The sequence below is a fragment of the Actinomycetospora sp. CA-101289 genome (genome assembly GCF_050955895.1).
Classification (GTDB): Bacteria; Actinomycetota; Actinomycetes; order Mycobacteriales; family Pseudonocardiaceae; genus Actinomycetospora.
The window spans coordinates 507,182-618,685 of sequence record NZ_CP192093.1; the positions used below are offsets into that span (position 1 = coordinate 507,182).

The following is a 111,504-nucleotide window of genomic DNA, read 5'->3' on the forward strand; positions in this document are numbered from 1 at the left end:
TCCCCGCGTTGAACAGGCTCAGGACGAAGGTCGTGAGGGCGAACGCCGCCAGCCCCAAGGGGGCCGGATTGGCGATGCCGCGGGTGGGGTCGCCCTCCGCGCCCGGCCCCTGGGGCCCCCTCGGCGACTCCTGGCGCGTGTCGGTGGTGCTCGCCATACCTGCTCCTCTCCGTTCCGGCGCTGCTCTGCGCCGGGGTCCGCGGACCACCCGACCGGGTGATCCGGATCACGTGTGCCCGGACTGCCCGGTCCGACGGACCGTCCATGCACGGATCATTGACCTGATCGGTCCAGTTCCGATGGCGGTTGCGTACACCGATCGGCGGCGCGGCGCGAGCCGCCACGCTAGTGATGCCACGATCTCCCCTCGTGGTCGATCCGCTGGAGCCCCTGACCCGCCTGCCCGGCGTCGCCGCCGACGCGGACGCCGTGCGCGAGGCGCTGACGCGCGTGCACAACCACCGCACGAATCGACGCGGGTGGCCCGCCACCGCCGCCGAGGCCTCGGTCCGCGCGGCGCGGGCGTCGGCGAGCCTCGACGGCGGCTCGGCGGAGCTGCCCGCCGAGGGGCCGGTGACCGACCCCGTGCTCGCGGGCGCGCTGCGGGTGGCCGAGGCGCTGGGCGGGCTGCTGACCGCGTGGCGCGCGGCACCGGGCCAGGCCCTGGCGCGCCTGCACGTCCTCGCGGCGGCGGACCTGCCCGGGGTGACGCACGACGACCTCGGCCGGCCCCGACGCGATCCCGGCGTGGGCGAGCGCCTCGACGGCCTCGCCGGGCTCGTGACGGGCGGGACGAGCGTGCCCGCACCGGTGCTCGTCGCGGTCGTGCACGGCGAGCTGCTCACGCTGGCCCCGTTCTCGACGGCCTCGGGCATCGTGGCGCGGGCCGCGGCGCGCCTGACGGCCGTCGGCACCGGCCTCGACCCCAAGGGCCTCGCCGTGCCCGAGGTCGGCCACTACCGCGCCGCGGGGGAGTACCGGGACGCCGCGGCGGCCTTCGCGACGGGGGAGGCCGAGGGTCTGGCCCGCTGGTTCGCGCACTGCGCGCAGGCGTGGCAGGTCGGCGCGCGCGAGGGCCTCGGCATCGCGGAGGCCGCGACCGGCGGCTGACGCTGCGGCGTCCGGCCCTGCGTCGCCGCCGGCGGCGCGCACCTCCGTCCCCACCCCCTCCGTCCGTCCACAGGTCCGCGCCGCGCGCTCCCGTCCCGGCATGGCCGCGCGGCAGCGTGCTCCTCGCCGGCGCGGTGCGCGCCGGGGAGCGAGGAGGGCGGGCCGATGGGCGCGACGGGCGGGACGGGCACGCGGCGCGTGGTGGTGATGACCGACGACGAGGACCTCCTCGACGAGGTGGTCCGCCTCGCGGCCGCGGCGGCGGTGGAGCTCGAGCGGGTGCCCGACGCCCCCGGGGTGCGGCGCCGGTGGCACACCGCGGGGCTGGTGCTGCTCGACGAGTCCGCCGCCCGCGCCGTCGGGCCGCTGCGGCTGGGCCGCCGCGACGGGGTCGTGCTGCTGTGCCGCGACGAGCCGCCGGGCTCGATCTGGGAGCGCGCGGTGGTCGTGGGCGCCGAGCACGTGGTGTCCCTGCCCGAGGGCGAGGACTGGCTGGTCGGGGCGCTCGCCGACGTCGGACCGAGCGAGGGGCGCGACGACGGGCCGGGCGCGGGCCGGGTCGTCGCCGTGGTCGGGGGGCGTGGTGGGGCCGGGGCGTCGGTGCTGGCCGTGGCGGTGGCGGTGCGCGCCCGCACGCGGGGCACGCGGGTGCTGCTCGTCGACTGCGATCCGCTCGGCGGCGGGCTCGACCTCGTCGCGGGGGCCGAGGAGCTCGAGGGCCTGCGCTGGGGCGGGCTGGCGCTGGGCGGCGGGGGCGGCGGACGGGTGGGCGCGGCGTCGCTGCACGAGGCGCTGCCGTCACCCGACGGCCTGCTCACGGTGCTCTCCTGCGACCGAGCGGGCGCCGGACCCGATCCCGGGGCGGCCGTGGCGGTGATCGAGGCCGGTCGGCGTGCGGGCGACGTCGTCGTGTGCGACCTACCCCGCCACGCAGGAGACACCGCGCTGGCGGTGGCCGAGGCCGCCGACCTCGTCGTGCTCGTCGTGCCGGCCGAGGTGCGCGCCGTCGCGGCGGCCGCCCGCGTCGCCGAGCCGCTCGCCGACCGCGGGCTGCCGCTGCGCCTGGTGGTGCGCGGGCCCGCGCCCGGCGGCCTGGACGGCGACGACGTCGCCCACGCGCTCGGCGCCGAGCTGCTGGTGTCGGTGGCGCCCGAGCCGGGGCTGGCCGCGGCGCTCGACCGCGGGCGGGTCCCGGGGCTGCGCCGCGGGCCGCTGCAGGACGCCGCCGCCGCGGTGCTCGATGCCCTCGAGGCCGTCGGTGAGCGGGGGCGGGCGGCGTGAGCGCGGCTCCCGAGGGGCTCGTCGACCGGGTGCGGGAGCGACTGGTGACCTCCGGCGGGCAGGCCGGGGTCACCGAGCTGGCGGCGGCGGTGCGCGCCGAGGCCCGCGGGGTGGTGGGCGACGCGGACGTGCTGGCGGCGGTGCGCGGGCTGCAGCGCGAGCTGGTGGGCGCGGGCCCGCTGGAGCCGTTCCTGCGCGACCCCGCGGTGTCCGACGTGCTGGTGACGGCCCCGGACGCGGTGTGGATCGACCGGGGCGCGGGCCTCGAGCGCACGACCGTGTCGTTCCCCGACGAGGACGCCGTGCGCCGCCTCGCGCAGCGGCTCGCGGGCGCGGCCGGGCGGCGTCTGGACGACGCGAGCCCGTACGTCGACGCGCGGCTGCCCGGCTCGGGGGTGCGGCTGCACGCGGTGCTGGCGCCGGTGGCCGCCGACGGCACGTGCGTGTCGCTGCGCGTGCTGCGCCCTGCCCGCCACGACCTCGCCGCGCTGGCGGCCGGGGGCACCGTCGACGCGGGCGGCGCGGCCCTGCTGCGCGCGGTGGTCGCGGCCCGGCTGGCGTTCCTCGTGGTGGGAGGCACCGGGTCGGGGAAGACGACGATGCTCTCGGCGCTGCTGGGCGAGGTCGCACCCACCGAGCGGATCGTGTGCGTCGAGGACGCCGAGGAGCTGCGGCCCGCGCACCCGCACGTGGTGCGCATGGTCGCCCGCCCGGCCAACGTCGAGGGCGCCGGGCAGGTGCTGCTGCGCGACCTCGTGCGCCAGGCGCTGCGGATGCGTCCCGACCGGTTGGTCGTCGGCGAGGTCCGGGGCGCCGAGGTCGTCGAGCTGCTCGCCGCCCTCAACACCGGCCACGACGGTGGTGCGGGCACCGTGCACGCCAACGCGCCGCGGGAGGTGCCGGCGCGGCTCGAGGCGCTCGCCGCGCTGGGCGGGCTGGCGCCGGCGGCGCTGCACAGCCAGCTCGCGGCCGCGGTCCAGGTGGTCCTGCAGATGCGCCGCGATCGCGACGGGGTGCGCGTGCTCGACGCGGTCGGGGTGCTGCGCCGCCGCGAGGGCGCGGGCGAGGTGGCGGTCGTGCCGGCCTGGTCGCGCGGCGAGGGCTGGGCGGTCGGGCGCGCCGACCTCGCCGCGGTCCTGCGCGAGCGGGGCGTCGCGCCGCCGTGGGAGGACCCGCCGCCCGAGGCGCCCGCCGCACCCGAGTCCCCGCGCGGGGTGGCGGTCGCGGCCGGGGTGTCGGTGCTGCACCGGGAGCCGGCGTGAGCGCCCCGCTGCTCCTGCTCGCCGCCGCGCTCGTGTGCTGGCCTCCGCCCCGGGTCGCGCTGCGGCTGACTCGTCCGGGGCCGACCTCGGGCTCGTGGCGCCTCACCGATCCGGCCCGGCGCCGCGCGCTGCTGCTCCCGGGCGCCGGGGTCGTCGGCGCACTGCTCGCGGGCCCGGGCGGGGCGGTCGCCGCCCTGCTGCTCGCCGCGACGCTGCACCGGCACCGCCGCGCCGCGCGGGACGAGCGCGAGCGCGCCGCGGCCACCACCGGGCTGGCCGAGGCCCTGGCCTCCTTCGCCGCCGAGGTCCGCGCCGGGGCGCCGCCCGCGACCGCCGCCGCCGCGGCGGGCACCGACGCCCACCCCGCCGCCGCCCGCGCGATGGCCCTCGTCGGCGCGACCGCCCACCTCGGCGGCGACGTCCCCGCCGCCCTGCGCGCGGCGCGGGGCCGCGAGCCGGCGACGGCCGAGCACCTCGACCGCCTCGCCGGCGCGTGGGCGCTGGCCGAGCAGCACGGCATCGCGCTGGCCGGGCCGGCCGGGGCGGTGGCCGAGGACCTGCGCGCCCGAGCTCGCGCCGCCGGGGGCCTGCGGGCGCGCCTGGCCGGCCCGCGGGCCACCGCGGCGGTGCTCGCCGGGCTGCCGGTGCTCGGGGTGCTGCTCGGTGAGGGGATCGGCGCGCGGCCGACCGCGGTCCTCACCGGCGGCGTCGTCGGCCAGGTGCTGCTCGTGGTCGGGGTGGGCCTGGTGTGCGCGGGGCTCGCCTGGACCGAGCGCATCGTCGCCGGGGTGACCCGGTGACCCCCGCCGCCGCGGTCGGCGCCGCGCTGCTCGCCCTGGCCGCCGCCCTGCTCGTGGCCCCGGGGCCGGTCACCGCGCACCACCGCGCGACGGCCCGGGTCGTCCGACCGACCACCACGGCGCGCGAAGGCCTCGTCCCGGGCGCGGCCCTGGTCGTCGTCGGCCTCGCGGCCGGCGCGGCGGGCGCGGGCGTGGCCCCCGCGGTGCTCGGGGTCGTCGCGGGGCTCGCCGTCGTGCTGGCCCTGCCGCGCTGGCGGGTCCACCACGCGCGCCCGCGGCCCGACCCGCTCGGCCTCGCCGGAGCGTGGGACCAGCTCGCGGCCTGCCTGCGCGCCGGTCTCTCGCTCGACCGCGCCGCGCGGGCCGTCGTGCCGGTGCTCCCCGCCGCCGCCGGCGAGGCGCTCGGGCGCGTCGCCGACCTCCTGGCGCTGGGCGCCGATCCCGCCACCGCCTGGGCGCCCGCCCTCGACCAGCCCGACACCGCCCGGCTCGCCCGCGCCGCCCGCCGCTCGGCGCGCAGCGGGGCGGCGGTCGCCGAGGTGATCGAGGCCGTCGCCGCCGACGTCCGCGCCGAGGCGGCCGACGTCGTCGAGGCGCGCGCCGAGCGGGCGGGCGTGCTCGTCACCGGGCCGCTCGGCCTGTGCTTCCTGCCGGCCTTCCTCGCCCTGGGCATCGTCCCGGTCGTCGTGGGGCTCGCCGGCCCGCTGCTGGAGCAGCGATGAGACCGCACGCCCCGCCGGGGCGTGGGACGAGAGGAGAGACCCGTGTCCACACCGACGAGCCCCCCGGACCCCCCGGCATCCGCGCCCGCCTGGCCCACCTGCGCGACGACGACGCCGGCATGTCGACCGCCGAGTACGCGATCGGCACCATCGCCGCGGCGGCGTTCGGCGCGCTGCTCTACACGGTGATCACCGGCGACTCGATCCTCGGGGCGCTCACCGCCATCGTGCAGCGGGCGCTGACCAGCACGTTCTGAGTCGCGGGGCGGACACCGGCTCGGTCACGGTCGAGGCCGCGTTCGCCGTCGGCACGCTCGTGGTGGTGCTCGCGCTCGTCCTCGCGGCGATGGGCGCGATGGTGCTGCAGCTGCGCTGCGTCGACGCGGCCACCGAGGCCGCCCGGCTCGCCGCTCGCGGCGACATCGAGGGCGCCCGGCGGGCGGCGGTGCGGCTCGTGCCCGAGGGGGCGGAGGTCACCGTCGAGGTCCGGGGCGACGACGTCGTCGCCCGGGTGCGCGCCGCCCCGCTCGGCTCGGCGCTGCCGGTTGTCCGCGTGGCCGCCGAGGCCGCGGCGAGCCGGGAGCCGGCGTCGGTCGCCCCGGTCGAGGGGCCCGACCCGCTCACCGACGCAGAAGCACCGGAACCCGGTGCACGGTGAACGGTCCCCGCCGTCCACCCGACGACGCCGGCGCCGCCACCGTGCTCGCCGCCGCGGCGGTCGGCGTCCTGGTCCTGCTGCTCGGCCTCGGGCTGCAGGTGGGCGCCGCGACGCTCGCCCGCCACCGCGCCGAGACCGCCGCGGATCTCGGGGCCCTGGCGGGGGCGCGCGAGGTCGTCCGGGGCCGCGACGTGGCATGCGCGCGGGCCGAGGCGGTGGTCGCGGGCAACGGCGCACGGCTCGTCGCCTGCTCCGTCGAGGGCTGGACGGTGACCGTGGTCACGGCCACGTCGTGCCGCTGTGTGCCGAGCGTGTCCGGTGACGCCGCCGGGCGCGCCCGCGCGGGACCGGTGGCGGGCGGGGAGTCCCCGAGAGGGCTCCCGCCGGTGACCGGGGGCGACCGGTGAGTGGCAGACCCGGGACGAGCGGAGCTCGGCCCCGGCTGAGCGGTGACCCGGTCGGGCAAACGGGCAGGCCCGCGCACACGGGCGCACGCTCGCCCGCTGAGCGGGGCCGAGAGCCACGCTCAGCGTGTGATCACGGCCGATGGGCGATGACGGGTGGCGCACCCACGTGTGCATGCCGTTACTGGGAACAGGACGCGGACTGAAACCAGTCAGACCTGGTCCGAGGAGGAGCCGATGCAGTGGTGGGACAGCTACCGCGCCGTCTACGGCACGGAGCTCCGCGCCGAGGCCATGGTGCTCGCCGACCACGGCTGGGCGGTCGTTCCCGGCACCTTCCCCCAGGGTGAGGTGTGGAGCGGGTGCCCCGACGCCCCCCAGGCCGGACCGTGCCCCGTGCTCGACGAGTGGGCCCGGCGCGCGTCCACCGACTGCGACCAGATCGCCGAGTGGTGGTCGGGCCTGCCGTACTCGATCCTCCTGCCGACCGGGCTGACCTTCGACGTGCTCGAGGTGCCGGCCACCGTCGGCCGCCGCGCCGCCGCGGTGCTCCGCGCCGTCGGGGTGCCCGTACCGATCGCGGCGACGCCGACCGGTGAGTGGCTGTTCCCCGTCGGCGCCGGCGAGCCCCTGCGCCCGGACCTCGCCGAGCGCGCCGGCATCGTCCTGCACGGGCGCGGCAGCTGGTTCGCCGCGCCGCCCTCGACCTACCCGCAGGGCTCGGTGCACTGGCGGGTGCGCCCGTCGGCCTGCGGCTGGAACCTGCCCGACCCGTTCCGTGTGCAGGACGCGCTGGCCGAGGCCGTCGCCCAGCGCCCGACCGTCGCCGGCGGCGGGTCGACCTACCGACTCGCCACCGTCGCCACCGGGATCCGTTCCTAGACCCCGACCGCAGGACCAGCACCACCCACAACTCCACACATCGGGTCCCCCAGGACGACGCCGAGCGAGGTTGACGACAGGCGGCACGAAGCGCAGCGGAGCTGCCGCGCCGAAGGCCGAAGACAGCCGCGCCCGTCGCCCACCCGGACACCCACGCCGACGCGCCGGTCCACCCGTCGCGACCGGCCGGCGGTCCGGGACGGGGAGGACCCCGCGGCGGTGGGCCGCACGCGACACGCATCGCGCGGCCCACCGCCGCCCCACACGGCGCCGCAGGCCGGGTCGACGACCTCCCCGGCCTGCGGCGTGAAGACCTCGCCGCGGGTCGGGCGGACCCCGAACCCCCGACCCGCGGCGGAGCCCAGAGCGAGAGCTCAGCCCTCCGCCAACCGCCCCAGCACGGCGTCGAGGACGAGGATCGCGCCCGCCTTGTCGAGCGGGTCGTTGCCGTTGCCGCACTTCGGCGACTGCACGCACGACGGGCACCCCGACCGGCACTCGCAGGCCGCGATCGCCTCGCGCGTGGCCGTCAGCCACTCCCGGATCGCCTCGTGCGCCCGGTCGGCGAACCCCGCGCCGCCGGGGTGGCCGTCGTGCACGAACACCGTCGGCCGGCCGGTGTCCGGGTGCATGGCCGTGGAGACGCCGCCGATGTCCCAGCGGTCGCAGGTCGCGACCAACGGCAGCAGCCCGATCGCCGCGTGCTCGGCGGCGTGCAGGGCGCCCGGCCACCGCGACGGCTCGAGCTCCGCCGTGAGCAGCGCCGACTCCGGCAGCGTGTACCAGACCGACCGGGTGCGCAGGCAGCGCGCAGGCATGTCCAGCGGCGTCGAGTCGAGCACCCGCCCCGAGGGCAGCTTGCGCAGGAAGCCCACGACCTGCTCCGTGACCTCGACGGTCCCGAGGCAGACCTGCAGGTCGCCGTACGTCGCGCACTGCTCGGTCTCCTCGACGGTGATGTCGATGACCGAGCGCGCCTGGGTCGTCCACTCCGGGTCCTCGGCGTGCAGGTGGGCGAGGCCCTCGTCGAGGTCCAGGGTGTCGACGACGTAGCTCTCGCCCTGGTGCAGGTGCACGGCGCCCGGGTGGATCGTCGCCGGCGCGGTGCCCGGGTCGACGGTGCCCAGCACCCGCCCGGTGTCGGACTCGACGAGCACGATCTGCTCGCCGCCGCTGCCGCGGATGTCGACGCCGGCGTGCGGGCGGTCGGTGGGGTGCGACCAGAACCAGCCCCCGCGGCGCCGTCGCAGCAGCCCCTCGGCGACGAGGTCGTCCACGACGGCCAGGGCGGCGTCCCCGCCGAGCGCGGACACGTCCTCGCGCGTCAGCGGGATCTCCGAGGCCGCGCACGCCAGGTGCGGGGCGAGCACGTAGGGGTTGGTGGGGTCGAGCACGCAGCGCTCGAGCGGGGCGCCGAGCATCGCCTCGGGGTGGTGCACGAGGTAGGTGTCCAGCGGGTCGTCGCGCGCCACGAGCACCACCAGCGCGTCGTCGCCCGAGCGCCCGGCGCGTCCCGCCTGCTGCCAGAACGACGCGCGCGTCCCGGGGAAGCCCGCGACCACCACGGCGTCGAGGCCCGCGATGTCCACGCCCAGCTCGAGGGCGTTCGTCGTCGCCACCCCGCGCAGCGTCCCCGACAGCAGCGCCTGCTCCAGCGCGCGGCGCTCCTCGGGCAGGTAGCCCGCGCGGTACGCCGCGACCTGCTCGGCGAGCTCGTCGTCGACCTCCGCGAGCACCCGGCGGGCGTTCAGCGCCGTCAGCTCGGCCCCGCGCCGCGACCGGACGAAGGCGAGCGACCGGGCGCCCTCGAGGACGAGGTCGGCGAGCATCCGCGAGGTCTCCGCGCCCGCCGAACGCCGCACCGGCGCGCCGTTCTCGCCGGTGACCTCTTCGAGCAGTGGCGGTTCCCACAACGCGACGGCCCGGGCGCCGCGCGGCGACCCGTCATCGGTGACCTCGCCCACGTCCAGGCCCGTCAGCACCGACGCCGACACCGCCGGCTCGGACACCGTCGCCGACGCCAGCACGAACGTCGGGTACGCGCCGTAGCGGGCGCACACTCTGCGCAGTCGGCGCAGCAGCAGCGCGACGTGCGAGCCGAACAGCCCGCGGTAGGTGTGGCACTCGTCGACGACGACGTAGCGCAGCCGGCGCAGGAACGTCGTCCAGCGCCCGTGCCGGGGCAGCACGCCGCGGTGGAGCATGTCCGGATTGGTGAACACCCAGTTCGCGTGCTGGCGCACCCAGTCGCGTTCGGGAATGGGGGTGTCGCCGTCGTACGACGCCGCGCGCACCCCGTCGACGCGCAGGTCGAGCACGGTGCGCAGCTGGTCGGCGCCCAGCGCCTTGGTCGGCGAGAGGTACAGCGCGGTGGCCCGCGGATCCGCGTTCAGGCTGGTCAGGACGGGTAGCTGGTAGGCCAGCGACTTCCCCGACGCGGTCCCGGTGGCGACGACGACGTGCTCGCCGGCGTGCGCCCGGTCGGCGGCCGCCCGCTGGTGGCTCCAGGGCTGGTCGACGCCGCGGGCGAGCAGCGGGGCGCGCACGACCTCGGGCACCCAGTCCGGCCAGCCGTCGGTCTTGCCCTCGCGCGCCGGGACGATCTCGGCGTGGGTCAGCGGGCTCTCGCCCTCGGGTGTGCCGGCGAGGACGCGGCGCAGCAGCACCGAGCCGCGGCTCGCGCCCCCGAGCACGTCATCCCCACCCACGTACGCCGACCCTGACACAGCCCGTCCCGTCCTGCTCCGACTCGTGAAAGAAGCGCACCTCACAGCGCCCGGGGGAACTGCCGTGCGACCGCATGACCTGCACCTCCTACACTGCGGCACCTGTCCACCACCCGGCGTGCCGGGTGGTGGCTGAATCACGCGCCGAGGTCGCCGCGAGGCCTGGCCGGGCGCGTCGTGGGCAAGTGCCAACCGGGAGGCTGGATGCAAGGGTCCGTCCTCGCCGCGGGGATCTCGTTCTCCGCGAGCGACAACATCGTGGTCATCGTGGTGGCGGCCGTCGCCGTCATCGCGCTGATCATCGGCGTGGTCCTGCGCCAGCAGGTCCTCGCCGCCGACGAGGGCACGCAGGGGATGCGTGACATCGGCCGTGCCGTGCAGGAGGGCGCCAACGCCTTCCTGACCCGCCAGTTCAAGACGCTGGCGCCGTTCATCATCGTGGTCTTCCTGGTGCTCTTCGCGCTGCCGGCCGGCAGCACCGGCGAGCTGATCGGGCGCTCGATCGCGTTCGTGGTCGGCGCGCTGTTCTCGATGGCCATCGGTGGGCTGGGGATGAACCTCGCCACGAAGGCCAACATCCGCGTGGCCGCCGCGGCCAACGAGCCCGGCGGGCGCGACAAGGGCGCGAAGATCGCCTTTCGCACCGGCGGCGTGGTCGGCATGGCCACCGTCGGCCTGGGTCTGCTCGGCGCCTCGGTCGTCGTGCTCATCTTCGTCGAGGAGGCCCCGCGCGTCCTCGAGGGCTTCGGCCTCGGCGCCGCCCTGCTCGCCATGTTCATGCGTGTCGGCGGCGGCATCTTCACCAAGGCCGCCGACGTCGGCGCCGACCTCGTCGGCAAGGTCGAGCAGAACATCCCCGAGGACGACCCGCGCAACGCCGCGACGATCGCCGACAACGTGGGCGACAACGTCGGTGACTGCGCCGGCATGGCCGCGGACCTCTTCGAGTCCTACGCGGTGACCCTGGTCGCCGCGCTGATCCTCGGCTCGGTCGCCTTCGGCACCATCGGCCTGATCTACCCGCTGATCATCCCGGCGATCGGTGTCCTCACCGCGATCATCGGTGTGTTCATCACCCGCACCCGCGAGGGCGAGAACGCGCTGCGCGCGATCAACCGCAGCTTCTACGTCTCGGCCGTCATCTCGATCGTGCTCTGCACGGTCGCGGCCTTCACGTACCTGCCCTCGAGCTTCGCGGGCCTGCGCGGCGTCGTCGCGGAGCGTCTCGTCGAGACGGGCCAGACGCTCGAGAGCCTGGGCAACCCGCAGCTCATCGCGGCCGCCGCGGTGGTCATCGGCATCGTCCTGGCGATCGTCATCCTCGCGCTGACCGGCTACTACACCGGCACCGAGACCCAGCCCGTCAAGGACGTCGGCACCAGCTCGCTGACCGGTGCCGCGACGGTCATCCTGGCCGGCATCTCGGTGGGCTTCGAGTCCGCCGTCTACACCGCGCTCGTCATCGGCGCGTCGGTCTACGGCGCGTTCCTGCTCTCGGGCTCGGTGTTCGTCGCGCTGTTCGCCGTGGCCCTCGCGGGCACCGGCCTGCTGACCACGGTCGGCGTCATCGTCGCCATGGACACCTTCGGCCCGGTCTCGGACAACGCGCAGGGCATCGCCGAGATGTCCGGCGACGTCGAGGGCGCCGGCGCGGACATCCTCACCGAGCTCGACGCGGTGGGGAACACCACGAAGGCGATCACCAAGGGCATCGCCATCGCCACCGCGGTGCTCGCGGCGACCGCGCTGTTCGGGTCGTACAACGACGCGATCATCACGGCCTACCGCGAGGCGGGCCAGGCGATCGGCGACATCTACAACGTCACCGCCCCGAACATCCTGGTCGGCATCATCATCGGTGCGGCCGTCGTGTTCATGTTCTCGGGCCTCGCCGTCAACGCCGTGTCCCGCGCCGCGGGTGCGGTCGTCTACGAGGTGCGCCGCCAGTTCCGCGACAACCCGGGGATCATGGACGGCACCGTGCGGCCCGAGTACGGCCGCGTGGTCGACCTGTGCACCCGGGACGCGCTGCGCGAGCTGGCCACGCCCGGCCTGCTCGCGATCCTCGCCCCGATCGCCGTCGGCTTCGGCCTCGGCGTCGGGCCGCTCGCGGGCTACCTCGGTGGCGCGATCGCGGCCGGCACGCTCATGGCGGTCTTCCTGGCCAACTCCGGTGGGGCCTGGGACAACGCCAAGAAGCTGGTCGAGGACGGCAACCACGGTGGCAAGGGGTCGGCCGCCCACGAGGCGACGATCATCGGTGACACGGTCGGTGACCCGTTCAAGGACACCGCCGGCCCGTCGATCAACCCGCTGATCAAGGTCATGAACCTGGTCTCGGTGCTGATCGCCCCGGCCGTCGTCGCCCTGTCGGTCGGCGTGGACGCCAACCCGGCGGTCCGCATCACGATCGCGGTCGCAGCGCTGGTGGGCATCGTCGTCGCGGTCTACGTGTCGAAGCGCCGCTCGACGGCGATCGCCGACTCCAACCAGGACGCCCCGGCGACCGCGCAGGTCTGACGCGGGCGGTTCTGTACTGAGCGAAGGGCCCCTCCGGTCGATCTCCTCGACCGGAGGGGCCCTTCGTTCGTCTCAGGACCGCTTCACCACGGCACCACGCCGTCGCGCTGCAGGAAGCGTCCCGACGAGCCGGTGGTGTCGAGGGCCGCGGCGACGATCGCGTCGGTGCCCTCCTCGACGCTCTGGGTTCCCTGGTGGTCGTTGAGGTCGGTGGCGGTGAAGCCCGGGTTGACGACGGTGACGAGCACGTCGGGCAGGGTCTTCGCGTACAGGATCGAGGCCATGTTCAGCGCCGCCTTCGTCGCCGGGTAGGCCAGGTGCGGGTGACGGTCCCAGCGCCACGCGTCCATGTCGGTCAGCGACCCGAGGCTCGACGAGACCATCACCAGCCGCGGCCGCTCGGCGCGGCGCAGCAGCGGCAGGAACGCGTGGGTGACGCGGATCGGCCCGAACAGGTTCGTCTCGAACGCGGGGCGCAGGTCCTCGACGCCCGCCGCGGCGGGCTCGAGCAGCGGGTGCCCGGCCACCGCCGCGTTGTTGACCAGCACGTCGAGGGTCCCGACGCCGTCCTCCACCTCCTTGGCGGCGGCCGCCACGGAGGCGTCGTCGTCGACGTCGAGGGCGATCGGGCGGATGTCGAGGTCGGACGGCCAGGTCACGGCGTCGGGGCGACGGCAGCCGGCGAGGACGGTCCAGCCCTCGGCGGCGAGGCGGCGGGTGGCCACGGCGCCCAGGCCGCGGGACGCCCCGGTGATCAGTGCGGTGCTCATGGCCCCACGCTGCGCCGGTTCCGGGGCGCCGCCCAGGGAGCGCGGAAGCGGGGACCGGCGGTACCAGGCTGCGGGCGCCCCGACGAGGCACGCTGGAGCACGTGCCCCGCGGAGACGTCACCGACCTGGCGGCGGCGATGCGCCAGTGGCGCGAGCGCCTGACGCCCGCCGACGTCGGCCTGCCCGCCGGCCCGCGGAGACGCACGCCCGGCCTGCGGCGCGAGGAGGTCGCGCGGCTCGCCGGCGTCTCGGTCGACTACGTCGTGCGCCTCGAGCAGGCGCGCGGCCCGCATCCGTCGGAGTCGGTGCTGGGGGCGCTGGGCCGCGCGCTGCGGCTCACGGGCGCCGAGACCGCGCACCTGTTCGACCTCGCCGGCGTCGCCCGGCCGGGCTCGGGGCGGGTCGTCGAGGTGGTGCGGCCCAGCGTCCTGCGGCTGCTGGACCGGATGCAGGACCTGCCCGCGATGCTCGTCAGCGCCCGTCACGACGTGCTCGCCTGGAACCCGCTGCTCGAGGCCCTGCTCGGCGACCTCTCGGCGATCCCGCGCGCGCGGCGCAACCTGCTGTGGTTGCGCTTCGGGCCGCGCGGGCGCGAGGGTCACGCGCTGGTCGTCGACGGCGACGGGCGGCGCGACACGATCGACCGCTCCGCGGTCGCCCACGCCCGGGCGGCGCTCGGGCGCTACCCTTACGACGCCGTGCTGCGGGGGCTGGTCGACGAGCTGGTCGCGACGAGCCCGGAGTTCGCGGCGCTGTGGGCCCAGCGGCCGGTGCAGGAGCAGCGGCTGGACCGCAAGCGCTTCGAGGTGCCCGGCGTCGGCCGGCTGACGCTCGACTGCGACGCCCTCGAGGTGCCCGGCGACGACCAGCGGCTCGTCGTCTACTCGGCGACGCCCGGCAGTCGGGACGCCGAGCTGCTCGACCTCCTGCGCGTCGTGGGGCTGCAGACCGTCTGAGCGGGTGTCGGACCACCGGTCCGTTCGAACGCGTGTTCTAGGCTGCGCGGCCGTGGGGCAGCTGTCGTTCTGGTCGGCGGACGCCCGTCCGCGCGGTCTGGACGACCTCGAGGGCCTGCTGTGCGGGCCCGGGTACGCGGAGCTCTTCGGCCGGGGGTCGGCGGCGCGGCTGGTGATCGTGCTGGGGGCGGAGCCCGAGCCGGAACCCGAGGGGGAGCTCGAGTCCGAGGAGGAATCTGTCGAGGACGAGCCCGAGGAGCTCGAGGCCCCGCTGGCGATCGAGGCCGCGCCGGACCTCGACCCCGACGACCTGGCGTTCCTGGACCTCGACCCCGACGAGCTCGCCGCCCGCCTGGGGCTCGCGCCGAGCCTGGCCCCCGCCGCCGTGTCCCCGCCGCGAGCGGGGGGCTTTCCTGGCGTTGAACGCCAGCGTGGCCCCCACGCTGGCACACAGGCGACCACCACACACGCCAAGCCCGACGACCCTGTCGCCAGGTGGCGGGCGCGGGCGGTGTGCTGCGCGCTGCGGGTGCGGGGGGTGCCGGCGGAGGTCGGGTGCGCCGGGGACGGGCGACCCGAGGTGCGCACCGCGTTCCGGTCCGACCTCGTCGACCTCGCCCGCCGCTGGACCACGCCGGACGGAATGAAGGCCGTGCCCGAGGGGTTCGAGCTGGACGGACCCCGGTTGGGGCTGTGGGTGCTCGCGGCCGGCGCGCACGAGGGCCGGGCGTACACGCTCGGCCTCGACCCCGGGGCCCGCGACCTCGACGAGGTCCTGCTCACGGCGAGTCGCCGGGCGGGGCTCGGTGCGGCCCTGGCCGGTCCGGGTCGCCCGCCGGCCCTGCGCGTCGTCGGCACCCGGCGGCAGCGCCGTCTGGGCGAGCTGGTGGGGCGCCCGCCCCGCGATCTGACCGACGGCGTCTGGCCGGTGTGAGGCCTGCGACACCACGTCGACGGGTCGGGCACCGGGCCCGTACGCAGGGGCGATCGGTCCGGCACGGCGGCCGGTCGACGGTGCTCCGCGACCCGGGTCGGGCCTCCGGCCACCGGTGCAGCCTGGTGTCCGGAACACCGTGAGGCACACTGGCGACGAGTGGCGTCCTGCCACCGGTACGACGAGACGAGGCATGCCCGTGGCGACGACGAAGGGCCCGACAGCACGCAGCGCGACCACCGAGGCCGAGGCCCCGACCGAATCCGGGTCGGCGGCAGGGTCGGGGAAGCGCGCGACGTCGGGCGCGAAGTCCGGGGGCAAGAGCGCCGGCGGCGGGAAGAAGACCGGCCGCGGCGGCGCGACCCCGGCGGGTGACGGCGGCCGCCGTCTGGTGATCGTCGAGTCCCCGGCCAAGGCCCGCAAGATCGCCGACTACCTCGGCTCCCGCTACATCGTCGAGTCCAGCCGCGGCCACATCCGCGACCTGCCGCGCGGCGCCGCGGACGTGCCCGCCAAGTACAAGGGTGAGTCGTGGGCGCGCCTCGGCGTGGACGTCGACCACTCCTTCGAGCCGCTCTACGTCGTCTCCGCGGACAAGAAGTCCACGGTCTCCGAGCTCAAGGAGGCCCTCAAGGAGGTCGACGAGCTCTACCTCGCGACGGACGGCGACCGCGAGGGCGAGGCGATCGCCTGGCACCTGCTGGAGACCCTCAAGCCCAAGGTCCCGGTCCGGCGGATGGTGTTCCACGAGATCACCGAGTCGGCGATCCAGGCGGCCGCCGCGAACCCGCGTGACCTCGACCAGGATCTCGTCGACGCGCAGGAGACCCGGCGCATCCTCGACCGGCTCTACGGCTACGAGGTCAGCCCCGTGCTGTGGAAGAAGGTCATGCCGAAGCTCTCGGCGGGCCGGGTGCAGTCCGTGGCGACCCGCGTCATCGTCGAGCGCGAGCGCGAGCGGATGGCGTTCGTGTCCGCCGGCTACTGGGGCATCGACGCCCAGCTCCGGGCGACGGAGAAGAAGGACGATCAGGCCCCGCGCAACTTCAAGGCCGCGCTCACGACCATCGACGGTGCCCGCGTGGCGACGGGTCGCGACTTCGACTCGCGCGGTCAGCTCAAGAGCGACGACGTCCGCCGCCTCGACGAGGGCGATGCCCGGCGGCTGGCCGAGGCCCTCGCCGACCGCGAGTACACGGTCTCCTCGGTGGAGGAGAAGCCGTACACGCGCAAGCCCTACGCGCCGTTCATGACCTCCACGCTCCAGCAGGAGGGTGGTCGCAAGCTGCGGTTCTCGGCCGAGCGGACGATGCGCACCGCGCAGCGCCTGTACGAGAACGGCTACATCACCTACATGCGCACGGACTCCACGACGCTGTCGGAGACCGCGATCAACGCCGCGCGCAACCAGGCCCGCGACCTCTACGGCGACGAGAACGTCGCCGAGAAGCCGCGCCAGTACACGCGCAAGGTGAAGAACGCGCAGGAGGCCCACGAGGCGATCCGGCCGGCGGGGGAGTCGTTCCGCACCCCCGGCCAGGTCGCCAACGAGCTCTCCGGTGACGAGTTCCGCCTCTACGAGCTGGTCTGGCAGCGCACGATCGCCAGCCAGATGCGCGACGCGCGCGGCACGACGATGAGCGTGCGGATCACGGGCACCGCGGCCACGGGCGAGGAGTGCACCTTCTCCACGTCCGGGCGCACGATCACGTTCCCCGGTTTCCTGCGCGCCTACGTCGAGACCGTGGACGAGGAGGCCGGCGGCGAGGCCGACGACGCCGAGAGCCGCCTGCCGCGCCTCGCGGAGGGGGACGGCTGCGCCGCGGAGTCGCTGGACCCCGAGGGCCACAGCACCAACCCGCCCGCCCGCTACACCGAGGCGAGCCTGGTGAAGACGCTCGAGGAGCGCGGCATCGGCCGGCCCTCGACCTACGCGTCGATCATCAACACCATCCAGGAGCGCGGCTACGTCTGGAAGAAGGGCAGCGCGCTCGTCCCCAGCTGGATCGCCTTCGCGGTAATCGGGCTGATGGAGATGCACTTCGGGCGCCTCGTCGACTACGACTTCACCGCGTCGCTGGAGGACGAGCTCGACGCCATCGCCGCCGGCAACACCCGGCGCGAGACCTGGCTGTCGCACTTCTACTTCGGCGCCAACGGCAACGGGACCGTCAACGGCAACGGGCACGGCGCCGACAGCGGCGCCCAGGGCGTCGAGGCCGCGATGTCCCAGGCGGGCGGGCTCAAGAAGCTCGTCGGCGACAAGCTCGAGGGCATCGACGCGCGGCAGGTCAACTCGCTGCGGATGTTCGCCGACTCCGAGGGCCGCGACGTCGTGGTCCGCGTCGGGCGGTACGGGCCCTACCTCGAGCGGACGATCACCGAGGACGGCGAGGAGAAGTCGCAGCGGGCGAACCTGCCCGACGACCTCCCGCCCGACGAGCTCGACCTCGCGCTGGCCGAGGAGCTGTTCTCGACCCCGCAGGAGGGGCGCTCGCTGGGCACCGACCCGACGACCGGGCACGAGATCCTCGCCAAGGAGGGCCGCTACGGGCCCTACGTCACCGAGGTCCTGCCCGAGGGCGCCAAGGAGAAGCCGCGCACCGGCTCGCTGTTTGCGTCGATGACGCTCTCCGAGATCACGATCGACGACGCGCTCAAGCTGCTGAGCCTGCCGCGCGTCGTCGGCACCGACCCCGAGTCGGGCGAGGAGATCACCGCGCAGAACGGCCGCTACGGGCCCTACCTCAAGAAGGGCAAGGACTCCCGGTCGCTGGACAGCGAGGAGAAGCTGTTCACGGTGACGCTGGAGGAGGCCCAGAAGCTCTACGCGCAGCCCAAGCAGCGCGGGCGGGCCGCGGCCAAGCCGCCGCTCAAGGAGCTGGGCACCGACCCCGCGTCGGGCAACCAGATGGTCGTCAAGGACGGCCGCTTCGGCCCCTACGTCACCGACGGCGAGGGCGTGAACGCCTCGCTGCGCAAGGGCGACGCGGTGGAGAGCCTGACCGACGAGCGGGCGGCCGAGCTGCTCGCCGAGAAGCGGGCGAAGGACGGGACGAAGCCCGGAGCCAAGAAGACGGCGGCCCGCAAGGCCCCCGCCAAGAAGGCCCCGGCGAAGAAGGCTCCCGCCAAAAAGGCCACCGCGAAGACCGGTACCGGCACGAAGCGCGGGACGCCGACCACGTGACGCCCGTCGGGACCGTGTCCCCGAGACACGGTCCCGACGCGGCGCTCACGCCACGCGCGTCAGGGCCTCCGCCACCGACCGGGCCATGTCCCGGCCGACGGTTTCGGCGTGCTCGTGCGCGGCGGCCCGCACCTGGATCGCCAGCGGGCGCAGCTCGGCCATCGCCGGCACGGTCTCGGCCAGCGTCAGCTCCGCCTCCACGACCGTGACGTCGCCGCCCCACACGTCGGCGAGCATGCGGACGATCCAGCCGGTGGCGTGGTCCCACCCGGCGCGCGGCGTGCCCTCGCCGTAGCCGCCGCCGCGCGCGATCACGAGCGTGACCGGGCGGCCCGCGAGCGGGGACGTCCCGGGCGCGAAGCGGGGATCGGTGACGAGCATGTCGATCCAGGTCTTGAGGTGCTGGGACACCCCGAAGTTGTAGAGCGGCGTCGCGACGACGACGGCGTCGGCGCCGGCGACCTCGTCGGCGAGCCGTGCGGCGAGCTCGACGGCCGCCCGCTGCGCGTCGGTGCGCTGGTCCTCGGGCGTGAAGCCCGCGAGCGCGGCGTCCGGCCAGGCGTCGGCCGGGACCGGGTCGATGCGGAGGTCGCGCCGGACCACGGTGTCGGTCGGGTGCTGGTCGAGGTAGGCCCGCTCGAGCGTGTCGGCGACCTCGCGGCTCACCGAGCCCTCGGTGCGGATGCTGCTGTCGAGGCGGAACAGGGTCACGTCGTCCTCCGGGGAGCGCGAGAAGAGCTGTCGGCAAGATGTTCTGGCGTACAGACCATCTTGTCAACAGACGTGCTCGGCAGCCGCTAGTCTGTGGGCGTGACCACTCCCCGCGTCGAGGCCGACCTGGGCTGGGCCCTGGGCCGGGTCACGCGGGCCTACCTGCGCACCGCGGCGGACGTGGTGTCCGGCCTCCCCGGCGGCCCGCGCGGCTACCAGGTGCTCGCCGGCCTGGGCGAGGGGCCGCCGCGCACGCAGCTCGCGCTGGCGCGCACCCTCGGCCTGGACCGGACGGTGATGACCTACCTGCTCGACGAGCTCGAGAGCGCGGGCCTCGTCGAGCGCCGGCCCGACCCGGCCGACCGCCGCGCCCGCCACGTCCTGCTCACCGAGGCGGGCCGGGCGCGGCTCTGCGAGTTCGAGCGCCGCCTGCGCGACGCCGAGGACGAGCTGCTCGCCCCCCTCGAGCCCGCCGAGCGCGACGTGCTCCGCACGCTCCTGCAGCGGCTCGCGGTCGGCCGCGAGGGTGGGTCCGCGTGCCAGGTCGCCGAGGAGATCGCGGTCGCGGACGGGACCTGCTGAACGGCCCCGATACCCTCTCCCCGGTAGCCGCCGAGGCGAGGGGTGATCCGGGATCGACGAGCAGCTCAGTGGTGGCAGCACCGAGGCGCCGTCCGCGACGCACCGGATCCGCAGCGTGCTCGCGATCCGCCCCTTCCGGCGGCTGTGGGCGGTCACGGCCGTGGCGAGCTTCGGCGACTGGCTCTCGCTGCTCGCCCTCACCGCGCTCGCGACCCAGCTGACCAGCGGCTACCAGGCGCAGAGCTTCGCGCTCGGCGGCGTGGTGGCCACCAAGCTGCTGCCCGCGCTGTTCATGGCGCCGCTGGGCGGGGTGCTCGCCGACAAGTTCGACCGCCGCACGGTGATGGTCACCTGCGACGTCCTCAAGGCCCTGCTGTTCCTCTCGATCCCGCTGGTCGGGTCGCTGTGGTGGCTGTTCGCCGCCACCTTCCTCATCGAGCTGTGCGCGCTGTGCTGGATCCCGGCCAAGGACTCCTCGGTCCCCAACCTGCTCAAGCGCACCGACCAGGTCGAGACGGCCAACCAGCTCTCCCTGGTCATGACCTACGGCGTCGCGGTCATCAGCGCCGCCGGCGCCTTCGCGCTGATCTCCAAGTCCGGCAACATCGCCGGCTGGCACCCCAGCCCGACCACCACGGTGTACCTGGCGCTGGTGGTCAACGGCCTCGCCGCGCTGCTCACCGCGTTCACCGTCGCGTTCCGCATCCCCGAGATCTCCGGGCGCAGCGCCGAGCGCCGCGAGGCCGCGCCGGGCCTGCTGGCGATGCTGCGCGACGGCGCCCAGTTCGTCTCCACCACGCCGCTGGTGCGCGGGCTCGTCGTCGGCATCGTCGGGGCCTTCGCCGCCGGCGGGGCGGTCATCGCCAGCGCCCGGCTCTACGCCGCGAGCCTCGGCGGGGGCGACGCCGCGTACTCGCTGCTGTTCGTCGCCCTGTTCACCGGGCTGGCGCTGGGCATGGCCACCGTGCCCCGGGTCGCGCGGAGCATGCCGCACCACCGCCTGTTCGGCGTCGCGATCGTCGGGGCCGGGCTCTCGCTGCTCACGGTGGCCGTGGCGTGGCACCTCTACCTCGCGCTCGCCACCGTCGTGCTCGTCGGGCTCTTCGCCGGCACGGCGCTGCTCACCGGGCTGACGATCATCGGCGCGCAGGTCGAGGACGCCGTGCGCGGGCGGGTCGTCGCGTTCGTGCAGTCGATCGTGCGGGTCGACCTGCTGGCGTCGATGTCGGTGGTGCCGCTGCTCGTCGGCCTCGTGCAGTCGCGGACGCTCACGCTGTTCGGCCAGCCCGCGCAGGTCGACGGCACGCGGTTCGTGCTGGCCGGGGCCGGGGTGGTCGCGGCGGCCGTCGGCGTGCTCGCCTACCGGCAGATGGACGACCGGCGCGACCGCACGATCCTCGCCGACGTCAAGCGCGCGCTGCGCCGCCGGCGCCACGGCGAGCCGGGCTTGCTCGTGGCCGTCGAGGGCGCCTCGCGCACCGACACCGCCGAGCAGAGCGACCGCCTCGTGCGCTGGCTCGCCGACGAGGGCGCCGACGTCGTCCTCGCCGGGCGCAGCGCGTCGCACACCGCGCGGGTGTCCGCGGCGGTCGGCGCCAGCGGGGTGGCGGGCCAGCGGGCGCAGGCGCTCGTCGCCGCCGCGGTGCGCGCCGACGTGCTCGCCCACGAGGTGCTGCCCGCCCTGCGCGACGGCCGGGTCGTGGTCATCGAGAGCCTCGACTCGCCGCTGGCCCGGGTCGGCGACGAGCTCGACGCCGCCGACCTGCAGCGCCTCGGCGCCTGGGCCACGGGGTCGCTGCGCCCGGACGTCACCGTGCTGCTCGACCGCGACCCCCGCGCCCACGACGCCGCCCCCGTCACCGGCGGGATCGTCGACACCTGGCAGGTCCAGCGCACGCTCACGGAGATGGCGTCGGCCGACCCCGGCCGCTACGTCCGCGTGGAGGCCGACGGCGACCCCGCCGACGTCGCCGCCCGCGTGCGCGAGCTGCTCGCGCCGCTGGTGGCGCGGGCGATCCCCGCGGGCGCGACGGCGCGCAGCGCCTCGTCCTGAGGCCTATCCGCGGGACCCCGCGGGCACCGCGAGGCCGGCGACGGCCTCGGCGAGGACGTCGGGCTGGTCGAGCATGGCGAAGGTGCGGGCGCCGGGCACGAGGCGCAGCGTGGCCCCGGGCAGGGCGTCGGCGAGCCGCTGGGCGTCGCCCACCGGGAAGACGGCGTCCTCGGCCGACCACGCGACGAGCGCCGGTCGCGTGAACTCTCCGAGGCGCGCCGCGACGTCCAGCGAGGTCCGGCGCTCGAGCGAGGCCGTCAACCGCCGCAGGTCCTCGGCCACGGCGGGGTCGTCGAGGGCGGGCCGGACCCACTGCGCGGCGAGGGGCTCGACATCGCGGTGCGCCAACGAGCCGTAGGCCCACCGGCGCACGAGCGTCGAGCTCAGCGTCCGGACGGCGGCGCGGAAGGCCGCGGGGTACCGGGCGGCGACGATGAACGGCCGCAGGATCGGCGGCGGGAAGTGCTCGAAGGCGTCGCAGCTGGTCAGCACGAGCGCGCCGAGCCGCTCGCCGTGGTGCACGGCGACGAGCTGGGCCACCAGGCCGCCGGTGTCGTTGCCGACCAGCACCACGTCGGTGAGGTCGAGCGCCTCGAGGAACGCGCCCACCGTCGCGGCGACGCCGGGGAGCGTCGGGTCGGCGCCCGGTCGCAGCGGCGTGGGGTGGGCGCCGAGGGGCCAGGTCGGCGCGAGGCAGCGCAGGCCCCGCGCCGCCAGCCGCGTGGCGAGCGGCTCCCACAACGACCCGCCCATCGCGTAGCCGTGGACGAAGACCACGGGGCGGCCGGTGTCGGGTCCCGTCGACTCGTAGTGGATGGTCGCGGCGTCGAGATCGACGGTGGGCACGGGTCCTCCCGAGGTTCCATACTTGCGTGCAGACTGTACGTAACTTACCGGCAGGGTGCATGGAACAGAAGAGGCGGACGCAGGAAGAGCGCTCGACCGCGACCCGCGACGCCCTCACGGCCGCCGCCCGGCGGTTGTGGGGCGAGCGCGGCTTCGCCGAGGTCGGCACCCCGGAGATCGCCCGCGAGGCCGGGGTGACGCGGGGCGCGATGTACCACCAGTTCGCGGACAAGACCGCGCTGTTCCTCGCGGTGCTCGAGGTCGTCGAGCAGCGGGTGGTCGACGAACTCGGTGCCGCCGTGCTCGCCGCCGGCGCGACGACGCCGGCTGCGGCCCTGCGGGGGGCGCTCGACGCCTGGTTGACCGTCTGCGTCGACCCCGAGGTGCGCCAGGTCGTGCTGCTCGACGGTCCGAGCGTGCTGGGGTGGAAGCGGTTCCGCGAGCTCACCCAGCGCTACACGCTGGGCATGACCGAGCAGCTCCTGGCCGCCGCCGTCGAGGCCGGCCAGCTCCCTGTCCAGCCGCTGCGGCCCCTCGCGCACGTCCTCATCGGGGCGCTCGACGAGGGAGCCATGGTCATCGCCGAGGCCGCCGACCCTGACCGCGCCCGCGGGGAGGTCCGCGAGGTGCTGCTCCGGCTGCTCGACGGTCTCCTCGTGCCGGCCGCGCCGGACCGTCGGACGGGTGGGGCATCATCGGGTCCGTGAGCGTCTGGTCGCAGGTCGTCGGTCAGCCCGCGGCCGTCGAGGCGCTGCGGGCGGCGGCCGAGCACGCCGCGCGGGTGCGGTTCTCGAGCGACCCGGACGACGGCACGCCCGCGCCCGGCGGCGCCATGACGCACTCGTGGCTGTTCACCGGCCCGCCCGGGTCGGGGCGCTCGGTGGCCGCGCGGGCGTTCGCGGCGGCGCTGGAGTGCCCGGACCAGGGCTGCGGCACCTGCTCGGCGTGTCGCACGGTCATGGCCGGCACCCACGCCGACGTGCGCGAGATCGTCCCCGAGGGCCTGTCGATCAGTGTCAAGGAGGTGCGCTCGACCATCGAGGTCGCCGCGCGCCGCCCCACCACCGCGCGCTGGCAGATCGTCATCGTCGAGGACGCCGACCGGCTCACCGAGCAGGCGTCGAACGCGCTGCTCAAGTCGGTCGAGGAGCCCGCGGAGCGCACGGTGTTCCTGCTCTGCTGCCCGTCGGAGCACCCGGACGACATCTCGGTCACCATCCGCTCCCGCTGCCGCGCGGTCCGCCTGCGCACGCCCGCGCCGGAGGCCATCGCCGCGGTGCTCGTCGAGCGCGACGGCGTCTCCGAGGCGGACGCCACCTGGGCGGCGTCGGTCTGCGGCGGGCACATCGGGCGGGCGCGACGCCTGGCCCGCGTGCCCGAGGCCCGCGAGGAGCGCGACGCCGTGCTCGCCCTGCCGCGCGCGCTCCGCTCGGCCGCCGACGCCTTCGCCGCCTCCGACGCCATGGTCGGCGCCGCCGAGACCGAGGCCGCCGCCCTGGCCGCGCACCGCGACGAGACCGAGCGCGAAGAGCTCGCCGTCTCGATGGGCGCCGGCGGCACCGGCAAGGGCACGGCGCAGGCGCAGCGTTCCGCCCGCGCGGCGGAGAAGGATCTGGAGAAGCGCCAGCGCTCCCGGCTGACCCGCACCAAGCGGGACGCGCTGGACCGCGCGCTCGTCGAGCTCGCCGGCTACTACCGCGACGTCCTCGTGCGCGGGGTCGGCGCGTCGGTCACCTCGACCCACCCCGACCGCGCCACCGAGATCACCGCCGCGGCCCGCGACAGCACGCCCGAGTCCTCGCTGCGCCGCCTCGAGGCGATCCTGGCCTGCCGCGACGCCCTCGGCGCGAACGTGAAGCCCGAGATCGCGATCGACGCGCTGGTCACGGCGCTGCGCTCGGGCTGAGGAGGGCCGGTCGGCGCGATCTTGGCCCTTTGTCCCGTCCGGCGCCCGGTCGACAACTGCTAAATTGTCGCTGTGCCGGAATCACGGAAAAGCGTTATCGCCGGACTCGCGCTCGCCGCCGTGCTCCTCGTGCCCGCCGCGTGCTCCTCGGAGGCTGGGGGCGGCGGGACCGGCGAGGTGCCCGCGGCGTCGGTGCCGGCGAACCCGCCCCGTCCCGCGGCCTGCGGGCCGGCGCCGGCCGCCGACCCGGTCACGGACAAGGGCTGGCTCGGGCTGCTCGCCGCCCGGCCCGACGACGTCGCCCTCGTGGTCGACGACGGGCGGGGCGCGCCGGACTCCGTGGTCTCGCACGCGCCGGAACGCCCGATGCCGCTGGCGTCGGCGGTCAAGATCGTGCACCTCGCGGCCTACGGGCGGGCGGTGGCGGAGGGGCGGCTGAACCCTGACGAGCCGGTGCGACTCGCCGACTGGGACCGCTGGTACTTCCCGTCCGACGGCGGGGCGCACATCGCGACGCTCGACCTGCTCGGCGTCCCGCACGACCCGGCCGGCAACGCCACCGATCCGCAGCGCACGGTGGCCCTGTCCACGCTGGTGGCGGGCATGGTGCAGCAGAGCGACAACGCGGCCGCCGACTACCTGCGCGACCGGCTCGGCGACCAGGCCCTGGCCGACGCCGCGGCCGCGGGCGGGTGGCGCGACCTCGACGTCCCCTCGATCCTCGGCGGCCAGCTCGCGCTCGTGCGCCCGCAGGAGACGCCGCCGCTGACGGCTCCGCTCGCCGAGCGCCGGGCGGCGGAGCTCGAGCTCGCCCGCCGCTACGCCGCCGATCCCGCGTTCCGCCAGGACTCGCTCCGCCGGCTCGAGGCGCAGGCCACGGACACCGAGGCCTACCTGCTGGAGAGCGAGCGCTGGGCGGACGCGACGCCGGCGGCGTCGGCCGCGCAGGTCGCGGGCCTCTGGCGCGCGGTGATCGGTGGCTCGTTCGGTCCGGGCGCCGACGTCGCGCGCGCCCAGCTCGAGTACGGCGGGCCGCGTCCGGACGGCCAGGTGCGGGCGTTCAAGGGCGGGTCGTACCCGGGTCTCGGCACGATGGCGCTGAGCATCCGCCGGCCGGACGGCTCGGTGGGGATCGGCGTGCTGCTGGGCAACGGCTTCGCGTCCACCGCGGATCTCGCGGCCGTCGGCGTCGCCCAGCTGCGCCTGCTGGCGGCGTCGCTCGAGGACCCGTCGGACCGCGCCCGGGTCCTCTGCTTCGCCTGAGACGATCGTCCGGTGCCCGAGGACCCCGATGCCCGCCTCGCGGCGCTCGAGGAGCGGGTGGCCGCGCTCGAGGCCGCGCTCGGCGCGCCCGCCGGCGCGGACGAGCGCGCGGGTCAGGCAGGCGAGGTCTCCTACCGCGGGCAGGTGCGGCTGCAGGAGGGCGCGGGCCCGGTGTCGTGGTCGATCGGCTACGACGCGGCGGCCTCGCTCGCGCTGCCCGCGGGCCCGGTCACCGAGGTCCTCGCCGCGCTCGGCCACCCCGTGCGCCTGGCCCTCGTCCGTCGCCTGCTGGCCGGCCCGGCGGGGACGGGCGAGCTGGTCGCTGCGGCTGCGCTCTCCTCGACCGGCCAGCTCTACCACCACCTGCGCACGCTGACCGCCGCGCGCCTCGTCGAGCAGGACGGCCGGCGCTACCGTGTGCCGGCGTCGGGCGTCGTCCCGATCCTCGTCGCGGTCGTGGCGGCCGCCGACCTCGGTGGCGCGCTCCGCTGACACCGGATGTCAGCTATCCGCCCGCCTCCGCGCGCGGTAGGCGGCGACGTTGGCGCGGTTGCCGCAGAGATCCGGCATGCAGTAGCGCCGCCGGCCCGGGCGGGTGGTGTCGATGAAGACGCCCGAGCACGTGTCGGACGCGCAGTCGCGGAACCGCTCGGGACCCAGCGTGCGCAGCGCCCCGAGCACGCCGAGGCCGCCGAGCAGGGCCAGCCGATCGGCGAGGTCGGCGTCGGGACGTGGCCGGGCGCACCACTGCTGGTGCCCGCGCGCGTCGGCCGCGAGCCCGACGGTGCCCAGGCCCCGCGCGACGAGCTCCGAGGCCCCCGACGCGATCGTCTCGGCGTCCCGCGCGTCGAGGACCTCGCGCAGGCGGGTGCGCAGCTCGCGGACCGCGTCGAGGTCCGACGCCGCCGGCTCCGCGTCGACGCCGTGCTCGGCGAGGAAGGCGCGCAGGTCGGCCGTGTCCGCCAGCTGGTCCTCGCCGTGCCAGACGCCGGGTGCGGTGTTGACGAGCTCGGTCGCGAGCCCCGCAAGGCGCACGTAATCGTCCAAAAGTGCTTGCATCCCTTACGCACCCTCTCCTACGGTAAGGCTCTGAGCTGAACTTTACCCCTGAGGAGGACCCGTGCCGACAGACACCGCGACCTGGGCACTGCGCGACCGCGTGGATCTGCCCACCGGGACGATCGCCGTCGACGTGCTGGGCGCTGACCGCCCCGGCACGCCCGTCGTCCTCACCCACGGCACGCCGTCGTCGTCCTACCTGTGGCGCGGGGTCGCGCCCGCCCTGGCCGAGGACCGGCCCGTGTACCTGTGGGACCTGCCGACCTACGGCGACTCGACGGGCGCGGACCCCTCGGTCGCCGGGCACGCCGCGACCCTCGCCGCGCTCGTCGAGCACTGGGGCCTGACGGCGCCGGTGCTCGTCGGCCACGACATCGGCGCGGCCACCGTCCTGCGCGCGCACCTCGTGCACGGCACGCCGGCGGGCGCGCTCGTCCTCGCCGACGCGGCGGTGCTGCCGCCGTGGATCACGGGCGGCACCCGGCACGTCCAGGCGCACCTGGACACCTATCGCGAGATGCCCACCCACCTGTTCGAGGCGATGATCGCCGGCCACCTGCGCACCGCCGTGGCGGGCCGGCTGCCCGAGGAGGTCGAGCGCGCCTACCTCGACCGCTTCGCCGGTACGGACGGCCGGCAGCGCTACCTCGACCACGTCGCGGGGTTCGACGAGGACCACACCCGCGAGGTCGTCGACCGTCTCGGCGACCTCGCCGTCCCCGTCGACGTCGTGTGGGGCGAGGAGGACACGTGGCTCCCACTGCCGACGGCGACGACCCTGACCGACGCGATCCCGGGTGCCCGCCGCCACACGATCCCCGGCGCCGGGCACTTCCTCACCGAGGACGCCCCCGAGGCGTTCCTCGCCGTCCTGGCCGGGGTGCTCCGGTGAGGTACGGAGAGGTGCGGATCACCCTCACGGGCAGGAAACCGATGAACATCACAGGCGTCTATACGGATGTAACACCGAAGCGTCGTCGCCTCGCGACGACCAACCTGGAGCACTGCCCGATGAGCACTCCCACGCGCCCCACCCCCTCCGACGTCACCATCCCCGCGCCCCGACTGAGCGCCGGCGAGGCCCCCGTCCTCGTCGTCGCCGCCCGGCCCGACGCCCGCGGCCTCGCCGCGGCCGAAGCCCTGGCGCTCCGTGTCGGCGGCGGCGCCGCCACCTCCCGCGACGCCGACCTGGAGACCAGGCTCCGCGGCGCCGCGAAGGTCATCGTGCTCGACCCGAGCCCGGTGCGGGCCCGCCTCACGCGCGACGAGGCCTTCACCGCCCCGGCCGACCCGTCGGCCCGGCGCGACCTGCTCAGCCGGCTCGCGCCGCACCAGGACCGGGTGCGCTGGATGACCCGCCCGGCCCAGGCGGTCCAGGCGGCCCAGGCGGCCTAGAGCCGACGGTTCGCCAGCACCGGCAGCGCGGCCCGCACGTCGGGGATCTGCTCGGGGTCGACGTCGACCACGAGCAGCCCCGGCTCCGCGCCGAGCTCGTCGATCGTCACCCCGAACGGTGACGCGGCCAGGCTGTGCCCGACGCCGCGCGGCGCCTTCCCGGCGTCGACGCCGCGGCTCGCCGGGTCGGCCTGGTCGGCGGCGAGCACGAACGTCGTCGCGTCGACGGCCCGGGCGCGCACCAGCAGCTGCCACTGCTCGACCTTGCCCGGGCCCGCGCCCCAGCTCGCCGGCAGCAGCGTCACCGTCGCGCCCTGGTCGGCGAGGGCGCGGAAGAGCTCGGGAAAGCGGATGTCGTAGCAGGTCGCGAGGCCGAGCGTCGTCCCGTCGACGGTCACCGTCGTCGGCTTGGCGCCCGGCGCGACCGTGTCGGACTCGGCGAACCCGAACGCGTCGTACAGGTGGATCTTGTCGTACGCGGTGTCGACGCCCCGGCCCGTGACGAGCAGCGTGTTGGTCACGCGGTCGTCGTCGGTCGGGGTGAACATGCCCGCGACGACGAGCACGTCGTGCTGGGCGGCGATCTCGCGCACCCGCGTGGCCCACGGTCCGTCCAGCGGCTCGGCGACGGGCTTCAGCGACACCCCGAACCGGCACATCGTCGCCTCGGGGAACACGACGACCGTCGCGCCCTGCTGCGCAGCGAGCGCGGTGTGGTCGGCGACGATCTCGAGGTTCTCGGCCGGGTCGTCGGTCGCGAGGATCTGGGCCAGGGCGACGCGCATGGCACCGTGTATACCGGGCGTGTGGACGTGACGGACTACCTGGCGCGGATCGGCGCGGACGCCGGCGACCCGCTCGACGTGCTGATCGAGCGCCACCTGCGCACCGTCCCGTTCGAGAACCTCTCCATCCACCTCGGCGAGCCGATCGTCCTCGACCCCGCGTCGCTGTACGACAAGATCGTCACCAGGCGTCGGGGCGGGTTCTGCCACGAGCTCAACGGGGCGTTCGCGTGGTTGCTGCGCGAGCTGGGCCGCGAGGTGACGTTGCTCGGCGCGCGGGTCGCGGGCGACGGGGAGTTCACCGCCCCGCTCGCGCACGCGGCGCTGCGCGTGGTCGACGACGGCGTGCCGCACCTGGCCGACGTCGGCTTCGGCCGCTTCGGCGTCGGGCCGATCGACCTGACCGCGCCCTCGCCGCAGCTCGTCCCGGCCGAGGACGGCGACCTCGACGTCCGGAGCCCCACCGGCGAGCCCGGTTACCGGCTCGAACTGCACCCGCGGAGCCGCGAGGACTTCGAGCCGACCTGCTTCTGGCAGTCGACGCACCCGGACTCGTGGTTCACCCGCGTCCCGGTCTGCTCCCTGCCGGTCGGCGACGGCCGCGCCACGATGCAGGGCACGACCCTGCTGCGGACCGACGGCGACGGCACGCGGACCGAGGAGAAGCTGGGCGATCAGGAGGCGCTGGACGCGTACCGCGACCTGTTCGGCGTGCGGCTCGACCGGCTGCCCACGCCCCTGCACCCGGCGGGCTGAGCGTCAGCGCGCGGTGCGCACCCGCGCCATCAGGCCGTACACCTCGCACCCGAGGCAGAAGCCGAAGGCGGCGTTGAGGAAGGCCGCGACCAGCGCGAACGCGGTCGCGACGACGCCGAGCGCGGTGGCCCCGCTGAGGTAGCCGACGGCGGCGACCACCGTGAACACGAGCCCGATGGCCTGCGAGAACCGCACCGGCGCGGCGTCCTCGTGCTCGGCGGGCGGGCCGAGGCGCGGCGCGATCAGGGCCCGGAACAGCGCGCCGTAGGGCGACGACCGCATGCCCGCGACCACCGGGATCGCGAACACCACGGCCTGCAGCGCCGCCAGCACGCCGCTGCCGGTGAGCAGCACGACAGCCAGGACGACGGTGGTGATCGCGGCGGCGAAGCGCACGCCGCGCGGGTCGAGCCGGCCGGTCATCGGGTCTCCTCGAGGGGCAGGGCGGCGACGAGGTCCGCGCGCCGCGGTACGCCGCCGACGCGCAGGAGCTCGGCGCCGGCGCGGTCGAACGCGACGGTCGTCGGGGTGCGCATCACGTGCAGGGCGCGGGCGACGTCGGGACGCTCGGCGATGTCGACCTCGACGTGCCGGACGTCGGGGTGGTCGCCGGCCAACGCGCCGAGCTGCTCGCGGGTGCGGGCGCACGGGGTGCAGATCGGCGACGAGAGCTGGAGCAGCAGGACCCGGTCGTCGGGTTCCGGGGCGACGCCGGCGAGGTCCCAGCCGTGCGGCCGGTCCTCGGCGGGTGCCGCGCGGCGGACACGACCGCTGCGGCGCTGGAGCACCAGCCCGACGACGGTCGCGACGACCAGCGCGCCCACGAGCACGACGGCGCCCACCACACTCAGACCCACGATCATCGGCAACCGCCTCGGCCGCCGCTCTTGTTCCCGGGTCCCGAGGTATACCGGTCCGCATGGCGGTGGCGACGGCGACGACGTTCGTCTGGCTCGGCATGGTGCTGGCGATCTCGTTCCTCGAGGCGCCGCTGAAGTTCCGGGCGCCGGGCGTGACCACGGTGGTCGGCCTGGGCATCGGGCGCCTGGTCTTCCGGGCGCTCAACGTCGCCGAGGTGGTGCTGGCGCTGGTCGTGGCGGTGGCTCTGGTGCTCGGGGGCGTCACCGCCGGGCCCGGAGTGGCGGTCGGCGTGCTCGTCGTGGTCCTGCTCGCCCAGCTCGTCGTCGTCCGCCCGAGCCTCAACCGCCGCTCCGATCGCGTGCTGGCGGGCGAGACCCCGCCCCGCTCGCACCTGCACCTGGCCTACGTCGGGCTCGAGGTCGTGAAGGTCGCGGCGCTCGTCGTGCTCGGGGTGCTCCTGCTGGCATGACCTCGACCCGCCCGCCCGTGAGGCCGCGGCGCTGGCCTACACTCGCCGTGCTGCCGCCTTAGCTCAGCTGGCCAGAGCAACGCACTCGTAATGCGTAGGTCTCGGGTTCGAATCCCGAAGGCGGCTCCGCAGGTCGGAGGCTGTTCTACCGACGAGAGGCGGATGGACCTCAGAACGGCAGGAGGTCCCCGAGCGTCTCGACGGCGCCCTCGACGAAGTCCGCGGCCCCCTCGGCCACGTCCCCGAGCCCGTCGACCACGTCCTCGAGCACGCCGACCACGTCCTTCGCCACGGAGGCGGCCGCGTCGGCGGCATCCTCCGCCACGTCACCGAGGCTCTCGACCGCGTCGCCCATCGCGCCCTCGACGTCTCCGACGAGGCCGTCGACGGCGCCCGCGAGATCCTCCATGCCGGAGCCGAGCGCCTCGGCGCCGTCACCGAGGGCCTCGCCGATGCCCACGACACCCCCGGCGACCCACTCGCCGGTGTCACCGAAGAACTCGACCACGTCCTCGCCGGCGCCGATCGGGTCGGTGACGATGTCGCCGATGCCCTCGACGAACGAGCTCGGGCTGAAGGACAGGTCGAGCTCGATACCGAGCTCGAGGCCGAGCGCGGCGCTGGCGTCGAAGCTGAACCCGATCCGGTCCCCGGAGATCTCGGCGTCGACCTCGAGCGAGGCGCCGAGCCCGACGCCCACCTCGACGCCGTACTCGCCCCGGACGAAGCCGAGGTCCCCGCCGCCCGACGCCCCCACCCGCGCGGCGACCATCGCCTCCGCCGAGACCGAGGCCTGCACCCCGTCGAACCCGAGGTGCGCGGTACCGGCCGCGGCGGCGTAGATCATGGCCTCCGCGTCGGCATCGCCCCCGAGCTCCCCGAGCGGCGTGGTGAGGGTGCCGCCCAGCCGGCCGTCCGCCCCGAGGAAGGCCTCGAGCGAGCCCTGCGCGTCGATCCCGGTGCCGCCGATCTCCAGGGACCCCTGCCCGGCGACCGCACCGCCGATCCGGCCCTCCGCGGTGAACTCCCCGCTGAAGAGCCCGACGTCGAAGCGCTCGTGGATCTTGCCCTCCAGGCCGAAGGCCTCTCGGAAGGCGCCCTCGACCTTCACCGTCTGGTCGCCGAGCCGGGGCGGCAGCGGCGGCAGCTCCCGGGGCACGGCCGGCTCCCCCGGCGGGCGGATCACGGTGGTGTCGAGTGTCAGGGCACCGTGTGCGTCGAACTTCTTGACGAGCAGCTGGTTCATGCCGTCGAAGAAGAGGGTGCCGGTCAGCGTGCCCGCGGGATCGACGACCTCGAGCCGCGACCCGTCCTCGTAGGTCAGCTCGGTGCGGGTGTAGCCGCTGGTGGTCTCGAGACGCCGGACCAGCTCGACCCGCAGCGTGTTCTCGCTGCCGGCGACCTGCCCGTCCCCGAAGGCCCGGGTGCCGGGATCGGTCCACTGCGAGACCCAGCGGTCGCCGTTCGTGAACCGGTGTATCTCGGACCAGGACCCGCTGGCCGTCGTGACGCGCGTGCGGAGCGACCCGTCGCCGTAGGACCAGTTCTCGGTCGTCGTGGACCCGGTCTCGGTCTTCACCCAGTAGGTGCCGTCCGACTCCGTGATCCGCTCGGTGTGGGTCCCGTCCGCGTCGTCCCGGCTGTCGTACCGCCAGCCGTCCTCGTGCATGTCGATCCAGGTGGACGGCCAGCCGCCCGGGCCGTGCTCGAGCACCGTGATGCGACCGTCGGACGTCAGGTTCTGCTCGCGGGTCCCGCCGTCGGGGAGCTGCGTGCTCTTCGTCCAGGTGTGGTCGGGACGGGTCGTGAGGGTCTCGAGCGTGCCGGCGCCGTCGTCGCTGCGCTGCTCGATGGTGCCGTCGGGCCACTTGGTGACCGTCGTCGTCCGCGATCCGTCGATCTCGGTCTGCGTGGCGTACCCGTCGGGGCGGGCCTCGCCGACGAACGCGCGCCCGTCCCGCTCGCCCTCGATGTGGATCGTGCCGTCGGGACGGTCGGTCTGCTCGGAACGGTCGCCGTCGGGTCTCGTGATGATCTCGGTCCGCGTGCCGTCCGGAGCCACGGAGATCGAGTGCGAGGCCCCGCCCTCGTCGCGGACCGACTGGGTCTCGGTGCCGTCCGGCAGATGGATCTTGGTGATCGTCTGCTCGGTCCCCGGATCGTGGACGCTCGACTCGACCCGGCCGTCCTCGAAGGTCGAGGTCGTCGCCTCGACGCCGTCGACGTCGGTGACCCGGAGGACCAGCGCGCCGGGCCACCGGGTGACCTCGGTCGAGCTGCCGTCGGCGAGCGTGACGGTCTTCGAGACCGAGCCGGCCGTGACCTCCGTGCGCAGGGTCTGCCCGTGGGCGTCGGTGACCTCCGAGACCCAGTTGCCGACGGTCGACGTCGTCACCCGCTCCACGGAGCCGTCGGCGTGCGTGCGGGTCTCGACCCGGTCGCCGTCGGGGTTGGTGCTGATCTCCACCGTCGGCGGCAGGACCTCGGCGTTCGCCGGCGGGGGCGGCGACCCGCCCGCCGGCACCCCCTCGTGGGCGATCACCAGGCCCGTCCGGCCGTCGACCGTCACCGACTCGGTGCGCCCGTCGGGGAAGGTGTAGACGCGGGTCGTCGACCCGTCCGGGTTGGCCACCGCGCGGACGTCGAGGCGGGTGGTGACCGAGAGCCCGTCGCTGCGGGTGGCGACGGCGGCGGCGCCCCCGTCAACGGTGGTGACCACGCTCGTCGTGAGCGTCTGCCCGGCGAGCCCGATCTGGACCGTCGAGAAGATCTCGTTCCCCGGGTTCGGCACACGGCCGTCCAGGTCGGAGCGGAAGCGAGTGGTGCTGCCGTCGAGGTCGGTGTGGTCCTCGGCGAACCCGGTGTCGGCGTCCCAGTGGCGCACGGTGCCCGACCCGTCGGGGCCGACCTCGGTGCTGCTGCCGGCGGTCCCGTCCACGTGGCGCGTGACGCGCGTCCCGTCGGGCTCCACCCACGACTCGTAGACGTCCGGGTCGCCGACGAAGCGGTGGACCTCCTGCACGCTCCCGTCGGGGTGGACGACCTCGACGGTGACGCCGCCGGTGTCGGGGTCCGTCGCGATCACGCGCTCGGTCGCGAGACCGGTCGGACCACCGGTGCCCGGGTGGCCCTCGTGGTGGACGGCGATGCCCTGCTGGTCGAGCGTGAACGCCTCGGTGCGTCCGTCGGGGAAGGTGAAGACCCGCGTGAGCGTCCCGTCGGCGTTCTCGATCTCGGAGACATCGACGCGGGCGGTCGTGGTGCCGTCGGGGCCGGTGACGGTGGCGAGGGCGTCGCCGTCGTCGAGGACGTCGACCCGGGTGACGATCCGTTCGCCGGCGGCCGAGGTCTCGACGGTCTCGAAGACCCCGGTCGAGGGACCGGCGTAGGGCGACCACTCCACCTGCGACGACGAGCCGTCCGGGTGCTCGACGAGCGACGTGTACGCGAAGTCGTCCCACGACCGCTCCGTCCGCGTCCCGTCCGGCGCCTCGAGCGTCGTCGACCCCCACGAGACGCCGCGCTCGTCGGTGACCCGGGTGCCGTCGGGCAGGGTGGCGACGGCGGGCTCGCCGGGTGCGGTGCGGTCGAGCTCGACGACCGTGCCGTCGGCCCGGGTCCGGACGATGTGCTCGGCGCCGGTGGCCGGATCGGGCGTGACCTCCTCGCGCACCGTCCCGCCGTGGTACGAGCCGTTGACCGCGGCGCCGGGGTCCTCCGGCGAGGTCACCGGGGCCCCGGTCCCCGCCCGGGACGCCAAGGCGATCGGGGCGCCGCCGGGCCCGATCGTGATGGTCTCGGTGCGGCCGTCCGGGAAGCGCAGGACGTGGGTGACGGAGCCGTCCGGGTCGGCGACGTCCTCGATCGACACCCGTACCGACTGGATCGTGGCGCCGTCCCGGATGGTGGCGGTCGCGCCGTCGCCGTCGGCGTCGACGACGACGGTGGTCTCGCCGTCCGTGCCGTCGGGACCGTCGACGGTGGTGTGCAGGACGACGCTCATCGGCCAGAAGCCGGTGAGCTCCGCGACGGTGGTGACGCCGTCGGTCCCGACCGTGGTCACGGTGGCCTGTGAGGAGTCGTGCACGAGGACCTGGTTCGTGCCGTCGGGGGCGGTGATCGTGGTGGTCGTGAGCGAACCGGCCCCGGCGGGCACGGTCTCCTCGACGACCGTCGACCCGTCGGGCCCGGTCCAGCTGTCGGTGCGGACCCCGTACACGTCCAGCGCGCGGATCACCTCGCGCACGGTGCCGTCGGCGAGGTGCTGCTCGACGAGCCCGGGGGTCGTGTCCCCCCGGTCGATCTCGAGGACGACACCGCCGCGGGCGCCCGGCACGCCGGCCGGGGCGACCGCGCCGGCGGCCTCGGGCGTGGGGGACGCGTGGGACTCGTGGTGGAGGATCTCCCCGACGGCGTTGACGGTGAACGCCTCGGTGCGGCCGTCGGCGAACGTGAAGGTGCGGGTGACGGTCCCGTCGAGGTTCGCGTGGTCGTCGACCTCGACCCGCGACGTGGCCGTGGCGCGTCCCTCGGTGGTGGTCGCGACGGCCTCGCCGTCGGTGGTGCCGACGACCCGGACGGTCTCCACGCCACCGTCGGGACGCGTGCTCGTGGTGGTGAACTGTTCGCCACCCGCGAGGACCTGGATCCCGGAGTACGGGCGGGCGAGCCGGGCGTCGGTGGCGGTGACGGTGCCGTCGGGGGCGTGGACCTCCTCGGCGAGGCGGTCTCCCGTGCGGGTCGCCGTCGTGATCGTCCCGTCCGGCGCGGTCGTGGCCCAGCCGCCGTCGGTCCCGTAGGTCTCGGTGACGACGACACCGTCGGCCCGGGTGAAGGTGTCGGTGGTCTCACCGCCGACGATCGTGCGGGTCACGTCGCGTTGGGAACCGTCCGCGTACGTCACCCGCAGGCGGCCCTCGCCGCCGGGCAGGACCTGCTGCACGACGACGCCGCCGTGGTACGTGCCGGCCGGCCCGGACGGAGGGACCTCGGCGCGTGGCAGGGGAATGACCGGTCCCGCGTCGACATCCGTGTCGGGGCCGTCGTCGCCGGTCTGGCCGGCGTGCGGGTCGGCGTGCGGGGTGTCGGTGGGCGGGGTGTCGGCGGGGGCGGGGCCGGTCGGCGGGGTGTCCGTCGAGGCGCTGCCCGAGGGCGGGGAGTCCACCGGCAGCGTGCCGACTGGCGGTGTGTCCACCGGCGACGCGTCGACCGGCGGGCCGTCGGTCGTCGGGGAGGTCGGGGCCGTCGGGGACCCCGTCGTCGGGGATCGCGGTGCGTCGAGGTCGACCCCGAGGGCGTCGAGGAGGTGCCGGGCCGCGTCCTGGAGCCCCGGGAACCGGGCGAGCTCGCCGTGGTCGGCGCGCGCGACCCCGATGATCAGGCCCGCGATGACGTCGAGGGTGTCGTGCGAGGCTCGGTCGCCCTGCCCGTTGCTGTCGTGGAGGGCCTCGAGGAGGGACTCCCGCAGCCGCGTCTCCCACGGCCGGAACCGGTCGGCGATGTCACCGTGGTGCCCGCCGTCGGCGTCGGCGTCGTCGGTGTCGTCGGCCCGGAACCCGGCGTGGGCCGGCGCGGCGCCCGGGGCCGCGCCGACGGGCACCGAGGTCGCGGGGCCGGCGTGCGCGACCCACGCGTCGGGCGTGGCGCCGGCCGACGACGCGGCCGGCACCGGCGTCGACGGCGCCGTGTCGGTCGTGGCGGTGGTGGTGACGGTGTCGTCGGTCCCGTCCCCGTCCCCGTCCCCGTCCCCGTGGCCGGGCTGGGCGTCCTGGGCTTCGGGGGTGGGGTCGGGCTCGGTCTCCGGAGACGGGGCCGGCGTCGCGTCCGTGGGTTCGGCGGCCGGCTGCGCGGCCGGCTCGGACACCGGCTGGGCGACCGTGGCGTCCATGTCGCCGGTGTCCTCGCCGTCGTCGCCCGTGTCCTCAGCGGGGTCGTCGTCCGCCGTGTCGGTGGTGGCCGAGGACTCGGCGTCGTCCGCGTCGTCGTCCGCGTCGTCGTCCGCCTCGTCGTCCGCCTCGTCGTCCGCCTCGTCGTCCGCGTCGTCGTCCGCCTCGTCGTCCGCCTCGTCGTCCGCCTCGTCGTCCGCGTCGTCGTCCGCGTCGTCGTCCGCGTCGTCGTCCGCGTCGTCGTCCGCGTCGTCGTCCGCCTCGTCGTCCGCGTCGTCGTCCGCCTCGTCGTCCGCCTCGTCGTCCGCCTCGTCGTCCGCCTCGTCGTCCGCCTCGTCGTCCGCCTCGTCGTCCGCCTCGTCGTCCGCCTCGTCGTCCGCCTCGTCGTCCGCCTCGTCGTCCGCCTCGTCGTCCGCCTCGTCGCCGCCGTCCTGGTCCTCCGCCGGCTGGTCCTCGCTCCCGCCGTCGTCCCCGTCGCCGCGATCCTCCGACGGCGCGTCCCCGGAGTCCGAGTCCGGGCTCCCGGCGTCGTCCGAGCCGCCCGAGTCCCCCGTGTCGGCGGCCTGAGCGGCGTCGTGGAGCGCCGCCGCCACGCCCATGCCCGAGCGGGAGAGTCGTTCCTCGAGGCGACGGGGCCCGCTCGCCCGGCGCTCGATCCGGAGGCTGCGCAACCGGGCGGCGTCCTCGGCGTCGAGCCGGAAGCGGACGATCAGCTCCTCGGGATCGTCCTCGAAGGCAAGCGTCGTCGCCTCGTCCGTCGCGAGCAGGACCAGCAGGTCCTGGATCCGTCCGGTCACGACAACTCTCCCCCCGCGCCGCACTGGTGCCGTATCGGCGCTGCGGGCGACAGCGTGCCGGGCGGGCGGGCCCGCGGTCTGCCGTAAGGACTACTGCATCCGCGCGCTCGGGACCGCTCGCTGTCGAGATCGGCCATCGCCGTCCCTGCCCGTCGGTCCTTCGCTGTGCGGGACGCTCAGCTCGTGGACCCGTGCTTCGCGTGCGATCTGGTGGCCGGTCGAAGGCACTGCCCGGCGGGACGATCCACCGCTCCCCACACTGGGTCGTCGAGCTGATCGACCGGCGGCGGACGCTGGGAGAGCTCAGTCCGCCCACACCGAGTACTCGTAGTCCGAGTACCTCTCGCGGGTGCTGCCGGCGTCCTCCCAGTAGTAGCGGTAGGTGCCGACGTGGCCCAGCTTGATCCGTGTGTCGGCGAGGATCGGGAACCCGCTGCGGCGCGCGCGCTCGCAGAAGGCGAAGTCTTCGCCGAGGTACCAGCTCCCGTCGCCGTCGGGGATGATCAACGGCAGGAAGTACGGCACGACCGGGACGCGGAAGCGCTGGTTGCAGACCGGGAGTTCCTCGTGCCGGGCGATGCCCTCGTACACCTCGCGGCGGGTCAGCAGGAAGCCTGCGGCGGCGTATCGGATCTCCACGAGGCCGCCGTGGCTCCCGAAGTGCACCTTCTCGGTGTCCGGTAGCAGGTGGCAGGACAGCGCCCGTGCGTCCTTCTTCGGGTAGATGCCGCAGACGACGGGGACGTCGCTGTCCCGCAGGCGCTCGACGTCGGCCACGTCGAAGACGACGTCCGAGTCGATCCACACCAGCTCGTCGAAGCCGTCGGCGAGGGCGTCGGAGGCCATCTGGCTGCGGGCCTGATCGATGGCCGCGTAGCCACGGACGCGTCGGACCGTGTAGCCCGCGGCCTCGAGCCGGCCCAGCCCGGCCTCGCACTCGGGGACGACGTGGCCCCCGACCGGCACGAGGACCACACAGCGACCGGGGTCCGCGCTCACGAACGCCTCCTCCGTGGGGTGATCGGGTGCCGAGACGGTAGCGAAAGCGCCCGCGCGCAGCGGACGTCGCTCAAGTCGATGCCACCGTGACCACGCAAGGTGCCGACGGTCGGACTCAGCGTCGTGCAGTAGTCCCTTACTGCTTACAACGCGTCCGGATGGCCGCAGGATCGTCTCCGCTCCGCGGGAGCCGGGGGAGGGGCGGCGTTCGGCGATGGCCGGGTGCCGCCGAGGTCGCCGACGACCGTCCACGGGCAGAACCCTGATCGCTGTCGGCACACCACGCGAAGGACGTACCGCGATGACGGAATCGCAGCTCCACGCGCTCATCACGAGGATGGCCACGGACTCGGAGTTCGCCCTCGCGGTCCAGGCCCGCCCCGACGACGTCGCCTCGGAGTACGGCATCAGTGCGTCCGACCTGTCCGTGCTGACGGCGCTGAGGGTCGACAGGGGCGTCCGGCAGCCGGCGCGTCTCGAGGAGCGGCTGTCCCGTTCGGCGCTCGTGTTCGGGGCGGAGCTGCACACGGCGGCCGGGGGCGACGACGGTGGCGGCGGCGACGCCGCCGACAGCGGTGGCGGGCACGACTCCGGCGGGGACGACTCCGGCGGGGACGACTCCGGCGGGGACGACTCCGGCGGGGACGACTCCGGCGGGGACGACGGCGCCAACGACGCGGATGGTGCGCACGACACGTCCGGGGACTCGGCGTCCGAGCACGACTCGGGCTCGGACGACTCGGGCTCGGACAACTCGGCATCGAGCGACTCGGGATCGAGCGACTCGGGATCGAGCGACTCGGCGGACGCACCGAGCGACGGCGACTCCGGGTCCGACACGGACGACACCCAGGCGGAGAGCGACGGGCAGCAGACCCAGGACTCCGACGACCTGTCCGGCCACGGCGCGGACGGCACGTCCTCGGGCGAGTCCCCTGCGGAAGGTCCTTCCGACGGGTCCGCGGCAACGCCCGTGACCAGCTCCGTCACGACGGGCACCGATCACGGTGCTCTTCCCGGGCCTCACGACTCCGGGGACGGAGCCCCCTCGTCGGCTCCCGGCGATCCCGCCACGGCGTCGGGTACCGGCACCGAGGGAGGCGTCCCGGGGCCAGACCTGACTTCGGGCGGTGCCGAGAACGGCCAGGCCGAGGGCGGGAGCCCGCACCCGTCGGTGGCCGAGTCCGGCGGTGCGTCCGCCGGCTGGGACACCGACGCGAAGACGTTCGCCGAGTCGCTGCCGTCGTCGTGGCAGCAGGGACCGGTGTCGACGGTCGCCTCCCCGAATCTTGTGCCGGTGGCCCCGACGACTCCTGACCTCGGATCGGGGCAGCCGTTGAGCGCCGGTCAGACAGGTGCGCCGGCGACCGGGACCGGCGCGGGGTCGGGACTCGGGTCGGGCTCTGGATACGGGTCCGACGGTGACTCGGGTTCGGGGTACGGCTCGGAGTCGGGTTCGGGTGGTGGGTTCGACGCCGAGTCCGGTTCGGGTGGTGGCTTCGACGCGGCCTCGGGTTCCGGTGGTGGGCTGGACTCGGGCGCTGGGTCGGACTTCGGCTCGAACGAGGGTCCCGGGCCGGGTGGCGGATACGACGCTGGGCCGGGTTCGGGTGCCGGTAGTGGAGCGAGCGACAGCTCGGGTTCGGGCCTCGGCTCGGATGGTGGCTCGGGTTCGGGCCTCGGCTCGGATGGTGGCTCGGGTTCCGGGTACGGCTCGGAGTCGGGTTCGGGTGGCGGGTTCGACGCTGGGTCTGCGTCGGGTGCTGGTGGCGGCTTCGACGCCGGGTCGAGTTCGGGTGGCGGGCTGGACGCCGGAGCCGGGTCGGACTTCGGCTCGAACGAGGGTCCCGGCTCGGGCGGCGGGTTCGACGCCGGTTCCGGGTCGGGTGATGGCGGTGGCTTCGACGCTGGGTCGGGCTCGGATGCTGGTTCGGGCTCGGATGCTGGGTCGGGCTCGGATGCTGGGTCGGAATCAGGTTCTGGTGGTGGCCTCGAGGCTGGGTCGAGTTCCGGCGGGGGCTTCGACGCTGGATCCAGTTCGGGTGGCGGGTTGGACTCCGGGTCTGGGTCGGGCTCGGATGCTGGGTCGGGCTCGGATGCTGGGTCGGGCTCGGATGCTGGGTCGGAATCAGCTTCTGGTGGTGCCATCGAGGCTGGGTCGAGTTCCGGCGGTGGGTTGGACTCCGGGGCTGGGTCGGGCCTCGGCTCGGATGGCGGATCGGGTTCCGGGTACGGCTCGGAGTCGAGTTCGGGTTCCGGCAGTGGCTTCGACGCTGGATCAGGTTCCGGTGGCGGGTTGGACTCCGGGTCTGGGTCGGGCTCGGATGCTGGGTCGGGCTCGGATGCTGGGTCAGGAGCGGACGCCGCTGCGAGCTCGAACGGCGGCTCCGGCAACGGTTCCGGCGAGGGCTCCGGCTCGGGCGTCGGCTCGGGGGTCGCCTCGGGCGTCGCCTCGGGCGTCGGCTCGGGCGTCGCGGTACCCGCAGGCTCCGGCGCCGCCGCGCCCGCCGGGTCGGGGTCGAGCGGTGGGTCGGGCGCCGGCGGCGGGGCGGGTGCCGGTTCGAGTGCCGGGGCCGGGAGCGGGGTCCCTGCCGTGCCCGACAGCAACATCGACTTCCGTCCCCGCCCCGCGCCGGCCGGTTCGGGAACGGGCGGACAGGTCCAGCACGTGCTCCCCGCGGCTGCGCACACGACGTCCGCCGACGGCGCCTCGCGGAGGTTCGGCGACGCCGCCCTCCGCTTGCCCGGCGACCTCGGGAGCTCCGGGGTGGCGAGCGGTCTTCATCTCCCGACGCAGCTCGGGCACACGACCACGGGGGCCACGTCGCACCCGACCACCACGAACACCGGCGCCGGGACCGCGGCGGCCGGCCACGGCACGACCCGTCCCGCGGGGTTCGGGACCGGCGCCGACGCCGGTCGGGACGCGGGCACGAGGCCCGGTGCGGACGTGCGGGGCGCCGGCAGCGCCTCGGGTGCCGACCTGCGGGACGCGGTCGCCCGGACCGGGCTGACCTGGGCCAGCGCCGCCGGCGTCCTGGGCGCCCCGGGCAGCGTCATCCGGGACCCCGACGGCGCGCGGCGCGCCGCCGGCACGGCGGCCGGTGACTTCTGGAGGAACACGACCCAGCAGGCGACGACCGCGGCGGACCGCGGGATCAGGCAGGCGGGACGCCTGCTCCCCGGCCCGCTGCACTCCTCGGGCGACGTCACCGGGCGCGGCAGCTGGCTGGTGAGCACCGACGGCCGGACCTCCATCGGTCCCGTGATCATCCGGGGAGGAACCTCCGCCTGGAGCGCGTGGCAGGCCGGTGCGCACTACGACGCCAGTCTCGGGAAGGACGGCCTCAAGGCGGCGGCCGACGGCAAGGTGGGTTTCGGCGCGGGCGTCGAGGCCCACGGCCAGGCCACTGCGGGGCCCGTGAACCTGAGCGGCCGCGTCGTCGTGGTGGTCGGGGCCGGGGCCGACGGACACGCGGAGGTCGCTGTCGGTGGGAGCGGCGCCGAGCTCTCGGCCGGCGGCAGGCTCGGTGCCTTCGTCGGGGTCGGCGGCGACGTCAGTGCCGGCAGCGAGTACGGCGAGGTGCACGCCGGGGTCTCGGCCCTGGCCGGTTTCGCCGTCGTCTTCAACATCGAGGTCACGGTCAAGAACGGCAAGGTCGGGTTCAGCGTCACTGCCGGTGGCGCGGTGGTCGTCGGGGGCACCGTCACGGTCGGCGGATCGTTCAACCCGCAGGCGATCGGCAAGACCGTCCTCGACAAGATCACCGGCGTCTTCGGCGGCGCCGCCGGCAAGCTCGGCGAGTTCTTCGGCGGGGTGGTCAACACCGTCGCCCACGCCGCCGCCGGGGTGGTCGACGCGGCGCGCGACGTCATCGGTGGGGTGGCCGACACCGTGCGCGACATCGTCCACGGGGCGACCGATCTGGTGAAGGGAGCTGTCGACGGCATCGCCGGTGCTGCCGGCGTGGTGATCGAGAAGGTCGGCGGCGTCGTCGACGGCATCGCCGACGCGGCCGGCGCCGCCATCCACTGGCTCGGCGAGAAGATCTTCGGGGCGGACAAGCCGGCTCAAGGGGACTCGCAGGGCGGCCACCCGGGAGGGAACGACAAGCCCGGGTCGGGCAGCGGTGAGGGGCAGGGCAGCGGCTCGGGGGGCGACGCCGGGAGCGGTTCGGGCAGTGGCTCGGGCAGTGGCTCCGGGAGCAGCTCCGGGAGCGACGACGACGACGGCGATGACGGCGACGGCGATGACGGCGGCGATGACGGGGACGCCGCCAGCGAGTCGGGCGACGACGACGGCGACGGCGACGGTGCGGGCGGCGCACCGGGCGGGGTGATCCGCCTCGGCGGTGGCGACGCCTGGGACCGCGCGATCCGGATCCTGCTGACCGCCGATGGCGCCATCGGCGACGACCGCCCGGGCGGTGACGGCGGTGGGGGCCTCGGCGACGACACCGGCGGGGGTCGGATGCCGGCGATCCGGTGGGACCCCAGCAGGGGTGGCGGCGCCGGCGGTGGGGACGAGGGCGACGGCGACGGCACGGGCCGCGTGCCCGTCGACGTCCTGCTGCGCCCCGGGGGCAGCGGGTCCAACAACGACGACCTGGGCGACGGTGACGGGACGGGCTACAACCCGGCGGACGGCCTCGTCTTCCCGGGTCGGGGCGGTGCGGGCGGGGGCGAGTCCGCCCTGGTCGTCGGGGCCCGGGAGCAGGCGCCCGCCGTCACCGACTTCCGGACCGGACGCTTTTCGGCCGACGCGCTCCGGGCGGACATCCAGGCTCCTCGGTTTCGGTGAGCCCGTGAGCCCGGATCGCGCTCAGCACCACCACTTGCGGGCGCAGTAGCCGCCGGTCAGGGCGCCGTCGGGCAGGCCGTCGTCGTCGTCCTCGAGGTCCACGTCGACGTCGTACTGGCTGGTGGAGGGCGCGTATTCAGGCGCGGAGCAGTCGCGGCCGGTGTAGTCCTGCGCCCGCAGGTCGGCGATCCGCGTGGCCGAGGCGTCGTCCTCGTCGACGCCGGTGTGGCTCTGCGCCACCATCGTCTCGCCGAGGTCGCTGCCGTCGGTGGTCGAGACGTAGCGCAGCAGGCGACCGTCCTCGTCGCGGTCGACGCCGGGCTCCTGCTCGAGCACCACTGACCGGCCGTCGAGCCACACCCCCGCGGACTCCTTGGCCTGGGTGCCGCCGTAGGTGCCGATCTCGCAGGAGTCGATGCCCAGGACCTGCACGCGCCGCCCGCCGGCGATCTCGAAGGTGTCGCCGTCGATCACCCGGGTCACCGCGACGGTCTCGCCCGCGGGCCGGGGCGTCGTGGTCGGCAGCACGGGCGCGGTGGAGCTCGGCGCGGTCGTCGTCACCGCCGGCGCGGCTGCCGGCGACACCGGCGTGGTCGGCGCGGACTCCTGGTTGCACGAGCCGACGACCGCGAGGAACGCGACGACGCCGATGGCCCAGCCCTTCTTCGACACAGCTCTCCCCGACAGAGATGACGACACGAGTGCCGGTGTCTCGCGCTCCCGGGGCGGCTCGTTACAGACCATTCGGTCGGCTTCTCTGGGCGTAACGGCGGAGGGCGGCGCGGCGACGTCCTCGTCAGAGCCCGGGCCGCCGGGAACCCCCGACTCGGCGGTCCGGGCTCTGTCTTCCTACGCGCCGAGCTCCAGCCGCACGTGGGTGCCGTCGGCCCCGCTCCAGATGTGCAGGACGTCGCTGAGCTGGCGCGCGAGCCACACCCCGCGCCCGCGGGCGGAGCGCACGTCGGGACGCCGGAGCCCGGGCGTCGTGCTGCCCATGTGCCCGACGTCGTGGATCTGCGCGACGATCCGGCCGGGCCGGGTCCACCAGGACAGCGTGCCGTGCCCCGCGCCGTGCTCGACGCTGTTGCTGACGAGCTCGCCGATCGCGAGCACCAACCCGTCGACCTGCTCGTCGCTCAGCCCGGCCTCCTCGCCGTGGCGCCGCGTCGCCACGCGGACCCCGCGCAGGCCCGAGGCCCCGGCGAACGTCGCCTGCTCGCTCGGCGGACCCAGCGGAGGCGCGGGCGGCGCGGGCACCGACGCGAGCACCTGGTCGGGGGAGCGGTAGCGCGGGTTGGGGCTCGCGGTGGTCCCGACGAAGAGCTCGGGGTGGTTCCAGTGCAGGTAGCGGTCGGTGTCGTCGGAGACGTCGGCGGCGGCGCACAGGCAGATCAGCGTCACCGGGAGCCCGGTGAGCGCGAGGTTGCAGCTCGCGTCGACGACGCTCCAGTAGTCGGGCGCCGACGAGTCCGGACCCGACCCGCCGACCGTGGTGCTGTCGCTGAGGATGAGCGCGGCGCGGTCGCCGCCCAGCTCGCCGAGCTCGCGCAGCCGCTCGGCCCGCCGCGCCGCCGTCGTCTGCCCGCTGTAGCTGTAGGGGAACGCCGGCTCGCCGAAGACGACCTCGCGGGCGCGGACGCCGAGGTGGCGCTCGACGGCCTCGCGCAGGGGCTCGTCGACCGCGGCCCACACGAGGTCGCCGCGCGTCACCGCGACGTCGAGCAGCGGGGTGAGCGTGGCGATGAGGTCGTCGGCGTCGTGGTAGACGACGGCGAGGTGCCGGAAGGGATCGGTGGCCGTCACGGGCGATCGCCGTCCTCCAGGTCGAGGACCTCGAGGCGCCCGGTGATGCCGAGCATGTCGAACATCCGCCGGGTCTGCCCGTGCCCGAGGCGCACCGCGAGGCGCCGCTGGGCGTCGTCGGCGACGTTCTGGGCGAGCAGGACGAGCCGCACCCCGGTGGAGTCGACGTAGTGCAGTCCGGTGAGGTCGAGGACGAGCAGCGGCGGCGCCTCGGCCTCGGCCGCCGCGACCTCGTCCTGGGCGGTCGGCAGGGTGTCGGTGTCGAGCTCGCCGCACAGGGCCAGCTCGAGGCGGTCCGGGTCGGCGGTGCGGTCGACCCACAGGCCGCCGCCGGAGCCGCTCACGGGTCGACCCGGACGACGAGCAGGGCGACGTCGTCGCGCAGCCGGCCGCCCTGGAAGTCGGTCACCGCGGTGACGACGCCGTCGGCGATCGCGTCGGCGCTCGCCCCGGCCAGCGAGGCCACCAGGGACGCGAGCCGCTCGGACCCGAACCACCCGTCGGGGCCGCGGGCCTCGGTGACGCCGTCGGTGTAGAGGACGAGGGCGTCGCCCGGGTCGAGCCGCACGCGGACCTCGGCCAGGTCGACATCGGGGTAGACGCCGACGAGCGTGCCGGGTACCTCGAGCCACTCGACGCGATCGCCCCGCAGTGTCTCGCCTTCGGCGCGGCAGCTCCGCTGCGCTTCGTGCCGAAGGACGATCGCCGGCGGGTGCCCGCCGTTGACGAACGCGATCGCCGCTCCCTCGTCGTCGACCGTCATCGCGGCGTGGGCCATGGTGGCGAAGCGGGCGCGGTTCCCGCCGCGGTGGCGCAGCATCGCCGTGTTGACCCGCCGCAGCACCTCCGCCGGCGCGAGCCCGTGGCCCACCTCGGCGTGGACGGTGTGCCGGATCAGGGCCGTGAGCGCGGCCGCCTCGGGGCCCTTGCCGCACACGTCGGCGACCGTGAGGGCCCACCGCCCGCGCTCGGCGTCCTCGTGCACGTCGTAGAGGTCGCCGCCCACGTAGACGTCGGTGAGGTCCGGGCTCGGCGGGCAGTAGCGGCCCGCGCAGGAGACCCCGGGGACGTCGGGCAGCTCGCTGGGCAGCAGCGCGGTCTGCAGCGTGCGCGCGACGAGGCGCTGCTGCTCGTAGAGGGCGGCGTTGTCCAGGGCGAGCGCGGCGGTGGCGGCGAGCTGGCCGACGAAGGTCAGGTCGTCGTCGGTGAACCGTTCCCCGGACTCGGCGTGGACCAGCGTCAGCGCCCCGAGGCTGCGCCCGCGCACCACCAGCGGCACGACGATCGCCGAGCGCAGCCCGATCGCCCGGAGCAGCTCCAGGTGGGTCGCGTCCCGCGCGGACGCGACGAGCAGCTCGTCGGGCACGTCGGTCATGACGACCGGCACCCCGGTCCGGGCCACCTCGATCGCACCGCCGGGGGCGTCCGGGTCCGGGGGGTAGCGCCGCTCGAGCTCCTCGACGAACGCGACCTTCGCGGGGTCGAGGTGCGCGACGGTGACGCGCTCCACCCGGGACCCCCGCACGAGGTGCACCGCCGACCAGTCGGCGACGCCCTCGACGACGAGGTCCCCGAGCCGGCGCAGCCGCTCCTCCACCGACAGCGGCGCCTCCATGAGGCTGCTCGCCTGCGCGAGGAACGCCATGCGGTCGCGCGCCCGCTCGGCGTCGGCGCGCGCCTGGTGCTCGGCGGCGTAGAGGCGCGCGCGGTCGAGGGCCTGGGCGCACAGCGCGGCGACGGCGAGGAGGAACTCGCGCTCGGCGGGGTCGAACGCGCGGGGCTGGTAGAAGCTGTAGACGACGGCGCCGAGGTCGCGGTCCTCGACGCGCAGAGGCAGGCAGGCGCAGGCCTGGTGGCCCTCGGACACGCCGACCGGAGCCATCTCGGGGTAGCGGGCGCGCCACTGGTCGGCGTCCTCCAGCCACACCGGCTCGCCGGTGAGCACGGCGTCCGACATCGGCCGCCCGCGCTGCAGGGAGACCCGCGTGAACTGCGCGGGGGTGGCACCGGGCCAGCCGTGGTGGTGCAGCGCGTCCAGGACGTCCGAGCCGTCGGTGCGGCTGTAGGCCGCGCACGCGTCGGCGCCGATGAACGCCGCGGCCACCGTGGCGGTGAGCCGTCCGATGTCCGCGGGCGTCAGGGCCCGGCAGAGCTCCTCGGTGAGCTGCTGGAACCCGGCTGCCCGGGTGGAGCCGCCGCCGACGTGCTCGTCGAGTTCGAGGCGCAGGAGGACCCCGGCGCCGACCGGCGTGGCGCGCAGGCACCCGGGCACCCCGGCACCGGGCAGGGCGTGGCCGGGGAGCGCGGTCGGCTCCCCGGTGCGGCGGGCAGCGTCGAGGGCGTCGAGCAGCTCGCCGGGCGCGACCGCGTCCCCCAGCGGGCTCCCGGCCCGCGCCGTTCCCAGCAGCTGCGTGCCCCGGGCGCTCAGCCCGTCGACGACGTGCTCGGCGCCGGAGGTGACGGCGAGCGCACCAGGGACTACACGGAGTAGCTCCTCGACGCCGATCTGCACCCGGTGGAGCTTATGCGCATTGGTCGGGCGGGCGCACGGGGCCGTTCGGTGACGGCACGTGACCGTTCGGTGCCGTCACCGCAGCTCGACGAGGTGCACGAGGCCGTCGGCGGTCAGGGCCGCGACCGTGCCGAGGCGCCGGGGGTGGACGGCGAGCTGGTAGACCTCGTCGGTCAGCGTCACCCGGCGCGGCTGGCCCCGGCGGCCGAGGTCCCAGGCGGTGGCCGTGCCGTCGGCGGCCGCGGTCAGCAGTGCCCGCCCGTCGAGGGCGTACTGCACGTCGAGGACCTCCTCCTGGTGCCGGAAGCGCTCGAGGGCGTCCCCCGTGCCGAGGTGCCACGTGGTCGCCAGCCCGTCGGCGCCGGCGGTGGCGAGCGTGACGCCATCGGGAGCGAAGGCAACGGCCCAGGTGATGTCGTCGGTGGGCAGGTGGAGGGCCGCGCGGGCCCGGCGCGTCGCCCGGATGCCGAACAGGTGGACGCCGCGCCCGGCGGTGGCCAGCCACGAGCCGTCGGGGCTGACGGCCAGGTCGCGGACGGGGTGGCGCAGGGCGCAGGTCATCACCGGCTGCCCGGTCGGGACGTCCCAGACGGCGGCGGTGCGGTCCTTGCCGGCGGTGGCGAGCAGGCGACCGTCGGGGCTGAAGGCGAGGGCAGCGACCACACCGTCGTGACGGGCCACCTCGCCCCACAGCGCACCGGTGGCGACGTCCCAGAGCAGGACCTCGCCGGCGTGGCCGCGGTTGGTCCCGGTCGCCACCGTCGCCCCGTCCGGCGAGAAGGCGATCACGCTGCCCTGCCGGTCGTCCGGCAGCCAGGTGTCGACGGCGCCGGTCTCGGCCTCGAGGACGACAGCACCCCCGGGGTCGGCGAGGACCCCGCCGAGGAGGCCCCCGTCGGGGCTGTACGCGACGGCGTGCAGCGGCTGCCCGTCGGGCTCCGGGAGCGGGCGCACGGTCGCCCGCGCGGCGGCGGGGCCGAGCAGCGTCGGCACCGGCCGCTGGGGCGGGGCCGCCCGCGGCGCCGGCGCGTCGAGCGCCGTCCGGACGGCCTCGGCGAACTCGCCCGCCGAGCTCGGCCGCTGGTCCGGGCGTTTCGCCAGCGCCCACGCCAGCGCGGCGCCGAGACCGCGCGGCAGGTCGGGGCGCAGGTCGGTGAGCGTCGGGGGCGCCACGTGGAGGTGTTGGTGGATCATCGCGGGGAGGCTCGGGGCCCGGAACGGCGGCTGGCCGGCGAGCGCCTCGTGGAGCAGGCAGGCCAGGGCGTAGACGTCGACCCCGCGGTCGAGCCGCTCGCCGGCGAAGACCTCCGGCGCCATGTAGGCGGGCGTGCCGATGATGGAGCCCGTCGCCGTCAGCGACTGTCCGACCCGGCCGTCGAACGCCCGCACGATGCCGAAGTCGACGAGGTAGGCGAAGTCGCGCCCGCGCGCGGTGGACACGAGGACGTTGGACGGCTTGACGTCGCGGTGGATCAGGCCGTCGTCGTGAGCGGCGTCGAGGGCGCTGGCGACCTGGCTGGTGATCTCGACCGCCCGCGCCGGCGGCAGCGCGCCCTGGCGCTCGAGGACCGTGCCCAGGTCCCGGCCCTGCGCGAGGCGCATGTCGATGAACAGCCGGCCGTCGATCTCGCCGTAGTCGTGGATCGGGATGACGTGCGGCGAGGACAGCCGGGCGGCGGCGCGGGACTCACGACGGAACCGCTCGAGGTACTCGGCGTCGGGCTCGAGTTGCGGTGCAGGAGCTTGAGGGCGACGGTGCGCTCGCGGACCCGGTCGTAGGCGCGGAACACCTCGCCCATGCCTCCCCGACCCACCAGCTCGAGGAGCTCGTAGGGGCCGAACACGCGCTGGTCCACCCGCAGCGCCCCCCGCCCCGTTGCCGATCCCGCCCGTCCGCGGCGCCATTGTCGCCCGACCGGCGAGCTCAGTGATCGCGGGCGTCGCCGGCGTCGTGGGAGCTCGACCCCGACGCGTCGTCCTCGGTGTCGCCGTGGCGGTCGGCGTCATCGCGTTGCGAGGCGTCCTCGTGCTGCGGGGCGTCCTCCTGCACGGAGGATTCTTCGTCGGAGCCCTCGTCCCGCGGCGCGTCGCGGTCGGTGTCCGATTCGCGGTCGGGGGCCTCGTGGCGGTCCGACTGCTCGCGGGGAGCGTGCTCCTCGCGGTTCTCGGAGCGGTTCTCGGAGCGGTTCTCGGAGCGGTTCTCGGAGCGGTTCTCGGAGCGGTCCTCGGGCACCTCGCGCCGCGTCTCGCCGGCTTCCTGGCCGCGGTCCTCGTCGTGGTCGTCGTCGTCCCGGGCGGCCTGGGTGTGGTCGACGCGCCACTCGCGGAACTGCACGGCGGTGGGCGTCGCGATGGTGCGGTCGCGGTGCAGGCCGGCCTTGAGGTAGCTCTGCTGGCCCGGGTAGAGCGTCCCGCCGGGCGGGCGGTCGTCGTCCACGACGGTCTCGCCGTCGCGCCACACGCTGACGGCGGCCTTGTCGGGGTCGGCGGAGAAGCGCACCCGCACGTGCAGCCGGGTCCAGTCCTCCGTGGGCGCCGGTCCGAGGACGCGGGTGAAGGTGCGCGGGCCCGACGGGTGCCCGCCGCCGCCGTGCAGGACGAGGTGGCCGTCGTGGATGCGGAGGTCGAGCGGGGCCGACCCCGGGCTGTCGTTCTCCCACCGGGTGATCACCTGGTGGCCCGGCGAGCGCGTGGGGAAGTCGCCGTCGAGGCGCACCGCGACGGTCACCTCGTGCTCGTCGCCCTCCCGGATCACGGGCAGGGCGGGCTCGAGCTCGCTGCGCTGGCCGCGGCCGGTCAGGACGAACGACACCTCGTCGCCGTCCCGCTGGGGCGGCAGCGCGCCGACCGTCGTCCAGGGCGTCGTCCGGAAGGCCGTCGGGTCGTCGGCGCGCCACACGGTCCGTGCCGGCGGTTGCGTGGGCAGGGCCGCCACGGGCTGCGCGACCTCCGGGGCCCGCGGCGCGGGCACCGACAGCACGGGCGCGCCGGAGCGGTCGTCGGGCACCCGGAACAGTCCGCCGGCGGGCGAGGCCGGCTGGTCGTACGAGGCCTCCTGAGACCAGGGGACCGTGGTGGCGACGATCGCGGCGCCGCCCGCGAGAGCGCCGGCGGCCACGAGGGAGACGGTGCGGGCACGCGTCGCGCCGGGCGGCGGACGGTGCGATGTCGCCGTCCCGCCGTCCGCCGGGAGAGGCGGTCGGATGCCCGATCCCGCGTCGCGATGGCGTCCCATGACCTGGAGGCTTGCCGGTTGGGTACGACGGAAACGCCTCGCGGCGCAGCTTGGTGCCGGCGAGCCACCGGGTTGCGACATCTGCGCCCGCCGACGGTCATCCCACGGGCGGAGGGAAATTCCTCCCGGGCGATGTCGATCCGCGTCCCTCGCCGTTCGACCTGGGGGTGAGAGGGTCCGGACGAGCGGCCCTGACGAGCACAGGGGAGAGACCATGAAGTACATGCTGATCATGCGGGCCACCGACGAGGGCTGGGCGTCGGTGGCGGACGTCGACATGGACGAGATGCTCGAGTCCATGGGCCGGTTCCACGAGGAGATGGAGCGCGCGGGCGTGCTGCTCGCCATGGAGGGACTCGACGACCCCGCCGACACCGTGGTGGTCGACCACGGCTCCGAGCCGCCCGTGGTCACCGACGGCCCGTACGGCGAGACCCACGAGCTCTTCGGCGGGTTCTACCTGCTCAACGTCGCCTCGAAGGAGGAGGCGGTCGAGTGGGCGAAGCGGGCTCCGGGCACGCGGGCCGGCTTCAAGACCGAGATCCGCCGGGTCAGCTCGATCGACGAGTTCCCGCAGGACAACCCGTGGATCCAGAAGGAGCGGGCGTGGCGCGAGGCCACGGGTCAGCTGTAGACCGCTGATGGCCGAGCCCACCGGCCGGGAGGCCGTCGCCGCCGTCTGGCGGATCGAGTCGGCGCGCATCGTCGGCGCGCTCGCGCGCTACACCGGCGACTTCGCGCTGGCCGAGGACCTCGCCCAGGAGGCGCTGGCCGAGGCCCTCGTGAGCTGGCCCCGTGACGGCGTGCCCCAGCAGCCGGCGGGCTGGCTGCTCACCACGGGACGCCGTCGCGCCGTCGACGCGTTCCGCCGCCGCTCCGCCCTCGACGAGCGGTACGCCGCCCTCGCCCGCGACCTGGGCGAGGGCGGCGCCCTCACCGGCGGCGACCACCCGCGAGAGGGGGACGACGTGCTCTGGGACCCGGACCAGATCGACGACGACGTCCTCGCGCTGATCTTCACGTCGTGCCACCCGGTGCTCTCCCGCGAGGCGCGGGTGGCGCTGACGCTGCGGGTGGTCGGCGGCCTGACCAGCGACGAGATCGCCCGCGCGTTCCTCGTCCCCACCGCGACGGTCCAGGCGCGGATCACGCGGGCGAAGAAGACGCTCGCGGCGGCCCGGGTGCCGTTCGCGGTGCCGCCCGCCGCCGAGCGGGCCGAGCGCCTCGGCACCGTGTTCAGCGTCGTCTACCTGGTCTTCACCGAGGGGTCGTCGGCCACCTCGGGCGACCGGTTGCTGCGCCTGGACCTCGCCGGCGAGGCGCAGCGGCTCGCGCGGGTGCTGGCCCGCCTGGTGCCCGACGAGCCCGAGGCGCACTCTCTCGTCGCGCTGCTCGAGCTCACCGCGGCCCGCTTCCCCGCCCGGACGGGACCCGACGGCGAGCCGGTCCTGCTCGAGCACCAGGACCGGCGGCGCTGGGACCGGTCGGCGATCGGCCGCGGGCGGGCGGCGCTCGCCCGCGCCGAGGCGTCCGGGCGGGGCCTGGGCTACTACGGCCTGCAGGCGGCGATCGCCGAGTGCCACGCCGTCGCCCCCTCGGTGGAGGCGACGGACTGGGGCCGCATCGTCCTGCTCTACGAGGCGCTCGGGCGGCTCGCGCCGTCGCCCGTGGTCGACCTCAATCGGGCGGTGGCCGTGTCCATGGCGCAGGGCCCGGCCGTCGCGCTGCCGATCGTCGACGCGCTGGCCGGCGCCGACGCGCTGGCCGGCTCGCACCTGCTGCCGAGCGTCCGCGGCGAGCTGCTCGCCCGCCTCGGACGGGCGGGCGAGGCCCGCGAGGAGTTCGCGCGCGCCGTCACACGGTGCGCCAACGCGCGCGAACGCGCCCTGCTCGAGGGCAAGCTCGCCGACCTCGCCTGATCAGGCGAAGTCGAGCAGCGGCTCGCGGTGCGCCGGCGGGTAGGGCGCCGGGCCCTGCCGGCGTGCCCGCGCCTCGAGCAGCGCCTCGTACTGCTGGCGCGGCGTCGGCCCGTGCGCGGCGTAGGCCTCGGCCGGCGTGGTCACGATCGGCAGTGCGGGCGGCGTGCCGCGCAGCACCGGCTCGATCACCGGCACCGTGCGCGGCGACGCCGCGCGGAGCACGGCCAGCTGCACCGTGGTGCTGGCGGCGACGAGCCGGATCACCGGGCGGGTGATCGCCACGGCCAGCGCGTCGACGACCTTCGGCTGCGGCGTGCCACCGAGGCGGCGCATCCACCGGGGGAGCGTCGCGACCACCGCGCGCCGGGTGACCCACGTGAACAGGCGGCGCACCGGCGACGGCAGCTCGGGCGGCAGCACGATCGCGTCCGCGTCGAGCAGGAAGTCCATCATGCGCTGCGCGTTCTCGGACGCGATCAGGCGCGGGCGGTAGGACTCGAAGTAGGCGCGGATGCCCGCGCGGGTGCGGGGCACGTCGGCGGGGTCGATGGTCTGGAACTCGGCGGCCCGCGCGCACTCCTCCCAGTACTGCTCCTCCTCGGCGGCGGAGAGCTTGCCCGGCCCGAACACCTCGTAGGTGTAGAGGATCGAGTGCCACGCCGTGAGGTGGATCCACAGCTGGGAGTCGGGGTCGTTCGCGTCGTACTGGCGCCCGGTCACCGGGTCGGTCCCGACGGCCCGCGCGTGGATCTTCATCAACGTGTCCGCGGCCGCGAGCACCGACGCGGTGTCGCCGAACTTGATCGTCGCGAAGTACTGCATCGTGCGGTCGTAGCGCAGCCGCGGGCGGGCCACGACCTGCCCGGACTGCTCGACCGAGGCCAGCAGGAACGGGTCCAGCTCCTCGACCACGACGGCGCGCAGGAATCCCAGCGCGAGCGAGGTGGGGTACGACCACACCTTCCAGGTCACCGAATCGGGCCCGAAGAACCCGTAGTCGGCGTGCTGCGCGTCCTTGCGCATCGACCGCACGACACCCATGCGGAGCTCCCCTCCGGTCAGCGAACGAACGGAAGGTAACAGTTACCGCCGGTATGAGATACCTCGTGTCCGGCCAACAGGGCCGGGATCACCGCGACGGGTGATCCGCGCCCGGATCAGGCGGGGCGGCGCGGCCCCCCCCCGGAGTCGCGCTCGCGCACGGCGATGGGCGCGCCCGCGAGGTCCTCGTCGTTGCACAGGATCGTCAGGTCGAAGTACGGCGAGCCCTGGGTCTCGTCGTGGTCCAGGTGCACGGCGATGACGTCGGGCGCCTCGCCGAGCCACTGCTCGACCTCGCGCAGCCAGGTCGCCGCGCGCTCGAGGGCCTTCGGGAGGTCGTCGTCGAGGAACTGGACCGGGCGATAGGGGACGCCGAGGATCTGGTCCTTCCCGCCGGGGCGGGGCAGGGACTGGGCGACGCCGAGGTCGTCGAGCTGCAGGGATGTCACGCGGTCACTCACGCCCGTGAGCTTCCAACCACCGGTTCCGGTGCCGCAAGCGGACCCGCCGCGGGAGTCCGTCAGCGCCCTCCCCGGCGCGCCGAGCGCCGACTCAGCGGACGTGCGGCGTCCACTGACGGCCGTCGTACCAGCGCTGGGCACCCCGCGCGTCGCGGTACCAGCCGGGGGGCGGGTCGGGCGGTCTCGGCACCGCGGCGAGGGCCACGGTGGCGTCGGCCGCATCCCGAGGGACGGGCCGCGGGGTGGCGTCCGCGGTGAGCGCACCGCGGGTGCGGCGCAGCCCGACGCCGACCGCGACGGCGCCCACGAGCGCGACCCCGACGACACCCCAGGTGACGGTCGTCATCGTGGCGAGCTCGGCGGCGTCCCCGAGGTTGCTCTGTGCGGCCAGCGTCTTGCCCTCGGCACGCCGGGCGTCCCCGCGGGCGAGCGCGTCGCGCGCGTCGCGCGCGTCCTGACTGTCTGGGCGCTGGCGCTCATCCGCGCGTCGTGCCGGGGCGCGAGGACGGCCAGGACGAACACGGTGCCGAGCACCGCGACCAGGGCCAGGACCACCGCGAGGGTGGCGAGCAGGCGTCGCTTCATGTCGTGTCCCCGGGGCTCGAGACGGATCGTCGGTCCTCGGACGGTGCTCCGGGGTGGGGATGTTCCGCGGCCGCGGGACGTTGGGCCGGACGGACGCGCCACCCCCTCGCGGGCGGACCCGTCGAGGGGTCACGACACCGCGCGGTCGTCGCACCGGCCAGTGCTCGGCGCGCAGCTCGCGCTTGAGGATCTCGCCGGCGCCGGAGATCGGGAGGGCGTCGCGCAGCTCGACGGTGCGCGGCGCCTTGTAGCCGGCGATGAGGCTCTTGACGTGCTCCCGGAGCTCCTCGGCGGTGGGTGCCGCGCCCGCGGCCGGCACGACCACGGCGTGCACGCGCTCGCCCCAGTCGTCGTCCGGCACGCCGATGACCGCGCAGGACGCCCACCTGGACGCCCCCGACCGGGACGCGCTGCGGCGCTCGCAGCGCGCGTACCTCGCCGAGTGGGTGGCCCTGCTGGCGACCGCGCGCCCGGCGTCACCCGGCCCGGAGGCCCGCGTGCTCGTCCACGCGGCGCTGGCCCTGGTCAACAGCGTCGGCCGCGTCCACCACCTGGCCGTCCGCCCCGGCGCCCCGCGGCGCACCGCGGCCCTCGCCGGCGCCGTCCTCGCGAGCTGAGCCGCCGGGCAGCGCGAGGCGCGCGATGGTGCCCAGCACCCCGGCGTACTGCCGGTACAGCGGACCGCTCGTGTACGGCAGGCCGTAGCGCTCGCAGAGGTCGCGGATGCGCGGGGCGATCTGCGCGTATCGGCGTGAGGGCATGTCGGGGAACAGGTGGTGCTCGATCTGGTGGGACAGGTTGCCGGTCATGAGGTGCATCAGCGGCGACCCGTCGAGGTTCGCCGAGCCCAGCATCTGGCGCAGGTACCACTGCCCGCGCGTCTCGCCGTCGAGCTGGTCCTCGGTGAACGTCTCCGCGCCCGCCGGGAAGTGGCCGCAGAAGATCACCGCGTGGGTCCAGACGTTGCGGGTGACGTTCGCGGTCAGGTTGCCCAGCAGCGTGGTCGGCGCGGCGAGGCCGGCCAGCAGCGGGTAGCCCACGTAGTCCTTGAGCAGCTGGCCGCGGACCTTGCGCCACAGCCCGCCGAGCTCGGTGCGCGCCACGGACCAGGGCTTGCGGCCCGCCGCGACCTCCTCGAGCTCGATGTCGTAGATCGCGATGCCGTACTCGAAGCCCAGCGCGAGCCCGGCGTTGATCAGCGGCTGGAGCAGGTGATACGGCTTCCAGGGCTGCTCGGGGTCGACGCGCAGCGTCGAGTAGCCGATGTCGCGGTCCTTGCCCAGCACGTTGGTGTACGTGTGGTGGACGTAGTTGTGCGAGTGCTTCCAGCCCTCGGCCGACGACGCGGAGTCCCACTCCCAGGTGCTCGAGTGGATCTCGGGGTCGTTCATCCAGTCCCACTGGCCGTGCAGGACGTTGTGGCCGATCTCCATGTTCTCGAGGATCTTGGCCACCGAGAGCGCGGCGGTGCCGGCGAGCCACGCCGGCGGCAGGAGCGAGAACTGGAGCAGGACGCGCCCGCTCGTGTCGAGACCGCGCTGGACCGCGATGACCCGGCGGATGTAGCGGGCGTCGTCGTCGCCGAGGTCGGCCGTGACCTCCGCGCGGAGGGCGTCCAGTTCGGCACCGAGACGCTCGACGTCGACGTCGGTCAGGTGCGCGCTGGCGGCGGCGGTGGTGGTCGTGCTCAAGCGGGGGTCCTCCCGGACGGGCGTGTCGGTCGCTGTCGGCGGACCGAGGACGCGGGTCTGGGAGCCGCTCGGGACGTCATGGTGGGGTCCCCGCAGGCGGGACGGGGAACCGCCCCGGGCCGGTGATGGGTGACACCGGCCGTGCGGACGGTGTGACGGATGGGTGCGGGCGGCGCGCGTGTTCTTCCTGGTGCCGCCTCGAGATCGCATCGAGATCCCCGGGCCGGCCGTCACCGGACAACGAGGTCCGGAGAGGAGTTGTCGTGCAGCGTCACGAGAGCCCAGTCCTGATCACCGGCGCAGCGCTCTCCCCCGCCGAGGAGTTCGCCGCCCGCCGCCGCCGCTACTCACTGATCATGTCCATGCGCATCCCCTGCCTGGTCGTCGCCGGCGTCCTGGCCATCGGCTTCGGCTGGACCATCGCCGCCGCCGTCCTCGTGGTGGCGTCCGTGCCCCTGCCCTGGATCGCGGTGCTCATCGCCAACGACGCCCCGCCGCGCAAGGCGGAGAAGACCGCCCGCTGGCGCAACGACCAGGTGCTCGAGACGCACCCGGTGCGCGCGATCGAGCCGGCCATCGTGATCGACGTGCCGTCCGACCGGGCCGCCTGACCCGATGGCCGGCGAGGGCACGGGCACCTGGGCGCAGATGATCGCCCCCGGGCACCGCGGCGCGGTCGCGGTGCTCGCGGGCGGCACGTCGATGTTCGCCGTCGACACCTACGTCACCGCCAGCCTGCTGCCCTCGGCCGTCGCCGAGATCGGGGGCGAGGCGTTCTACGCCTGGCCCACCACGCTCTTCCTGCTCGCCGCGGTCGTGGCCTCGTCGCTCACCAGCCGGGTGCTGGCGACGGTCGCGCCGGCGCGGGCCTACCTCGTGGCGCTCGCCGTGTTCGCGGCCGGCGCCCTCGTCGACGCCGTCGCCCCGTCGATGGCCGTCCTGCTGCTCGGGCGGGTGGTCCAGGGCGCGGGCGGGGGCCTGCTCGCGGGCATGGGCTACGCGCTCATCCGCCTCGCGCTGCCCCGCACGCTGTGGACCCGCGGCAGCGCGGTGATCGCCGCGACGTGGGGTGTCGCGCTCGTCGTCGGACCCGGCCTGGGCGGGCTGCTCGCCGGCGCGGGGCAGTGGCGCTGGGCGTTCGGCGCGCTGGTCGTCGGGAGCCTGCTCATCGCGGGCCTCGTGCCCGCCGCCCTGCACCGCGCCCGCGCCCGGACGGCGCCCGGCCCGTTCCCGCTGGGGTCGGTGCTGCTCGTCGGCGCCGCGGCCGCGGTGCTCAGCGTCGCTGGCCTCGCCGCCGACGTGCTCGTCGTGGGCCTGGGCCTGCTCGTCGCCCTGCTGCTGCTCGCCGGCTTCGTCGTGCACGAGCGCCGCACCCCCGCCGCCGTCCTCCCGCGTGCGGTGTTCCGGCACGGCTCGTCGCTGCGCTGGATCTACGCGCTGAGCGCCGTGCTCGTCGGCGTCTCCGCGCTCGAGGCGTTCGTGCCGCTGATCGGCCAGCGCGTCGCCGGGCTCTCACCCGTGCTCGCGGGCTTCCTCGGCGTCGCGCTGGGCGCGGGCTGGGTGGCGGGCGAAATGGTCAGCGCCTCGGCCCGCCACCCGCGGTGGCGGGTGCTCGCCGGTCCGGTGCTGCTCGCGGGCGGCACCGTGCTCGTCGCGGTGATGCTGCTGCTGCTCGACGGCCCGGCCGCCGGCCCCGTCGCCACGGTGCTCTGGACCGTGGGGCTCGTGGCCGGCGGCGCCGGCATCGGCACCGCCTGGCCGCACCTCGCCGCCGCGGCGATCGGCGGCGCCGAGCCGGAGGCCGAGACCGCCGCCGACCCCGACGACGCCGCCCGCGACGAGGGCGAGGCGGACAAGGCCTCCGCCGCGGTCACCACGGTGCAGATGCTCGCGGTGTCCGTCGGCACCGCGCTGGGCGGCGCGAGCCTCGCCCTCGGTGGCGACGACGCCCTCGCCGGCGCCCGCTGGCTGTTCACGGTGTTCGCCGTCGTGGCCGTCGTCGGGGCCCTGGCGGCCCGGCCGGCGGTGCGCGGGGTGGCGGCGGACGCCTGAGCGCTACCGCAGGATCTCCACCAGCAGCACCCACGCGTTGGTGAGGCCGCCGAGCAGCCCGAGCGCCACGGCCGCCGGCAGCCAGTAGAGCCCGCCGAGCGACTCGGTGAGCACGCCGACGCCCGCCAGGACGGGCGCGACCGCGACGACCATGGCCGGGACGACGGTCGTGCCGAGCCACGACGACAGCGGCTGCTCGTGAGCGCGGCTGCCCGGGCGGCTGAGCCACCCGAGCGCCGAGCCCGCGACCGTGGCGACCACGAACAGCTCGACGGCCAGCGCCACCGTGGACTGCTCGGGGATCAGCAGGACGAGGGACAGGAAGACCGGCGTCACGAGCAGGATCAGCGCCTCGGCGGCCCGGGACGAGATGCCGCGGTGCGCCAGGATCGTCTGGATGTTGATCGAGACCGCGACGAACAGCAGCCCGGCGAGCGCTGCGGCGGCGCCCGCCGTCCCGACCGCGAAGTCGGACCACGGCGCGGCGTCGTAGGCGGCGTCCACCGGGCTACGCCAGCTTCTCGCGCATCGCCGACGCCACCGCCTGCAGCGCCGAGAGCGGCCGGATCATCACGGTGAGCCGGTCGATCGAGCCCTGCGCGTCGTGGTGCAGCAGGTCGATGCCCTCGAGCTGCTTGTCGCCGACGCGGGCGCGGAAGACGAGCACGTGGTCCTCGCCGCCGCCCACCTCGGCGACGTAGCGGAAGTCCTCGAACACCTGCGCCACCGCGTGCAGGATCGGCGCGACCGCGTCGCGACCCCGGTAGGGGCTGTGCACGACGGGGCTGTGGAACTCCACGTCGTCGGCCAGCAGGGCCACCGCCGCGTCCATGTCGCCGGCCTCGACGGCCGCGCGGAACGTCGTCGTCACTGGGTCCCCTCCACGATCTGGTCGCCGACGCGCAGCGGTGGCAGCGAGCGGGCGATCTGCTCGCGGTCGGGCTCGAGCCACGGCGGCAGCCGCAGGTGGCGGCCGAGCTCGAGCAGCGGCTCGTCGATCGCGAAGCCGGGCTGGTCGGTGGCGATCTCGAACAGCACCCCGCCGGGCTCGCGAAAGTAGATCGAGGTGAAGTACTGCCGGTCGAGGATGTCGGTGACCTTCAGCCCCGCGTCGACGAGGTGGCGCCGCCAGCGCTCCTGGGTCTCGCGGTCCGGCGCGCGGAAGGCGATGTGGTGCACGGTGCCGCCGGCCTGGAGGCCGCGGTCGGCGTCGGTGGTGGCGGCGACGTCGAGCACCGCGCCGGGCTCGTCGCCGCCCATCCCGAAGCGGCTGCGCGCGCCGCCGCCCTCGGCGTCCATGTTGAGCAGCCCGGTGAGGAGCTCGGCGGTGGGGTCGAGCAGGCGCTCGGTCAGCGTCACCGAGTGCAGGCCCCGCACGGCGTGCTCGGCGGGCACCGCGGCCACCCCGTCCCAGCCCGAGCGTGTGTCGCCGGGCGAGGCGACGAGGTCGACGACGAGCCCGTCCGGGTCGCGCAGCGTCAGGACCTCCTCGTCGTGGCCGCCGCTGGTGCGGTCGCGGGGAGGGTCGGCGTCGACGCCGCGGGCGGCGAGGTGCTGCTGCCACCAGCCCAGCGACCCCGGCGGGACGCTGAACGCGGTGGCCGTGGTCAGCCCGGTGCCCTGCCGCCCGGCCTCCACGTCCCGCCACGGGAAGAAGGTCAGGATCGTCGACGGCCGGCCGGCCTCGTCGCCGTAGTACAGGTGGTAGGTGCCGGGATCGTCGAAGTTGACGGTCGTCTTGACCAGCCGCAGCCCGAGGACCGCGGTGTAGAAGTCCACGTTGCGCTGCGGGTCGCTCGCGATGGCCGTGACGTGGTGCAACCCGTGGGGGCTCACGGCGGAACGGGTGACGGCGGGCGGCTCGGGGGCGTTCACCCGGGCGGCCGGATTGGGCTCGGCGTCCACCGGGAACAGCCTACGGCCGGGACCGTTGCGGAGAGGACGAGGCGGACGCGCGTGGCCGAGGTCGACGAAGCCCTGCACCTCGTGGTGCCTGCGACTCCCGAACACGTCGGGCGCCTGCGCCGGGCGGTGCGGCGGTGGCTGCGCTCGGTGCTGGGCGACGAGGACGAGGACGCCGTCGACAACCTCACCCTGGCCGCGAGCGAGGCCCTCGAGAACGCCGCCGAGCACGCCTACGCCGGGCACGACGAGATCGGCACCATGACCCTCTCGGCCCGCCGCGACGACACCGCCGACCGCGCCGTGGTGATCACCGTGTCGGACACCGGCCGATGGCGCGCCCCGGCCGACAGCACGGGCTACCGCGGCCGCGGCCTGGCGCTGATCGAGGAGCTCACCGACGCCCACGATGTGCAGCCGGGGCCCACCGGCACGACGGTGACCTTCCGTCACGCCGGCTGACGCGACTCAGACCGCGGGCAGCCGCAGGTCGATCTGGTAGCCGCGGTCGCCGTAGGTGACGACGCCGCGGCAGCGGACGGGCCCGGCGACGTCGACGAGGTGGCGGTAGCGGGCGCTCATCGCCGCGGTCAGCTCGCCCACCCGCTGCCCGCCGACCCGGACCTCGACCGCGAAGTCCCCGCGGTGCCGGCCCGCGCTCACCCGCGACGACCACAGCTCGGCGGGCACCGACGTCGGGGTGGCGCCGGCGCGGTGGTGGCGGGCGAGGACGTCCTGGTGGTCCTCCTCGCGCGTCACGGTCACCTGCTCGTCGGCGGCGAGCTCGGGCCGGGGCGCGAACGTCGGGGCGGGCCACGGACCCGATGTCGCGTACGCGGGGCCGGCGGGGACGGGCGCGGCGGTGCGCGACCGGTCGACCAGCCACCAGAGGCCGAAGGGCACGGCGAGGATCAGCGCGGTGATCGCCAGCCACTTGATCACGAGGATCGCGAGGCCCACCACCAGCAGACCGCCGACCACCTGCGCGCCGGTCGACGTCCGCTGTCCTCTCGCCATGCCGACCCCATCGTCGCGGATGGGCGATTCGTGACAGGAGTAACGACCGCGGCCCGGCGCCCGACAAGCGCGACGATCACGCCGGCCGAGGGGGGACGACGAGGGTGCGCACGGCCTACAAGGTCTGGTTCGGCATCGCGGCCGGCGTCTTCTGCCTCGTCGCGGTCACCGACCTCGCCGGCCCCGCCACCCCGACGGCCGGCACCACTGCCGGCTCCTCGTCGCTGCCGACGACGACCACGACGGCGCCCGCACCCCTGCCGCTGGGAGTCGCCGCGCCCGCCGTCGGATCGGCGACGCCGGCGCAGGTGATCGCGGTCATCGACGGCGACACGTTCCGCCTCGCGTCAGGCGAGGAGGTCCGCGTGCTGGGCATCGACTCGTGCGAGGCCGCGACGCCCGGGGGGCAGCGCGCGACGGCGGCGGCGCGCACCCGGCTGTTCGCCGGCCCCGTGGTGCTGACCGCCGAGCCGGGCGTCGACCGCGACCGCTACGACCGCCTCCTGCGCTACGTCGCCGTGGGCGGCGCCGACTACGCCTCGGGCATGGTCACCGAGGACCACACCGCGATCTACACCCGTGGCCGCAACGACGCCTCGCCCGCGGTGCAGGACACGCTGCGCCGCCTCGACGCCGGCGGACGGGTGTGCGGGAGCGCGGTGACCTCGTCGCCCACCCCCACTCCCGACCTCGATCCCGACGTCGACCGCCCGTACACCCCGCGCGCCGAGGCCCCGCGCACGACCGCCCGGAGCCGCTCGGACTCGGGCGGCACGCGGCCGCGGTCGGGGAACTCCGGGCACCTCTGCCTGCCCGGAGAGCGCGACGGCGACGGGGACGGCTACTGCGGCGAGGGGCGCTGACCGGCGCATCGGCCAGGTGCGGCTACGCGGGCGCGGTGCCCTCGGCGCGGCGGGTGGTGCGGCGCGACAGGCGTGGTCGGCGCACCGTGCGCGGCGTGGCCGTGCGACTCGACGCCGACCGCGAGGTCGACGTGCGCGGGTCGGGCGCCGTGGCGGGCACGTCGAGCAGCTCGAGCGCGGAGTCCGGGATGAGGGCGAGCTCCCGATTCTTGATCATGTTGCTGCCCTTCCTGTGCGGTCCGGGCTGTTCGTCGACCCGGAGTGACCATGTCCAGTGAACGCGGTCACGCCGCGTGCGGTGCCCCGATCCGCCACCGGATCGATCAGGTGGCTCCCATCGAGCGGCGGATGGTCGCGCCGCCCGGACGAGCGGCGCGGGGGTCACGGCGGGAGGAGCGGCCGGAGGTGCGCCGTGACCCACCGCTCGAGCGTGCTCGGCGTCGTGGTGGCGACGGTGCGCGCCTGCTCGGCCACGAAGCCGTCCCGCAGCCCCGCCGACATGCCCACGATGGCCTCGACCTGCGCCTCGCCGAGCCCGACCCCGCGCAGGACCGCGCGCAGGTCGTCGTCGGCGATCCGCTCCGCGCGCACCGGGCGCCCGAGGACCCCGGTGAGCAGGTCGGCCACCTCCGCGAACGACAGGTCGCGCGGCCCGTGCACCGCCTGCACGCCGCCCCTGGTCCACGGCGCGAGCAGGCGCGCGGCCGCGACCTCGGCGATGTCGCGCGGGTCGACCCAGGGCATCGGCCGTTCGAGGTGCATCGCCGTGCGCAGCATGCCCTCGTGCAGCGCGGGGTCGCGCATCAACAGCCGCGGGCGCACCCCGGCGGCCACGAGCGTGCGCAGCACGTGGGACCCCACGTGGCCCGCGGGGTGGTGAGGGCGATCGTCATCGGTCCTCCCGTCGTCGATCGGGTCACGATGCCGCAGAGGTCCGACAGCGTCCGGTGCTAGGTTCATCGTGCGCAATTGAATCGCTCACGTCGAAAGGACAGCGATGCCCACGTCGAACGTCGGGACCGAGAACGGCAGCCCGGTCGACCTGTACTACGAGGACCACGGAGAGGGCCGTCCCGTCGTGCTCATCCACGGCTGGCCGCTGTCCGGCCGGTCCTGGGAGAAGCAGGTCCCGGCCCTCATCGAGGCCGGCCACCGCGTCGTCACCTACGACCGCCGCGGCTTCGGGTCGTCGTCGCAGCCGTGGACCGGCTACGACTACGACACCTTCGCCGCCGACCTCGACGCGCTGCTGCGGCACCTCGACCTGCGTGACGTCACGCTGGTCGGCTTCTCGATGGGCGGCGGCGAGGTCGCGCGCTACCTCGGCCGGTACGGCAGCGAGCGGGTCGCGCAGGCCGTGTTCGCCGGCGCCGTGCCGCCGTACCTGTACAAGACCGACGACAACCCGGACGGCGGGCTGGACGACGCCACGATCCAGGGCTTCCTCGACGGCGTCACCGGCGACCGGGTGGCCTTCCTCGACGGCTTCGTCACGAACTTCTTCACCGCGGGCGACCGCTCGGACCTCATCAGCGAGCCCTCGCGGGTCTACCACCGCGAGATCGCCGAGTTCGCCTCGCCGAAGGGCACGCTGGAGTGCATCAAGGCCTTCAGCTACACCGACTTCCGCGAGGACCTCGCGAAGATCGACGTGCCCACGCTGGTCATCCATGGTGACGCGGACGCGATCGTGCCGTTCGAGGTGTCGGGCAAGCGCACCGCCGAGGCCGTGGCGGACAGCCGGACCGTCGTCATCGCGGGCGGCCCGCACGGCTTCAACGCCACCCACGCCGACGAGTTCAACCAGGCGCTGGTGGAGTTCCTCGGGGGTGCCTGACGGCCTGTGTGCACTTCTTGGTGCTCAGGCACCGAGAAGCGCACACGTGCGCGGAGCGCACCTTCAGGGGAGCACGGCCGTCACGTCGATCTCGACGAGGAGGTCGGGCTCCCCGAGCGCGGTGATGCCGATCAGCGTGATCGCCGGCGTCACCTGGCCCAGGTCGGCGGCGGCGCGCATGGCGCCCTCGCCGAACAGCGCCATCTTCTCCGGCGCCCAGTCGACGACGTAGACGGTCATCTTCGCGACGTCGGCGAACGACCCGCCGACCGCCGCGAGCGCGGTGGCCACGTTGCGGAACGCCTGCTCGGTCTGCGCGGCGAGGTCGCCGGGGCCGACGGGGGCGCCCTCGGCGGTCCGGGCGACCTGGCCGGCGAGGTAGACCGTCCGCGTGCCCGTGGCCACCGCGACCTGGCGGTAGGCGTCGGGAGCGGGCAGTCCGGCGGGGTTGAGCAGCTCGACGGGCACGGTGACCTCCGGGGTTGGTAGTGCGGTTGACATAGCGTTGTTATGAGTAGGTATAGCAGTGCTATGTCATCCTGGGCAAGTGCCGAAGCCCGCCGACCCCGCCGTCCGCGCCGCCCTCATCGAGCACGCCGCGACCATGGTCGTCGCCCGCGAACCCGTGACCCTGCGCGCGCTCGCGACCCGCGCCGGCACGTCGACGATGGGCGTGTACACGCACTTCGGGGGCATGCCGGGGCTCTGGGCAGCGGTGCGCCAGGAGGGCTTCCTGCGCCTCGCCGCGCGCCTCTCGACCCTGGCGCCGACCGACGACCCGGTCCGTGACCTCGGCGCGCTCGGCGCCGCCTACGCCGCGAACGCGCTGGAGAACCCTGCCCTCTACCGGCTGATGTTCGACGCCGCCGCCGACCTGCCCGACCCCGAGGTCGCCGACGGCGCGTTCGCCCCGCTGGTCGACGCCGCGCGCCGCGCCCGTGAGGCCGGCCGCCTCGCCGACGCCGACCCCGTCGACGTCGCCACCCGTCTCTGGGCGGGCGGGCACGGGCTGGTGATGCTGGTGGTCACCGACGTGCTGCCGCGGGCGGCGCTGACCGCGCACGGGCCGGCGCTCAACGCCGCCGTGCTCATCGCCGCGGGCGACGACCCGGCGCGCTGCGCCGCGTCGGTGCAACGCGGGTGGGACGGCTGAGCGCTCCGGTTAGGTTCCCGCTCCGTGGACGCCGCTGTGGACCCCGCCGCACTCGTCGCCGAGACGCCCCGCGCCCAGGCCGCCGCGATGCGGGCCGGGCACGTCACCGCCGTCGAGCTCGCCGCGGCGACGGTCGCGGCGGCGCGCGAGGTCGACGCCCGGCTCAACGCCTTCGTCGAGATCGACGCCGACGTCGCGCGCATCGCCGCGCAGGAGGCCGACCGGCGGCGCGCGACCGGCGAGGACGGCCCGCTGCTCGGGGTGCCGATCGCGCTCAAGGACGACCTCGACGCCGCCGGCCACGTGACGTCGTGGGGCTCGCGGGCGCGCACCACCCCGGCGCGCGCCGACGACGCCGTCGTCACGCGGCTGCGGGCCGGGGGGCTCGTGCCGATCGGGCGCACGACGCTGCCGGAGCTGGCGCTCTACGGCTTCACCGAGTCGGCGCGGTTCGGCATCACGCGCAACCCCGCCGACGTCACGCGCACGCCCGGCGGATCGTCCGGGGGCTCGGCGGCCGCGGTGGCGGGCGGCGCCGTGGGCCTCGCGACGGCGAGCGACGGGGCCGGCTCGATCCGCATCCCCGCGTCGTGCTGCGGCCTCGTCGGCATCAAGCCCGGCGCCGGCCGGACGCCGGGCGGCGGGTGGAACGGGCTCTCGGTGCAGGGGTGCGTGACCCGCCGCGTCGCCGACTCCGCGCTCTACCTCGACCTCGTCGGCGACTTCCCGACCCCGCTCGCCGACGCCGCCGCGCAGGACCCGCCGCCCCTGCGCGTCGGCATCGACCTCGCCTCGCCCGTGACGCCGGCGCTGCCGCTGGACCACGAGCTGGAGGACGCGGTCGCCGGCGTCGCCGAGCTGCTCGCGTCGCTCGGCCACGACGTGCGCGCCGTCCGCGTGCCCTACGGCATCGCGTCGCTGCCGTTCATCGCCCGCATGCTCGACGGGCTCGCCGCGTCGGCGGCGGACGTCGACGACCCGGAGCGGCTCGAGGCGCGCACGGCCGAGATCGTGCGCCTCGGACGCCTCGTGCCGCACGCGGTGATCGGGCGCGCCCGGCGGCAGGGCGAGGCGTTCGGGCGCCGGGTGCTCGCCGACCTCGGCGTCGACGTCCTGCTCACCCCGCCCGCCCGGGGACCCGCCGTGCCGATCGGGCACTGGGACGGCCGCCGCGGGCTGCCGACGATGCTCGGCATGGCCCGGCACTACGCGCACACCCCGGCCTGGAACCACACCGGCCAGCCCGCGGCGGTGCTTCCGGCGGGCACGTCGCGCGCCGGGCTGCCGCTGGCCGCGCAGCTGGTGGTGCCGCCGGGCGAGGACGCGCGGCTGGTGTCGCTGGCCGGGCAGGTCGAGCGCGCCCGCGGCGAGTAGCGCGCGCCACGGGTGCGCCTGGTGATCTCCGGGTAGCCACGCGGCGGTCGAACCAGTGCCGTCACGAGGAGAGCGATGACCCCGCGCGAGGCGGTGCTCCCCGTGCTGGCGACGTTCCGCACCGAGCCCTCGCCGCGGGGCGACGGTCGCACGCGGCACAACTTCTCGGTGCTCGCCCGCGCCGCCGCCGCGGATCTCGACGTCGCGCGGCTGGCCGAGGCCCACCTCGACGCACTGACGATCCGCCACGAGGTCGACGGCGGCACGCTGCCGCCCGGCTCGTGCTGGGGCGTCTACGCCGCGGAGTCCGGCGCCGACCGGGTGCGCGCGAAGCCCGACGCGGGTGGGCGGTGGCGGCTCGCGGGCCGCAAGCCGTTCTGTTCGGGCGCGGCCGGACCGTGCACGCACGCGCTGGTCACCACCCACGCCGACGACGGACGTCGCCTGTTCGCCGTCGACCTCGCGGCCGCCGGGATCACGGTGCACGCGGGGGAGTGGCGCGCCCTCGGCATGCGCGGCAGCGCCGCGGCCACCGTCGACCTCGACGACGTCGTGGCGGAGCCGGTCGGCGGACCCGAGGCCTACCTCGAGCGCCCCGGCTTCTGGCACGGTGCGATCGCCGTCGCGGCGGCCTGGTTCGGCGGGGCGGTCGGGGTCGCGGCGCCGCTGCGCCGGGCCGGCGCCGACGGCCGCCTCGACCCCCACGGCCTGGCCCACCTCGGTGCGGTCGACGCCGCCCTCGCCGCCGCCCGGGCGGTGCTGCGCGAGGCCGCCGCGGTGCTCGACGACGGGCCGGCCGAGAGCGTGCCCGCGTCCCGTCGCCGCGCGCTGCAGGTGCGGGCGGTGGTCGAGACGGCGGTGGAGAGCGCGCTGACCCGCACGGGGCGCGCGCTGGGTCCCGTCCCGGTGGTGCGCGACGCCGAGCACGCGCAGCGCGTCGCCGACCTCGAGGTCTACGTCCGCCAGAGCCACGCCGAGCGCGACCTGGCGACGCTGGGGGAGCTGGTCGATGAAGCGGACCCGCTCCTGTGAGCGCGCCGTCGCTGCGCGGGGACGGGACCTCGGAGGACGTGTGGTGGGGCCCCGGCGGCCTCGACGCCGTGACCGCCGCCGACCCGGCCGCCGTGCGCCCGCCCGGGCGGGTCGTCGTGGTCGCCCCGCACCCCGACGACGAGGTGCTCGGCGCCGGCGGCACGCTCGCCGTCTGGGCCGCTGTGGGCAGCGAGGTCGCGGTCGTCGCCGTCACCGACGGCGAGGGCTCGCACCCGGGGAGCCCGACGCTGACGCCGGCGCAGCTCGCGGAGCGCCGCGCGGTGGAGCGCGAGCACGCCCTCGCCGCCCTGGGCCTCGGGACGCCCGCGGTGCACCGGCTCGGGCTGCCCGACGCCGGCGTCCGCGCCGACGACGTCGCCGCGCGGCTCGCCCCGCTGCTGCGCGCCCGCGACACGGTGCTCGTCCCCGTCGCCGGCGACGGCCACCCCGACCACGACGCCACCGCCGACGGCGGCGCACGGGCGGCGGCGGAGGCCGGGGTGACGTGCTGGCGCTACCCGGTGTGGCTCTGGCACTGGGCCCGCCCCGGCACGGTGTCGTTCGCCGGGGCCCGCCGCCTGGTCCTGCCCGCGGGGGCGGCCGCCGCGAAGGCCGCGGCCCTCGCCTGCTTCACCACCCAGATCGCGCCGCTGTCGCCCGACCCGCGGGACGCGGCGATCCTCGCCGCGCCGGTGCTCGCGCGCTTCCGGCGCGACGCCGAGATCGTCTGGGGGCCCCGGTGAGCCTGCCCCCTGAGCACTTCGACGACATCTACGCCCGCGAGGACGACCCGTGGGGCATCGAGCACGGCTGGTACGAGGAGCGCAAGCGCGCCTGCGTGCTCGCCGCCCTGCCCCGCGAGCGCTACGCGCGGGCGTTCGAGCCCGGCTGCGCGGGCGGCGCGCTCACCGCGGGGCTCGCGGAGCGCTGCGACGAGCTCGTCAGCTGGGACCCGGTGGCGCGGGCGGTGGCGACGGCGCGGGAGCGGCTCGCCGGCCGTGACCACGTCCGCGTCGAGCAGGCCGCGCTGCCGGCCCGCGCGCCGGAGGGCACCTTCGACCTCGTCGTGGTCTCCGAGCTCGTCTACTACCTCGACGCCGGCGACCGCGAGACGTTCTGGCGCGCCGTCGAGGAGCGCCTGCGCTCGGGTGGTCACCTCGTCGCCGTGCACTGGCTGCGCGAGGCGCCGGAGTACCCCGTCGAGGGCACGCAGGTGCACGACGAGCTGGCCGCCCGCCCGGCCTTCGCGCGCACGGTGCGCCACGACGAGGCCGACTTCCGCCTCGAGGTCTACGCGCGCGTGCCGCCGGAGGCGCGCTCGGTCGCCGAGGAGACGGGCCTGCGGTGAGCACCCCCCGGATCGGTGTCGTGGTCCCCGCGCACGACGAGGAGGAGCTGCTCGCCGACTGCCTGGCGGGGCTGCGGACCGCGGCGCGCGCGGTGGCCGACCGGGCCCGGGTGGGCGTCGTGGTCGTCGCCGACGACTGCACCGACGGCACCGAGGCGCTCGCGCGGCGCCACCGCGTCGGCGCGGTGCGCGTCGCGGCGCACAACGTCGGGCGGGCGCGGGCGGCGGGCGCGTCGGTGCTGCTGTCGCGACCCGGGCGCCCGGTGACCTGGCTGGCCACCACCGACGCCGACTCGGTGGTCCCCCCGGACTGGCTCGTCGCGCAGCTCGACGCCCGGGACGCGGGCGCCGACGCGTGGGCGGGCACGGTCGAGGTGGCCGACTGGTCGGGCCTGCCCGCGCGGGTCCGTGTGCGGTACCGCGCCGCGTACGCGGACCGGGCCGCGGGCGACCGGCACCGCCACGTGCACGGCGCGAGCCTCGGTGTCGCCGCGCACGCCTACCGCGCGGTGGGCGGCTTCCCGCCGCTCGTGTCGGGGGAGGACGTGGCCCTGGTGCGCCGCCTCGACGAGGCAGGCCTGCGCGTGGTCCGCGACCCCGCGCACCCGGTGGCGACGAGCGCGCGGACGTCGGCGCGGGCCCCTGACGGATTCGCGTCCCATTTGCGAGGATTGGCGGAGATGCATGTCATCCCCGCCGCTCCGGGTACCTCTCCCTACGAGGGCGGGTCGGCGGCCCGCATCTCCTGACGGGTCCGTGCCCGTCGCACGACCGCTCGAGACCTGTGGCGGTGGCCCGACGCCAGCCACGCGCGCCCGCTCCCGGGCGCGCCGCCTCCCCGGAGCAGCCACATGAACGAGTCCCACGACCCTCCCGACCGGCCCGCTGCGCCGAGCGCCGACTCCGCCGCCTGGCGGGAGCACGTCGACGCCGCGCTCGACCCGCGCTTCGAGCGCGCGTTCGCCATCCTCGACGCGGTGCAGGCCGAGCGTCAGCGCCCGGACGACGACCGTCGCGCCGCCCGCATCCTGCAGCTGCGCCGCGAGCTGGCGGCGCTGCTCCTCGAGGTCGACGGGCAGCGCTTCCGGTCCGGCCCGCGAGGCGCGGGATGAGCTCCGCGACGACCGATCCGTGCGCTGGACCGTCGCAGCGGGTAACCTCCTCGTCACAGCAGCGGTTGAGACCTCCACGCCGCGACGGATCGAGCGGATCCCCCTCTCCCGGGGTGGACGCACGCGGTCGCACGAGGAGGGCCCGATGACCATCGACTCCGAAGCGCCGGTCCGGGCGCGCACCGCCGACGTCGACCTGCCCGCCGATCTCCCCGAGCGCCGCCGCGCGGCGGTCGCCGAGGCCGTCCTGCAGGCCGAGCCCGCGAGCACCGGCAACCGCCGGGCCGCGGTCGGTGTGCGCCGCTACGGCCCCGGCTGCGTGGCCCTCGCTCTGCGCGGGCGCTTCGACCGGGCGGGCCGCGAGCGCCTGCGGGCGCTGGCCGCCGAGGTCGAGCGCCAGGCGCGCACCGAGCTCGTCATCGACCTCTCGGGGCTCGACCACTGCGACGCCGGCCTGGCCCGCGTGCTCGCGCGGCTGCGCATCCGGTGCCTGGCGCGCGAGGCGCGCGTCGAGCTGCACGACCCGCCCGAGGCGCTCGCCGCGGAGCTGGGGCAGTTCCGCCTCTGAGCACGAGGCCGCACACGACGACGGCCCGGGACCCCTGCGTTGGGGGTCCCGGGCCGTGTCCTATGTGCGTGATCTTCTGAGCTATAGCTCAGAAGATCGCTCACGTGGGGGTCAGAAGCCGTTGGGGTCGCTGGCGAAGGTTTCGTAGTTCCCGTCGGCGTTGGTGTCGACCGCCGAGGAGTCGAAGTCCCCGTCGTTGTCGGTGTCGACGAGGATCGTCTCGCCGTAGCCGTCGGCGTTGGTGTCCACGACGCCGGTCTCGAAGCTGCCGTTGTGGTCGGTGTCGGCGACGATGGTGTCGATGTAGCCGTTGCCGTCCTCGTCGGTGGCGGTGGACTCGAGGTGGCCGTGCTCGTCGAGCTGGTAGGTGCCCACCTGGGTGCCGTCGGCCTCGTAGATGTTGCCGTCGGATGCGAAGTGGCGGTCGGTGGCGTCGGTGCTCATGGCGGCTGCTCGCTCTCGGTGTGTGCTCGGTGCCCGGTGGGTGGGCTCTCGGCACTGTGACGGTGCGAGCGGGCGGGGATGTTCCGGCCCCTGAGCAGCAATTCTCTGCGCGACCGGCCGGTCACGCTGGGTCAGTCGTCGTCGTCGTCCCGGTCGCCGTCCCGGTCGAGCCCGCCCGTCGCGGCCTCGCCCGGCGTGACGATCTCGACCGACCCGAACGCGCCGTTGGCGTCGACGACCAGCTCGGGCTGCGTCGGCGCGCCCGGCGGGACCGCGCAGGCCTGCTCGCACTCGGTGCTGCCGAAGATCATCGTGCCGGTGGTGCGCACGGCGACGCCCGGCGGCACGACCACCTGCGTCCTGCCGAACAGCGTCCCGACCTGCACCTCCGGGTCGCCCGGCGCCACCGTGACCGTGCGGCTGCCGAAGACCGAGCCGCCGTCGTCGGCGGTGACGAGGTGCCCGCCCACGAACACCGCGACCCCGGCCAGCACGAGCGGCACGACCGCCCGGCCGAGGCGCTCGCGCCACGGCGGCCGGGGCGTCGACGTCCCCGGCGACACCGCCGGCGACTCGGAAGTGGCCGGCGCGGACGCCACGGCCGACGACGCGGGCAGGTCGACCACCAGCGTGTCCAGCTCCCGCTGCGTGCGCGAGGCCCAGCACTGCTGCACGCGCTCGTCGTACTCCACGACCGTGAGGACGCCGTCGTCGAGCGCCGCGCGGAGGCGGTCGTCGGTGGCGCGGCGCTCGCGGTCGCCGATGCGCATCTCCGGCGCGGGGTCCTGCGCGGTCATGGCCCCCATCCTGCCCGGCGGGCCCGCCCGGTCGGGACCGGAGTCAGCCCCGTCGCGCGGTGAGCAGCGCCCGGTCGTCCGGGTCGTCGGTGCGCGCCAGGGCGGCGTCCAGCGCGGTGCGGGCCTCGTCGTCGCGCCCGAGGCGGCGCAGGAGGTCGGCGCGCACCGCGTGCAGCAGGTGGTAGCGGTCGAGCCGCTCGGCGAGCGCGTCGACGATCACGAGCGCCGCCGCCGGCCCCTCGGTCTCGGCCACGGCCACCGCCCGGTTGAGGGCGACGACGGGGTTCGGCGCGAGGGCCAGGAGCTGGTCGTGCAGGGCGACGACCTGGCGCCAGTCGGTCGCGGCGGCGTCGGGCGCGGACGCGTGCACCGCGTTGATCGCCGCCTGCACCTGGTACGGCCCCGGCCGGTCGTGGCGCAGGCACCGCCGGACGAGGTCGAGTCCCTCGACGACGAGGTCCTGGTCCCAGCGCGCCCGGTCCTGGTCGGCGAGCAGCACGCGGGTGCCGTCGGGCGCGGTGCGGGCCGGCCGGCGCGCCTCGGTCAGCAGCATCAGCGCGAGCAGGCCCAGCACCTCGGGCTCGTCGGGCATCAGCTCGGCGAGCAGGCGACCCAGGCGGATCGCCTCGGCGGCGAGGTCGTCGCGGGTGCTCGTCGCGTGCCCCTCGGTGAAGACGAGGTAGACGACGGCGAGCACGCCGGGCAGGCGGTCGGGCAGGTCGGCGTCGTGCGGGACCCGGTAGGGGATGCGCGCGGCCCAGATCTTGTTCTTCGCGCGGACGATCCGCTGCGCCATCGTGGCTTCGGGGACGAGGAAGGCGCGGGCGATCTCGGGCGTGGTCAGCCCGCCGAGCAGGCGCAGGGTCAGCGCGACCCGGGCGGGCAGGGCGAGGGCGGGGTGGCAGCAGGTGAACACCATGCGCAGGCGGTCGTCGTGCACGGGTCCCTCCTCGTCGGCCGTTGGATCCGGCGGGTCCTGCGCCTCCGGCTCCTCGTCGGGCGGCACCGCCTCGCGGGCGGCGCGCGCCTCCTTGTCCCGGCCGAGGGCGTCGCGGCGCAGCCGGTCGAGTGCGCGGCGCCGCGCGGTGGTGACGATCCAGCCGCCGGGGTTGGGCGGGACCCCGTCGGCCGGCCAGCGGACCAGCGCGACGGTGAGCGCGTCCTGGACCGCGTCCTCGGCGAGGTCGATGTCGCCCAGGACGCGGGTGAGCGTGGCGACGCAGCGCCCGTACTCCTCGGCGACGATGCGGGTGATCGCCGCCGAGGAGGGGGCTCCCGTCACGGGGCCCAGTGGAAGGGGCGGACCTCGATCGGCAGGCCGATCGCCTCGGTCGAGCGCCGGCCCCAGTGCAGCGCGGCGTCGAGGTCCGGCGCGTCGATGATCGTCAGCCCGCCGACGTACTCCTTGAGCTCGACGAACGGGCCGTCGGTGACGAGGACGTCGTCGCCGCTGCGGGCCAGGACCGTCGCGGTGTCCGGGGCCTCGAGCCCGCCGGAGAACACCCAGACGCCGGCGTCCTGCATGTCGGTCTGCAGCTGGGCGACGCGACCCATGATCGCGTTCATCTCGTCCTCGGCCGGCGGCTCGCCCTCGCTGGGCTGGATGACGCTGAGCAGGTAGTGGGCCATGGGGTCCTCCTCGGTCGCGGTGGCCGGCGCAGCGCCGGTACACCCCTCCACGAACGGCCCGGCGCCGATCGACAGGTCCGGCGGAGAAATCTTCCTCAGTCTCGCGTCAGGCCGTGCAGGAGCAGGGCGGCGAGGGCCTCGTACGCCTCGGCGTCGGCGAGCCCGGTGGTGGTGGCGATGCGCCGCTGCTGGATGGCCACCATCGTCGACGTGATCACCTCGGAGGCGAAGGCCACCGGGACGTCGCGGAAGACGCCGGCCGCGACGCCCTCGCCGATCAGCTCGCCGACGCGTCGCCCCGCGGCCTCGGTGTTGCGCGCGTAGACCTCGGCGGCGGGCGGGAAGGCGGCCAGGTCGTCGAAGAACCGCGCCGAGGCGGGCGCGAGCTCGGCGGCCACGGCGCGCAGGTAGGCGGCGACGCGGTCGGCGGGCGCGGCGCAGGCGGCGACGGCGGCCTCGACCCGGGTGGTGGCGCGCTCGAAGAAGCGCACGACCGCCGCGCGCACCAGCTGCTCCTTGGACCCCGCGAGCGCGTAGAGCGTGCGCTTCGAGCAGCGCAGCCGGGCCGCGACGTCGTCGAGGGTGAGGTGGGCGAAGCCCTCGGCGAGCAGCAGGGCGATGAGGGCGTCGAAGAGCTCGGAGTGGCGCGCGGCACCGCGGCGCGTCGGGCTCGGAGCGGTCACGGGTCTACCTTAGCGACACTGTGATCGGTACTCTAGGACCAATCTCAGTACTGACAGGAGTGTCGTCCATGCCCGTCGACCGGCTGCTGCCCACCCAGGAGGCCGAGGACCTGCTCGACCTCACCCGCGACCTCGCGGACAAGGAGCTCGCGACGCGCGTCGAGGAGCACGAGCGCGCCGAGACCTATCCCGAGGGCCTGTTCGCGACGCTCGGCGAGGCCGGGCTGCTCGGTCTGCCGTACCCCGAGGAGGTGGGCGGCGGGGGCCAGCCGTACGAGGTCTACCTGCAGGTGCTCGAGGAGCTGGCGGCGCGCTGGGCGGCTGTGGCCGTGGCGACGAGCGTGCACTCGCTGTCGTGCTTCCCGCTGTTCACCTTCGGCACCGCCGAGCAGCAGCAGCGGCTGCCCGAGATGCTGGGCGGCGGCCTGATCGGGGGCTACTCGCTGTCCGAGCCGCAGGCCGGCTCCGACGCGGCGGCGCTGCGGTGCAAGGCGTCGCCCGTCGAGGGGGGCTACGCGATCACCGGCACCAAGGCGTGGATCACCCACGGCGGGCGTGCCGACTTCTACGCGCTTTTCGCCCGCACCGGCGAGGGCTCGCGCGGGGTGTCGTGCTTCCTCGCGCCGGGCGAGGTCGAGGGCCTCAGCTGGGGCCGGCCCGAGGAGAAGATGGGCCTGCACGCGATCCCGACGACGACGGCGAACTGGGACGGCGCGGTGCTCGAGGCCGACCGGCTGATCGGGCGTGAGGGCCAGGGCCTGGAGATCGCGTTCTCGGCCCTGGACTCGGGGCGCCTGGGCATCGCGGCGTGCGCGGTGGGGCTGGCGCAGGCGGCGCTCGACGCGGCGGTCGACTACGCCAACGAGCGCTCGACGTTCGGCAAGAAGATCGTCGACCACCAGGGGCTGGGGTTCGTGCTGGCGGACATGGCCGCGGCGGTGGACTCGGCGCGCGCGACGTACCTGGACGCCGCCCGCCGCCGCGACCTCGGCCGGCCCTACGGACGGCAGGCGAGCGTGGCCAAGCTCGTCGCCACCGACGCGGCGATGAAGGTGACCACCGACGCGGTGCAGGTGTTCGGCGGCTACGGCTACACCCGCGACTTCCCGGTGGAGCGCTACATGCGCGAGGCCAAGATCATGCAGATCTTCGAGGGCACCAACCAGATCCAGCGCCTGGTCATCAGCCGCGGCTTCGCCCGGTGAGGTGCGCTCCGCGCACGTGAGCACTTCTCGGTGCCGGAGCACCGAGAAGCGCTCACATGGCGTCAGCCACCCCAGGTGACCTGGCGCAGGCCGTGGCGGTCGGGTGGGCCGGGCTCGGCGGCGCCGTCGGGGTTGACCGGCGAGCCGTGGGCCGTGCCCCCCTCGCGTGCCTCGCGCTGGTCGCCGCCCGAGGGCGTCGCGCCCGCGTCGAGCTCGCCCAGGCGCGTGCGCAGCACCTCGATCACCGGCATGCGCGAGGAGTGCGCGCGCTCGTGGTCGAGCAGGCTCTCGACCTCGTCGCGCTCGAGCGAGCGGATGCGGTGCTTGACGGTGTCGACCGTGGCGTGGTCGAAGTCCGGGAACGGGGGCGTGTCGGCCACGGGTACCTCCTGCCGGCGGAACGGACGGGCGGAGTACCCCTCAGGACGCGGGCGCACCCTCCCCGGGCTGGGCGAGCAGGCCGATCACGCGCTTCTTGACCAGCAACCCGACGACCAGCCCGACGACGACCGCCACCACGAGCCCCGCCCACGAGAAGCGCTTGAGCCACGTCTCGGCAGCGATCCCCAGGGCGTAGACCGCGGCGGTGGTGCCCACGGTCCACAGCAGCCCGCCGACGAAGTTCGCCGGCATGAACTTGCGGTACGGCATCTTCAGCGCGCCCGCGAGCGGCCCGGCGAGGATCCGCAGCAGCGCCACGAACCGGCCCACGATCACCGTCACCACGCCCCAGCGCGCGAAGGCGCGCTCGGCGAGCCCGAGGTGCGCGGGGCCGAAGTGCTTCGGGAAGCGTCGCCCCGCCGCCTGGAGCAGGCCGATGCCGTAGCGCCGGCCGATGGCGTAGCCGATCGAGTCCCCGACCACCGCCCCCACGAGCGCAGCTCCGGCCACCCAGACCGCCGAGATGGCGAGCTCGGGCCGCGTCGCCATGAGCGTGGCGCTGACCAGCACGACCTCGCCCGGCAGCGGGATCCCCAGGCTCTCGATGCCCACGACCCCGAGGACGGTCAGGTACACCGCCAGCGGCGGGATGGCCTGCAACCAGTCAGCGATCACACGGCACATCCCCTCTGGCGGGCCCGGACACCGCCGAGCATGACGCACCGTGGCCGCCGGCGGCACCCGTCCGGTCGGAAGGGCGACAGTCGGGCGAGGAACTCGTACCGAGCGTGACGGGCGCGGCGCGGGGTGTCAGGGGCGGGGACGATCGCGCGATGGACGTGCTCGCGACGCTCGCCGACGGAGCGCTCACCGTGCGCCGGGCGCGGGCGGAGGACCTGCCCGCCCTGGTGGCCCTGATCGCCGAGGACCCGGTGAGCGCGGGGCGGGGCGACGGGCTCGACGACCTCGCCCCGTACGCCGCGGCGTTCGCCGAGATCGACGCGGACCCCGCGCACCTGCTCGTCTGCCTTGACGAAGCCGACGGTACGACCGTCGGGACCCTGCAGCTCTCGGTGCTGCCGAACCTCGGGCGCCGCGGGACCCGGCGCGCGCAGCTCGAGGCGGTCCACGTCAGCGGGGCACGGCGGGGCCACGGGTACGGCGCCGCGCTGGTGGGCTGGGCGGTCGAGGAGGCCGCGCGCCGCGGGTGCGGGCTGGTGCAGCTGACGAGCGACGCGTCGCGGACCGGCGCGCACCGGTTCTACGAGCGGCTCGGCTTCGTCGCGAGCCACCACGGGTTCAAGCGGGACCTGACGTCCCGTCGATGAGCTCGTCGAGCGTGACGTAGAGGCCCTGCCCGCCGGTGCGCTCGCTGTGCTCGACCGCGGCCCGGGCGCGCGCAGCGATGCGCCCGATCTCGTCGGCCGCCACCACGCGGGTCTGCAGCACGACGCCGTCGCCGTCGGTCAGCGTCACCGCGACCAGACCGGTCTCGGGCTGCTCGGAGAACTCCAGCGGCACGCGGCCGAGCCTAGGACGCGCGCCCGTCGTCCGCAGGCACCTGCGCGCGCAGCCCCTCGAACGCCATCCGGTCGACCTCGGCGACGAGCGCGTCGACGGCCATCCGCCCGGGGCGGTACCACTCGACCAGCGAGTTCACGAGCCCCGAGAGCAGGCGGGCGTCGACGGCGGGGTCGGAGCCCGCGCGCAGCTCGCCCGCGGCCTGCGCGTCGCGCACCAGGCGCGTGATCGTCGCGTCGAACTCCCGGCGGCGCTCGAGGGCCCAGCGCTCGGTCTCGGTGTTGCCGCGCAGCCGCAGCAGCAGCGTGACGTGGGGCAGCTCGGCGGCGAGCACCTCGACCTGGCGCCGCACGATGTGCCGCAGCCGGGTCAGCGGGCTGCCGCTCGACGCGGCGGGCTCGTCGAGGATGCCGAACAGCCCGTCGAGCGCCCGCTCCAGCGCCGCGCGCAGCAGGGCCTCCTTGCCGCGCACGTGGTGGTAGAAGGACGACTTCGTGATGCCCGCGGCGGCGGACAGGTCCTCCATGCTCGTGGCGTCGTAGCCGCGCTCGTTGAACACGCGGGCGGCCACCTCGACGAGGCTCGTCGAGTCGTAGGCCTGTCGCGTCCGTCGCTCCCGTCCACCGCCCGCGGATCGCTCGCCCTCGTGGGTGGGGGGCCGGGTGCCGGTCACGAGCGGCAATCTACGGCCCGGTGCGCCCCGGAGTGGTGGACGCTGGCCCTCGACGCCCGGGAGGCCGCATCCTCGACCCTGGCCGGGCGGGGCGCGCCGCTGGTAGCTTCCCGCCCGACCGAACGATCGTTCGCCTGCAGATCGCCGGCGACGCGGCTCCCGAGGTGGTCGATGACGACGCAGGAGGCCCTCCACGACCTGCCACCGGCGGGCGACCGGCGGGGCGCGACGCGCACGGTCGGCGCCTCGATGCGCCGGGCGCTGGCGACGGCGCGGCACCGCGAGGCGGTGGTGTGCGGGGACCGGACGCTGACCTACGCCGAGGTCGGCGACCGCGTCGCGCGCCTCGGCGGGCTGCTCGCCGACCTCGGCCTCGGCCCGGGCGACCGCGTCGGCGTGCTCGGCGCGAACTGCCACCGCTACCTCGAGCTCTACCTCGGGCTGCCCTCGCACGGGCTGGTCATCGTCCCGCTCAACGTCCGGCACACCGCCGCGGAGCGGAACTACGCGCTGCGCGACGCCGGTGCCCGCGTGCTGTTCGCCGACTGCGCCCTCGACGACCTCGACGCCGACCTGCGCGTCGTCGACACCGCCGGCGAGTACGAGACGCTGCTCGCCGCCGCGACCCCCCGCGAGCCGCTGCGCGAGCCCGCCGAGCACGACCTCGCCGGCATCTTCTACACCGGCGGCACCACCGGGGCGGCCAAGGGCGTGATGCTCACCCACGGCAACCTCGTCGCCAACGCCTTCCACTTCATGGCCTGCTGGCCGTTCACGCCCGACACCCGCTGGCTCGTCGTCGCGCCCATGTTCCACGCCGCGGGCACGATCGGGGCGCTCGCGACGATCTGGGCGGGCGGCACGCAGGTGATGTGCCCGGCGTTCAGCGCCGACGGCGTCCTCGACCTCGTCGAGCGCCACGGCGTCACCGCGACGCTCGTGGTGCCGACGATGATGGACGCGCTGGCGAGCGAACAGAGCGCGCGGCCGCGGCGCGTCGAGAGCCTGCGCTGGCTCTCCCACGGGTCCTCGCCCGCGGCGGTGGAGCTGCTGCGCCGCACGCACGCCGCGTTCCCCGAGGCCGAGATGCTGCACATCTACGGGCTGACGGAGACCTCGCCGATCGTCACGCTGCTGCCCGGCGAGCAGCACCTGCTCGACTCCCCGCAGGCCCGCTCGTGCGGGCGGGCGGCGGTCGGCGTCGAGGTGGTCGTCGTCGACCCGGCCGAGCGCACCGCGCTGCCGGCCGGTGTCGTCGGCGAGGTGCTGATCCGCGGCGCCAACGTCACCGCCGGCTACTGGAACAAGCCCGCCGAGACCGCGGCCGCGTTGCACGACGGCTGGTTCGGCTCCGGTGACCTCGGGCTGATCGACGAGGGCGGTCACCTGTTCCTCGTCGACCGGGCGAAGGACATGATCGTCTCGGGCGGCGAGAACGTGTACAGCGCCGAGGTGGAGAACGCGCTGTTCGCGCACCCCTCGGTGGTCGAGGTGGCCGTGTTCGGCGTGCCGCACGAGCGCTTCGGCGAGGCCGTCCACGCCGTCGTCGTGCTGCGCGCCGAGCCGGCCGACCCCGCGGCGTTCACCGAGGAGCTCGTCGCGCACTGCCGCGCGACGATCGCGGGTTACAAGGTGCCGCGCACGGTCGAGACGCGCACCGAACCGCTGCCCAAGTCGGGCGCGGGCAAGATCCTTAAGCGCGAGCTGCGCGCGGTGTTCTGGGCCGACCGGGAGTCGCAGCTGACATAGTTCGTTGAACTCTGGACCGACCACCCCCTAGTGTCGATCACGCGAGCGACAGTGACCACACACTGCGGGAGGCCCACGTGCCGGAAGCGACGATCATCCTGGTCCACGGTGCCTGGGCGGACGGCTCGAGCTGGAACCTCGTGGCGCCGGAGCTCCGGAGTCGTGGCCTGTCGGTGCTCACGCCACCCAACCTGCTGCGCGGCGTGGGGACCGATGCTCCCTACGTCACCTCGTTCGTCTCCCAGCGCGTGAGCGGCCCCGTCGTCCTGGTGGGCCACTCCTACGGCGGCTTCGTGATCACGAACGCGGCCGCCGGGGCCGGTGACGTGCGCGCCCTGGTCTACGTCGACGCCTTCATCCCCGACGCGGGGGAGACGGTCTTCCAGATCCTGGGCGGATCGGGATCCGCGCTCGACGTCCCCGACCCGACCACCGTGCTCGACCTCGCGGGGTACCCGGGGGCACCGGAGGGCGACGTCGAGGCCTTCCTCAAGGCCGACACCGTGCACGGGTCGTTCGCGCAGGACCTCCCCGAGGCCGACCGCGCCCTGATCGTCGAGAGCCAGCGTCCGATCACACTGAGCGCGAACCTCACGCCCGGGACGGACGCCGCCTGGAAGTCGTTGCCGAGCTGGGCCGTGGTGGGCACCGAGGACAGGGTGATCCCGCCGGGCACGCAGCGGCAGATGGCCGAGCGGGCCGGGTCGACGATCTCCGAGGTCGTCGGCTCGCACGTCTCGATGGTGTCGAACCCCCAGGTGACGATCGACGCGATCCTCGCGGCCGTGGAGGCCAGGGTCTAGCGCTGCTCGAGCGCGTCGAGCAGGGGGACCAGGGCCGCGGCGAAGCGCTCCGGCTCGCCGAGCAGGGCGAGGTGGCGGGCGCCGGGCAGCTCGGCGACGCGGTCGGTGCGCAGGCGCGCGGCGGTGGCGAGCGCGTCGGACCGCGCGAAGCTGCCGTCCTCGCTGCTGTAGAGCACCGCGGTGGGCACGGCGACCGTGGCCACCTGCGCGTCGGTCAGCCCGATGAGGGGGCGCCGCGCCACCGCGAGCAGCGCGTCGACCCCGCCGGGGCGCAGGAACGGGGCGCGCCAGCGGTCGATCGCCCCGTCGTCCACCGGGCAGCCCGGCCCGCACTGGGCGCCGACGACCCAGCGGATCGGGGCGCGGTGCCGGACGACGCCGGTGACGATCGCGGGCGCGACCGGGTCGACGAGCCAGCGCCCGCCGCCGCCCGGGGTCGTGCGGTCGGCGCCGAAGTACGGGCTGCCGTCGCCGTTGGCCGCGACGACGCCGGTGACCGTGCCGGGCGCGCGCAGCGCCCAGGACAGCGCGATCGCCACGCCGGAGGAGTGCCCGACGACGATCGGTCGCTGGAGGGACAGCGCGGCGAGGACCCCGCCGAGCTGGTCGGTGTCGGCCGCGAGGTCGTAGGGCGGCACGTAGTCGGTGAACCCGTAGCCGCGGACGTCGTAGGCGTAGACGTCGCGGTCGGCGGCCAGCAGCGGCGCGACCCGCGACCAGGCGTAGGTCGACTCGGCGAAGCCGGGCACCAGCACCAGCGGCGGACGTCCCGACGGGCGCACCGCCGGCCAGTGCTCGACGTGCGTGCGCACCCCGGCGGCGTCGACGTCGAACCCGGGCGCGCGGACGTCGAGCCGGACCGGGGCGAGGCGGTCCCAGCCGAGGTAGGCGGCGGATGCGGCGAAGACCAGCGCGACGAGGGCCAGGAGTGTGAGCCCGATCCGCCGCGCCCAGGTCCCCACGCGCCGGCGCACGGGGTCAGTGCCCGGTGAAGGTCGGCTTCTCCTTGGACAGGAAGGCCTCGACGGCGTTGCGGTGGTCCTCGGTGGCGGCGAGGCGGGACTGTGCCGCGCCCTCGTGCTCGAGGATCGTCGTCAGCGGCGAGACGGTGCCCAGCGCGATCGCGGCCTTGATCTCGGCGTAGGCCCGCGTCGGGCCGCTCGCGAGGCGGCGGGCCAGGGCGAGGGCGCGGTCGTCGAGCTCCTCGACGGCGACGACCTCGCGCACGACGCCCCAGTCGCGCGCCTGCTCGGCGGTGAAGCTGTCGCCGAGCATGAGCAGGTCGGTGGCCCGGGAGGCGCCGACGGCGTGGGCGAGGGTGGCCGAGAGACCCGAGTCGCCACCGAAGCCGATGCCCGCGAAGGCCGTCGCGAAGCGGACCCCGGTGGCGGCGAGGCGCAGGTCGCAGGCGAGCGCGAAGCCCAGGCCGGCGCCGACGCACGTGCCGCCGACCGCGGCAATCGCGGGCTTCGGCATCGTCGCGAGCGCAGAGGTGATGCGGTTGTAGTGCTCGGGCACGGTGCGCATGGCGTCCGGGTCGCCCGAGCGCAGGGTCTCGGCGTGCTCGCCGAGGTCCTGGCCGACGCAGAACGCGGGCCCGGCGGCGGCGAGCACCACGGCCCGCACGCCGTCGTCCTGGCCGACCTCCTCGAGCGCGTCGCGCAGCGCCACCTTGAGCTCGGTGGTCAGGGCGTTGCGACGGTCCGGGCGGTTCATCCGCACGACCGCCACGGCGGCCTGGTCGTCGCGGGTCACCTCGACGGCGTCGCTCATCGACCGGACTCCTCTCGCTGGCGTAGGGGGATCATGCTGCCCCGCGCCGCGGGGCGGGGACAGGGGTGCGGGCCACCAGCGTCACCACGGGCGGGCGGTAGGGCTCCATCACCGGGGCGACGGCCGCGACCGCGGCCCGGTGCAGCGCCGCCCGTTCCTCGTCGTCGAGACCGGCGAGCCAGGCGGCGACGTGCGCCTGGCCGAGGCGGTAGGCGACGAGGTCCTCGGCGCGCTCGACCCCGACGTCGGCGGCGTTCTCGGTGACGGCGACGGTCACCAGCCCGGCCGCGTGGGCGGCGGCGGACATCGCGGGGACGTCGCCGAGCTGAGGCGCCTGGACGGTCGTCAGGTGCGTGTACCAGGGCGGCGCGACGAAGCCGGCGTCGGCGACGACCGCGTCGATGCGGTCGCGCACGGCGCGGTGGGACGTCGTCGCGGCGGCCACGGTGGCGAGCACGGCCCCGCCCGGCCGGACGACGCGGGCGAGCTCGGCGAGGGCCGCGGTCGGGTCGTCGACGTGGTTGAGGACGAACGCGGCGACGGCGTCGTCGACCGCGTCGTCGCGCACCGGCAGCGCCTCGAGGGCGCCGGCGACCGCGGGCGGGCGGTCCGCCGCGTCGAGGGCGAGCATGGCGGGGGAGCGGTCGACGGCCACGGGACGCGCGCCGGCGTCGCGCAGGGCCGCGGACGCCAGGCCGGTGCCGGCGCCGACGTCGAGGACGCGGCGCCCGGTCAGCGGATGGGGCGCGCGGGCGACGAGCTGCGCGGCCAGCGGGCCGTAGACCCGCGACGCGCCGCTCGCCCAGCCCGGCGCCGCGGCGGCGTAGCGATCCTCGTCGTCCATGATCCGCGCGAGGATGTGGCTTTCCTGGCGTTGAGTGCAAGCGTGGCCCCCACGCTGGCACGTCTCAGGGTTCCCTCACGGGCGCCACAGAGCTGTGTCACGCCCGGTCGACAGAGTGATCTCCAGAGAGGCGGCCACCCCGAGAACCGGCCGCCCGCGAACGCGAGGAGATCGAACGTGGGATTCCGCCGTCTGCCGGTGCTCGTCGTCGGACCGGTCGCCGCCGGCCTGCTCGTCCTCGGCGGCTGCGCCGGCGCGCCCGCCCCGGCACCCCAGGCCGCCCCCGCTCCCGTCGCGGCCACCACCCCGGCGCCGTCGGACAACGGCGCCGCGCCCTGCACCGCCCGGCTGCGCCCGGGGAGCGGCGGCGCGGCCCCGATGTCGATCACGCCGGAGGCCCGCGAGGCCATCGAGCGCCTCCACGCCCTCCCGCCGGGCGACGCTGGCGCGCCGACGGACCCGGCGCTGGCCGCGCGCCTCGCCGAGGTCCGCGACCGCGTCGAGCGCGCCGCCCAGCCCTGTGCGGACCGCTGAGCACGTCCCCTGCCGCGGGCCCTGGCACCATCCGCGCCCATGAGCGAGCCCACCCCCGACCTGCTGGTCGTCGACGACGACGCCGACGTCCGGGCCTCGCTGGAGCGGGGCCTGCGGCTCTCGGGGTTCGCGGTCCGGTCGGCGCAGGACGGGCCGGGCGCGCTGCGCGCGGTGCACGAGCGGGTGCCCGACGCCGTCGTCCTCGACCTCGGGCTGCCCGGCATGGACGGGGTCGCGGTCGTGTCGGCGCTGCGCGCGATGGACCACGACGTCCCGGTGTGCGTGCTGTCGGCCCGCGACACCGTGGACGACCGCGTCGTCGGCCTCGAGGCGGGCGCCGACGACTACATGGTCAAGCCGTTCGCGCTCGCCGAGCTCGTGGCGCGGCTCAAGGCCCTGCTGCGGCGCGGGGCCAAGGCCGCGCCCGCGACGACGTCCGAGCTCGGCGAGGTGATCGCCGTCGGCCCGCTGCGCGTCGACCTCGCCCGGCGTACCGTGCACGTGGGCGAGCGCGCCGTGGACCTGACCAAGCGCGAGTACGAGCTGCTCGTCGTCCTCGCCCGCAACGCCGAGGTGGTGCTCACCCGCGAGCGGCTGCTCGAGCTGGTGTGGGGCTACGACTTCGCCACCGACACGAACGTGGTCGACGTGTTCGTGGGCTACGTGCGCCGCAAGCTCGAGGCCGACGGCACGCCCCGGCTGGTGCACACGGTGCGCGGGGTGGGCTTCGTGCTCCGGGAGGGCGGGTGAGGCGCTCGCCCTCCCTGCGGCTGCGGGTCGCCCTCGCCTCTGCGCTCTCGGCGACCGTGATCGTCGTGCTCGTCGGGGTGCTCGCGTCGGTGCTGCTGGCCCGCGAGCAGACCGAGCGGCTCGACCGCAGCCTCGTCCCCGGCTCGCCCGCGGTGCTCGGCTCCTTCGCCTCGACCCGCGCCGACCTCGCCGTCACCCTGCGGGGCCCGGCCGGCACGGTCCGGCGGGTCAGCGGGCCCGAGATGCCGCTCTCGCCCGTCGGCATCCCCACCTCGGTGACCGTCGACGGCGTCGACTACCGCATCCGCACCGCGCCCGGCCCCACGCCGGGCTCGCTGGTGACCGTCGGCGCCACCGAGGACGACACCCGTGCCCGGGTCGCCGAGCGCGAACGCCTCGTCGCCGGCGTCGGCGTCGCCGCCGTCGCGCTCGCCGCGGGCCTCGGGTGGCTGCTCGCGGGGCGCGCGGTGGGCCCGATGCGCCGGCTCACCGCGCAGGCCGCCGCGCTCGACGACACCACCACGGCGGTGCGGGCCGACGGCTCGCGCGAGTCCGAGGAGCTGGCCGACGCACTGTCGGCGATGCTCGCCCGGCTGCACGCCGAGCAGGAGCGCAGCACGGCGTCGCTGCACGCCGCGCGGGACTTCGCCGCCGCCGCCCGCCACGAGCTGCGCACCCCGCTGACCGCGATGCGGACCGACCTCGAGGTGCTGCGCGCCCACCCCGACCTGCCCGAGCGCGACGCCGTGCTCGACGACCTCCTGCGCGCGCAGGCCCGCGTGGAGGCGACGCTGACCGCCCTCGGGCAGCTGGCGGCCGGCGACCTGCCCGACGCCGGCGGCGGCGAGGCCGTCGGGGTGACCGACGTGCTGCGGCTGGCCGCGGAGGACGCCCGGCGCGCCCACCCCGCGCTCGCGGTGGTGGTCGAGGAGCCGGACGCGCAGACCCCGGAGGCGGTGCGCGCGGCGCTCGAGGGGCTGCGGATGGCGCTGGCGAACGCCGTCGTCAACGCCGTGCGCCACGGGAAGGCGGGCACCGTGGTGCTGGGCGCGCACCGGGGGCCCGAGGGCGGCGTCGTGCTCACCGTCGACGACGACGGGTCGGGGCTGCCCGCCGACGAGCGGGAGGCGGTGCTCGGGCGGTTCGTGCGCGGGAGCACCGCGGGCGGACCGGGCTCGGGGCTGGGCCTGGCGCTCGTCGCGCAGCAGGCCGCGCGGCACGGCGGCGGCGTGCGGCTGGAGGAGGCCCCGGGCGGCGGGCTGCGCGTCAGTCTCGCGCTCGGTCCGGATCGAGCTGGGTGACCAGGCGCAGGTCCCACGCCTCGGGCCACGGCACCGCGCTGCGGCTCCTCTCGTAGATCCAGGCGGTGAACCCCTCGGCGACGAGGCTGCGCGCCAGCTCGACCAGCGCCGCCAGGTCGTCGGACTCGTGCTGCTCGTGGTCGTTGCGCGCCGGGGCGTGCAGGGGGCCGCGGAAGCGCCGCGCGTCGAGGCGGTACCGCCGCGGACCGGCTCGGGTGTCGCCGATGTCGTCCATGTCGCCGAGAGTAGACGACGACGGCGACAACGACGACAGGAGCGCCATCGAGGAAAGACGCGTCAGGGCGTTCTGGGGACGACACCGGCGACATAGGGTGAGCGCATGCCGCCGTCGGAACTGGTGTCGACGCCCGAGGCCGCGCGGGCGCTCGGGGTCAGCCCGCGCACGTTGCAGCGCTACGTCAAGGACGGCCAGGTGCGGCCCGAGATCACGCTGCCGTCGGGGCAGTACCGCTGGAACGTGGCCAAGCTGCGCCGGCAGATCGGCATCGCCGACGAGGAGTGAGGGCTCCCGCTGTCGCCGGGCCGCGGTGTCGGTGGGCCCGGGTAGCGTCGCTCGCGTCCGTGATCACGGGAGGCGTGATGGTGCACCAGGACGAGGTCCCGGCGGGCCCCTTCGAGTCCGAGCCGTTCGACCTGGGGCGGGCGCTCGCGGCGCCGGGCGTCCCGGGCGACGAGGTGGTGCGCCGCTGCGAGCGCTGGCTCGTCGACGTCCTCGACGAGGCGGAGGTCGCGCTCGGGGCCGGCGACGCCGCGATCGCGGGGCTCGTGGCCGCCGAGGGCTGGTCGGTGGCGCAGGTGGTCGGCGGCTGGGTCCGGCGCGCCACGCGGGCCCGGGCGCCCGTGCGCGAGCTCGTCGCGCCCGGGGTCACGCGCGTGCGCTGACCAGCGCCAGCACGTCGCCCAGTCCGCGCTCGCGCTCCCGCTGCTCGCCGGCCAGCACGAACGCGCGCAGGCCCGCGGCCACGGCGCCGCCGTCGCGCACGGGGTTGTCGCCCACCATCAGCGTGCGGCGCGGGTCGGCGCCGAGGCGCTCGCACGCGGTGCGGAACAGCTCCGGCGCCGGCTTCTCGCGGCCCTCCTCGCACGAGAGCACCCAGGTGCCCACGAGGTCGAGCAGTCCTGCGGCGCGGGCGTGGCCGCGGATGTCCCAGCCGATGTCGCTGACCACGCCCACCGGCACGCCCCGGTCGGCGAGGGCCTCCAGGAACGTGCCGGTGTCGCCGTAGGGCACCCACGAGTCCTCGGCGACGACGCGCTCCCGCGCCGCTTCCTCGATGCCCGCGAGGAACGGGACGCGGGCGAACCAGGTGAGCATCGCGTGCCGGTGGGCGTCGGCGTCGAGGTCGCGCCCCACCTGGGCCGCGGCCACCTCGGGCTCCGCCGCCGCGTCGTCGAGGGCGGCGAGCACGGCGGCGGGGTCGTCGAGCGTGCGCCCGGTGTCGGCGGCGACCCGCCGGAGCCACTCGTCGGTGCCGATCATGCGGAACAGCGTGTTGCTGAAGTCGCACAGCACGGCCTCGACGGGCGGCACCGGCGAGGCGCGGTCCGCGTCGGAGGGCCGGTAGGCGGCGGGGAGGTCGAACAGCGCGCGCACGGGCACAGTTTGACCTCCGGTCGTGTGCGCGCTTGTCCGTGCCCGGGCACGGACAAGCGCTCACGAGCGCACAGCGCCAATGGCCGGCTCGGCGAGCTCGCGCTCGCGGCGCGCGCTGCGCACGGCCAGGACGATCGCCCCGATCCACAGCACCGCCAGCACGATCAGCACCGTGGTGACGATGCCCGTCGGCACGTCGATCCCGTTGAGGAACGTGCGGGCGTTGGTCAGGACGATCAGGCCGCCGGCGCCGGTGCCCAGGACGCGGGCCGGGAGCAGCCGCACGATGTACGCCGCGAACGGCGCCGCGATCACGCCGCCGACCATCAGGGCCAGGACGACCGTGTAGTCGATGCTCTCCTGCGAGAGCGTGAGCAGGAAGCCGATGCTGGCCGCGAGGGCGACGACGAACTCCGAGGTGTCCACCGAGCCGACCACCTTGCGGGGCTCGAGACGACCGGAGGCGAGCAGGCTGGACGTGGCCACCGGGCCCCAGCCGCCGCCCCCGGACGCGTCGAGGAAGCCGGCGATCAGCCCGAGCGGGCCGAGGAACTTGCCGCCGGGCCGCGGCCCGGAGACGACCCGCTTCGCGACGGCCCGCGAGCTGAAGCGCAGCAGCACGTAGACGCCGAGCAGGAGCAGGACGAGCGCCATGTAGGGCTCGGCGCTCTCGGTGAGGTTGACCAGGACGTAGGCGCCGAGCACCGCGCCGACGGCCCCGGGGATCGCGAGGATCCCGACGACACGCCAGTCGACGTTGCCGAAGCGCCAGTGGGAGGCGCCGGAGGCGAGGGTCGTACCGACCTCGGCGAGGTGGACGGAGGCGGACGCGATGGCGGGGGCGGTGCCGGCCGCGAGCAGGACCGACGTCGACGTGACGCCGTAGGCCATGCCCAGCGAGCCGTCGACGAGCTGGGCGATCAGGCCCGCCAGGGCGAAGAGCAGGAAAGCGCGCACGGGGGGTCCTCGGTGGAGGGGGAGCGGGCCCGCGCGTCGGCGATCGGGGCACAGCGATGCCCGGCCGGGGAGGGGACCCGCGACCGGACGGAACGTGGACGGTCAGCGGCGGGGGCGACGACACCCGGCCGACGTGACGCGGAGGAGGTCGACGTGCGCACGGCGCACCAGGACCACCCCCGCATCGGACACGCCCCGATCCTCACACGGCGGGGTGAGCCTGGGCAGCGATCACGTTCACCGTTGTGACCGGTGCCACTGCACCCACCCCGCCGCGGGGCTCAGCCCGGCAGCGGCGCCGGCTGCCCGGGCTGGGTCGGCGCGGGCTGGGCCGGCTGGGTGGGCTGGCCCGGCTGCGTGGGCTGGGGCTGGGTGGGCTGGGCCGGCTGCCCCGGCGCCCCCGGAACCGCCACGGTCGCGCCCGGCGCCACCTGCACGGTCGCGCCCGGCTGCACCTGCACGATCACCGGACCCCCGGAGCCGGCGGCACCCCCGCCGCGCGGACCGCCACGACCCTCCCGCGGTCCGCCGGGGCCACCCGGACCCCCGGGCCCGCCCTGGCCGTCCGGTCCGCGGCCGTCGGCGCTCACGCCGGGCCCGCGGTCGCGGGGTCCGTCGCCGTGCGATCCACCCAGCGTCGTGGCCAGCACGATCCCGCACAGCAGGGCGCCGACGAGGAGCCCGACCACGCCGGACACCACGACGGCCGTGCGGCGGCTCCAGCTCGACGGCCGTGAGCGGTCGCGGCTGCGCTGCCAGCGGGTCGGGGGCTCCGAGGCCAGCGAGGAGGTGTCGCGGGTGTCGGTCGGGCTGGTCGAGTCGTCGGGGGTGCCGGACTGCGGTGTCTCGCTCATGCCGTCGACGATGGGCAGCGCGGCTGAACCGGACCTGAAGCACCCCCGCGCGCCGCGGGTCTTCAGGTCCCGCTCAGGAGCGGCGGGCCAGGATCAGAGGGTGGCCAGCAGCTGGGGAACGGCAGCGCGCGTCCTCGTCGTCGAGGACGAGGCGGCGATCCGCGAGTCGGTCGTCGAGGCACTCGACGACGCGGGCTTCCGCGCGCTCGGGCGCGGCGACGGCGACGGGCTCGAGGAGCTGCTCGACGGCTTCCGCCCCGACCTCGTCGTCCTCGACGTGATGCTGCCCGGACGCGACGGCTTCCGGCTGCTCTCGGTGGTGCGCGGGCACAGCGACGCGGGCCTCGTCATGCTCACCGCCCGCGACGGCCTCGACGACCGGCTGCGCGGGCTGGACACCGGCGCCGACGACTACGTCGTCAAGCCGTTCCTGCTCGCCGAGCTCGTCTCCCGGGTGCGCGCGGTGCTGCGCCGCCGCGGCCGGGTGCCATCGGCGATGACCGTCGGCGACCTCGTCGTCGATGACGAGGCCGGGACGGCGACGCGGGCGGGCACGGTCCTCGACCTGACCGCCACCGAACTGCGCCTGCTGCGCTACCTCGCCGAGCAGCGGGGCCGCACGGTCACCAAGAACCAGATCCTCACCCAGGTCTGGGGGTACGACGCCTACGACCCGAACCTCGTCGAGGTCCACGTCAGCGCGCTGCGCCGCAAGCTCGAGGCGCACGGGCCGCGGATCGTGCACACGGTGCGCGGTCTCGGCTACGCGCTGCGTCCCGTGCCCGGGGAGGACGCGTGACCGCGGCGGGCGCGGCAGACGTGGCGCGGCGCTGGACGGCGGCGCGGTCGCTGCGGGCGCGCGTCACCGTCCTCGTGCTCCTCGTCGTCGCGGTGGCGCTGGTCGTCATCGGGGTCGCGGTCGACCTGAGCCTCGACGCCCAGCTGCGCCGCGACCAGCAGAGCCGCCTCGACGATCGGGCCGCCCGCGCGGGCCTGCTCGTCGCTGGCGGCACGACCGGCCCGGCGCTGGTGGACGCGGTCGACGGGCAGGGCATCCGGGCGGAGCTGCTCGACGCCGCGGGCACCCGGATCGCCGGGACGGCGGACGACGGGCCGCGGGGCGGGCCGCCGGGGGGTCCGCCGGGGGGCCGGGGACGGCCCGGTCCGCGCGACCTCGACCGGGTCGTGGCCGTGCCCGACGGCACGCGCCTCGTGCTCGACACCGAGCCGGGCGAGAACGACGCCGTGCTCGCGCGGCTGCGGGTGGTCATGGCCGGGGTGGGCGCGGTGGGGCTGGCGGTCGTCGCGGTGGCGCTGCTCGGCGGCGTGCGGGTGGCGCTGCGCCCGCTGGACGCCATGGCCGCCCTCGCCCGGGACATCGCCGCCGGCGACCGCGGCCGCCGGCTGCACCCGGAGCGCACCGACACCGAGCTCGGGCGCACGGCCGCCGCCTTCGACGCGATGCTCGACGAGCTCGAGTCGGCGCAGGCCCGCGCCGAGCACGCGGCCGCGGAGGCGCAGCGGTCCGAGGCCCGCACCCGGCGGTTCCTGTCCGACGCCGCGCACGAGCTGCGCACCCCGATCACCGGCGTGCAGACGCTGGCCGAGTCGCTCGTGCGCCACCCCGACGGCGACCTCGAGCGCCGGGAGCGCCTGGCCACCACGCTGGTGCGCGAGACCCGGCGGGCGGGCGCCCTGGTCGCCGACATGCTCGAGCTGGCGCGCATCGAGGACGGCACCCCGCTCGACCGCCGCGAGGTCGACCTCGCCGCGCTCGCCGCCGCCGAGGCCGACCGCGTCGCGCTGCTCGCGCCCGGCCTGACCGTGCGGGTCGACGGGACGCCGACGCCCGTGCACGCCGACCCCGGGCGGATCGCGCAGGTGCTCGCCAACCTCCTGGAGAACGCCCGCCGGCACTCGCCGCCCGAGGGCACGGTGCGGATCGCGGTGTCCCGCGACGGCCCGCGGGCGGTGCTCGACGTGGTCGACGAGGGTCCCGGGATCCCGGCCGCGGACCGCGAGCGCGTCTTCGACCGCCTCGTGCGCCTCGACGACGCCCGCACCCGGGACGCCGGCGGCGCCGGGCTCGGCCTGCCCATCGCCCGCGCCCTCGCCCGCGCGCACGGGGGTGACCTGCGCGCGGTCGACACCGAGCAGGGGGCGCGGCTGCGGCTCACCCTGCCCGTCCACCCGGCGGGCTGATCAGCCGACGACCACCAGCGCCGTGGCGTTGTCCGTCGCCCCCGCGGCCTCGGCGAGCTCCACCACCCGCTCGGCGCGCTCGCGGGCGCTCCCGCCCGCCGCGAGTGCGGCCGCGAGGGCCGGGCCGGGCACGCTGCGGTGCACCCCGTCGCTGACCAGCAGCAGGACCCCGGGGTCGGTCGCGACGGCGGTGCCCACCCCGTCCGGCCCGACGGTGCGGGCGCTCGTGGTGAGCACGTGCTCGAGGCGCGGGTGCACGCTCAGGCCGGCGGCGCGCATCGTCGCGGCGATGGTGTGGTCGCTGGTGAGCGTGCGCAGGGTGCGGCCGTCCCAGGACAGGGCGCGGCAGTCGCCGACCCAGGCCAGGCGCCAGCGCGGGTCGCCGCCGCCGGGGGCGAGGGCGACGACCGCGGCCGCGTCGCCGGACACGAGGTCGCCCGTGCTGACCAGCAGGTCGTGCACCGCGAGGACGGCGGTGTCGGGCCGGCCCTCGAGCGCGGCGACGCGGACGGCGTGGTCGGCGACGAGGCGCGCCGCGAACCCGGCGGCGTCCGTGTCGCCCACGCCGTCGGCGACCACCACCGCGAGGCGCCCGCCGGGGCCGCGGTGCGCGGCGGCGGCGTCGGCCTGGTGACGTCGGGCACCCTGGCGGGAGGCCCAGCCGACGGGGCCGACGCCGGCCGGGGTGGTCGGGGTGGCGTCGGCGACCGTCTCGGCGAGGCTCACGGCTCGGCCCTCCTCGTCGGGCGGCGGTGTCTCCGGCGCCCACGTCCCAGGGTCGGCCGGGATTCTGGGCGCAGGCTGTGCGCCGGATGAGCGGGAGCCGCGTGAGTGATCCGTGGCGGAACTCTGAGATACCTCTGATGGAGTAGGTCCCGCGCTTGCCCGTCGCTCTCCGTGTTCTATGCTCCTCGTGTCGGCCGAGGCGCCCCGGGCGCCGAGAGCCACCCCCACCTCGCTCGCACCGTTTCGCCGCACACGGCCCTGACTAGGGAGTCCTCATGACCCAGTACGCCCCGCCGCCCCCCGCCGGCATGCCCTACCCGTCGATGCCGCAGGGTCCGGCCGCCATGCCCTACGGCGGCCCACCCCCCGTCCAGGGATACGGTGGTTACCCTCCGCCACCACCCGTGCGCAGGAGCCACGCCGGCCGCATCGCCGGCATCGTGGTCGGGGTCCTCGTCGTGCTCGTCGTGGCCGTCTTCGCCTTCGTGATGGCGTTCGGCGCGCCCGTGGTCGCCGGTGACGACGTCGAGCAGAAGATCGTGAGCGAGTTCGGGCTGGCGCCCGGCTCGGTGAGCTGCCCGGACTCGCTCGAGGGCGAGGTCGGCGCGCAGATCACCTGCACCGCCACCGACGCGGGCGAGTCGGCCCCGGTGCTCGTGCAGGTCACGAGCGTCGAGGGCGACACGGTGAACTTCACCATGACCGTGCAGTGAGGTCCTGACACCACGGCCACCATGGCCGCATGACGCCGCCGTCCCCGTCGCGCCCGTGAGCGCGGCGGCGACGGCGGCGCTCGTCGCGGGGCCGGTGCTGCTCGGGGCGGTCACCCAGCGCGCGACCGGTCTCGGTCTCGCCCTGGTGGGCGCCCCGTTCCTCGTCGCGGTGCTCGGCGCCCGCGACGGCGTCTCGTTCGGCAACGCGCTGCAGGTCGTGCTGTGCCTCGTGGTCCTGCTGCGCACGTACCGCGGCGTCGACCTCCGCGCGACGGGGCTCCTGCTCGCGGGCGCCGTGGTCGCGGTCCCGCTCGGCGCGCTGGTGGTCGGCGCCCTGCCGGAGGGCCCGCTGCTCGTGGTGGTCGGGCTGCTCGCCGCCGCCGCGGTCGTGCTCTCGCTGGTGCCGGGTCTCGCGGGCCGGCTGGGCGGGCCGGCGGCGGGGCTCGGCGCGGGTGCACTCGCGGGCTTCGTCAACGTCACGGCCGGGGTCGGGGGCCCCGTGCTCTCGGCCTACGCGCTCGCGCAGCGTTGGAGCACCGACGTCTTCGTGCCCACCGCCCAGGTCGTGCTGCTCGTCATCAACCTCGTGGCGCTGCTCAGCAAGGGCGTGCCCGTCCTGGCCCCCGTGGTGTGGGGCACGGGGCTCGCCGGCCTCGCGGTCGGGGTGGTGCTCGGCGACGTCCTGCACCGCCGGCTCGACCCCCTCACCGCCCGCCGCGCGGTCACGGTCCTCGCGCTGGTGGGGGCGCTGGCGACGGTCGTCCGGGGCGTGGCCACGAGCTGAACGGACGATCACCGCCCGTGCCGGCGGCGTGCCTCCGGGTGGACACGACCGACCGTCGCGGGCAGAGTGGCACTCGCCACCCGCAGCTTCACCTCCTCGAGGCCGGCGGTCTCACCCCGCACTCGAGGAAGAGGTGGCCCCTCGTGACCTCCTCCATGTGTCCCCCCGACGACCACGGGACGCTCGCCGGCGACCTGACCGTCGTGCCCACGCAGCCCCGTCCGGGGCTCGTCCTGGTCCGTGTCCTGGGCGAGGTCGACATGCTGACCGCCCGGTACCTGTCCACGGTCCTCCACGCCGCGCTCGACGCGGTCGCCGACGACCGCGACCCCGCCTCCGTTGCCCTTGCCGACGAGCCGTCGGTCGTGTGCGACCTCGAGGGCGTCACGTTCTTCGGGGCGACCGGGCTCGACACCGTGGCCGCCGCCCACGAGGCGGCGATCGCCCGTGGCGTGCGGCTCGTCGTCGTCGCGAGCTGCCGCACCGTGTGCCGACCCTTCCGGCTCACCGCGCTCGACCGGCGCATCACGCTGACCGACACCCATCCCGCCGTCGGGCGCGCGAGCGCCCTGCCCGGAGCCGAGCGATGACCGCCACCGCCGTCCCGGGCAGCGGCGCCGGGTCTCTCCCCGCCGAGCTCGGGCCCGCGGCCCGGGCGGCGCTCGACTACCTGGTCGACCTCACCGCGCCACCGCCGGCGGTCCGCGACGGCCGCGTCGACCACATGCTGCGCACGGCGCTCAGCGTCCACGACCGCACGGTGACGATCCCCGGGCAGCGCCGGGCGATGGACGAGGTCGCCGCCGCGGTGCGCACGGCGTGCGCGCACCTCGCCGCCACCGAGCTCGAGGACGCCTACCTCGCGCTGCGCGCGGCCGTCGATCGCCTGCCCCGCGACTGAGCGGCTCCTACCAGCGGAAACCGTGCCCGGCGCCCTGGCGCACCAGCTCGGGCTCGTCGCCCGACAGGTCGACCACGGTGGTCGGCTCGGTGCCGCACTCGCCGGAGTCGAGCACCGCGTCGAGCTGGTTGCCGAGCCGCTCGTGGATCTCGAGCCCGGACGTCAGCGGCTCGTCGGTGTCGGGCAGCAGCAGCGTCGAGGACAGCAGCGGCTCGTCGAGCTCGGCGAGCAGCGCCTCCGCCACCGGGTGCTCCGGGATGCGCACGCCGACCGTCTTCTTGCGCGGGTGCAGCAGGCGGCGGGGCACCTCCTTCGTCGCCGGCAGGATGAACGTGTAGCAGCCCGGCGTCGCCGCCTTGACCGAGCGGAACACCGGCGTCGAGACGCGCACGAACTGCCCGAGCTGCGCGAAGTCCTTGCACACCAGCGTGAAGTGGTGGCGCTCGTCGAGGTGCCGGATCGCGCGGATGCGCTCGAGCCCCTCGCGGTTGCCCAGGGCGCAGCCGAGCGCGAAGCACGAGTCGGTGGGGTAGGCGATGAGCCCGCCCGACCGCAGGAGCTCGACGGCGGCGAGCACCGCGCGCCGCTGCGGGTTGCGTGGGTGCACCTCGACGTACGTCCCCTTCGCGGCCATCCGCGCAGGGTAGGGCCGCGACGCCCCGGCGGGAACGTCCACGCGGGCGCCGGGGGTGGGTTGGATGCCTGCTCGAGGGGGCACCTGGACCTGAAGTCGTGACCGCAACGAGACCGACGCGCAGCGTGACCGAGACATCTTGGTCCGAACGGACCACGAGGGTCGCGCCGAAGGAGGAACTCGGATGGGCGCCCACCAGGTCCAGGACGAACGCACGCTCGACCTCGCCCGTGTCGTCGGACGCGGGGCGATGACCACGTCCGTCGCCCTCGCGCTGGCGGGGACGGGGGCCGGCTTCGCGACCGCGTCGCCCACCCACGACCACGGGGACGGCGACGGGCACGGCAGCGAGCAGGGGCACGGGAACGGCCACCGGTACGGCGGCTACAGTGGCCACGGGGACGGCACCGACTGCGGGCCCGGCGACGAGGCCTTCGTCGATGGACTGCTCGGGGACCTGGGCCTGTCCGGGTCGTCCGCCGAGCGGTGCGCCACGGACGGCCCGGACGGCACCGACGGCGGCTCGTCCGCGTCGGCTGCGTCGGCTGCGTCGAGCACCGACGGCGACAGCGGGGCCCGTCGGGCCGCCGCGACGTCGGCGCCGGACCGGCCGACCAACCCCGACGACGTCCCGCCCGGCCCGGGCGAGACCAAGGTGATCGACCTGCCGGACACCCCGCAGAGGTAGCCCGATGGCCCTCGTCGCCCCCTGGCGTCTCGCCGACGCCCGGCACCCCGCGGCGGCCGCCGACGCCCGCCGCCGGATCGCCGAGGTCGACGGGCAGGTCCGGGCCTGGGTCACGGTCCTGCCGGAGGACGGCGACGCCTCCACCGACGGCCCGCTCGCCGGAGTGCCCGTGGGCATCAAGGACATCGTCGACGTCGCGGGCGTCCCCACCCTGTGCGGGTCGCGGGCGCTCGCCGGCGCCCCGCCCGCGAGGGCGGACGCCGCGATCGTGCGCCTGCTGCGCGCGGCGGGTGCGGTGGTGCTCGGCAAGACCGTGACCACCGAGTTCGCCTACTTCGACCCCGGCCCGACCCGCAATCCGCACGACCTCGCGCGCACCCCGGGCGGGTCGTCCAGCGGCTCGGCGGCGGCCGTCGCCTCGGGGGCGGTGCCGCTGGCGGTCGGCACGCAGACCGCCGGCTCGGTGGTGCGCCCGGCGTCGTACTGCGGCGTCGCGGGCCTGGCCGTCGCGCGGGGCACGCTGTCCACGGACGGGGTGAACCCGCTCGCGCCGGGCCTCGACACCCTCGGGCTCTTCGCCGCGACGGTCGCCGACGTGGCCCTCGCCCGCGCCGCGCTCGACGGGCGCGAGCCCCCGGACGTGTCGCCGGGGCCGCCGCGGCTGCTGACCTGGGACGGCACGGCGGTCGCCGAGGTCTCGCCGGCGATGCTCGCCGCCCACGCCGACGCGGTGGCGCGCGTCCGGGAGGCGGGCGCCGAGGTCGCGCCGCTGGAGGTCGACCTCCGGGCCGCGACCGCCGACCAGCGCACGATCATGGCGGCCGAGGCCGCGGCGACGGTGCCGAACCGGCCCGGGCTCGGCGCGAACCTCGCCGCGCTGCTCGCCGAGGGCCACGCGATCCCCGCGGGCGACCTCGACGCGGCCCGCGAGCGCTCGGCCGTGACGCGGTACGCGGTGCTCGCCGCCCTCGAGCACGCCGACGCGGTGCTGGCGCCGGGCGCCCTCGGCGTCGCCCCGACGGGCCTGGAGAGCACCGGTGACCCGGTGCTCAGCCGCCCGTTCCACGTCCTGGGCCTGCCCGCGCTCGCGGTGCCGGGCGCCCGCGACGCCGACGGGCTGCCGCTGGGCCTGCAGCTGCTCGGCCACCCCGACCGCGAGGACGCCCTGCTCGCCGCCGGCCGCTGGCTCGAACGTGCGTGATCTTCTGAGCTATAGCTCAGAAGATCACGCACATGGGGTCGGTCACCTGCCCGGTACGCCCTTGCGCGACGCGGGAAGGTGGGGTCGTGGCGTCCCGTGAGGAGCTCGACACCGAGTTCCAGGCCGAGTTCGAGGAGGAGCTCGAGCACCACCACCTCTGGCACCGCGAGGGCCAGCGCCACCACTTCGGGGGCGACTCCCCGCTGCTCTCGCCCCGGCTGGCCCGCTGGGTGCGCTACGTGCCCCGCGCCCACCCCGCGGGCGTCGTGCTCGGCACCGCGTTCGGCCTGATCTCGCTGACCCCCTCGCTCATCCCGCGCGACTACCTCTTCCAGGGCCTCGCCACCGGGATCTCGGGCGCGCTGGGCTACGCGATGGGCGTCGCGTTCGCCTGGCTGCTCGCCCGCACGGCGCGCTGGACGGACCTCACCGACCGCGTCCGGCGCGCCCAGCCCCTCTGGCTCACGCCCGGCGCGTGGGTCGTGCTCGTGCTCACGGCAACGGCGGCGCTGCTCGGCATCCTGCTCGCGGGCGCGGCGTGGCAGCGCCAGGTCGCCGGCCTCATGGGCCTCGAGCAGCCCACCACCGACGGCTGGCTGCGCGCCGGCCCCGTGGCGCTCGTCGTGGCCGGCGTGCTCGTCGGCCTCGGGCGCGGGGTGCGCTGGCTCGCCGCGCGGGTCGCCGACCTGCTGCGGCGCCGCGTGCACCTCCCGCGGCGGCTCGCGGCCGTCGCCGGCACCCTGCTCGCGCTGCTCCTCGTCGTCGCGATGATCGACACCGTCGTGGTCCGCACCGGGCTGCGCGTCGCCGACTCCGTGTTCGGCGCCGCCAACGACCAGCCCTACCCCGGTGTCGTCGCCCCGACCTCGCCCCTGCGCTCCGGCTCGCCCGCCTCGCTCGTGCCCTGGGAGACGATCGGGCGCGAGGGCCAGGCGTTCGTCACGGGCGGGCGCCCGCCCGCCCAGCTCGCGGCGGCGTCGGGGCGCCCGCCGGTCGAGCCGGTGCGGGTCTACGCCGGCCTGCTGTCCGCGCCCGGACCCGCCGAGCGCGCCGCCATGGCCGTCGCCGAGCTCGAGCGCACCGGCGCCTTCGACCGCGCTGTGCTCGCCGTCGTCACCACCACGGGCACCGGCTGGATCGACGCCCCCACCGCCGACGCCCTCGAGCTCGTCTGGGGCGGCGACACCGCGATCGTCGCCACCCAGTACTCCTACCTGCCCAGCTGGCTATCGTTCGTCGTCGACCGCACGCGCGCCGAGGCGGAGGGCCGCGCGCTGTTCGACGCGGTGCACGCCCGGCTCGAGCGGATGCCCCCGGATCGGCGCCCGCGGCTGCTCGTGTTCGGCGAGAGCCTGGGCTCGCAGGGCTCCGAGGCCGCCTTCACGAGTCTCGAGGACGCCCGCACCCAGGCCGACGGGGTGCTGTGGGTCGGCCCACCGCACTCGAACGAGCTGCACGCAGCGCTGACCGCGCGCCGCGACCCCGGGTCCCGCGCGATCCTCCCGGTCGTCGACGGGGGTCGGGAGGTGCGCTTCGGGTCCACCGCCACGGACCTCGCCCGGCCGCCCGGACCGTGGGACGCGCCGCGGGTGGTCTACCTGCAGCACGCCTCGGACCCCGTGGTCTGGTGGTCGCCGGAGCTGCTGTGGCACCGGCCCGCGTGGCTGTCCGAGCCGCCCGGCCCCGACGTCTCGCCGGCCATGGACTGGTTCCCGGTGGTGACCTTCTGGCAGGTGACCATCGACCTGACCAACTCGCTGTCCGTCCCGGACGGCCACGGGCACGTCTACCGGGGGTCGGTGCTCGGCGGATGGTTGGCCCTGGGTACACCCGCGGGGTGGACCGACGCGGACACCACACGGGTGGCGGGCATCCTGGGGGCGTGACCGCTCCCCAGCACACGGCCACGCCCGCGCGCCCCGCCACCGACGGGGCCGACGACGGCGGCGACGAGGAGGCGGTGCCCTCCCACTGGCGGCGCCTCGCCCCGGCGGCGATCGTCGCGGGCGTGCTCCTGCTCTGGAGCAACGTGGTGCTCCCCGCCCTGCCCGCCGATGCGGTGCTCAAGGCGCTGTTCAACCTCGGCGGCGTCGCGGCCATGGTCACCGTGGCGCGCCTGCTCGGCGTCACGTGGGCCGACCTCGGCGTCGGGCGCGGCACCTGGGCGGCGGGCCTGCGCTGGGGCGGCGCGGCGATCGGCGTCGCGGTGCTCGGCTACGGCGGGGTGCTGCTCCTCGCGCCCGCGTTGCTCGAGAACCCCCAGCTCGCGGGCGCCTCGCCGGGCGCGCTGCTGCTGCGCGGCCTCGTGCTCATCCCGCTGGGCACCGTCCTGGCCGAGGAGCTCGCGTTCCGGGGCGTCCTGCACGGGCGCTCGGTGCGCGCGCTGCCGGTGCGGGCGGCCGTGGGCGTCGGCGCGGTCGCGTTCGGGCTCTGGCACCTCACGGTGGCGTTCGGCCCGTCGGCGGTGCCGCTGCCGCCGACCCTGCACTGGACCTCCGCGCTCACCGTCCTCGGCGTCACCGTCGCGGGGGGCCTGGCGCTGGGCTGGCTGCGCCACCGCACCGGCTCGGTGCTCGCCCCGATCGGGCTGCACCTCGGCACCAACGCGGTCGGGCTCGTGGCGGCGGGCGTCGCGCTCGCCCACTAGCCTGTCGCGCCAAGACGATGCGACCCGTCGCGCTCCTGCGTCGCGCCACGTGTCGACCGTCGGCGCGCATGCGGGGTGGGTGAGAATATACCGATGACCGTCGTCGACAACGCGGTGTACGTGGGCGGGGCGCGCGACAGCGAGCCCGACTCGCTGGACCGCACCCTGGAGCTGCTGCGCGACCGGGACAGCTCGCACCCCGGCGGGTTCGCCTGGATCGGGCTGCTGCGCCCCGACCAGGCCGAGCTCGACCTCCTCGCACGCGAGCTCTCGTTGCCCGCGCTGGCGGTGGAGGACGCCGTCCACGCCCACCAGCGGCCCAAGCTCGAGCGCTACGACGACGTCGAGTTCGTCGTGCTGCGCCCGGCCTGGTACGTCGACGAGGACGAGGACGTGCAGGTCGGCGAGATCCACCTGTTCCTCGGGCAGGACTTCGTCGTCACCGTGCGGCACGCCGAGACCCCGGAGCTCTCCTCGGTGCGCCGGCGCCTCGAGCAGGACCCGGAGCTGCTCGCCCTGGGCCCGCGCGCCGTGCTCTACGCGGTGCTCGACCGCGTCGTCGACGACTACCAGCCGGTGATCCGGGGCCTGCGCGACGACATCGACCAGATCGAGACCCAGGTCTTCGGCGGCGACCCCAGCGTCTCGCGGCGCATCTACCAGCTCTCGCGCGAGGTCATCGAGCTGCAGCGGTCGGTGGAACCGTTGCGCGACGTGCTCCAGAGCCTGCTCGCGGAGACCGCCGACGACGGGGCGCGGGTGATGCTGCACCGCGGGATGCGCGACGTCGCCGACCACCAGGCGCAGACCTCGGAGTCGGCCGAGAACTTCCGCCAGCTGCTCGGCAACATCCTCTCGGTCAACGCCGCGCTCGTCGGGCAGCGCCAGAACGAGGAGATGCGCAAGCTCTCGGAGACCAGCCTCGCCCAGGGCGAGGAGGTCAAGCGGATCTCGTCCTGGGCGGCGATCCTGTTCGCCCCGTCTCTGATCGGCGCGATCTACGGGATGAACTTCGAGCACATCCCCGAGATCGGGTGGACGTTCGGCTATCCCTTCGCGCTCGGCCTCATGGTGCTCGCGTCGCTGACCCTCTACATCGTGTTCAGCAAGCGCGGCTGGCTGTGACCGCCCGCGCCCGCTCGTTCGGGGCCGCGGCGCAGGAGTACGACCGGCTGCGGCCGGCGCCCGTCCCGGAGGCGCTGCGGGACCTGCTGCCGTCGCCGGACGCGGCGGTGCTCGACCTCGCCGCGGGCACCGGGCTGCTGTCCCGCTCCCTCGCGGCCGTCGGCGTCACCGACGTCGTCGCGGTCGAGCCCGACGAGGCGATGCGCGCGGTGCTGAGCGACCGCAGCCCGGGTGCGCGCGTGCTCGCCGGCACCGCCGAGGACATCCCGCTGCCCGACGCGTCGGTGGACGCGGTCCTGGCGGCGTCGGCGTGGCACTGGTTCGACCCGGAGCCCGCCACCGCCGAGATCGCGCGCGTGCTGCGGCCCGGCGGGGTGCTGGGGCTGCTGTGGAGCTTCGCCGACCCGGACGTCGACTGGGTCGCCGCGCTGCGCCGCATCGGGCGCGCGGACGAGCAGGGCTCGGCGCCGATCGTGCGGTCCGGGTTCGCGGTGGAGCTCCCGGCCGGCGCCCCGTTCGGTCCGGGCACCTCGCGGGTGTTCCGGCGCTCGACGTGGATGGCCGCCGCGGACGTCGTCGCCATGCTGGGCACCTACTCCAGCGTGCTGACCCTGCCGGCGGACGAGCGGGCGGAGGTGGCGGCGCGCGCCCGGGACCTCGTCGACCGCCGCGTGGGCACCGACCCGGTGCTCGTGCCCTTCGCGACGGCGGTCTGGAGTGCGGTCCGCACCGGCGGGTGAGGCTGCTCAGCCCTGTCGTCGCGGTGGTGACCGTGCCCATACTCGGCGGGCCGCGATCGCCGACGAGAGGGCACCCATGCGTTTCGGGATCTTCATGCCGCCGTTCAACAGCCCGCCCACCCAGAACCCCACGACCTCGCTGCAGCGCAACATCGAGACGATCCAGCTGATGGACCGCCTCGGCTACGACGAGGCGTGGATCGGCGAGCACCACTCGGCGGGCACCGAGATCATCGCCGACCCCTTCACGTTCATCAGCCACGTCGGCGCGCTGACCAAGCACATCAAGCTGGGCACCGGCGTCGTCTCGCTGCCGTACCACCACCCGCTGTGGACCGCGGACCGCGCGATCCTCGTCGACCACCTGCTGCGCGGTCGCATGATGATGGGCGTCGGTCCGGGTTCGCTGCCCACCGACGCCTCGATGATCGGGCTGGAGCCGTCGGCGCTGCGTCCGGCGCTGGCCGAGGACCTCGAGGTGCTCCTGCGCCTGCTCACCGGCGACGAGCGCGTCACCCACCACACCGACCGCTACGCGCTGGTCGACGCGCTGCCGCAGCTCGCGCCCTACAGCGACCCCTGCTTCGAGATGGCCGTCGCGGCCACCGCGTCGCCCGCCGGGCCGCAGATGGCCGGCAAGTACGGCCTCGGGCTGCTCTCGCTCGGGGCGACGACCCGCGAGGGCTTCGACGTGCTCGCGCACCACTGGAGCGTGCTGGAGTCCGAGGCCGCCGCGGCGGGCCGGGGCACCGACCGTGGCAAGTGGCGCCTGGTCGGCCCGATGCACATCGCGGAGACCCAGGAGCAGGCGATCGAGGACGTCCGCCACGGCTTCGACATCTTCTGCGACTACACCCAGCGCACACTCGCGCTCCCGACGTTCCGCGCGGAGGGGGCGACGTTCGAGGAGAGGGTGGCGTGGATCAACGAGACGGGGCTCGGCGTCATCGGCACCCCGGAGCAGGCGATCGCCCAGATCCAGCGGCTCGTCGACCAGTCCGACGGCGGATTCGGCTGTTACATGATGATGCAGCACGACTGGGCGAACTGGGAGGCGACGCAGCGGCACTACGAGCTGTTCGCGCGCTGGGTGATGCCCGTCTTCCAGCGCTCGCAGGCGCGGCTGCTGGGCGCCGAGGCGCACGCGCGCAGCCGCCACGCCGAGCTTGACGAGAAGAACGGCGCGGCGATCCAGGCCTGGACCGACCGCTACGCGGCCGAGCGGGAGCGTGCCTCGTCGGGCAACGGCGCCGCGCAGGCGTGACCGATCAGGCCTCGACGGGCGCGGGGAAGCGAGGTTAGCCTCCCCTCACTGACGAGGAGGGGTTCGGCGATGACGCTGCGACTGCCCACGGGCGAGGTCACCGTGCTGCTCGGGGAGCAGATCGTGCGCGGGCGCCTCATGGACATGCTCGACCCGTCGTCCGCCACGGGGGCGTCCGGCGGCCCGGTTGCGGTCCGGCGGGTGGGCGCGGAGCGCGGCGAGGGCGTCGCGGCGCGCCGCCGGCGTCTCGAGGACGCCGGCCGTGACGATCAGGCCGCGCTCGTGCTGGTCGACCGGATCACCGATGGGCTCGACGCCGCGGGACGGCGGGCCGTCCTGGGGGTGCTCGCGTCGGTGGCCGCCCGGGGCGCGGCGGTGCTGGTGGACGACGACGACTGCGTCGCCGCGCTGGCCCTGGCCGACGGCACGCTGCGGGCCGACCCCTTGCGGGGGCTCGTGCTCGAGCCCGCGGAGGCCGCCCCGCTGCTCGAGGAGCTCTACCGCGCCTCGTAGGTCAGGCAGTCGGCGACGTCCTTGCCGGCGCCGACCTGCACCGACGACGCGGTGCACTCGAGCTTGTCGTTGAACTTGCACTCCGAGCGGTGGCACGCGCCGACGACGCCGCCCGCGTCCACGCCGCCGCGGAACGAGATCTCGACGAAGGTGCCGCACGCGGCGTTGTCGCCGGCGACCGTGATGGCGCCCGCGTGGCAGGTGGAGCTCTCGTTGTAGGCGCACGAGGTGGCCGAACAGCTTCCGACGGTGGGCAGGCTCTGCATCGACGTCATGGCGCAGATCGTGGCGGGCGCGGCGGTGCGCTCGCCAGGCAACGAAGGCTGTCCTGATCACCTCCGGGCGCCCCTCGGGGCGTGCCGACCTGGGCCGATCCCGGACGGGTCGGGCGGAAACGGGCACTGCTGTGGCACAGGTCACCCTAGTGATGGCCCGTTCGGACCTCGCGGGCTGAGGGTGTCCTGTCCTCACCTCGCGGCCCCTTCCCAGGACGTCGCGCACAGGCCACGGTGGGGTGGATCACACACCACCGTCGAGGGAGCACCCCCGGTGACCCAGACCGCCCCCAAGCCCCCGCACGTCGGACAGAGCCTGCCGCGGCGCGAGGACGCCGCGCTGATCACCGGACGCGCCACCTGGACCGACGACATCGTCCCGCCCGCGACGGTCCACCTGGCGATCGTCCGGAGCCCGGTGGCCCACGCCCGGATCACCGCCGTCGACACCGCGGCCGCCCGCGACCACGCCGGCGTCGTCGCCGTGTTCACGGGCGCCGACCTCGCGGGCGAGTACGCCGCGGGCATCCCCACCGGGTGGCCGGTCACCGAGGACATCCTCGTCCCCGAGCACCTCCCGCTGGCCCGCGACGAGGTCAACCACGTCGGCGACGGGGTGGCGGTCGTGGTGGCCACGGACGCGGCGGCCGCCCGCGACGCCGCCGAGCTGGTGGTCGTCGACTACGACGAGCTGCCCGGGGTGTTCGACATCGAGGCGGCCCTGGAGCTCGGGGCGCCGCTGGTGCACGAGCAGTTCGGCACCAACCACTGCTACACCTGGCCGCTCGCGGTCGGCGACGTCGACGCCGCCCTGGCGCAGGCCGACGTCGTGGTCGAGGGGCGCTACCTGCAGCAGCGCGTGATCCCCTCGCCGATGGAGCCGCGCGCGGTCGTCGTCACCCCCGACGCGGTCGGCGGCGGCTTCACCGTCCACACCTCCACCCAGGTGCCGCACTTCGTGCGCGACATCCTCGCCGCGATCTGCGGCATCTCCGACACCAAGCTGCGCGTCGTCGCCCCGGACGTCGGCGGCGGCTTCGGCGCGAAGCTCAACGTCTACGCGGAGGAGGCGCTGGCGCTGGTCCTCGCCCGGCGGCTCCGGCGCCCGGTGAAGTGGACCGAGACGCGCTCGGAGCACCACATCGCGACCACGCACGGCCGCGGGCAGGTCCAGTACATGACCATCGGCGCCACACGCGACGGCACGATCCTCGGCATGAAGGTCCGCCTCGTCGCGGACATGGGCGCGTACCTGCAGCTGCTCACGCCGGGCATCGCGGTGTTCGGCGCGTTCACCTACTGCGGGCTCTACGACTTCGGCGCCTACGACTTCGAGTGTCGCGGCGTGTTCACCAACCTCACGCCCACCGACGCCTACCGCGGGGCGGGACGCTCGGAGGCGGCGTACGCCCACGAGCGCGTGATGGACGACCTCGCCCGCGCCCTCGACATGGACCCCGCCGAGCTGCGGCTGCGCAACCTCCACCCGCCGTTCGACGCGCCGCGCACCGTCCCGTCGGGCGTGCAGTACGACTCGGGGGACTACGAGCGCGCGATGCGCCGGGCGCTCGAGCTCGTCGGCTACGACGACCTGCGGGCCGAGCAGGCGCAGCGCCGCGCGGCCGGCGAGTCCGTCGAGCTCGGCGTGGGCATCGGCAACTTCACCGAGTCCGGCGGGCTCTCGCCGTCCAAGGTCGCCGCCGGCGTGCGGCTGCAGAGCGGGGGCTGGGAGGCCGCGACGGTCCGCATGACGACGGCGGGACGCGCCGAGGTCGTCACCGGCACGAGCCCGCACGGCCAGGGCCACGAGACGGCGTGGGCCCAGATCACCGCCGACAGCCTCGGCATCGATCCCGCCGACGTCGAGGTGTTCCACGGCGACACGATGGTCGCCCCGTTCGGCCGCGACACCTACGGCTCGCGCAGCCTCGCCGTGGGCGGCACCGCGGTGTACGGGGCGGCGGAGAAGGTGATCGCCAAGGCGCGGCTGATCGCGGCGCACCTGCTCGAGGCCGCCGACTCGGATCTCGAGTTCGTCGACGGCGTGTTCTCCGTGGCCGGCACCTCCGGGCCCTCGATCACGATCCAGGAGGTCGCGGGCGCCGCGTCGCTGGCCGCCGACCTGCCCGAGGGCATGGAGCCCAACCTCACCGCCGACCACCACTTCGACCCGCCGAACTTCACCTGGCCGTTCGGCACGCACATCTGCGTCGTGGAGGTCGACACCGAGACCGGGATGACGAGGATCCGCCGCTTCGTCGCCGTCGACGACTGCGGGCGCATCGTCAACCCGCAGATCGTCGACGGGCAGCTCCACGGCGGCATCGCCCAGGGCATCGGGCAGGCGCTCTACGAGCAGGCGACGTTCGACGAGGCGGGCCAGCCGACGGCGGCGACGCTCGCCGACTACGCGGTGCCCGCCGCGAGCGACCTGCCCGTCTTCGACCTGGACCAGACGATCACCCCGTCGCCCACCAACCCGCTGGGCGCCAAGGGGATCGGCGAGTCCGGGGCGATCGGGTCGTCGCCCGCCGTGGTCAACGCGGCGATCGACGCGCTGGCGGCGCGCGGCGTGACGCACCTCGACATGCCGCTGACGCCGCAGCGGGTCTGGCGCGCGATCACCGACGCGGCCAAGGTGTGATCCCGTGACCGACGAGGAGACCCGCTACGACCACGGCGGCGACGAGTTCGTCTACGTCGAGCTGTCGGCGGCGATGAGCCTGCCGGTGCACTTCCGGTCGCTGGCGATCACGCGGCGCCTCGCCGAGGAGGCCATCCCGGGCGTCGAGGAGATCGCGCCGTCGAACGCGTCGTACATGGTGCGCGTCGATCCCGACCGCCTGCACCCGCGCGACCTCGTGCGCGAGCTGCAGCGCATCGAGGGCGAGGTGGGGGAGCTCTCCGACGACCTGACGGTCGCGACGCGCATCGTCGACGTCCCGATCATGCTGAACGACCCGTGGACCCACGAGGTCCTCATGAAGTTCCGCGACCGCCATCAGGACCCGAACGGCACCGACCTCGACTACGGCGCCCGGATCAACGGCTACTCCTCCACCGAGGACTTCATCGACGCGCTCGCCGCGTCGCCGTACCTCGTGACGATGATGGGCTTCGTCCCGGGCCTGCCGTGGTGCTTCCAGCTGGTGCCCCGGGAACGCCAGGTCGAGGTGCCCAAGTACGTCCGCCCGCGCACCGAGACCCCGGAGCGGGCGTTCGGGTTCGGCGGGGCGTTCGCCGTGATCTACCCGGTGAAGGGTGCCGGGGGCTACCAGCTCTTCGGCTCGGCGCCCGCGCCGATCTTCGACGGCGAGCAGCGCCTGCCCGACTTCGCCGAGAACGACTCGGTGGTGTTCTTCCAGCACGGCGACGTCATCAACTACCGCCGCGTCGACCGCGAGGAGTACGACGACGTGCGCGCGCAGGTCGACGCCGGCACCTGGCGGTACTCGTACCAGGAACTGGAGTTCTCGCCGAGCCGGTTCCTCGCCGACCCCGACGGCACCAACGCATCCATGAAGGAGGTGCTGTACGGGTGAGCATCAGGGTGCAGGACCCGGGCCTGGAGACGACGGTCCAGGACACCGGCCGGCTCGGCTACTACAGCATCGGCTTCCCGCCCTCGGGCGCGCTCGACTCGTTCGCCTACCACGTCGGCAACGCCCTGGTCGGCAACGAGCCCGGGGCCGCCGCGCTGGAGGCGGTCTACCTCGGGCCGACGCTGGAGTTCACCGAGGACACCGTGATCGCCGTGACGGGGGCCGACATCCCGGCGTTCGTCGACGGCGAGGAGATCCCGCTCTGGGAGTCGGTGGCGGTCTCGGCGGGCTCGGTTCTGTCGTTCGGGCAGCTGCGCGGCGGTGCCCGGCCGTACGTCGCGGTGGCCGGCGGCATCGACGTGCCGCTGTACTACGGCAGCCGCTCGACCTACACGCTCGTGGGCATCGGGGGCTTCGAGGGACGCGCGCTGCGGGCCGGCGACGAGCTGGCCATCGGGTCCGACGCGCGCGACCCGAGGGCCGGCCGGCGGATCGACGCGGACGACGTGCCCGTACACCCGTCGACCGCGGAGGTGCACCTGCTTGTCGGGCTGCACAGCTACCGGCTCACCGACGACTCGCTCGCCCGGTTCACCGACACCGAGTGGAAGGTGACGCCGGACGCGAACCGCGTCGGCTACCGCTTCCGCGGGGCCGAGCTGGAGTTCGTGCCGCGCGAGCAGCCCTTCGGCGCCGGCAGCGACCCCGCCAACGTCACCGACTGCGGCTACCCGGTCGGCTCGGTGCAGGTCCCCGGCGGGGTCGAGCCGATCGTGCTGCTCCAGGACGCGGTGACCGGCGGCGGCTACGCGACGCTCGGCACCGTCGTCAGCGTCGACCGCGACCGGCTCGCCCAGACCAAGACCGGCGACAAGACGCGCTTCGTGCCCGTCGACCTCGACGGGGCGCTGGAGGTCCGCCGGGACCGCCTCGGCGCGCTCGACCGCATCCGTTCCGCTCTCTCGTAGGAGGCCTCTCGGTGGGCAGCCACACCATCACGTCCCGGACGCCCGGCGTCTTCTACCACCGGCCCTCGCCCGACGCGGAGCCCTACGTGACCGAGGGTTCCTCGGTCGCGGAGGGCGACACGGTGGGCCTGGTGGAGGTCATGAAGACGTTCCACGAGGTCAAGGCCGACGCCACGGGCACCGTGGCGAAGTTCCTCGTCGAGAACGAGGACGAGGTGACCATCGGCCAGGACCTGGTCGAGCTGGAGACGTGAGCCTCTCGTCGGTCCTCATCGCCAACAGAGGCGAGATCGCGCTGCGGGTCGTGCGGGCCTGCCGCGAGCTGGGCATCCGGTCGGTCGCCGTGTACTCCGACGCGGACGCGCAGGCCGCGCACGTGCGGCTGGCCGACGACGCGGTGCACGTCGGGAAGTCGTCGGCGTCGAAGAGCTACCTCAACGAGGAGGCGATCCTCGAGGCCGCCTGCTCGTCGGGGGTCGACGCGGTGCACCCCGGCTACGGCTTCCTGTCCGAGCGCCCGTCCTTCGCGGCGGCGGTGGAGGAGGCCGGCCTGGTCTTCGTCGGGCCGCCGTCGTCGGTGATCGCGACGATGGGCGACAAGGCCTCGGCGCGCGCGCTGGCCCGGCGCGCGGGGGTCCCCGTGGTGCCGGGCAGCGACGAGGTCGCGTCGGTCGAGGACGCGGTGGCCGCGGCCGAGGAGGTCGGCTACCCGGTGCTGGTCAAGGCGTCGGCGGGCGGCGGGGGGCGGGGCATCCGGCCGGCCGCGTCGGCCGACGAGCTGCGCACCGTCGTGACCGAGGCCCAGCGCGAGGCGTCGTCGGCGTTCGGGTCGGACAAGGTCTACCTCGAGCGGGCGCTGCAGGGGCCCAAGCACGTCGAGGTGCAGGTGCTGGCCGACACCCACGGCGGCGTCGTCCACTGCTTCGAGCGGGAGTGCTCGCTGCAGCGGCGCCGGCAGAAGATCCTCGAGGAGGCGCCGGCGCCGGGCCTCGACCCCTCGGTGCGCGAGGCGCTGTGCACCGCGGCCGTCGCCCTGGCGCGCGAGGTGGGCTACGTCGGTGCCGGGACCGTGGAGTTCCTCGTCGAGGACGGGGAGTTCTTCTTCATCGAGATGAACACCCGCATCCAGGTCGAGCACCCGATCACCGAGTGGGTCACCGGGCTGGACCTCGTCGCCGAGCAGCTGCGCGTCGCGGGCGGGGCGCCGCTGTCGGTGACCCAGGACGACGTGGAGTGCCGAGGTGCGTCGATCGAGTTCCGGGTGAACGCCGAGGACCCCGACCAGGACTTCCTGCCCTCGCCGGGCACCGTCGAGTCGTTGGAGCTCCCGGGCGGGCCGGGCGTCCGCGTCGACACCGCGCTCATGGCCGGCGACGTCGTCCCGCCGTTCTACGACTCGCTGGTCGCGAAGCTGGCGGTCTGGGCGCCGACCCGCGAGCAGGCCCTGGCCCGCGGCCGCCGGGCGCTGGCGGAGTACCGCGTCGAGGGCCTGCCGACGACGATCGGCCTGCACCGGCGCCTCCTCGACCACCCCGCGGTCGTCGACGGCACCTACGACATCACGACCCTGGAGACGTGGTTGGCGGGCGAGGGCTGAGGCGACGGCGCCGGTGACGTCTTCGACGTCGGCTATCCGGCTTCCGCTCCGGCGTCGCCGGCGTACAGCCGGACCTCAATCGACTGCGCGTCGAAGACGTCCGTCGTGGTGCACCGCTCGGTCAAGCCCGTGATCACAGGGACGACAGTGATCCGGACAGTGGAGCCGGGTGCGGCCACACGGCGCAGCGCCTCGGTCGCGATCACCGTCTTCCCGGCGCGGGCCAGCGGGTGCTCCGGGCGCGGGTCGAACGGCCGCCGCGGGACTACCTCGCAGTGCCCGTGGTCGTCCCCGTAGCAACCGCCGTGACCGAAGATGTGGAACGACCCTGCGTACCCCTCGTCCTCGGTTGTCGGTGTGCCCTCGGTGGCGTCGGGATTGTTGAGGAAGACGCGTCCCTCGTAGGACGTCTCGGAGTGGTCGATGCCCTGGAACTCGATGTCGGCGCGGACCACGTCCTCGCCGACCGCCAGCTCGAACGGCTGGCTGGTGAACGTCGTGGCCATCTCACCCTCCCATCGGGACCACGGCCTGGGCGGCGACGTAGTCATAGCCGAGATTGTTGACGTGCAGGACGTCGCGGACGGTGAGCGAGAACGGCCCGAGGGGTCGGCTCAGGTACTCGGCGGGGATGTTGTCCTCGCCGTGACGGAGCTGCCACAGGTACCAGAGCCGGTCGATCATGCAGTGGTGCGCCCAGAAGATCGGGTCGAAGGCGGACCGAGCGATGGAGCCCATGTCGCCACCGTCGGTGGGGTTGTTCGGATCCACCCCACCGACCCAGCCGTGGATCCGGTCGTGGAGGTCTTCGACCTGACTGGTGAAGTCGACGAAGCTGCGCAGCCGCAGGACGCGTTCGACCTCGTCGGGACGCGGGAGACGGTCGGGCGGACCCGGGAAGCGGCGGGTAAGACCGTTCGGCACGCCCGGCACCGACGTCGGGGCGCTGGCCAGCGGGTTGCGGTCCCCCGCGACCTGGGGCTCCGCATAGCTGTCGGGAATCCCGTTCTGATGCGATTCGGGCGAGCTCCAGTCCCACCACGGCGTGATCGCCTGGTCGTCGGAATCCCGGGCGACGCTCTCGAAGTAGAGTAGGTAGGCCCGGTGCCACGGTAGGAAGAGATTGTACGGGAACTGGGTGCGCACGAGTCGCCCGTGATGCCAGCACGAGAACCGAGGAAAGCCGTGGATTCCGGCCCAGTACATCCAGCCGCGGTTGTCGGTCGCCGAGAACTGCTGCATTCGCTCGTACGCCGAACGCAGGGCCGGGATGTCAGCGTTCTCGATTCGTGGCCTCACGACCATTCCGTCTGCCACGAAGGCTCCTCTCCGTTCACGCGTAGACTTGCGCCCGACCCTGCCCGCAGGAGCTGTTCATGGTCGAGCACATCTTCGTCTCCGGTCCGTTGCGTCCACCCGACAGCGATCCGGTCCACCTGGTCGTCGAGGGACTCGACCAGGCGGGCCCTTCGTTCGAGGTCAGGGTGTTCGTCGACAACCCCGAGGCCGACGAGCACACGACCGCCACTGCAGACGACGGTTACGCCGGTTCGATCCACGTCTACGGCGGTGGCGGCGGTGTCGAC

At 75.5% G+C, this 111,504-nt stretch carries 117 protein-coding genes and 1 tRNA gene (2 of these 118 only partly in view); 69 read left to right on the plus strand and 49 right to left on the minus strand.

Annotation, left to right across the window (positions count from 1 at the left end; all coding sequences use genetic code 11):
- Positions 1-157 carry the beginning of an acetate uptake transporter gene (locus ACQPX6_RS02470; protein WP_433785177.1) on the minus strand. It extends 497 nt beyond the left edge of the window, so only the first 157 of its 654 coding nucleotides appear in the window; the start codon lies at positions 155-157; its stop codon lies off the left edge, out of view.
- Positions 158-369: 212 nt separating this feature from the next.
- On the opposite strand from ACQPX6_RS02470, the gene ACQPX6_RS02475 reads away from it, so the two are divergent.
- From ACQPX6_RS02475 to ACQPX6_RS02515, 9 genes are all read left to right on the plus strand, one after another.
- The gene (locus ACQPX6_RS02475; protein ID WP_433785179.1) at positions 370-1,110 is read left to right on the plus strand and encodes an oxidoreductase; all 741 of its coding nucleotides are present in this window, start codon (positions 370-372) and stop codon (positions 1,108-1,110) included.
- Positions 1,111-1,275: 165 nt separating this feature from the next.
- Positions 1,276-2,391, plus strand: a complete 1,116-nt coding sequence (gene ssd / locus ACQPX6_RS02480) for a septum site-determining protein Ssd (RefSeq protein WP_433785180.1) — start codon at positions 1,276-1,278, stop codon at positions 2,389-2,391.
- Positions 2,388-3,653 carry a TadA family conjugal transfer-associated ATPase gene (locus ACQPX6_RS02485; RefSeq protein WP_433785181.1) on the plus strand — a complete coding sequence of 422 codons (1,266 nt, stop codon included), beginning with the start codon at positions 2,388-2,390 and terminating at the stop codon, positions 3,651-3,653. The genes ssd and ACQPX6_RS02485 overlap by 4 nt, the downstream gene beginning before the upstream one ends.
- Positions 3,650-4,453 carry a type II secretion system F family protein gene (locus ACQPX6_RS02490; RefSeq protein ID WP_433785183.1) on the plus strand — a complete coding sequence of 268 codons (804 nt, stop codon included), beginning with the start codon at positions 3,650-3,652 and terminating at the stop codon, positions 4,451-4,453. The genes ACQPX6_RS02485 and ACQPX6_RS02490 overlap by 4 nt, the downstream gene beginning before the upstream one ends.
- Positions 4,450-5,175: a type II secretion system F family protein gene (locus tag ACQPX6_RS02495; RefSeq protein WP_433785185.1), complete on the plus strand. Its 726-nt coding sequence runs from the start codon at positions 4,450-4,452 to the stop codon at positions 5,173-5,175. Before ACQPX6_RS02490 ends, ACQPX6_RS02495 begins: the two co-directional genes overlap by 4 nt.
- Positions 5,172-5,432 (plus strand): DUF4244 domain-containing protein, encoded by a 261-nt coding sequence (locus ACQPX6_RS02500; RefSeq protein ID WP_433785186.1) that lies wholly within the window; start codon positions 5,172-5,174, stop codon positions 5,430-5,432. The genes ACQPX6_RS02495 and ACQPX6_RS02500 overlap by 4 nt, the downstream gene beginning before the upstream one ends.
- The gene (locus tag ACQPX6_RS02505; protein ID WP_433788173.1) at positions 5,429-5,833 is read left to right on the plus strand and encodes a TadE family type IV pilus minor pilin; all 405 of its coding nucleotides are present in this window, start codon (positions 5,429-5,431) and stop codon (positions 5,831-5,833) included. The genes ACQPX6_RS02500 and ACQPX6_RS02505 overlap by 4 nt, the downstream gene beginning before the upstream one ends.
- Positions 5,830-6,240, plus strand: coding sequence for an Rv3654c family TadE-like protein (locus ACQPX6_RS02510; RefSeq protein WP_433785187.1), 411 nt, complete (start codon positions 5,830-5,832; stop codon positions 6,238-6,240). Before ACQPX6_RS02505 ends, ACQPX6_RS02510 begins: the two co-directional genes overlap by 4 nt.
- Positions 6,241-6,474: 234 nt before the next feature.
- On the plus strand, positions 6,475-7,119 hold the full coding sequence (locus tag ACQPX6_RS02515) for a bifunctional DNA primase/polymerase (RefSeq protein WP_433785188.1): 645 nt from the start codon (positions 6,475-6,477) through the stop codon (positions 7,117-7,119).
- Between the two features lie 374 nt (positions 7,120-7,493).
- Here ACQPX6_RS02515 and ACQPX6_RS02520 read toward each other — a convergent pair whose 3' ends face one another.
- Positions 7,494-9,827, minus strand: coding sequence for a DEAD/DEAH box helicase (locus tag ACQPX6_RS02520; protein ID WP_433785190.1), 2,334 nt, complete (start codon positions 9,825-9,827; stop codon positions 7,494-7,496).
- A gap of 222 nt (positions 9,828-10,049) precedes the next feature.
- On the opposite strand from ACQPX6_RS02520, the gene ACQPX6_RS02525 reads away from it, so the two are divergent.
- Positions 10,050-12,365 carry a sodium-translocating pyrophosphatase gene (locus ACQPX6_RS02525; RefSeq protein WP_433785192.1) on the plus strand — a complete coding sequence of 772 codons (2,316 nt, stop codon included), beginning with the start codon at positions 10,050-10,052 and terminating at the stop codon, positions 12,363-12,365.
- Positions 12,366-12,448: 83 nt separating this feature from the next.
- On the opposite strand, the gene ACQPX6_RS02530 is transcribed toward ACQPX6_RS02525, so the two are convergent.
- Positions 12,449-13,135 (minus strand): SDR family NAD(P)-dependent oxidoreductase, encoded by a 687-nt coding sequence (locus tag ACQPX6_RS02530; protein WP_433785194.1) that lies wholly within the window; start codon positions 13,133-13,135, stop codon positions 12,449-12,451.
- A 101-nt stretch (positions 13,136-13,236) separates the two neighbouring features.
- On the opposite strand from ACQPX6_RS02530, the gene ACQPX6_RS02535 reads away from it, so the two are divergent.
- The 3 genes from ACQPX6_RS02535 to topA all read left to right on the plus strand — a co-directional run bounded on the left by ACQPX6_RS02535 (position 13,237) and on the right by topA (position 18,212).
- The gene (locus tag ACQPX6_RS02535) at positions 13,237-14,091 is read left to right on the plus strand and encodes a helix-turn-helix transcriptional regulator (RefSeq protein WP_433785195.1); all 855 of its coding nucleotides are present in this window, start codon (positions 13,237-13,239) and stop codon (positions 14,089-14,091) included.
- 52 nt (positions 14,092-14,143) lie between these two features.
- Positions 14,144-15,025, plus strand: coding sequence for a hypothetical protein (locus ACQPX6_RS02540; RefSeq protein WP_433785196.1), 882 nt, complete (start codon positions 14,144-14,146; stop codon positions 15,023-15,025).
- Positions 15,026-15,413: 388 nt separating this feature from the next.
- On the plus strand, positions 15,414-18,212 hold the full coding sequence (gene topA / locus ACQPX6_RS02545) for a type I DNA topoisomerase (RefSeq protein ID WP_433788174.1): 2,799 nt from the start codon (positions 15,414-15,416) through the stop codon (positions 18,210-18,212).
- 45 nt (positions 18,213-18,257) lie between these two features.
- Here the strand turns inward: topA and ACQPX6_RS02550 are convergent, their stop codons facing one another.
- A complete protein-coding gene (locus tag ACQPX6_RS02550; protein WP_433785197.1) occupies positions 18,258-18,923 on the minus strand; it encodes an FMN-dependent NADH-azoreductase in 666 nt (221 codons plus the stop codon).
- 99 nt (positions 18,924-19,022) lie between these two features.
- Here ACQPX6_RS02550 and ACQPX6_RS02555 point away from each other — a divergent pair, with 99 nt between their 5' ends.
- Together ACQPX6_RS02555 and ACQPX6_RS02560 are read left to right on the plus strand one after the other, a co-directional pair.
- Complete coding sequence (locus ACQPX6_RS02555) at positions 19,023-19,505, plus strand: MarR family winged helix-turn-helix transcriptional regulator (protein WP_433785199.1); 483 nt, start codon at positions 19,023-19,025, stop codon at positions 19,503-19,505.
- A gap of 115 nt (positions 19,506-19,620) precedes the next feature.
- On the plus strand, positions 19,621-21,558 hold the full coding sequence (locus tag ACQPX6_RS02560; RefSeq protein ID WP_433785201.1) for a bifunctional MFS transporter/dTMP kinase: 1,938 nt from the start codon (positions 19,621-19,623) through the stop codon (positions 21,556-21,558).
- A 3-nt stretch (positions 21,559-21,561) separates the two neighbouring features.
- On the opposite strand, the gene ACQPX6_RS02565 is transcribed toward ACQPX6_RS02560, so the two are convergent.
- Entirely contained in the window at positions 21,562-22,404 is an 843-nt protein-coding gene (locus ACQPX6_RS02565) for an alpha/beta fold hydrolase (RefSeq protein WP_433785203.1), read from the minus strand.
- A gap of 59 nt (positions 22,405-22,463) precedes the next feature.
- Here ACQPX6_RS02565 and ACQPX6_RS02570 point away from each other — a divergent pair, with 59 nt between their 5' ends.
- From ACQPX6_RS02570 to ACQPX6_RS02585, 4 genes are all read left to right on the plus strand, one after another.
- Positions 22,464-23,111, plus strand: coding sequence for a TetR/AcrR family transcriptional regulator (locus ACQPX6_RS02570; RefSeq protein WP_433785205.1), 648 nt, complete (start codon positions 22,464-22,466; stop codon positions 23,109-23,111).
- Positions 23,108-24,310 carry a DNA polymerase III subunit delta' gene (locus tag ACQPX6_RS02575; RefSeq protein WP_433785207.1) on the plus strand — a complete coding sequence of 401 codons (1,203 nt, stop codon included), beginning with the start codon at positions 23,108-23,110 and terminating at the stop codon, positions 24,308-24,310. The genes ACQPX6_RS02570 and ACQPX6_RS02575 overlap by 4 nt, the downstream gene beginning before the upstream one ends.
- Positions 24,311-24,430: 120 nt before the next feature.
- Positions 24,431-25,573, plus strand: coding sequence for a serine hydrolase (locus ACQPX6_RS02580; protein WP_433785209.1), 1,143 nt, complete (start codon positions 24,431-24,433; stop codon positions 25,571-25,573).
- Between the two features lie 12 nt (positions 25,574-25,585).
- On the plus strand, positions 25,586-26,065 hold the full coding sequence (locus tag ACQPX6_RS02585) for an ArsR/SmtB family transcription factor (protein ID WP_433785211.1): 480 nt from the start codon (positions 25,586-25,588) through the stop codon (positions 26,063-26,065).
- A 9-nt stretch (positions 26,066-26,074) separates the two neighbouring features.
- Here ACQPX6_RS02585 and ACQPX6_RS02590 read toward each other — a convergent pair whose 3' ends face one another.
- Positions 26,075-26,620 carry a CGNR zinc finger domain-containing protein gene (locus ACQPX6_RS02590; protein WP_433785213.1) on the minus strand — a complete coding sequence of 182 codons (546 nt, stop codon included), beginning with the start codon at positions 26,618-26,620 and terminating at the stop codon, positions 26,075-26,077.
- A 73-nt stretch (positions 26,621-26,693) separates the two neighbouring features.
- Here ACQPX6_RS02590 and ACQPX6_RS02595 point away from each other — a divergent pair, with 73 nt between their 5' ends.
- Positions 26,694-27,524 (plus strand): alpha/beta fold hydrolase, encoded by an 831-nt coding sequence (locus tag ACQPX6_RS02595; RefSeq protein WP_433785215.1) that lies wholly within the window; start codon positions 26,694-26,696, stop codon positions 27,522-27,524.
- 119 nt (positions 27,525-27,643) lie between these two features.
- Complete coding sequence (locus ACQPX6_RS02600; protein WP_433785217.1) at positions 27,644-28,027, plus strand: hypothetical protein; 384 nt, start codon at positions 27,644-27,646, stop codon at positions 28,025-28,027.
- On the opposite strand, the gene ACQPX6_RS02605 is transcribed toward ACQPX6_RS02600, so the two are convergent.
- A complete protein-coding gene (locus ACQPX6_RS02605; RefSeq protein ID WP_433785219.1) occupies positions 28,024-28,812 on the minus strand; it encodes a carbon-nitrogen hydrolase family protein in 789 nt (262 codons plus the stop codon). The genes ACQPX6_RS02600 and ACQPX6_RS02605 overlap by 4 nt on opposite strands.
- Positions 28,813-28,833: 21 nt before the next feature.
- On the opposite strand from ACQPX6_RS02605, the gene ACQPX6_RS02610 reads away from it, so the two are divergent.
- Positions 28,834-29,568 (plus strand): arylamine N-acetyltransferase family protein, encoded by a 735-nt coding sequence (locus tag ACQPX6_RS02610; protein ID WP_433785221.1) that lies wholly within the window; start codon positions 28,834-28,836, stop codon positions 29,566-29,568.
- Positions 29,569-29,571: 3 nt separating this feature from the next.
- On the opposite strand, the gene ACQPX6_RS02615 is transcribed toward ACQPX6_RS02610, so the two are convergent.
- Together ACQPX6_RS02615 and ACQPX6_RS02620 are read right to left on the minus strand one after the other, a co-directional pair.
- Positions 29,572-29,991 carry a DUF4395 domain-containing protein gene (locus ACQPX6_RS02615; protein WP_433785223.1) on the minus strand — a complete coding sequence of 140 codons (420 nt, stop codon included), beginning with the start codon at positions 29,989-29,991 and terminating at the stop codon, positions 29,572-29,574.
- On the minus strand, positions 29,988-30,425 hold the full coding sequence (locus tag ACQPX6_RS02620; protein WP_433785225.1) for a thioredoxin family protein: 438 nt from the start codon (positions 30,423-30,425) through the stop codon (positions 29,988-29,990). Before ACQPX6_RS02620 ends, ACQPX6_RS02615 begins: the two co-directional genes overlap by 4 nt.
- A gap of 62 nt (positions 30,426-30,487) precedes the next feature.
- Here ACQPX6_RS02620 and ACQPX6_RS02625 point away from each other — a divergent pair, with 62 nt between their 5' ends.
- Together ACQPX6_RS02625 and ACQPX6_RS02630 are read left to right on the plus strand one after the other, a co-directional pair.
- A complete protein-coding gene (locus ACQPX6_RS02625; protein WP_433785227.1) occupies positions 30,488-30,898 on the plus strand; it encodes a hypothetical protein in 411 nt (136 codons plus the stop codon).
- Positions 30,899-30,950: 52 nt separating this feature from the next.
- A tRNA-Thr gene (locus tag ACQPX6_RS02630) sits at positions 30,951-31,024 on the plus strand.
- Positions 31,025-31,067: 43 nt separating this feature from the next.
- Here ACQPX6_RS02630 and ACQPX6_RS02635 read toward each other — a convergent pair.
- Positions 31,068-37,580 carry a hypothetical protein gene (locus ACQPX6_RS02635; RefSeq protein ID WP_433785228.1) on the minus strand — a complete coding sequence of 2,171 codons (6,513 nt, stop codon included), beginning with the start codon at positions 37,578-37,580 and terminating at the stop codon, positions 31,068-31,070.
- A 303-nt stretch (positions 37,581-37,883) separates the two neighbouring features.
- Positions 37,884-38,579, minus strand: a complete 696-nt coding sequence (locus ACQPX6_RS02640) for a hypothetical protein (protein ID WP_433785229.1) — start codon at positions 38,577-38,579, stop codon at positions 37,884-37,886.
- 2,593 nt (positions 38,580-41,172) lie between these two features.
- Here ACQPX6_RS02640 and ACQPX6_RS02645 point away from each other — a divergent pair.
- Positions 41,173-43,380: a hypothetical protein gene (locus tag ACQPX6_RS02645; RefSeq protein WP_433785230.1), complete on the plus strand. Its 2,208-nt coding sequence runs from the start codon at positions 41,173-41,175 to the stop codon at positions 43,378-43,380.
- Between the two features lie 21 nt (positions 43,381-43,401).
- Here the strand turns inward: ACQPX6_RS02645 and ACQPX6_RS02650 are convergent, their stop codons facing one another.
- The 6 genes from ACQPX6_RS02650 to ACQPX6_RS02675 form a co-directional block, all read right to left on the minus strand.
- Positions 43,402-44,052 (minus strand): thermonuclease family protein, encoded by a 651-nt coding sequence (locus ACQPX6_RS02650; protein WP_433785231.1) that lies wholly within the window; start codon positions 44,050-44,052, stop codon positions 43,402-43,404.
- A gap of 177 nt (positions 44,053-44,229) precedes the next feature.
- Positions 44,230-45,183: an ATP-binding protein gene (locus ACQPX6_RS02655; RefSeq protein ID WP_433785232.1), complete on the minus strand. Its 954-nt coding sequence runs from the start codon at positions 45,181-45,183 to the stop codon at positions 44,230-44,232.
- Complete coding sequence (locus ACQPX6_RS02660; protein WP_433785234.1) at positions 45,180-45,527, minus strand: STAS domain-containing protein; 348 nt, start codon at positions 45,525-45,527, stop codon at positions 45,180-45,182. Before ACQPX6_RS02660 ends, ACQPX6_RS02655 begins: the two co-directional genes overlap by 4 nt.
- Positions 45,524-47,695, minus strand: a complete 2,172-nt coding sequence (locus ACQPX6_RS02665) for a SpoIIE family protein phosphatase (protein WP_433785235.1) — start codon at positions 47,693-47,695, stop codon at positions 45,524-45,526. The genes ACQPX6_RS02660 and ACQPX6_RS02665 overlap by 4 nt, the downstream gene beginning before the upstream one ends.
- Before the next feature lie 75 nt (positions 47,696-47,770).
- A complete protein-coding gene (locus ACQPX6_RS02670; protein ID WP_433785236.1) occupies positions 47,771-49,702 on the minus strand; it encodes a WD40 repeat domain-containing serine/threonine protein kinase in 1,932 nt (643 codons plus the stop codon).
- The gene (locus ACQPX6_RS02675) at positions 49,620-50,813 is read right to left on the minus strand and encodes a heparin lyase I family protein (RefSeq protein ID WP_433785238.1); all 1,194 of its coding nucleotides are present in this window, start codon (positions 50,811-50,813) and stop codon (positions 49,620-49,622) included. The genes ACQPX6_RS02670 and ACQPX6_RS02675 overlap by 83 nt, the downstream gene beginning before the upstream one ends.
- 331 nt (positions 50,814-51,144) lie before the next feature.
- Here ACQPX6_RS02675 and ACQPX6_RS02680 point away from each other — a divergent pair, with 331 nt between their 5' ends.
- Together ACQPX6_RS02680 and ACQPX6_RS02685 are read left to right on the plus strand one after the other, a co-directional pair.
- Positions 51,145-51,564 (plus strand): YciI family protein, encoded by a 420-nt coding sequence (locus ACQPX6_RS02680; protein ID WP_433785239.1) that lies wholly within the window; start codon positions 51,145-51,147, stop codon positions 51,562-51,564.
- Between the two features lie 7 nt (positions 51,565-51,571).
- A complete protein-coding gene (locus ACQPX6_RS02685; protein WP_433785240.1) occupies positions 51,572-52,849 on the plus strand; it encodes an RNA polymerase sigma factor in 1,278 nt (425 codons plus the stop codon).
- Here the strand turns inward: ACQPX6_RS02685 and ACQPX6_RS02690 are convergent, their stop codons facing one another.
- The 4 genes from ACQPX6_RS02690 to ACQPX6_RS02705 all read right to left on the minus strand — a co-directional run bounded on the left by ACQPX6_RS02690 (position 52,850) and on the right by ACQPX6_RS02705 (position 56,627).
- Positions 52,850-53,890 carry an oxygenase MpaB family protein gene (locus ACQPX6_RS02690; RefSeq protein WP_433785241.1) on the minus strand — a complete coding sequence of 347 codons (1,041 nt, stop codon included), beginning with the start codon at positions 53,888-53,890 and terminating at the stop codon, positions 52,850-52,852.
- A gap of 116 nt (positions 53,891-54,006) precedes the next feature.
- Positions 54,007-54,351 carry a hypothetical protein gene (locus ACQPX6_RS02695; RefSeq protein ID WP_433785242.1) on the minus strand — a complete coding sequence of 115 codons (345 nt, stop codon included), beginning with the start codon at positions 54,349-54,351 and terminating at the stop codon, positions 54,007-54,009.
- Positions 54,352-54,442: 91 nt separating this feature from the next.
- Positions 54,443-55,519 carry an AMP-binding enzyme gene (locus tag ACQPX6_RS02700; RefSeq protein WP_433785244.1) on the minus strand — a complete coding sequence of 359 codons (1,077 nt, stop codon included), beginning with the start codon at positions 55,517-55,519 and terminating at the stop codon, positions 54,443-54,445.
- Positions 55,413-56,627 (minus strand): fatty acid desaturase family protein, encoded by a 1,215-nt coding sequence (locus ACQPX6_RS02705; protein ID WP_433785245.1) that lies wholly within the window; start codon positions 56,625-56,627, stop codon positions 55,413-55,415. Before ACQPX6_RS02705 ends, ACQPX6_RS02700 begins: the two co-directional genes overlap by 107 nt.
- Before the next feature lie 263 nt (positions 56,628-56,890).
- Between ACQPX6_RS02705 and ACQPX6_RS02710 the strand changes: the two genes are divergently transcribed.
- Positions 56,891-57,238 (plus strand): DUF3099 domain-containing protein, encoded by a 348-nt coding sequence (locus tag ACQPX6_RS02710; RefSeq protein WP_433785246.1) that lies wholly within the window; start codon positions 56,891-56,893, stop codon positions 57,236-57,238.
- A 4-nt stretch (positions 57,239-57,242) separates the two neighbouring features.
- A complete protein-coding gene (locus ACQPX6_RS02715; RefSeq protein WP_433785247.1) occupies positions 57,243-58,679 on the plus strand; it encodes an MFS transporter in 1,437 nt (478 codons plus the stop codon).
- A gap of 3 nt (positions 58,680-58,682) precedes the next feature.
- On the opposite strand, the gene ACQPX6_RS02720 is transcribed toward ACQPX6_RS02715, so the two are convergent.
- From ACQPX6_RS02720 to ACQPX6_RS02730, 3 genes are read right to left on the minus strand one after another with little or no spacing between them, the layout of a single operon-like run.
- Positions 58,683-59,183: a hypothetical protein gene (locus tag ACQPX6_RS02720; RefSeq protein WP_433785248.1), complete on the minus strand. Its 501-nt coding sequence runs from the start codon at positions 59,181-59,183 to the stop codon at positions 58,683-58,685.
- A 4-nt stretch (positions 59,184-59,187) separates the two neighbouring features.
- Complete coding sequence (locus tag ACQPX6_RS02725) at positions 59,188-59,550, minus strand: nuclear transport factor 2 family protein (RefSeq protein WP_433785250.1); 363 nt, start codon at positions 59,548-59,550, stop codon at positions 59,188-59,190.
- A complete protein-coding gene (locus tag ACQPX6_RS02730) occupies positions 59,547-60,515 on the minus strand; it encodes a ring-cleaving dioxygenase (RefSeq protein ID WP_433788175.1) in 969 nt (322 codons plus the stop codon). The genes ACQPX6_RS02725 and ACQPX6_RS02730 overlap by 4 nt, the downstream gene beginning before the upstream one ends.
- A 120-nt stretch (positions 60,516-60,635) precedes the next feature.
- Here ACQPX6_RS02730 and ACQPX6_RS02735 point away from each other — a divergent pair, with 120 nt between their 5' ends.
- Positions 60,636-61,043 (plus strand): ATP-binding protein, encoded by a 408-nt coding sequence (locus ACQPX6_RS02735; protein ID WP_433785252.1) that lies wholly within the window; start codon positions 60,636-60,638, stop codon positions 61,041-61,043.
- Between the two features lie 6 nt (positions 61,044-61,049).
- Here the strand turns inward: ACQPX6_RS02735 and ACQPX6_RS02740 are convergent, their stop codons facing one another.
- The gene (locus ACQPX6_RS02740) at positions 61,050-61,598 is read right to left on the minus strand and encodes a hypothetical protein (protein ID WP_433785254.1); all 549 of its coding nucleotides are present in this window, start codon (positions 61,596-61,598) and stop codon (positions 61,050-61,052) included.
- Between the two features lie 104 nt (positions 61,599-61,702).
- On the opposite strand from ACQPX6_RS02740, the gene ACQPX6_RS02745 reads away from it, so the two are divergent.
- Positions 61,703-62,461, plus strand: a complete 759-nt coding sequence (locus tag ACQPX6_RS02745) for a thermonuclease family protein (protein ID WP_433785256.1) — start codon at positions 61,703-61,705, stop codon at positions 62,459-62,461.
- Between the two features lie 22 nt (positions 62,462-62,483).
- On the opposite strand, the gene ACQPX6_RS02750 is transcribed toward ACQPX6_RS02745, so the two are convergent.
- Positions 62,484-62,678: a hypothetical protein gene (locus tag ACQPX6_RS02750; RefSeq protein WP_433785257.1), complete on the minus strand. Its 195-nt coding sequence runs from the start codon at positions 62,676-62,678 to the stop codon at positions 62,484-62,486.
- Positions 62,679-62,842: 164 nt separating this feature from the next.
- The gene (locus tag ACQPX6_RS02755; RefSeq protein WP_433785259.1) at positions 62,843-63,310 is read right to left on the minus strand and encodes a hypothetical protein; all 468 of its coding nucleotides are present in this window, start codon (positions 63,308-63,310) and stop codon (positions 62,843-62,845) included.
- Between the two features lie 148 nt (positions 63,311-63,458).
- Here ACQPX6_RS02755 and ACQPX6_RS02760 point away from each other — a divergent pair, with 148 nt between their 5' ends.
- The gene (locus ACQPX6_RS02760) at positions 63,459-64,298 is read left to right on the plus strand and encodes an alpha/beta fold hydrolase (RefSeq protein WP_433785260.1); all 840 of its coding nucleotides are present in this window, start codon (positions 63,459-63,461) and stop codon (positions 64,296-64,298) included.
- Between the two features lie 63 nt (positions 64,299-64,361).
- Here ACQPX6_RS02760 and ACQPX6_RS02765 read toward each other — a convergent pair whose 3' ends face one another.
- A complete protein-coding gene (locus tag ACQPX6_RS02765) occupies positions 64,362-64,766 on the minus strand; it encodes a RidA family protein (protein WP_433785261.1) in 405 nt (134 codons plus the stop codon).
- A gap of 79 nt (positions 64,767-64,845) precedes the next feature.
- Between ACQPX6_RS02765 and ACQPX6_RS02770 the strand changes: the two genes are divergently transcribed.
- The 8 genes from ACQPX6_RS02770 to ACQPX6_RS02805 all read left to right on the plus strand — a co-directional run bounded on the left by ACQPX6_RS02770 (position 64,846) and on the right by ACQPX6_RS02805 (position 70,885).
- Entirely contained in the window at positions 64,846-65,451 is a 606-nt protein-coding gene (locus ACQPX6_RS02770) for a TetR/AcrR family transcriptional regulator (protein ID WP_433785263.1), read from the plus strand.
- Positions 65,452-65,475: 24 nt separating this feature from the next.
- Positions 65,476-66,825 carry an amidase gene (locus tag ACQPX6_RS02775; protein ID WP_433785265.1) on the plus strand — a complete coding sequence of 450 codons (1,350 nt, stop codon included), beginning with the start codon at positions 65,476-65,478 and terminating at the stop codon, positions 66,823-66,825.
- Between the two features lie 75 nt (positions 66,826-66,900).
- A complete protein-coding gene (locus tag ACQPX6_RS02780) occupies positions 66,901-67,857 on the plus strand; it encodes an acyl-CoA dehydrogenase family protein (RefSeq protein WP_433785266.1) in 957 nt (318 codons plus the stop codon).
- Positions 67,854-68,600 carry a PIG-L deacetylase family protein gene (locus tag ACQPX6_RS02785; protein WP_433785267.1) on the plus strand — a complete coding sequence of 249 codons (747 nt, stop codon included), beginning with the start codon at positions 67,854-67,856 and terminating at the stop codon, positions 68,598-68,600. The genes ACQPX6_RS02780 and ACQPX6_RS02785 overlap by 4 nt, the downstream gene beginning before the upstream one ends.
- Positions 68,597-69,205: a class I SAM-dependent methyltransferase gene (locus ACQPX6_RS02790; RefSeq protein ID WP_433785268.1), complete on the plus strand. Its 609-nt coding sequence runs from the start codon at positions 68,597-68,599 to the stop codon at positions 69,203-69,205. Before ACQPX6_RS02785 ends, ACQPX6_RS02790 begins: the two co-directional genes overlap by 4 nt.
- Entirely contained in the window at positions 69,202-69,954 is a 753-nt protein-coding gene (locus ACQPX6_RS02795) for a glycosyltransferase (protein ID WP_433785270.1), read from the plus strand. Before ACQPX6_RS02790 ends, ACQPX6_RS02795 begins: the two co-directional genes overlap by 4 nt.
- Before the next feature lie 102 nt (positions 69,955-70,056).
- Positions 70,057-70,317 carry a hypothetical protein gene (locus ACQPX6_RS02800; protein ID WP_433785271.1) on the plus strand — a complete coding sequence of 87 codons (261 nt, stop codon included), beginning with the start codon at positions 70,057-70,059 and terminating at the stop codon, positions 70,315-70,317.
- A gap of 145 nt (positions 70,318-70,462) precedes the next feature.
- Positions 70,463-70,885 carry an STAS domain-containing protein gene (locus ACQPX6_RS02805; RefSeq protein ID WP_433785273.1) on the plus strand — a complete coding sequence of 141 codons (423 nt, stop codon included), beginning with the start codon at positions 70,463-70,465 and terminating at the stop codon, positions 70,883-70,885.
- Positions 70,886-70,996: 111 nt separating this feature from the next.
- Here ACQPX6_RS02805 and ACQPX6_RS02810 read toward each other — a convergent pair whose 3' ends face one another.
- The 5 genes from ACQPX6_RS02810 to ACQPX6_RS02830 all read right to left on the minus strand — a co-directional run bounded on the left by ACQPX6_RS02810 (position 70,997) and on the right by ACQPX6_RS02830 (position 74,438).
- The gene (locus ACQPX6_RS02810; protein WP_433785275.1) at positions 70,997-71,329 is read right to left on the minus strand and encodes a hypothetical protein; all 333 of its coding nucleotides are present in this window, start codon (positions 71,327-71,329) and stop codon (positions 70,997-70,999) included.
- Positions 71,330-71,460: 131 nt separating this feature from the next.
- Entirely contained in the window at positions 71,461-72,126 is a 666-nt protein-coding gene (locus ACQPX6_RS02815) for a DUF1707 SHOCT-like domain-containing protein (protein ID WP_433785277.1), read from the minus strand.
- Positions 72,127-72,169: 43 nt separating this feature from the next.
- On the minus strand, positions 72,170-73,417 hold the full coding sequence (locus ACQPX6_RS02820; protein ID WP_433788176.1) for an RNA polymerase sigma factor: 1,248 nt from the start codon (positions 73,415-73,417) through the stop codon (positions 72,170-72,172).
- A complete protein-coding gene (locus ACQPX6_RS02825) occupies positions 73,405-73,755 on the minus strand; it encodes a YciI family protein (RefSeq protein ID WP_433788177.1) in 351 nt (116 codons plus the stop codon). The genes ACQPX6_RS02820 and ACQPX6_RS02825 overlap by 13 nt, the downstream gene beginning before the upstream one ends.
- A gap of 95 nt (positions 73,756-73,850) precedes the next feature.
- Entirely contained in the window at positions 73,851-74,438 is a 588-nt protein-coding gene (locus tag ACQPX6_RS02830) for a TetR/AcrR family transcriptional regulator (RefSeq protein WP_433785279.1), read from the minus strand.
- 68 nt (positions 74,439-74,506) lie between these two features.
- On the opposite strand from ACQPX6_RS02830, the gene ACQPX6_RS02835 reads away from it, so the two are divergent.
- Complete coding sequence (locus ACQPX6_RS02835; protein ID WP_433785281.1) at positions 74,507-75,643, plus strand: acyl-CoA dehydrogenase family protein; 1,137 nt, start codon at positions 74,507-74,509, stop codon at positions 75,641-75,643.
- 62 nt (positions 75,644-75,705) lie between these two features.
- Here ACQPX6_RS02835 and ACQPX6_RS02840 read toward each other — a convergent pair whose 3' ends face one another.
- Complete coding sequence (locus ACQPX6_RS02840) at positions 75,706-76,023, minus strand: hypothetical protein (protein WP_433785282.1); 318 nt, start codon at positions 76,021-76,023, stop codon at positions 75,706-75,708.
- Between the two features lie 40 nt (positions 76,024-76,063).
- A complete protein-coding gene (locus ACQPX6_RS02845; protein WP_433785284.1) occupies positions 76,064-76,708 on the minus strand; it encodes a DedA family protein in 645 nt (214 codons plus the stop codon).
- A gap of 149 nt (positions 76,709-76,857) precedes the next feature.
- Between ACQPX6_RS02845 and ACQPX6_RS02850 the strand changes: the two genes are divergently transcribed.
- On the plus strand, positions 76,858-77,352 hold the full coding sequence (locus tag ACQPX6_RS02850; RefSeq protein ID WP_433785286.1) for an N-acetyltransferase family protein: 495 nt from the start codon (positions 76,858-76,860) through the stop codon (positions 77,350-77,352).
- Here ACQPX6_RS02850 and ACQPX6_RS02855 read toward each other — a convergent pair.
- On the minus strand, positions 77,324-77,545 hold the full coding sequence (locus tag ACQPX6_RS02855) for a hypothetical protein (protein WP_433785288.1): 222 nt from the start codon (positions 77,543-77,545) through the stop codon (positions 77,324-77,326). The two genes, ACQPX6_RS02850 and ACQPX6_RS02855, sit on opposite strands and share 29 nt — an antisense overlap.
- A 10-nt stretch (positions 77,546-77,555) precedes the next feature.
- Entirely contained in the window at positions 77,556-78,218 is a 663-nt protein-coding gene (locus tag ACQPX6_RS02860; RefSeq protein WP_433785289.1) for a TetR/AcrR family transcriptional regulator, read from the minus strand.
- A gap of 171 nt (positions 78,219-78,389) precedes the next feature.
- On the opposite strand from ACQPX6_RS02860, the gene ACQPX6_RS02865 reads away from it, so the two are divergent.
- Together ACQPX6_RS02865 and ACQPX6_RS02870 are read left to right on the plus strand one after the other, a co-directional pair.
- Positions 78,390-79,967, plus strand: a complete 1,578-nt coding sequence (locus ACQPX6_RS02865; RefSeq protein WP_433785291.1) for a class I adenylate-forming enzyme family protein — start codon at positions 78,390-78,392, stop codon at positions 79,965-79,967.
- 77 nt (positions 79,968-80,044) lie between these two features.
- Positions 80,045-80,770 carry an alpha/beta fold hydrolase gene (locus ACQPX6_RS02870; RefSeq protein WP_433785292.1) on the plus strand — a complete coding sequence of 242 codons (726 nt, stop codon included), beginning with the start codon at positions 80,045-80,047 and terminating at the stop codon, positions 80,768-80,770.
- On the opposite strand, the gene ACQPX6_RS02875 is transcribed toward ACQPX6_RS02870, so the two are convergent.
- Genes ACQPX6_RS02875 through ACQPX6_RS02885 form a run of 3 tightly spaced genes read right to left on the minus strand, consistent with a single transcriptional unit; the run spans position 80,767 to position 83,387 of the window.
- Complete coding sequence (locus tag ACQPX6_RS02875; RefSeq protein ID WP_433785294.1) at positions 80,767-81,744, minus strand: alpha/beta fold hydrolase; 978 nt, start codon at positions 81,742-81,744, stop codon at positions 80,767-80,769. The genes ACQPX6_RS02870 and ACQPX6_RS02875 overlap by 4 nt on opposite strands.
- 4 nt (positions 81,745-81,748) lie before the next feature.
- Positions 81,749-82,543, minus strand: a complete 795-nt coding sequence (locus ACQPX6_RS02880; protein WP_433785296.1) for an enoyl-CoA hydratase/isomerase family protein — start codon at positions 82,541-82,543, stop codon at positions 81,749-81,751.
- 31 nt (positions 82,544-82,574) lie between these two features.
- The gene (locus tag ACQPX6_RS02885) at positions 82,575-83,387 is read right to left on the minus strand and encodes a class I SAM-dependent methyltransferase (RefSeq protein ID WP_433785298.1); all 813 of its coding nucleotides are present in this window, start codon (positions 83,385-83,387) and stop codon (positions 82,575-82,577) included.
- Positions 83,388-83,564: 177 nt separating this feature from the next.
- On the opposite strand from ACQPX6_RS02885, the gene ACQPX6_RS02890 reads away from it, so the two are divergent.
- The 3 genes from ACQPX6_RS02890 to ACQPX6_RS02900 are packed head-to-tail and all read left to right on the plus strand — an operon-like array spanning position 83,565 to position 85,972.
- Positions 83,565-83,921 carry a hypothetical protein gene (locus ACQPX6_RS02890; protein ID WP_433785299.1) on the plus strand — a complete coding sequence of 119 codons (357 nt, stop codon included), beginning with the start codon at positions 83,565-83,567 and terminating at the stop codon, positions 83,919-83,921.
- A 39-nt stretch (positions 83,922-83,960) separates the two neighbouring features.
- Entirely contained in the window at positions 83,961-84,671 is a 711-nt protein-coding gene (locus ACQPX6_RS02895) for a response regulator transcription factor (protein ID WP_433785300.1), read from the plus strand.
- Positions 84,668-85,972: a HAMP domain-containing sensor histidine kinase gene (locus ACQPX6_RS02900; RefSeq protein ID WP_433785302.1), complete on the plus strand. Its 1,305-nt coding sequence runs from the start codon at positions 84,668-84,670 to the stop codon at positions 85,970-85,972. Before ACQPX6_RS02895 ends, ACQPX6_RS02900 begins: the two co-directional genes overlap by 4 nt.
- Here ACQPX6_RS02900 and ACQPX6_RS02905 read toward each other — a convergent pair.
- Positions 85,938-86,207, minus strand: coding sequence for a hypothetical protein (locus ACQPX6_RS02905; RefSeq protein WP_433785304.1), 270 nt, complete (start codon positions 86,205-86,207; stop codon positions 85,938-85,940). The two genes, ACQPX6_RS02900 and ACQPX6_RS02905, sit on opposite strands and share 35 nt — an antisense overlap.
- A gap of 105 nt (positions 86,208-86,312) precedes the next feature.
- On the opposite strand from ACQPX6_RS02905, the gene ACQPX6_RS02910 reads away from it, so the two are divergent.
- Positions 86,313-86,495 carry a MerR family DNA-binding transcriptional regulator gene (locus tag ACQPX6_RS02910; RefSeq protein WP_433785306.1) on the plus strand — a complete coding sequence of 61 codons (183 nt, stop codon included), beginning with the start codon at positions 86,313-86,315 and terminating at the stop codon, positions 86,493-86,495.
- 77 nt (positions 86,496-86,572) lie between these two features.
- A complete protein-coding gene (locus ACQPX6_RS02915) occupies positions 86,573-86,875 on the plus strand; it encodes a hypothetical protein (protein ID WP_433785308.1) in 303 nt (100 codons plus the stop codon).
- Here the strand turns inward: ACQPX6_RS02915 and ACQPX6_RS02920 are convergent.
- The 3 genes from ACQPX6_RS02920 to ACQPX6_RS02930 form a co-directional block, all read right to left on the minus strand.
- A complete protein-coding gene (locus ACQPX6_RS02920) occupies positions 86,859-87,587 on the minus strand; it encodes an HAD family hydrolase (protein ID WP_433785309.1) in 729 nt (242 codons plus the stop codon). The genes ACQPX6_RS02915 and ACQPX6_RS02920 overlap by 17 nt on opposite strands.
- A 60-nt stretch (positions 87,588-87,647) precedes the next feature.
- Entirely contained in the window at positions 87,648-88,544 is an 897-nt protein-coding gene (locus tag ACQPX6_RS02925; protein WP_433785310.1) for a sulfite exporter TauE/SafE family protein, read from the minus strand.
- A gap of 281 nt (positions 88,545-88,825) precedes the next feature.
- The gene (locus ACQPX6_RS02930; protein ID WP_433785311.1) at positions 88,826-89,398 is read right to left on the minus strand and encodes a hypothetical protein; all 573 of its coding nucleotides are present in this window, start codon (positions 89,396-89,398) and stop codon (positions 88,826-88,828) included.
- 100 nt (positions 89,399-89,498) lie between these two features.
- Between ACQPX6_RS02930 and ACQPX6_RS02935 the strand changes: the two genes are divergently transcribed.
- Both ACQPX6_RS02935 and ACQPX6_RS02940 read left to right on the plus strand, forming a co-directional pair.
- Positions 89,499-90,197 carry a response regulator transcription factor gene (locus ACQPX6_RS02935; protein ID WP_433785312.1) on the plus strand — a complete coding sequence of 233 codons (699 nt, stop codon included), beginning with the start codon at positions 89,499-89,501 and terminating at the stop codon, positions 90,195-90,197.
- Entirely contained in the window at positions 90,194-91,600 is a 1,407-nt protein-coding gene (locus tag ACQPX6_RS02940; protein ID WP_433785313.1) for an ATP-binding protein, read from the plus strand. The genes ACQPX6_RS02935 and ACQPX6_RS02940 overlap by 4 nt, the downstream gene beginning before the upstream one ends.
- Here ACQPX6_RS02940 and ACQPX6_RS02945 read toward each other — a convergent pair whose 3' ends face one another.
- A complete protein-coding gene (locus ACQPX6_RS02945; protein WP_433785314.1) occupies positions 91,601-92,326 on the minus strand; it encodes a PP2C family protein-serine/threonine phosphatase in 726 nt (241 codons plus the stop codon).
- A gap of 404 nt (positions 92,327-92,730) precedes the next feature.
- Here ACQPX6_RS02945 and ACQPX6_RS02950 point away from each other — a divergent pair, with 404 nt between their 5' ends.
- The 4 genes from ACQPX6_RS02950 to ACQPX6_RS02965 all read left to right on the plus strand — a co-directional run bounded on the left by ACQPX6_RS02950 (position 92,731) and on the right by ACQPX6_RS02965 (position 94,724).
- Entirely contained in the window at positions 92,731-93,039 is a 309-nt protein-coding gene (locus ACQPX6_RS02950; RefSeq protein WP_433785316.1) for a DUF4333 domain-containing protein, read from the plus strand.
- A 55-nt stretch (positions 93,040-93,094) separates the two neighbouring features.
- On the plus strand, positions 93,095-93,823 hold the full coding sequence (locus tag ACQPX6_RS02955; RefSeq protein WP_433785317.1) for a sulfite exporter TauE/SafE family protein: 729 nt from the start codon (positions 93,095-93,097) through the stop codon (positions 93,821-93,823).
- A gap of 143 nt (positions 93,824-93,966) precedes the next feature.
- Positions 93,967-94,413: an STAS domain-containing protein gene (locus tag ACQPX6_RS02960; RefSeq protein ID WP_433785318.1), complete on the plus strand. Its 447-nt coding sequence runs from the start codon at positions 93,967-93,969 to the stop codon at positions 94,411-94,413.
- The gene (locus ACQPX6_RS02965) at positions 94,410-94,724 is read left to right on the plus strand and encodes a hypothetical protein (RefSeq protein ID WP_433785320.1); all 315 of its coding nucleotides are present in this window, start codon (positions 94,410-94,412) and stop codon (positions 94,722-94,724) included. The genes ACQPX6_RS02960 and ACQPX6_RS02965 overlap by 4 nt, the downstream gene beginning before the upstream one ends.
- Before the next feature lie 7 nt (positions 94,725-94,731).
- Here the strand turns inward: ACQPX6_RS02965 and ACQPX6_RS02970 are convergent, their stop codons facing one another.
- Positions 94,732-95,358, minus strand: a complete 627-nt coding sequence (locus ACQPX6_RS02970) for an L-threonylcarbamoyladenylate synthase (RefSeq protein WP_433785321.1) — start codon at positions 95,356-95,358, stop codon at positions 94,732-94,734.
- Between the two features lie 184 nt (positions 95,359-95,542).
- On the opposite strand from ACQPX6_RS02970, the gene ACQPX6_RS02975 reads away from it, so the two are divergent.
- From ACQPX6_RS02975 to ACQPX6_RS03010, 8 genes are all read left to right on the plus strand, one after another.
- Positions 95,543-96,046 carry a hypothetical protein gene (locus tag ACQPX6_RS02975; protein WP_433785322.1) on the plus strand — a complete coding sequence of 168 codons (504 nt, stop codon included), beginning with the start codon at positions 95,543-95,545 and terminating at the stop codon, positions 96,044-96,046.
- A 4-nt stretch (positions 96,047-96,050) separates the two neighbouring features.
- On the plus strand, positions 96,051-97,247 hold the full coding sequence (locus tag ACQPX6_RS02980; protein WP_433785323.1) for an amidase family protein: 1,197 nt from the start codon (positions 96,051-96,053) through the stop codon (positions 97,245-97,247).
- An 86-nt stretch (positions 97,248-97,333) separates the two neighbouring features.
- Positions 97,334-99,133, plus strand: a complete 1,800-nt coding sequence (locus ACQPX6_RS02985) for an alpha/beta hydrolase (RefSeq protein ID WP_433785324.1) — start codon at positions 97,334-97,336, stop codon at positions 99,131-99,133.
- Positions 99,130-99,894, plus strand: a complete 765-nt coding sequence (locus ACQPX6_RS02990) for a lysostaphin resistance A-like protein (protein WP_433785325.1) — start codon at positions 99,130-99,132, stop codon at positions 99,892-99,894. The genes ACQPX6_RS02985 and ACQPX6_RS02990 overlap by 4 nt, the downstream gene beginning before the upstream one ends.
- 93 nt (positions 99,895-99,987) lie before the next feature.
- Entirely contained in the window at positions 99,988-101,019 is a 1,032-nt protein-coding gene (locus ACQPX6_RS02995) for a magnesium and cobalt transport protein CorA (protein ID WP_433785326.1), read from the plus strand.
- Complete coding sequence (locus tag ACQPX6_RS03000; protein ID WP_433785327.1) at positions 101,016-101,759, plus strand: class I SAM-dependent methyltransferase; 744 nt, start codon at positions 101,016-101,018, stop codon at positions 101,757-101,759. Before ACQPX6_RS02995 ends, ACQPX6_RS03000 begins: the two co-directional genes overlap by 4 nt.
- Positions 101,760-101,835: 76 nt before the next feature.
- A complete protein-coding gene (locus ACQPX6_RS03005; RefSeq protein ID WP_433785328.1) occupies positions 101,836-103,023 on the plus strand; it encodes an LLM class flavin-dependent oxidoreductase in 1,188 nt (395 codons plus the stop codon).
- A gap of 69 nt (positions 103,024-103,092) precedes the next feature.
- On the plus strand, positions 103,093-103,536 hold the full coding sequence (locus tag ACQPX6_RS03010) for a hypothetical protein (RefSeq protein WP_433785329.1): 444 nt from the start codon (positions 103,093-103,095) through the stop codon (positions 103,534-103,536).
- On the opposite strand, the gene ACQPX6_RS03015 is transcribed toward ACQPX6_RS03010, so the two are convergent.
- The gene (locus ACQPX6_RS03015; protein WP_433785330.1) at positions 103,521-103,811 is read right to left on the minus strand and encodes a DUF1540 domain-containing protein; all 291 of its coding nucleotides are present in this window, start codon (positions 103,809-103,811) and stop codon (positions 103,521-103,523) included. The two genes, ACQPX6_RS03010 and ACQPX6_RS03015, sit on opposite strands and share 16 nt — an antisense overlap.
- Positions 103,812-104,085: 274 nt before the next feature.
- Between ACQPX6_RS03015 and ACQPX6_RS03020 the strand changes: the two genes are divergently transcribed.
- The 5 genes from ACQPX6_RS03020 to ACQPX6_RS03040 are packed head-to-tail and all read left to right on the plus strand — an operon-like array spanning position 104,086 to position 109,918.
- A complete protein-coding gene (locus ACQPX6_RS03020; RefSeq protein ID WP_433785331.1) occupies positions 104,086-106,455 on the plus strand; it encodes a xanthine dehydrogenase family protein molybdopterin-binding subunit in 2,370 nt (789 codons plus the stop codon).
- A 4-nt stretch (positions 106,456-106,459) separates the two neighbouring features.
- Positions 106,460-107,353, plus strand: a complete 894-nt coding sequence (locus ACQPX6_RS03025; protein WP_433785332.1) for a 5-oxoprolinase subunit B family protein — start codon at positions 106,460-106,462, stop codon at positions 107,351-107,353.
- Positions 107,350-108,321 carry a biotin-dependent carboxyltransferase family protein gene (locus ACQPX6_RS03030; RefSeq protein WP_433785333.1) on the plus strand — a complete coding sequence of 324 codons (972 nt, stop codon included), beginning with the start codon at positions 107,350-107,352 and terminating at the stop codon, positions 108,319-108,321. The genes ACQPX6_RS03025 and ACQPX6_RS03030 overlap by 4 nt, the downstream gene beginning before the upstream one ends.
- A gap of 11 nt (positions 108,322-108,332) precedes the next feature.
- Positions 108,333-108,575 (plus strand): acetyl-CoA carboxylase, encoded by a 243-nt coding sequence (locus ACQPX6_RS03035; RefSeq protein ID WP_433785334.1) that lies wholly within the window; start codon positions 108,333-108,335, stop codon positions 108,573-108,575.
- Entirely contained in the window at positions 108,572-109,918 is a 1,347-nt protein-coding gene (locus ACQPX6_RS03040) for an acetyl-CoA carboxylase biotin carboxylase subunit (RefSeq protein ID WP_433785335.1), read from the plus strand. The genes ACQPX6_RS03035 and ACQPX6_RS03040 overlap by 4 nt, the downstream gene beginning before the upstream one ends.
- A gap of 32 nt (positions 109,919-109,950) precedes the next feature.
- On the opposite strand, the gene ACQPX6_RS03045 is transcribed toward ACQPX6_RS03040, so the two are convergent.
- A complete protein-coding gene (locus tag ACQPX6_RS03045) occupies positions 109,951-110,424 on the minus strand; it encodes a hypothetical protein (RefSeq protein WP_433785336.1) in 474 nt (157 codons plus the stop codon).
- A gap of 1 nt (position 110,425) precedes the next feature.
- Positions 110,426-111,235, minus strand: coding sequence for a tyrosinase family protein (locus tag ACQPX6_RS03050; RefSeq protein ID WP_433785337.1), 810 nt, complete (start codon positions 111,233-111,235; stop codon positions 110,426-110,428).
- A 59-nt stretch (positions 111,236-111,294) separates the two neighbouring features.
- Between ACQPX6_RS03050 and ACQPX6_RS03055 the strand changes: the two genes are divergently transcribed.
- On the plus strand, positions 111,295-111,504 hold the 5' portion of the coding sequence (locus ACQPX6_RS03055) for a hypothetical protein (protein WP_433785338.1). It continues 189 nt past the right edge of the window; 210 of the gene's 399 nt are visible here — the first part of the coding sequence; it begins with the start codon at positions 111,295-111,297; its stop codon lies off the right edge, out of view.

Excerpts from the sequence above, each read along its gene's own strand:
- ssd (WP_433785180.1), top strand. The coding sequence starts at position 1,276 with ATGGGCGCGACGGGCGGGACGGGCACGCGGCGCGTGGTGGTGATGACC.
- ACQPX6_RS02500 (WP_433785186.1), top strand. The coding sequence starts at position 5,172 with ATGAGACCGCACGCCCCGCCGGGGCGTGGGACGAGAGGAGAGACCCGT.
- ACQPX6_RS02515 (WP_433785188.1), top strand. The coding sequence starts at position 6,475 with ATGCAGTGGTGGGACAGCTACCGCGCCGTCTACGGCACGGAGCTCCGC.
- ACQPX6_RS02525 (WP_433785192.1), top strand. The coding sequence starts at position 10,050 with ATGCAAGGGTCCGTCCTCGCCGCGGGGATCTCGTTCTCCGCGAGCGAC.
- ACQPX6_RS02530 (WP_433785194.1), bottom strand. The coding sequence starts at position 13,135 with ATGAGCACCGCACTGATCACCGGGGCGTCCCGCGGCCTGGGCGCCGTG.
- ACQPX6_RS02570 (WP_433785205.1), top strand. The coding sequence starts at position 22,464 with ATGGAACAGAAGAGGCGGACGCAGGAAGAGCGCTCGACCGCGACCCGC.
- ACQPX6_RS02600 (WP_433785217.1), top strand. The coding sequence starts at position 27,644 with ATGAGCACTCCCACGCGCCCCACCCCCTCCGACGTCACCATCCCCGCG.
- ACQPX6_RS02605 (WP_433785219.1), bottom strand. The coding sequence starts at position 28,812 with ATGCGCGTCGCCCTGGCCCAGATCCTCGCGACCGACGACCCGGCCGAG.
- ACQPX6_RS02615 (WP_433785223.1), bottom strand. The coding sequence starts at position 29,991 with ATGACCGGCCGGCTCGACCCGCGCGGCGTGCGCTTCGCCGCCGCGATC.
- ACQPX6_RS02625 (WP_433785227.1), top strand. The coding sequence starts at position 30,488 with ATGGCGGTGGCGACGGCGACGACGTTCGTCTGGCTCGGCATGGTGCTG.
- ACQPX6_RS02670 (WP_433785236.1), bottom strand. The coding sequence starts at position 49,702 with ATGACGCCGACCGCCACGGCGACACCGAGGACGACGCGTCGGGGTCGA.
- ACQPX6_RS02680 (WP_433785239.1), top strand. The coding sequence starts at position 51,145 with ATGAAGTACATGCTGATCATGCGGGCCACCGACGAGGGCTGGGCGTCG.
- ACQPX6_RS02685 (WP_433785240.1), top strand. The coding sequence starts at position 51,572 with ATGGCCGAGCCCACCGGCCGGGAGGCCGTCGCCGCCGTCTGGCGGATC.
- ACQPX6_RS02690 (WP_433785241.1), bottom strand. The coding sequence starts at position 53,890 with ATGGGTGTCGTGCGGTCGATGCGCAAGGACGCGCAGCACGCCGACTAC.
- ACQPX6_RS02715 (WP_433785247.1), top strand. The coding sequence starts at position 57,243 with ATGGCCGGCGAGGGCACGGGCACCTGGGCGCAGATGATCGCCCCCGGG.
- ACQPX6_RS02740 (WP_433785254.1), bottom strand. The coding sequence starts at position 61,598 with ATGGCGAGAGGACAGCGGACGTCGACCGGCGCGCAGGTGGTCGGCGGT.
- ACQPX6_RS02750 (WP_433785257.1), bottom strand. The coding sequence starts at position 62,678 with ATGATCAAGAATCGGGAGCTCGCCCTCATCCCGGACTCCGCGCTCGAG.
- ACQPX6_RS02760 (WP_433785260.1), top strand. The coding sequence starts at position 63,459 with ATGCCCACGTCGAACGTCGGGACCGAGAACGGCAGCCCGGTCGACCTG.
- ACQPX6_RS02780 (WP_433785266.1), top strand. The coding sequence starts at position 66,901 with ATGACCCCGCGCGAGGCGGTGCTCCCCGTGCTGGCGACGTTCCGCACC.
- ACQPX6_RS02800 (WP_433785271.1), top strand. The coding sequence starts at position 70,057 with ATGAACGAGTCCCACGACCCTCCCGACCGGCCCGCTGCGCCGAGCGCC.
- ACQPX6_RS02805 (WP_433785273.1), top strand. The coding sequence starts at position 70,463 with ATGACCATCGACTCCGAAGCGCCGGTCCGGGCGCGCACCGCCGACGTC.
- ACQPX6_RS02810 (WP_433785275.1), bottom strand. The coding sequence starts at position 71,329 with ATGAGCACCGACGCCACCGACCGCCACTTCGCATCCGACGGCAACATC.
- ACQPX6_RS02815 (WP_433785277.1), bottom strand. The coding sequence starts at position 72,126 with ATGACCGCGCAGGACCCCGCGCCGGAGATGCGCATCGGCGACCGCGAG.
- ACQPX6_RS02825 (WP_433788177.1), bottom strand. The coding sequence starts at position 73,755 with ATGGCCCACTACCTGCTCAGCGTCATCCAGCCCAGCGAGGGCGAGCCG.
- ACQPX6_RS02835 (WP_433785281.1), top strand. The coding sequence starts at position 74,507 with ATGCCCGTCGACCGGCTGCTGCCCACCCAGGAGGCCGAGGACCTGCTC.
- ACQPX6_RS02845 (WP_433785284.1), bottom strand. The coding sequence starts at position 76,708 with ATGTGCCGTGTGATCGCTGACTGGTTGCAGGCCATCCCGCCGCTGGCG.
- ACQPX6_RS02850 (WP_433785286.1), top strand. The coding sequence starts at position 76,858 with ATGGACGTGCTCGCGACGCTCGCCGACGGAGCGCTCACCGTGCGCCGG.
- ACQPX6_RS02865 (WP_433785291.1), top strand. The coding sequence starts at position 78,390 with ATGACGACGCAGGAGGCCCTCCACGACCTGCCACCGGCGGGCGACCGG.
- ACQPX6_RS02880 (WP_433785296.1), bottom strand. The coding sequence starts at position 82,543 with ATGAGCGACGCCGTCGAGGTGACCCGCGACGACCAGGCCGCCGTGGCG.
- ACQPX6_RS02885 (WP_433785298.1), bottom strand. The coding sequence starts at position 83,387 with ATGGACGACGAGGATCGCTACGCCGCCGCGGCGCCGGGCTGGGCGAGC.
- ACQPX6_RS02895 (WP_433785300.1), top strand. The coding sequence starts at position 83,961 with ATGAGCGAGCCCACCCCCGACCTGCTGGTCGTCGACGACGACGCCGAC.
- ACQPX6_RS02905 (WP_433785304.1), bottom strand. The coding sequence starts at position 86,207 with ATGGACGACATCGGCGACACCCGAGCCGGTCCGCGGCGGTACCGCCTC.
- ACQPX6_RS02910 (WP_433785306.1), top strand. The coding sequence starts at position 86,313 with ATGCCGCCGTCGGAACTGGTGTCGACGCCCGAGGCCGCGCGGGCGCTC.
- ACQPX6_RS02915 (WP_433785308.1), top strand. The coding sequence starts at position 86,573 with ATGGTGCACCAGGACGAGGTCCCGGCGGGCCCCTTCGAGTCCGAGCCG.
- ACQPX6_RS02930 (WP_433785311.1), bottom strand. The coding sequence starts at position 89,398 with ATGAGCGAGACACCGCAGTCCGGCACCCCCGACGACTCGACCAGCCCG.
- ACQPX6_RS02965 (WP_433785320.1), top strand. The coding sequence starts at position 94,410 with ATGACCGCCACCGCCGTCCCGGGCAGCGGCGCCGGGTCTCTCCCCGCC.
- ACQPX6_RS02970 (WP_433785321.1), bottom strand. The coding sequence starts at position 95,358 with ATGGCCGCGAAGGGGACGTACGTCGAGGTGCACCCACGCAACCCGCAG.
- ACQPX6_RS02975 (WP_433785322.1), top strand. The coding sequence starts at position 95,543 with ATGGGCGCCCACCAGGTCCAGGACGAACGCACGCTCGACCTCGCCCGT.
- ACQPX6_RS02980 (WP_433785323.1), top strand. The coding sequence starts at position 96,051 with ATGGCCCTCGTCGCCCCCTGGCGTCTCGCCGACGCCCGGCACCCCGCG.
- ACQPX6_RS02995 (WP_433785326.1), top strand. The coding sequence starts at position 99,988 with ATGACCGTCGTCGACAACGCGGTGTACGTGGGCGGGGCGCGCGACAGC.
- ACQPX6_RS03005 (WP_433785328.1), top strand. The coding sequence starts at position 101,836 with ATGCGTTTCGGGATCTTCATGCCGCCGTTCAACAGCCCGCCCACCCAG.
- ACQPX6_RS03010 (WP_433785329.1), top strand. The coding sequence starts at position 103,093 with ATGACGCTGCGACTGCCCACGGGCGAGGTCACCGTGCTGCTCGGGGAG.
- ACQPX6_RS03015 (WP_433785330.1), bottom strand. The coding sequence starts at position 103,811 with ATGACGTCGATGCAGAGCCTGCCCACCGTCGGAAGCTGTTCGGCCACC.
- ACQPX6_RS03045 (WP_433785336.1), bottom strand. The coding sequence starts at position 110,424 with ATGGCCACGACGTTCACCAGCCAGCCGTTCGAGCTGGCGGTCGGCGAG.